The 115343-nt window shown below is 73.1% G+C and carries 86 protein-coding genes and 1 tRNA gene (2 of these 87 only partly in view); 30 read left to right on the top strand and 57 right to left on the bottom strand.

Going from position 1 to position 115343, the window contains the following annotated elements; all coding sequences use genetic code 11:
- Positions 1–4159 carry the 3' portion of a WD40 domain-containing protein gene (locus HDA43_RS03770; RefSeq protein WP_179818317.1) on the top strand. 1601 nt of this gene lie to the left of the window's left edge, so only the last 4159 of its 5760 coding nucleotides appear in the window; its start codon lies off the left edge, out of view; the stop codon is at positions 4157–4159.
- A gap of 162 nt (positions 4160–4321) precedes the next feature.
- On the opposite strand, the gene coaE is transcribed toward HDA43_RS03770, so the two are convergent.
- From coaE to polA, 5 genes are all read right to left on the bottom strand, one after another.
- Positions 4322–4921, bottom strand: a complete 600-nt coding sequence (gene coaE, locus HDA43_RS03775; protein WP_179818318.1) for a dephospho-CoA kinase — start codon at positions 4919–4921, stop codon at positions 4322–4324.
- A 90-nt stretch (positions 4922–5011) separates the two neighbouring features.
- Entirely contained in the window at positions 5012–5518 is a 507-nt protein-coding gene (locus HDA43_RS03780; RefSeq protein ID WP_312872965.1) for a GNAT family N-acetyltransferase, read from the bottom strand.
- Positions 5519–5631: 113 nt separating this feature from the next.
- Positions 5632–7119: a 30S ribosomal protein S1 gene (rpsA, locus tag HDA43_RS03785; protein ID WP_179818319.1), complete on the bottom strand. Its 1488-nt coding sequence runs from the start codon at positions 7117–7119 to the stop codon at positions 5632–5634.
- A 250-nt stretch (positions 7120–7369) separates the two neighbouring features.
- The gene (locus HDA43_RS03790) at positions 7370–8506 is read right to left on the bottom strand and encodes a polysaccharide deacetylase family protein (RefSeq protein ID WP_312872966.1); all 1137 of its coding nucleotides are present in this window, start codon (positions 8504–8506) and stop codon (positions 7370–7372) included.
- An 86-nt stretch (positions 8507–8592) separates the two neighbouring features.
- Complete coding sequence (polA, locus tag HDA43_RS03795; RefSeq protein WP_179818320.1) at positions 8593–11310, bottom strand: DNA polymerase I; 2718 nt, start codon at positions 11308–11310, stop codon at positions 8593–8595.
- 68 nt (positions 11311–11378) lie between these two features.
- Between polA and HDA43_RS03800 the strand changes: the two genes are divergently transcribed.
- On the top strand, positions 11379–11801 hold the full coding sequence (locus HDA43_RS03800) for a PaaI family thioesterase (protein WP_179822732.1): 423 nt from the start codon (positions 11379–11381) through the stop codon (positions 11799–11801).
- 335 nt (positions 11802–12136) lie between these two features.
- Here HDA43_RS03800 and HDA43_RS03805 read toward each other — a convergent pair whose 3' ends face one another.
- The 3 genes from HDA43_RS03805 to HDA43_RS03815 are packed head-to-tail and all read right to left on the bottom strand — an operon-like array spanning position 12137 to position 14613.
- Entirely contained in the window at positions 12137–12898 is a 762-nt protein-coding gene (locus tag HDA43_RS03805; RefSeq protein ID WP_312872968.1) for an amino acid ABC transporter ATP-binding protein, read from the bottom strand.
- Complete coding sequence (locus HDA43_RS03810) at positions 12895–13746, bottom strand: amino acid ABC transporter permease (RefSeq protein WP_179818322.1); 852 nt, start codon at positions 13744–13746, stop codon at positions 12895–12897. Before HDA43_RS03810 ends, HDA43_RS03805 begins: the two co-directional genes overlap by 4 nt.
- A gap of 3 nt (positions 13747–13749) precedes the next feature.
- Positions 13750–14613 (bottom strand): transporter substrate-binding domain-containing protein, encoded by an 864-nt coding sequence (locus HDA43_RS03815; protein ID WP_312872970.1) that lies wholly within the window; start codon positions 14611–14613, stop codon positions 13750–13752.
- A gap of 411 nt (positions 14614–15024) precedes the next feature.
- Here HDA43_RS03815 and HDA43_RS03820 point away from each other — a divergent pair, with 411 nt between their 5' ends.
- The gene (locus HDA43_RS03820; RefSeq protein ID WP_179818323.1) at positions 15025–15582 is read left to right on the top strand and encodes a DUF4352 domain-containing protein; all 558 of its coding nucleotides are present in this window, start codon (positions 15025–15027) and stop codon (positions 15580–15582) included.
- Positions 15583–15637: 55 nt separating this feature from the next.
- Here the strand turns inward: HDA43_RS03820 and HDA43_RS03825 are convergent, their stop codons facing one another.
- The 6 genes from HDA43_RS03825 to HDA43_RS03850 form a co-directional block, all read right to left on the bottom strand.
- Positions 15638–16423 (bottom strand): ABC transporter ATP-binding protein, encoded by a 786-nt coding sequence (locus HDA43_RS03825; RefSeq protein ID WP_246423901.1) that lies wholly within the window; start codon positions 16421–16423, stop codon positions 15638–15640.
- Positions 16413–17237, bottom strand: a complete 825-nt coding sequence (locus HDA43_RS03830; RefSeq protein ID WP_312872973.1) for an ABC transporter ATP-binding protein — start codon at positions 17235–17237, stop codon at positions 16413–16415. The genes HDA43_RS03825 and HDA43_RS03830 overlap by 11 nt, the downstream gene beginning before the upstream one ends.
- The gene (locus tag HDA43_RS03835; protein WP_179818324.1) at positions 17234–18382 is read right to left on the bottom strand and encodes a branched-chain amino acid ABC transporter permease; all 1149 of its coding nucleotides are present in this window, start codon (positions 18380–18382) and stop codon (positions 17234–17236) included. Before HDA43_RS03835 ends, HDA43_RS03830 begins: the two co-directional genes overlap by 4 nt.
- A complete protein-coding gene (locus HDA43_RS03840) occupies positions 18379–19347 on the bottom strand; it encodes a branched-chain amino acid ABC transporter permease (protein ID WP_179818325.1) in 969 nt (322 codons plus the stop codon). The genes HDA43_RS03835 and HDA43_RS03840 overlap by 4 nt, the downstream gene beginning before the upstream one ends.
- 161 nt (positions 19348–19508) lie before the next feature.
- Positions 19509–20708, bottom strand: a complete 1200-nt coding sequence (locus HDA43_RS03845) for a branched-chain amino acid ABC transporter substrate-binding protein (RefSeq protein ID WP_179818326.1) — start codon at positions 20706–20708, stop codon at positions 19509–19511.
- A gap of 502 nt (positions 20709–21210) precedes the next feature.
- Complete coding sequence (locus HDA43_RS03850; RefSeq protein WP_179822738.1) at positions 21211–21822, bottom strand: ANTAR domain-containing response regulator; 612 nt, start codon at positions 21820–21822, stop codon at positions 21211–21213.
- Positions 21823–21950: 128 nt separating this feature from the next.
- On the opposite strand from HDA43_RS03850, the gene HDA43_RS03855 reads away from it, so the two are divergent.
- The 9 genes from HDA43_RS03855 to HDA43_RS03895 all read left to right on the top strand — a co-directional run bounded on the left by HDA43_RS03855 (position 21951) and on the right by HDA43_RS03895 (position 50843).
- Positions 21951–22024: transfer RNA gene (locus tag HDA43_RS03855), tRNA-Leu, on the top strand.
- Positions 22025–22087: 63 nt separating this feature from the next.
- A complete protein-coding gene (locus tag HDA43_RS03860) occupies positions 22088–22858 on the top strand; it encodes a helix-turn-helix domain-containing protein (RefSeq protein ID WP_179818327.1) in 771 nt (256 codons plus the stop codon).
- Between the two features lie 595 nt (positions 22859–23453).
- Positions 23454–29054: a non-ribosomal peptide synthetase gene (locus tag HDA43_RS03865; RefSeq protein ID WP_179818328.1), complete on the top strand. Its 5601-nt coding sequence runs from the start codon at positions 23454–23456 to the stop codon at positions 29052–29054.
- Positions 29055–29280: 226 nt separating this feature from the next.
- Complete coding sequence (locus HDA43_RS03870; protein WP_179818329.1) at positions 29281–34899, top strand: type I polyketide synthase; 5619 nt, start codon at positions 29281–29283, stop codon at positions 34897–34899.
- Positions 34896–35210 carry an MbtH family protein gene (locus HDA43_RS36830; protein ID WP_446697289.1) on the top strand — a complete coding sequence of 105 codons (315 nt, stop codon included), beginning with the start codon at positions 34896–34898 and terminating at the stop codon, positions 35208–35210. Before HDA43_RS03870 ends, HDA43_RS36830 begins: the two co-directional genes overlap by 4 nt.
- Positions 35207–38506 carry a non-ribosomal peptide synthetase gene (locus HDA43_RS03880; RefSeq protein ID WP_179818330.1) on the top strand — a complete coding sequence of 1100 codons (3300 nt, stop codon included), beginning with the start codon at positions 35207–35209 and terminating at the stop codon, positions 38504–38506. The genes HDA43_RS36830 and HDA43_RS03880 overlap by 4 nt, the downstream gene beginning before the upstream one ends.
- Positions 38499–45389, top strand: a complete 6891-nt coding sequence (locus tag HDA43_RS03885) for a non-ribosomal peptide synthetase (RefSeq protein ID WP_179818331.1) — start codon at positions 38499–38501, stop codon at positions 45387–45389. Before HDA43_RS03880 ends, HDA43_RS03885 begins: the two co-directional genes overlap by 8 nt.
- On the top strand, positions 45386–49486 hold the full coding sequence (locus HDA43_RS03890; protein WP_179818332.1) for an AMP-binding protein: 4101 nt from the start codon (positions 45386–45388) through the stop codon (positions 49484–49486). The genes HDA43_RS03885 and HDA43_RS03890 overlap by 4 nt, the downstream gene beginning before the upstream one ends.
- Positions 49467–50843 carry an MFS transporter gene (locus HDA43_RS03895; RefSeq protein ID WP_179818333.1) on the top strand — a complete coding sequence of 459 codons (1377 nt, stop codon included), beginning with the start codon at positions 49467–49469 and terminating at the stop codon, positions 50841–50843. The genes HDA43_RS03890 and HDA43_RS03895 overlap by 20 nt, the downstream gene beginning before the upstream one ends.
- A gap of 173 nt (positions 50844–51016) precedes the next feature.
- Here the strand turns inward: HDA43_RS03895 and HDA43_RS03900 are convergent, their stop codons facing one another.
- A complete protein-coding gene (locus HDA43_RS03900) occupies positions 51017–51517 on the bottom strand; it encodes a MarR family winged helix-turn-helix transcriptional regulator (RefSeq protein ID WP_179818334.1) in 501 nt (166 codons plus the stop codon).
- 65 nt (positions 51518–51582) lie between these two features.
- On the opposite strand from HDA43_RS03900, the gene HDA43_RS03905 reads away from it, so the two are divergent.
- Entirely contained in the window at positions 51583–51972 is a 390-nt protein-coding gene (locus HDA43_RS03905) for a nuclear transport factor 2 family protein (RefSeq protein ID WP_179818335.1), read from the top strand.
- A 50-nt stretch (positions 51973–52022) separates the two neighbouring features.
- The gene (locus tag HDA43_RS03910) at positions 52023–52568 is read left to right on the top strand and encodes a cupin domain-containing protein (protein WP_246423903.1); all 546 of its coding nucleotides are present in this window, start codon (positions 52023–52025) and stop codon (positions 52566–52568) included.
- Between the two features lie 190 nt (positions 52569–52758).
- Here the strand turns inward: HDA43_RS03910 and HDA43_RS03915 are convergent, their stop codons facing one another.
- A complete protein-coding gene (locus tag HDA43_RS03915) occupies positions 52759–53337 on the bottom strand; it encodes a TetR family transcriptional regulator (RefSeq protein ID WP_312872975.1) in 579 nt (192 codons plus the stop codon).
- A gap of 96 nt (positions 53338–53433) precedes the next feature.
- Here HDA43_RS03915 and HDA43_RS03920 point away from each other — a divergent pair, with 96 nt between their 5' ends.
- Complete coding sequence (locus HDA43_RS03920; RefSeq protein ID WP_179818337.1) at positions 53434–54396, top strand: VOC family protein; 963 nt, start codon at positions 53434–53436, stop codon at positions 54394–54396.
- A gap of 20 nt (positions 54397–54416) precedes the next feature.
- Here HDA43_RS03920 and HDA43_RS03925 read toward each other — a convergent pair whose 3' ends face one another.
- The gene (locus HDA43_RS03925; RefSeq protein ID WP_179818338.1) at positions 54417–55337 is read right to left on the bottom strand and encodes a LysR family transcriptional regulator; all 921 of its coding nucleotides are present in this window, start codon (positions 55335–55337) and stop codon (positions 54417–54419) included.
- Between the two features lie 77 nt (positions 55338–55414).
- Between HDA43_RS03925 and HDA43_RS03930 the strand changes: the two genes are divergently transcribed.
- The gene (locus tag HDA43_RS03930; protein WP_179818339.1) at positions 55415–56107 is read left to right on the top strand and encodes an aspartate/glutamate racemase family protein; all 693 of its coding nucleotides are present in this window, start codon (positions 55415–55417) and stop codon (positions 56105–56107) included.
- Between the two features lie 157 nt (positions 56108–56264).
- Here the strand turns inward: HDA43_RS03930 and map are convergent, their stop codons facing one another.
- A complete protein-coding gene (gene map / locus HDA43_RS03935) occupies positions 56265–57041 on the bottom strand; it encodes a type I methionyl aminopeptidase (protein ID WP_179818340.1) in 777 nt (258 codons plus the stop codon).
- 66 nt (positions 57042–57107) lie between these two features.
- Here map and HDA43_RS03940 point away from each other — a divergent pair, with 66 nt between their 5' ends.
- Positions 57108–57410, top strand: a complete 303-nt coding sequence (locus tag HDA43_RS03940) for a helix-turn-helix domain-containing protein (RefSeq protein WP_179818341.1) — start codon at positions 57108–57110, stop codon at positions 57408–57410.
- 140 nt (positions 57411–57550) lie between these two features.
- On the opposite strand, the gene HDA43_RS03945 is transcribed toward HDA43_RS03940, so the two are convergent.
- The 7 genes from HDA43_RS03945 to HDA43_RS03975 all read right to left on the bottom strand — a co-directional run bounded on the left by HDA43_RS03945 (position 57551) and on the right by HDA43_RS03975 (position 68834).
- Positions 57551–58588, bottom strand: a complete 1038-nt coding sequence (locus tag HDA43_RS03945; RefSeq protein ID WP_179818342.1) for an LLM class F420-dependent oxidoreductase — start codon at positions 58586–58588, stop codon at positions 57551–57553.
- Positions 58567–59454 (bottom strand): thioesterase II family protein, encoded by an 888-nt coding sequence (locus tag HDA43_RS03950; protein WP_179818343.1) that lies wholly within the window; start codon positions 59452–59454, stop codon positions 58567–58569. The genes HDA43_RS03945 and HDA43_RS03950 overlap by 22 nt, the downstream gene beginning before the upstream one ends.
- A complete protein-coding gene (locus HDA43_RS03955) occupies positions 59451–63995 on the bottom strand; it encodes a non-ribosomal peptide synthetase (protein ID WP_179818344.1) in 4545 nt (1514 codons plus the stop codon). Before HDA43_RS03955 ends, HDA43_RS03950 begins: the two co-directional genes overlap by 4 nt.
- Positions 63992–64519 carry an acyl carrier protein gene (locus tag HDA43_RS03960; RefSeq protein ID WP_281395015.1) on the bottom strand — a complete coding sequence of 176 codons (528 nt, stop codon included), beginning with the start codon at positions 64517–64519 and terminating at the stop codon, positions 63992–63994. Before HDA43_RS03960 ends, HDA43_RS03955 begins: the two co-directional genes overlap by 4 nt.
- Before the next feature lie 304 nt (positions 64520–64823).
- Positions 64824–65285, bottom strand: coding sequence for a hemerythrin domain-containing protein (locus tag HDA43_RS03965; protein ID WP_179818346.1), 462 nt, complete (start codon positions 65283–65285; stop codon positions 64824–64826).
- A gap of 93 nt (positions 65286–65378) precedes the next feature.
- Positions 65379–66809, bottom strand: a complete 1431-nt coding sequence (gene pyk, locus HDA43_RS03970; RefSeq protein WP_179818347.1) for a pyruvate kinase — start codon at positions 66807–66809, stop codon at positions 65379–65381.
- Between the two features lie 231 nt (positions 66810–67040).
- On the bottom strand, positions 67041–68834 hold the full coding sequence (locus tag HDA43_RS03975; protein WP_179818348.1) for a S8 family peptidase: 1794 nt from the start codon (positions 68832–68834) through the stop codon (positions 67041–67043).
- Between the two features lie 184 nt (positions 68835–69018).
- Between HDA43_RS03975 and HDA43_RS03980 the strand changes: the two genes are divergently transcribed.
- A complete protein-coding gene (locus HDA43_RS03980) occupies positions 69019–69666 on the top strand; it encodes an O-methyltransferase (RefSeq protein ID WP_179818349.1) in 648 nt (215 codons plus the stop codon).
- A gap of 240 nt (positions 69667–69906) precedes the next feature.
- Here the strand turns inward: HDA43_RS03980 and HDA43_RS03985 are convergent, their stop codons facing one another.
- Positions 69907–71385, bottom strand: a complete 1479-nt coding sequence (locus HDA43_RS03985) for a glutamate synthase subunit beta (protein WP_179818350.1) — start codon at positions 71383–71385, stop codon at positions 69907–69909.
- 15 nt (positions 71386–71400) lie between these two features.
- The gene (gene gltB / locus HDA43_RS03990; RefSeq protein WP_179818351.1) at positions 71401–75906 is read right to left on the bottom strand and encodes a glutamate synthase large subunit; all 4506 of its coding nucleotides are present in this window, start codon (positions 75904–75906) and stop codon (positions 71401–71403) included.
- 267 nt (positions 75907–76173) lie between these two features.
- Here gltB and HDA43_RS03995 point away from each other — a divergent pair, with 267 nt between their 5' ends.
- The gene (locus HDA43_RS03995; RefSeq protein ID WP_179818352.1) at positions 76174–77781 is read left to right on the top strand and encodes a bis-aminopropyl spermidine synthase family protein; all 1608 of its coding nucleotides are present in this window, start codon (positions 76174–76176) and stop codon (positions 77779–77781) included.
- On the opposite strand, the gene HDA43_RS04000 is transcribed toward HDA43_RS03995, so the two are convergent.
- The 16 genes from HDA43_RS04000 to HDA43_RS04075 form a co-directional block, all read right to left on the bottom strand.
- The gene (locus HDA43_RS04000) at positions 77747–78379 is read right to left on the bottom strand and encodes a hypothetical protein (RefSeq protein WP_179818353.1); all 633 of its coding nucleotides are present in this window, start codon (positions 78377–78379) and stop codon (positions 77747–77749) included. The genes HDA43_RS03995 and HDA43_RS04000 overlap by 35 nt on opposite strands.
- Positions 78380–78592: 213 nt before the next feature.
- Positions 78593–79750 (bottom strand): hypothetical protein, encoded by a 1158-nt coding sequence (locus tag HDA43_RS04005; RefSeq protein WP_179818354.1) that lies wholly within the window; start codon positions 79748–79750, stop codon positions 78593–78595.
- On the bottom strand, positions 79747–80463 hold the full coding sequence (locus HDA43_RS04010) for a VIT1/CCC1 transporter family protein (protein WP_179818355.1): 717 nt from the start codon (positions 80461–80463) through the stop codon (positions 79747–79749). Before HDA43_RS04010 ends, HDA43_RS04005 begins: the two co-directional genes overlap by 4 nt.
- On the bottom strand, positions 80460–81587 hold the full coding sequence (gene lgt, locus HDA43_RS04015; protein ID WP_179818356.1) for a prolipoprotein diacylglyceryl transferase: 1128 nt from the start codon (positions 81585–81587) through the stop codon (positions 80460–80462). The genes HDA43_RS04010 and lgt overlap by 4 nt, the downstream gene beginning before the upstream one ends.
- 26 nt (positions 81588–81613) lie before the next feature.
- Positions 81614–82378 carry a DsbA family protein gene (locus HDA43_RS04020; protein WP_179818357.1) on the bottom strand — a complete coding sequence of 255 codons (765 nt, stop codon included), beginning with the start codon at positions 82376–82378 and terminating at the stop codon, positions 81614–81616.
- The gene (locus HDA43_RS04025) at positions 82378–82953 is read right to left on the bottom strand and encodes a MauE/DoxX family redox-associated membrane protein (protein WP_281395016.1); all 576 of its coding nucleotides are present in this window, start codon (positions 82951–82953) and stop codon (positions 82378–82380) included. Before HDA43_RS04025 ends, HDA43_RS04020 begins: the two co-directional genes overlap by 1 nt.
- 462 nt (positions 82954–83415) lie before the next feature.
- Positions 83416–84213 (bottom strand): tryptophan synthase subunit alpha, encoded by a 798-nt coding sequence (gene trpA, locus HDA43_RS04030; protein WP_179818359.1) that lies wholly within the window; start codon positions 84211–84213, stop codon positions 83416–83418.
- Between the two features lie 71 nt (positions 84214–84284).
- On the bottom strand, positions 84285–85475 hold the full coding sequence (gene trpB, locus HDA43_RS04035) for a tryptophan synthase subunit beta (RefSeq protein ID WP_312873378.1): 1191 nt from the start codon (positions 85473–85475) through the stop codon (positions 84285–84287).
- 51 nt (positions 85476–85526) lie between these two features.
- A complete protein-coding gene (trpC, locus tag HDA43_RS04040) occupies positions 85527–86336 on the bottom strand; it encodes an indole-3-glycerol phosphate synthase TrpC (RefSeq protein ID WP_179818360.1) in 810 nt (269 codons plus the stop codon).
- 167 nt (positions 86337–86503) lie between these two features.
- Positions 86504–86935: a DUF2752 domain-containing protein gene (locus tag HDA43_RS04045; RefSeq protein ID WP_179822747.1), complete on the bottom strand. Its 432-nt coding sequence runs from the start codon at positions 86933–86935 to the stop codon at positions 86504–86506.
- A gap of 125 nt (positions 86936–87060) precedes the next feature.
- On the bottom strand, positions 87061–87510 hold the full coding sequence (locus HDA43_RS04050; RefSeq protein ID WP_179818361.1) for a DUF4190 domain-containing protein: 450 nt from the start codon (positions 87508–87510) through the stop codon (positions 87061–87063).
- Between the two features lie 122 nt (positions 87511–87632).
- Positions 87633–88265: a Trp biosynthesis-associated membrane protein gene (locus tag HDA43_RS04055; RefSeq protein WP_179818362.1), complete on the bottom strand. Its 633-nt coding sequence runs from the start codon at positions 88263–88265 to the stop codon at positions 87633–87635.
- Positions 88262–88609, bottom strand: coding sequence for a phosphoribosyl-AMP cyclohydrolase (gene hisI, locus HDA43_RS04060; RefSeq protein WP_179818363.1), 348 nt, complete (start codon positions 88607–88609; stop codon positions 88262–88264). Before hisI ends, HDA43_RS04055 begins: the two co-directional genes overlap by 4 nt.
- Before the next feature lie 133 nt (positions 88610–88742).
- Complete coding sequence (gene ppk2 / locus HDA43_RS04065) at positions 88743–89699, bottom strand: polyphosphate kinase 2 (RefSeq protein WP_179818364.1); 957 nt, start codon at positions 89697–89699, stop codon at positions 88743–88745.
- Between the two features lie 148 nt (positions 89700–89847).
- A complete protein-coding gene (locus tag HDA43_RS04070) occupies positions 89848–91620 on the bottom strand; it encodes an ABC transporter ATP-binding protein (protein WP_179818365.1) in 1773 nt (590 codons plus the stop codon).
- Complete coding sequence (locus tag HDA43_RS04075) at positions 91617–93458, bottom strand: ABC transporter ATP-binding protein (protein WP_179822750.1); 1842 nt, start codon at positions 93456–93458, stop codon at positions 91617–91619. Before HDA43_RS04075 ends, HDA43_RS04070 begins: the two co-directional genes overlap by 4 nt.
- 181 nt (positions 93459–93639) lie before the next feature.
- Here HDA43_RS04075 and HDA43_RS04080 point away from each other — a divergent pair, with 181 nt between their 5' ends.
- Positions 93640–94293, top strand: coding sequence for a TIGR03085 family metal-binding protein (locus tag HDA43_RS04080; protein ID WP_179818366.1), 654 nt, complete (start codon positions 93640–93642; stop codon positions 94291–94293).
- 77 nt (positions 94294–94370) lie between these two features.
- On the opposite strand, the gene HDA43_RS04085 is transcribed toward HDA43_RS04080, so the two are convergent.
- Entirely contained in the window at positions 94371–95075 is a 705-nt protein-coding gene (locus HDA43_RS04085; protein WP_218911590.1) for a MerR family transcriptional regulator, read from the bottom strand.
- A gap of 87 nt (positions 95076–95162) precedes the next feature.
- On the opposite strand from HDA43_RS04085, the gene HDA43_RS04090 reads away from it, so the two are divergent.
- From HDA43_RS04090 to HDA43_RS04105, 4 genes are all read left to right on the top strand, one after another.
- On the top strand, positions 95163–96104 hold the full coding sequence (locus tag HDA43_RS04090; protein WP_312872977.1) for a hypothetical protein: 942 nt from the start codon (positions 95163–95165) through the stop codon (positions 96102–96104).
- Positions 96101–96595: an ABA4-like family protein gene (locus tag HDA43_RS04095; protein WP_179818368.1), complete on the top strand. Its 495-nt coding sequence runs from the start codon at positions 96101–96103 to the stop codon at positions 96593–96595. The genes HDA43_RS04090 and HDA43_RS04095 overlap by 4 nt, the downstream gene beginning before the upstream one ends.
- Before the next feature lie 94 nt (positions 96596–96689).
- Entirely contained in the window at positions 96690–96851 is a 162-nt protein-coding gene (locus tag HDA43_RS04100) for a hypothetical protein (RefSeq protein ID WP_179818369.1), read from the top strand.
- Positions 96852–97119: 268 nt separating this feature from the next.
- The gene (locus HDA43_RS04105) at positions 97120–98514 is read left to right on the top strand and encodes a glutamine synthetase family protein (RefSeq protein ID WP_179818370.1); all 1395 of its coding nucleotides are present in this window, start codon (positions 97120–97122) and stop codon (positions 98512–98514) included.
- 253 nt (positions 98515–98767) lie between these two features.
- Here HDA43_RS04105 and HDA43_RS04110 read toward each other — a convergent pair whose 3' ends face one another.
- Positions 98768–99247: a hypothetical protein gene (locus tag HDA43_RS04110; RefSeq protein WP_179818371.1), complete on the bottom strand. Its 480-nt coding sequence runs from the start codon at positions 99245–99247 to the stop codon at positions 98768–98770.
- Between the two features lie 105 nt (positions 99248–99352).
- On the opposite strand from HDA43_RS04110, the gene HDA43_RS04115 reads away from it, so the two are divergent.
- Positions 99353–99784, top strand: a complete 432-nt coding sequence (locus HDA43_RS04115; protein ID WP_179818372.1) for a DUF732 domain-containing protein — start codon at positions 99353–99355, stop codon at positions 99782–99784.
- 177 nt (positions 99785–99961) lie between these two features.
- Here HDA43_RS04115 and hisF read toward each other — a convergent pair whose 3' ends face one another.
- The 9 genes from hisF to hisD form a co-directional block, all read right to left on the bottom strand.
- Entirely contained in the window at positions 99962–100732 is a 771-nt protein-coding gene (gene hisF / locus HDA43_RS04120) for an imidazole glycerol phosphate synthase subunit HisF (RefSeq protein WP_179818373.1), read from the bottom strand.
- A 1-nt stretch (position 100733) separates the two neighbouring features.
- Positions 100734–101186 carry a RidA family protein gene (locus tag HDA43_RS04125; RefSeq protein ID WP_179818374.1) on the bottom strand — a complete coding sequence of 151 codons (453 nt, stop codon included), beginning with the start codon at positions 101184–101186 and terminating at the stop codon, positions 100734–100736.
- Positions 101187–101188: 2 nt separating this feature from the next.
- Positions 101189–101911 (bottom strand): bifunctional 1-(5-phosphoribosyl)-5-((5-phosphoribosylamino)methylideneamino)imidazole-4-carboxamide isomerase/phosphoribosylanthranilate isomerase PriA, encoded by a 723-nt coding sequence (gene priA / locus HDA43_RS04130; RefSeq protein WP_179818375.1) that lies wholly within the window; start codon positions 101909–101911, stop codon positions 101189–101191.
- A gap of 4 nt (positions 101912–101915) precedes the next feature.
- Complete coding sequence (locus HDA43_RS04135) at positions 101916–102257, bottom strand: hypothetical protein (protein WP_179818376.1); 342 nt, start codon at positions 102255–102257, stop codon at positions 101916–101918.
- A 197-nt stretch (positions 102258–102454) separates the two neighbouring features.
- A complete protein-coding gene (gene hisH / locus HDA43_RS04140) occupies positions 102455–103090 on the bottom strand; it encodes an imidazole glycerol phosphate synthase subunit HisH (RefSeq protein WP_312872979.1) in 636 nt (211 codons plus the stop codon).
- Entirely contained in the window at positions 103084–103239 is a 156-nt protein-coding gene (locus HDA43_RS04145) for a CG2302 family histidine operon protein (RefSeq protein ID WP_179817687.1), read from the bottom strand. The genes hisH and HDA43_RS04145 overlap by 7 nt, the downstream gene beginning before the upstream one ends.
- Positions 103240–103273: 34 nt before the next feature.
- Complete coding sequence (gene hisB, locus HDA43_RS04150; RefSeq protein WP_179818378.1) at positions 103274–103891, bottom strand: imidazoleglycerol-phosphate dehydratase HisB; 618 nt, start codon at positions 103889–103891, stop codon at positions 103274–103276.
- The gene (locus HDA43_RS04155; RefSeq protein WP_179818379.1) at positions 103888–104958 is read right to left on the bottom strand and encodes a histidinol-phosphate transaminase; all 1071 of its coding nucleotides are present in this window, start codon (positions 104956–104958) and stop codon (positions 103888–103890) included. The genes hisB and HDA43_RS04155 overlap by 4 nt, the downstream gene beginning before the upstream one ends.
- The gene (gene hisD, locus HDA43_RS04160) at positions 104955–106262 is read right to left on the bottom strand and encodes a histidinol dehydrogenase (protein WP_179818380.1); all 1308 of its coding nucleotides are present in this window, start codon (positions 106260–106262) and stop codon (positions 104955–104957) included. The genes HDA43_RS04155 and hisD overlap by 4 nt, the downstream gene beginning before the upstream one ends.
- 99 nt (positions 106263–106361) lie before the next feature.
- Here hisD and ybaK point away from each other — a divergent pair, with 99 nt between their 5' ends.
- A complete protein-coding gene (gene ybaK / locus HDA43_RS04165; RefSeq protein WP_179818381.1) occupies positions 106362–106862 on the top strand; it encodes a Cys-tRNA(Pro) deacylase in 501 nt (166 codons plus the stop codon).
- Between the two features lie 132 nt (positions 106863–106994).
- Complete coding sequence (locus tag HDA43_RS04170; protein ID WP_179818382.1) at positions 106995–108389, top strand: amidase; 1395 nt, start codon at positions 106995–106997, stop codon at positions 108387–108389.
- 7 nt (positions 108390–108396) lie between these two features.
- On the opposite strand, the gene HDA43_RS04175 is transcribed toward HDA43_RS04170, so the two are convergent.
- Positions 108397–108939: a hypothetical protein gene (locus HDA43_RS04175; protein WP_312872982.1), complete on the bottom strand. Its 543-nt coding sequence runs from the start codon at positions 108937–108939 to the stop codon at positions 108397–108399.
- A 107-nt stretch (positions 108940–109046) separates the two neighbouring features.
- Here HDA43_RS04175 and murA point away from each other — a divergent pair, with 107 nt between their 5' ends.
- Complete coding sequence (gene murA / locus HDA43_RS04180; protein ID WP_179818384.1) at positions 109047–110363, top strand: UDP-N-acetylglucosamine 1-carboxyvinyltransferase; 1317 nt, start codon at positions 109047–109049, stop codon at positions 110361–110363.
- A 13-nt stretch (positions 110364–110376) separates the two neighbouring features.
- On the opposite strand, the gene HDA43_RS04185 is transcribed toward murA, so the two are convergent.
- Entirely contained in the window at positions 110377–111609 is a 1233-nt protein-coding gene (locus HDA43_RS04185) for an RNA-guided endonuclease InsQ/TnpB family protein (protein ID WP_179818385.1), read from the bottom strand.
- A gap of 54 nt (positions 111610–111663) precedes the next feature.
- Here HDA43_RS04185 and tnpA point away from each other — a divergent pair, with 54 nt between their 5' ends.
- Both tnpA and HDA43_RS04195 read left to right on the top strand, forming a co-directional pair.
- Positions 111664–112080 carry an IS200/IS605 family transposase gene (tnpA, locus tag HDA43_RS04190; protein ID WP_179818386.1) on the top strand — a complete coding sequence of 139 codons (417 nt, stop codon included), beginning with the start codon at positions 111664–111666 and terminating at the stop codon, positions 112078–112080.
- 168 nt (positions 112081–112248) lie between these two features.
- Positions 112249–114543 (top strand): transglycosylase domain-containing protein, encoded by a 2295-nt coding sequence (locus tag HDA43_RS04195; RefSeq protein WP_312872983.1) that lies wholly within the window; start codon positions 112249–112251, stop codon positions 114541–114543.
- A 55-nt stretch (positions 114544–114598) separates the two neighbouring features.
- Here HDA43_RS04195 and HDA43_RS04200 read toward each other — a convergent pair whose 3' ends face one another.
- Positions 114599–115343: the 3' portion of a hypothetical protein gene (locus HDA43_RS04200; protein ID WP_179818387.1), read on the bottom strand. The gene runs 77 nt beyond the window's last position; the window shows 745 of its 822 coding nt (coding positions 78–822); the start codon falls outside the window, past its right edge; its stop codon occupies positions 114599–114601.

Below are 115343 nucleotides of genomic sequence, written 5' to 3' on the forward strand. Positions count from 1 at the left end.
GGCGCCGTCCCCGTCGATGCTGCTGCTCGACCGGATCGCCGAGGTGTGCGAGGCCCGGCACGACCGGGTCAAGATCAGGAAGATTCCCGGCGAGGTTCCGCAGCTGCTGGTCACCTACCCCGAGGACGGCTTCGTCCGGCAGCTGCGGATCGGCGCGCACGCCGGGGAGCCGACCCGGCGCGAGGTGGAGGCGTTCGCCGGCCAGGTGCACGCCTCCGGGATGGAGCACGGCGCCGAGCTGGTCTACCAGGGGCCGCCGCCGTCGCCGGCGCTGCGCGAGGAGACGGCCCGGCGGGGGCTGCGGCTGCGCAGCTTCACCGAGTTCCAGGGGCTGATGGACCTGACGGGATACGTCGCCGACCAGACGGCGCGGCTGCGCGCCGACCGGCGCTACCCGCCGGAGCTGTACGTGCCGCAGCGGTTCCGGGAGCTGGACCGCCCCGGCGGGCAGGTCCGGGAGGGCCTGACCGACGAGCTGATGCGGCTGCTGGCCGCCGACCACGGCCGGTTCCTGCTGCTGCTGGGCGACTTCGGGCACGGCAAGACCTTCGCGCTGCGCGAGCTGGCCCGGCGGATCCCGGTGGAGCTGCCGCACCTGGTGCCGATCCTGATCGAGCTGCGCTCCCTGGACAAGGCGCACTCGGTGGACGGGCTGGTCGCCGCGCACCTGGCCGGGCACGGCGAGGACGTCATCGACCTGAAGGCGTTCCACTACATGCTCCGCCAGGGCCGCGTGGTGCTGCTGTTCGACGGGTTCGACGAGCTGGTCACCCGGGTGACCTACGACCGCGCCGCCGACCACCTCGACACGCTGCTGCAGGCGGCCGAGGACAAGGCGAAGATCGTCGTGGCCGGCCGTACCCAGCATTTCAAGTCCAGCGCGCAGGTGCTGACCAAGCTCGGCGAGAGGGTGGGGCTGCTGCCGCAGCGGCGGCTGCTGAGCATCGAGGACTTCACCCGGCCGCAGATCCGCTCCTACCTCGTCAACCGCTACGGCGGCGACGAGGACGCGGCGGGCGACCGGTTCTCGCTGATGAGCGACATCGGGGACCTGCTGGGCCTGGCGAGCAACCCGCGGATGCTCGGCTTCATCGCCGACCTCGACGGGCAACGCCTGGCCACCGTCGCCCGGGCCCGGCACACCATCAGCGCGGCGCTGCTGTACGAGGAGATCATCGGCTCCTGGCTCACCTTCGAGGAGCATCGGGTACACGGCGTGCCGGGCGCGACCACCGGGCTGCGCGCCCGGCAGCTGCGCGAGGCGGTGACGGCGCTGGCGCTGCGGCTGTGGGAGAGCGGCGAGGCGTACCTGCGGCCCGCCGAGCTGGCCGAGGCCGCCGAGACGCTGACCGGCCTGGCCGACGGGCAGCTGACCGGCGGGCAGACCGCGCACGCGGTCGGGACGGGCAGCCTGCTGGTCCGCACCGAGGAGGGCCTGTTCGGGTTCATCCACTCCTCCGTCGTGGAGTGGCTGGTCGCCCGGCACGTCGCCGCGACGTTCCCCGCCCCGGCGGCGCTCGCCCGCAGGCCGCTGTCGCAGCTGACGGTGGAGTTCCTGTGCGACCTGGCCGACGTGCGCGCCTGCCGGTCCTGGGCGGCCGGGGTGCTGGCCGACCCGGACGCCGGCGACGTCTCCCGGGCCAACGCCGTCAGGATCACCACCAGGCTGCGCACGCCCGCGATGACCGACCTGCGGGGCGCCGTGCTGCGCGGCGAGGACCTGTCCGAGCGTGACCTGCGGGAGGTCGACCTCACCGGCGCCGACCTGACCGACGCCGTCCTCGCCGGGACCGACCTGTCGCGCGCCGTGCTGCGCGGCGCGCGGCTGACCGGGGCCCTGCTGGACGAGGCCAGGCTCACCGGCGCCGACCTGCGCGGCGCCGACCTGACCCGGGCCCGGCTGGCCAGGGCGGACCTGCGGGACGCGGCGCTGGCGGGCAGCCGCTGGCAGCGGGCCGCGCTGATCGACGTCACCGGTACGGTGACCGGCGTCCCGGAGCTGCGCGGCGCCGCGATCGCGCCGGGCCACCCGGTGGAGACCGAACTCGCCCCGGCGGCGATCGGCGTGCCGTACGGTTACCACTTTCAAAGCGGCAGGCTGCCCGAGCCCGTCGCCTACAGCCCCGACGGCGAGACCGTGGCGATCGGCGGCGACGACGGCGGGGTGCTGCTGTGCGACAGCTCCACGGGCCTGCCGATCAGGAACCTGCGCGGCCACCGCGGGCGGGTCTACGCCGTCACCTTCGACGACTCGGGCGACCTGCTGGCCACCGGGGCGAGCGACGGCACGGTCCGGCTGTGGGACCCGGTCACCGCGCAGGCGTCCCACGTGCTCACCGGGCACCGCGACGGGGTGTGGCCGGTGCTGTTCGGCCCCGGCGGCCGGCTGGTGGCGGCCGGCGGCGCCGACGGCGTGGTGCGGCTCTGGGACACCGCCACCGGCCTGCCGTACCGGGAGCTGGCCGGGCACCGGGCGCCGATCTACACCGCGGCGTTCGACGCGGGCGGCGGCACGCTCGTCACCGGCGACGCCGGCGGGACGATCCGGATGTGGGACGTGCGGTCCGGCGCGCTCGTCCGGACCCTGACCGGCCACCGCGGCCGGGTCTATCGCCTCGCCTACGACCCCGGCGGCACGCTCCTGGCGGCCGGGGGCCGCGAGGGCGCGGTGCGGATCTGGGACCCCCGCGACGGGCGGGTCCTGCACGAGCTGACCGGGCACGCCGGCCGCGTCTACGCGCTGGCCTTCACCCCGTCCGGGCGGCTGCTGGCGACCGGCGACACCGAGGGCGAGATCCGGCTGTGGGACCCGGTCACCGGCGCCTCGCGGGGCGTGCGCGCCGGCCATCGCGCGGCGGTCTACCAGGTCGCGTTCAGCCCCGACTCAGCGCTGCTGGCCAGCGCCGACTCCGACGGCGCGGTCCACCTGCGCGACGTCTCCGACGACCGGGGCCGGGTGGAGCTGACCGGGCACCGCGGCTCGGTCTGGCCGTTCGCCTTCCGGCCCGACGGCGGCCAGCTCGCCACCGTCAGCAACGACGGCACGGCCCGGCTGTGGGACCCGGTCACCGGGCAGTGCCGGCACGTGCTGCGCGGCCACGGGCGGAAGATCACCTCGGTGCGGTTCAGCGGCGACGGCAGCATGCTGGCGACCAGCGGCAACGACGGGGTCGTGCGGATCTGGGAGCCGCGCACCGGCCGCCGCCTGCGGGAGCTCACCGGGCAGGCCGACCGGCTCATCTCCGCCGACTTCAGCCCGGCCGGGCCCACGCTCGCCACCGCCAGCAACGACGGCGGGGTGCACTTCTGGAACGCCGCCACCGGCGACTACGAGCGGGAGCTGGACGTCGAGACCGACCACGTGTGGGCGGAGGCGTTCAGCCCCGCCGGGGACCACATCGCCACCGCCAACGACGACGACAGCGTCTGCGTCTGGTACCGGCCGAGCGGCCGGCGGGTCGTCAGGCTCGCCGACCACCACGGCCGGGTCCGCTCCATCGCGTTCAGCCCGGACGGCGAGCGCCTGGCGACCGGCTGCGACGACCGGCTGGTGCGGATCTGGGAGATCGGGAGCGGCGAGTGCGTCGCCGTCCTGGAGGGGCACACCGACCGGGTGTACGCGGTGACCTTCAGTCCGGACGGCCGCGAGCTGCTCAGCGCCGGCAACGACGGCCAGGCCCTGGTGTGGGACCTGCGGCGGGAACGCCCGGAGCTCCGGCGCGCCCTCACCCGTGGCTCCGGGCGGCTGTGGGCCGCCGCCTGCAGCCCGGACGGCTCACTGCTGGCCACCGGCGGCGACGACCTGTCGGTGCGGCTCTGGGACGCCCGCACCGGCCGGCACCTGCACTCCCTCACCGGGCACACCCGGCGGATCTGGTCGCTGGCCTTCGCCCCCGGCGGGGACCTGCTGGCCAGCGCGGGCGACGACGGCGTGGTGATCCTGTGGGATCTGCGCCCCGGTACGGCTCCCGCCCGGCGGGTCTCGCTCCTGGGACTGGCCGAGGGGTGGGCGGCCATCGCGCCGGACGGGCGGTACAAGCTGGTGGGCGACGTGGCGGGCCAGTTCTGGTACGCCGTGGGGACCCGCCGGTTCGAGCCGGGGGAACTGGACGCCTACCTGCCGGTGGCCGGCCGGATCCCGCTGGACGCCGAGTTCTGACGTCCGGCCCCGGGCCGCGCGGGCCTCCCGCGGTGGGAGGGCCTCTCGCGGTGGGAGGGCCTCTCACGGTGGGAGGGCCTCTCACGGTGGGGCGGGCGCCAGAGCGGTCCGGCGGACGGGCTCCGGGCGACGCGGGGGGCTCAGGTGCGGGCGCGGACGGGCTCAGGTGCGGGCGCGGGTGGTCAGCTCGGCCCAGACCTCCTCGGCGCGGGCCGTCAGCTCCTCCAGCGATCCCTCGTTCGGCACGACGATGTCGGCGACCTTGAGCCGGTCCTCACGGCTCGCCTGGGCGGCGATCCGGGCCTCGGCGTCCTGCCGGGCCATGCCGCGCAGCTCCACCAGCCGGGCGATCCGGACGTCGTCGGCGGCGTCCACCACCACGACCACGTCGTACATGGGGGCGAGACCGTTCTCGGCGAGCAGCGGGACGTCGTAGACCACGATCGCGTCCGCGTCCGCCCGGTCCTGCAGCTCGGCGACGCGCGCGCCGACCAGCGGGTGCACGATGCCGTTGAGGACGGCGAGTTTCTCGGGGTCGGAGAAGACGATCGAGCCGAGCTTCGGCCGGTCGAGCGTGCCGTCGGCACGGAGGATCCCGGCGCCGAACGCCTCGATGACCCGGGCCAGCCCCTCGGTGCCGGGTTCGACCACCTCGCGGGCGATCCGGTCGGCGTCGATCACCACGGCCCCCAGGGAGGCCAGCCGCCGCGACACCTCGCTCTTGCCGGACCCGATTCCGCCGGTAAGTCCCACCTTCAGCATGACGGGCAGCATAACGCGGCGGGCGGCGGGAGCGGACTCGGCCGGGCTGCCTCCGCGTGCGCCGACCCCGGCGGACGGGTCCCGGGCGGGTCAGGGTTCGCGGCGCAGGTGGACCAGCGTGAGATGGTCGCTCATCCGCTCCCGGCGGGTCTCGCGGTAGCCGTGACGCCGGTACAGCCTGAGGTTGCTCTCCGACAGGTGACCGGTGAACAGGTCGAACGCCCGCGCGGAGGCGGCCTCGGCGTGGAGGGCGGCCAGCAGCGCCCCGCCGACGCCGCGGCCCTGGGCGTCGGGTGCGACCACGAGGCGGCCGACCAGGCAGGTGGTGCCGGACATCCTCCCGCGGACCGCGCCGACGATCCGTTCCCCCTGGCGGGCGACGAGGACGACGCCGGTCTCGACGGCCGCGCGGACCTGCTCGGCCGACTCCACCAGCGGCGGGATGAACGGATCCCCGTAGAGCTGGGCCTCGCTGACGTAGGCGGCCCGCTGCACGGTCAGGATCTCTCCGGCGTCCCCGGGTCCGGCCCGTTCGATCATGGTCACGGCCGCCACCCTACGGCACCGCCGTACCGTACGGCGGGGGCGGGTCTTCACGGTCCGGGCGCGGTTCCGCGGCCGGAGGCGGCCGGAACGTGAAAAAGGACCCCGCCGAAGCGGGGTCCTTCCTCACATCACTCGCTCAGGGCCTGCGCCCGGCGGGACCGGTGTCAGCTCTGGCCGCCGGCGAGCTTCTCGCGCAGAGCGGCGAGAGCCTCGTCGGAGGCGAGGGCGCCGGCCGCCGGAGCGGAGGAACCGCCGCCGCTCGAACCGGCCGACTGGGTCTCACCGGTGTAGGACGTCGGAGCCGCCTCGGCCTCGGCGTCGGCCTTGCGGGCCTCCTCGATCTGGCGCTTGTGGGCCTCGAAGCGGTTCTGGGCCTCGGCGTACTGCCGCTCCCACTCCTCGCGCTGCTTGTCGAAGCCCTCGAGCCACTCGCCGGTCTCGGAGTCGAAGCCCTCGGGGTAGATGTAGTTGCCCTGGTCGTCGTAGGTCGCCGCCATGCCGTACAGCGTGGGGTCGAACTCGACGTCGGCGCCCATCGCGGACTCGTTCGCCTGCTTGAGCGACAGCGAGATCCGGCGACGGTCGAGGTCGATGTCGATGATCTTGACGAAGATCTCCTCGCCGACCGTGACGACCTGCTCGGGGATCTCGACGTGACGCTCGGCCAGCTCGGAGATGTGGACGAGGCCCTCGATGCCCTCCTCGACCCGGACGAACGCACCGAACGGCACCAGCTTGGTGACCCGGCCGGGCACGACCTGGCCGATCTGGTGGGTACGGGCGAACTGCTGCCAGGGGTCCTCCTGCGTCGCCTTGAGCGACAGGGAGACCCGCTCGCGCTCCATGTCGACGTCGAGAACCTCGACGGTGACCTCCTGGCCGACCTCGACGACCTCGGACGGGTGGTCGATGTGCTTCCAGGACAGCTCCGAGACGTGCACCAGACCGTCGACGCCGCCGAGGTCGACGAACGCGCCGAAGTTGACGATCGAGGAGACGACGCCCTTGCGGACCTGACCCTTCTGCAGGGTGTTGAGGAACGTCTGGCGAACCTCGGACTGGGTCTGCTCCAGCCAGGCGCGGCGGGACAGGACCACGTTGTTGCGGTTCTTGTCGAGCTCGATGATCTTCGCCTCGAGCTCGCGGCCGACATACGGCTGCAGGTCGCGGACCCGGCGCATCTCGACCAGGGACGCCGGCAGGAAGCCACGGAGGCCGATGTCGAGGATGAGACCACCCTTGACGACCTCGATGACGGTGCCGGTGACGATGCCGTCCTCGTCCTTGATCTTCTCGATCGTGCCCCAGGCCCGCTCGTACTGAGCGCGCTTCTTGGACAGGATCAGACGGCCTTCCTTGTCCTCCTTCTGGAGGACGAGCGCCTCGACGTGCTCGCCAACCTCGACGACATCCGCCGGATCGACATCGTGCTTGATCGAGAGCTCACGCGAGGGGATGACACCCTCGGTCTTGTAGCCGATGTCGAGCAAAACTTCGTCTCGATCGACCTTGACGACGGTGCCCTCGACGATGTCGCCGTCGTTGAAGTACTTGATGGTCAGGTCGATCGCTGCGAGGAACTCTTCCTCGGACCCGATGTCGTTGACCGCTACCTGCGGGGTGCTCGAGGTGGCCTCAGTGCTGCTCGTCATGTGTGGAAGTGCTCCGAACGCGGACAGATGTCGATGTGGCGAACACGCAGCAGGCCTCTTACCGATCAGCCGGAGAATCCGGAGGATTACGCCGACTTGATCGAGCGCGAGCCCACTCGGTCCGAGACACGCACGAGCCCACAGCGCAGCGATCAGCATATGAGACCAGACGAGCCTGGTCAATCCGGGGGCACGACACGCCGGGGGTCCGGACCGGAAATCAGCTGATCCGGACCGTGATCGGGGTCGCTCAGTAGACGATCACCCGTCCCCTGTTCCGGGAGCTGATCTTACCGCGAAGTCCTTTGGGAACGGAGATGTGGGCCGGATCACCGTCGGCGGTGTAGCGCCGGTCGGGGTGGTCGCGCAGCCACTCCAGCCAGTACTGCGAGCACCATCGACGACATTCGCCTTTTTTACCGTTGCTTTGGATCCGCTGGATGGCCCGCCAGTCGTATCCCTTGGTGAACGGCGACTCCGACGGCTGCGCCCCGGCCAGGAAGACGCCCTTGAACCGGTAGGTGACGCCGTCCCACTTGCCGGCCTGCACGATGGACCTCTTGCGCGGCATCGCGCCGTAGGGCAGGGCCAGCGTCTCCGACGGCCCGACTCCGAGCCGGCCGAGCAGCCGCTCGGTCCGCGCGAGCTGCTCGGCGACCTTCTTCTTCGGCATGGCGGGGAGGTAGGGGTGACGCCAGGTGTGGTTGGCGACCTCGAACCCGTGGGAGGCCAGCCAGTCCACCGCGCGCTTCTGGTCCTTCTCCGCGCGCAGCCCGAACGGCTCGCGGTTGACCCAGAAGGTCGCCACCGGGCGGAAGCCCGGGTACCTCCTGGCGACGTCGTAGATGACCCCGACGGCGGTGTCCTTGACCGGCGCGCCGGAGTCGTCCAGCGCGAAGTGGCTGGAGTGGCCGTCGTCGAAGGTCAGCACGACCGGGTGCTTGCCGGCCGGGATGTCCATCCGGCCGGTGACGAACTCGCGCGCGGTGACCGGCACGTAGTCGTCCTCGGCGAGCCTCTCCAGCTCCTTGCGCAGCTGGGCGGGCGTGCGGTCGATGGAGGCGGCGCGCTTGGCGACGATCCGGTGGTACATCAGCACCGGGACCATTCCGGCCTCGTTGGCCCCGACCTGCCGGGCGAACTCCGGGGTGGCCGGGACGGGCGGCGGCAGCTCGACCGACGGCAGGGCGGGGTCCGCGGACTCCGCGGAGCCCGGAGACCCCGAGGGGTCCGGCGCGGCGGACGGCGAATCCGTCGCCCGCCCCCTCGTCCAGTCGGCCACCGGCGTGGTCGCCGGGGGCAGCACCAGGAGCGCCACCACCGCGACGGCCACCACCAGCACGTTCACCAGCATGATGACCTGTGCGAACGGCGTCAGACTCCGCACGAAACCCCCGTGACGTCGAAGATGTCGGCTCGATGACCCACCCTAGAGCAGATCCGGGCGGGCCGGACGATCCCGACCGCCGGGGCTCAGTGACCGGCGTCCTCCCAGGTGCGCCCGACGCCCACGGAGACCTCCAGCGGGACCCGCAGGGAGTAGGCGGCGTTCATCCGGCCGACGACCAGGTCACGCAGCGTGTCGAGCTCTCCGGGCGCCACCTCGAACACGAGCTCGTCGTGGACCTGGAGCAGCATCCGCGACCGCAGACCGGCATCCTTGACCGCGCGGTGGACGCCCAGCATGGCGACCTTGATGATGTCGGCCGCCGACCCCTGGATCGGGGCGTTGAGCGCCATCCGCTCGGCCATCTCGCGGCGCTGGCGGTTGTCGCTGTTGAGGTCGGGGAGGTAGCGGCGGCGGCCCAGGATGGTCTCGGTGTAGCCGTCCTGCCGGGCCTGCGCGACGATCGCGTTGAGGAAGTCGCGGACGCCGCCGAACTCCTCGAAGTACTCCTCCTTCAGGCCCCTGGCCTCGGCCACCGGGATGTTCAGCTGCGCCGACAGCCCGTAGTCGGACAGGCCGTAGGCCAGGCCGTAGTTCATCGCCTTGATCTTGGCGCGCATCTCCCCGGTGACCTCGCCGGGGGCGATGTCGAACACCCGCGCGGCGGTGGCCTTGTGGAAGTCGTGACCCGACTCGAAGGCCGCGATCAGCGACTCGTCGCCGGACAGGTGCGCCATGATCCGCAGCTCGATCTGGCTGTAGTCGGCCGTCAGCAGCGTCTCGTAGCCGGAGCCGACCACGAAGCCCTGCCGGATCCGGCGGCCCTCCACGGTGCGGATCGGGATGTTCTGCAGGTTGGGCTTCTCGGAGCTGAGCCGCCCGGTGGCCGCGACGATCTGGTTGAAGGTGGTGTGGATCCGCCCGTCGTCGGCGACCTCCTTGATCAGGCCCTCGACGGTGACCTTGAGCTTGGCCTGATCACGGTGACGGAGCATGATCGTCGGCAGCTCGTGGTCGGTCTGGGTGGCCAGCCAGGCCAGCGCGTCGGCGTCGGTGGTGTAGCCCGTCTTGGTCTTCTTGGTCTTGGGCAGCCCGAGCCTGACGAACAGGATCTCCTGCAGCTGCTTGGGCGAGCCGAGGTTGAACTGCTCGCCGACGCAGGCGTGCGCCGCCTCCACGGCCTGCTTGACCGCGGCGCCGAACTCGGCCTCCAGCCGGCCGAGGTGGTCGCCGTCGGCGGCGATCCCGGCCCGCTCCATCTCGGCCAGCACGCCCACCAGCGGCAGCTCCACGTCGCGCAGCAGGCCGGCGCCGCCGCGCGTCTCCAGGAACGCCTCCAGCGCGTCGGCCAGCTCGGCCACGGCCAGCGCCCGCAGGCCCAGGTCGCGGGCGGCCTCCTCCTCAAGGTCGTCGAACAGGCTCGCCTGGCCGCCGTCGTCGGCCTGGCCGCGCAGCTCCCGCTGGAGGTAGGAGCGCGCCAGGTCCTCCAGCGGGAAGGCGCGCTGCCCCGGCATGGCGAGGTAGGCGGCCAGCGCCGTGTCGCACGTCAGGCCGCGCAGCTCCATCCCCTGGGACCACAGCGCCAGCATGGGGCCCTTGGCGTCGTGGACGGCCTTGGCCGCCGACTCGTCGGCCAGCCACGCCCGCAGCGCCGCCTCGTCGGATTCGGTGAGCGCCACGGGGTCGACGAAGGCCGCCCGGCCCGGCGCGCCGTCGCCCGGCACGGCGATCGCGATGCCGTCCAGACGGCCGGCGCCCTTGGCGTAGGAGCCGGTGAAGGCCAGGCCCGCGCGGTGGCCCGGGCCGGTGGGCAGCGCCGCGAGCCAGGCGGCGACCTCGTCGGGGCCGAGCCGCACGACGTCGACCTCGAACGCCTCGCCGTCCTCGCCCGTGGCCTCGGCCGCGCCGAGCGTCTTGAACAGCCGGTCGCGGATCTCGCCGCGGAACTCCAGCGTGTCGAGGATCTTGTCGATCTCCCCGCGGTCCCACCGGCCGATCGTCAGCGCCGTGACGTCCTGCTCCAGCGGCGCGTCGCGCAGCAGGTGGGTGAGGCGGCGGTTGAGCAGCACCTGGTCGAGGTGGGCCCGCAGCTTGTCGCCGACCTTGCCGGTGACCTCGTCGACCCGGTTCACCAGCTCCTCCAGCGAGCCGAACTCGCGGATCCACTTGGCGGCGGTCTTCTCCCCCACGCCCGGGATGTTGGGGAGGTTGTCGCTGCTGTCGCCGCGGATCGCGGCGAAGTCGGGGTACTGCACCGGGGTGAGGCCGTACTTCTCCTCGACGGCCTCGGGCGTGAACCTCGTCATGTTGCTGATCCCCACCCGGGTCATCAGCACCGTGATCCGGTCGTCGACGAGCTGCAGCGCGTCGCGGTCGCCGGTGACGACCAGCACGTTCATCCCCTGGTCGGCGGCGCGGGTGGCGAGCGTGGCGATCAGGTCGTCGGCCTCGTACCCCGGCAGCGACATGTGCGGGACGTGCAGCGCGTCGAGCATCTCGTGGATGAGGCTCATCTGGCTGCGGAAGCTGTCGGGGCTCGCGCTGCGGTTGGCCTTGTAGGGGGTGTACTCCTCGTGCCGGAACGTCGGCTCCGACCGGTCGAAGCAGACCGCCACGTGCGTGGGCTGCTCGTCGCGGAGCACGTTGACCAGCATCGACGTGAAACCGTAGACCGCGTTGGTCGTCTGCCCGGTCGTCGTGGAGAAGTTCTCCTCCGGCAGGGCGTAGAACGCCCGGTAGGCCAGGGAGTGACCGTCCAGCAGCAGCAGACACGGACGAGAGGGGGTCGCTTCGTTCTTCGGCACACCAAAAGCCTAGTCTCCTGGTGCGACAGAAAACCTGGGTCGGTACGACAGGAGGCATCCCCTTGACCATGACGGACCCCGACGAGGTCGCCCGCCGGCTGTGGGAGCGGCTCGGCGCCTCCCAGGCCGACACCCTGATCGGCCGGATGGGCATCGAGATCGTCGAGGCCGGCCCGGACCGGGTGGTCGGCCGGATGCCGGTCAAGGGCAACGTCCAGCCGTACGGCCTGCTGCACGGCGGCGCCTCCTGCGTGCTGGCCGAGACCCTCGGCTCGGCCGGGGCGGCGCTGTTCGCCGGGCCCGGCCGGATCGCGGTGGGCGTCGAGATCAACGCCTCCCACCACCGCTCGGCCACCTCCGGCCACGTCACCGGCGTCGCCACCCGGATCCACGGCGGCCGCACGCTCGCCACCTACGACATCCGGATCACCGACGAGCAGGACCGCCTGGTGTGCACCTCGCGCCTGACCTGCGTGCTGCGCGACCGCTGACCCCGTACGGCCCCGCGCCGTCCGCGCCTCCGGCGGTCCTCCCGGGCCACGCGGGGCCGGCGGGCCGGCGGGCCTCCAGGCGCGTGCCCGCTCCGCGCGGGACCGCCGATCCTTTACGTTGCGAGGCCGGATCCGGGCCGTACATCTTTGCACTATCGGCACATGGGTCGCTACGGTGGGTGACAGCGGTGCCCGCGGGGAGGCCGAGTAGAAAACGCGCAGGGTCGGGGAAGCTCTGCACGGCGCCAAAGGCCTCCCCCGGGCCCCGGGAACGGCCTCGCGGCCCCGCACCGGGGTGCGGGGCCGCGAGGGCCGTGCCGGACGTGCGGGACGCCTCAGACGTCGGTGTGGGTCGGGTCCAGCACCCGGCGCAGGAACGCCTTGGTGCGCTCCTGCTGCGGGTCGCCGATCACCTGGGCGGCCGGGCCGTCCTCGACGATCACGCCGCCGTCCATGAAGACCACCCGGTCGGCTACGTCGCGGGCGAACGCCATCTCGTGGGTGACCACGAGCATCGTCATCCCCTCCTCGGCCAGCTTGCGCATGACCGCCAGCACGTCGCCGACCAGCTCGGGGTCCAGCGCCGAGGTGGGCTCGTCGAAGAGCATCAGCGCCGGGTTCATGGCCAGCGCCCGGGCGATGGCCACCCGCTGCTGCTGGCCGCCGGACAGCTGCGCCGGGTAGGCGTCGCACTTCTCGGCGATGCCCACCTTCTCCAGGTTCTCCCGGGCGACCCGGTCGGCCTCGGCCTTCCCGCGCTTCAGCACCCGCCGCTGGGCGATCATCACGTTCTCCAGCACCGTCATGTGCGGGAACAGGTTGAACTGCTGGAAGACCATGCCGACCCGGCGGCGGGCCGCGTCGAGGTCGACGTCGGGGTCGGTCAGCTCGATGCCCTCCAGGACCACCCGGCCGGAGGTGGGCTGCTCCAGGAGGTTCACGCACCGCAGCAGCGTCGACTTGCCCGACCCCGAGGGGCCGATGACGCAGACGACCTGGCCGGGCTCGACGGAGAAGTCGATGCCCTTGAGGACCTCCAGCTCGCCGAACGACTTGTGCAGGTCGCGGATCTCGACCGCGTGCTCCACCCCGCTCACCGTCCCTTCGCCTGACGACGTTCCAGCCGGGAGGCGAGGTAGCCCAGCGGGATGGTGACCAGGAGATACGTGATGCCGACCACCAGGATGGGGGTGGCGTTGGCGTAGGTGGAGGCCATGTCGTTGCCGAACTTCGTCAGCTCGACGTACTCGCCGGACACGCCGAGGAACAGCACCAGCGAGGAGTCCTTGAGCAGCGCCACGAACTGGTTGGTCGTCGGCGGGATCACGATCCGCACCGCCTGCGGGATGACGATGCTGACCATGGCCCTGGCGTGCGACATGCCCAGCGAGCGGGCCGCCTCCATCTGCCCCTTGGGTACGGCCTGCAGGCCCGCGCGGAGCGTCTCGGCCATGTAGGCCGCGCCGACGACCGTCAGGCCCAGGATGCCCTGGCCGTAGGTGCCGCCCGGAACCTCGAAGCCCGGCAGCGCCAGCGGCAGGAACAGGATGAGCAGGAAGATCAGCAGCGCGGGCAGCCCGCGGAAGATCTCGATGTAGGCGACGGCGATCCACCGGTAGGGGCGCACCGACGACATCCGCATCAGGGCGAACACCAGGCCCAGCAGGAAGGCGAAGACGAAGCCGCCCACCGAGTAGATGATCGTGTTCTTCAGCGCGACCGTGAACAGGTCCGGGAACATCTCCCCGGCGACCTCGCCCTTGGCGAAGTTCTGGCCGAGCGGGCCCCACTCGACGCGCAGCGCGAGGAAGACCACCAGGGCCGCCAGCACGACGTACTGGACGGCCCGGCTGATCCGTTGCTTCTTGCGGGGGCTGAGGCCCGCCCGGCCGGAGGGGGTTCCGGCCGGACGGGACGGCTCAGCCGCCTTGAGATGGTCGGTCATGGATCAGCCGAGCTCTCCGGGCTTCTTGCCGAACCACTTCATGAAGATCTCGTCGTAGGTGCCGTCCGACTTGGCGGCGGCGATCGACTCGTTGATGGTCTTCAGCAGGACGGGGTCGGCGTTCTTCTTCAGGCCGATGCCGTACTGCTCACCGGTGTCGAGGCTGGCGACCATCTCGAACTTGTCGGCGATCTCCGGCTTCTTCAGCCAGGTCAGCACGACCGGCAGGTCCTGGACGATCACGTCGACCTGGCCCGACTGCAGGCCCAGCAGCTCCTTGGGCGAGTCGGCGAACTCCTTGGGGTTGAGGCCCTGCTTCTTGACGTAGTCGAGGCCCGTGGTGGAGGCCTGCGCGCCGAGCCGCAGGTTCTTGCTCTTGACGTCGTCGAGGGAGGCGGCGCCGCTGCCCTTCTTCGCCAGCAGCGCCTGGGTGGCGTCGAAGTAGGGGTCGGAGAAGTCGATGTTGGCCTTGCGCTCCGGCGTGATCGTCATGCCGGCCGCGGCCGCGTCGCACTTGCCGGTCGCCATCGCCGCGCCGCTCTTGATGACGGCGAAGTCGATGTCCACGATCTCCTGCGTCAGGCCGAGCTTCTTGGCCGCCAGGTCCATGATGTCGACGTCGAAGCCGACGGTCTTGTCGCCCTGCTTGAACTGGAAGGGCTCATAGGGGAGGTTGGTGCAGACGGTCAGCTTGCCGGGGTTGACCACCTTGACGCCGCCCGCGGCGGACGCGTTCGACGAGGCGCTCCCGCTCGAAGCGGTGGTGTCGCCACCGTCACCGCCACAGGCCGACAGGCCGAGCGCGCCGGCGACGACCATGGCGCCCACCGCCAGCGTCCGACGGCGGAGAACAGAACTCAGGCCCACAACGGCCTCCTTACGGATCGGTGTCGCATCCGGAAACAGATACCTCAGTGCTGGGAATGCTTTCCCAGCCGCATGGCCATGCAGATCACCGATACGACACAATTCGGACAACAGTCACGTTCGAAGCCGCCCGGTCGCCGCCTGTTCCGGCATCGATCCCGGCGCCTCCTTCATCCGACGGCCAACGCCCGGTTTCGCGCCGGCCTATAAGAACGGCGGCCGGTCAGGCCGCGTCCCAGAACAATGTAAACGAACTATATTCGCACTTCAGAGCGGTGTGTCCCCGTTCACACGCTCCCCGCCGGGCGCCCCGGGCCACGGAAGCCCGCCGGGACCGGCCGCCCCGACGCGGTTCACGTGCCCGCGCCGGACTCATTGATCTCCGCGACCGCCTCGGTTACGTTGCCCGGTGTGCGCAACCCCCCTACCGCGTTCGCCGGTGCCGCGCTGACCGTGCTCCTGCTCTCCGCCTGCTCGGCGGCGGACCCACCGGCCCCCGCGGCGACCGCCTCCCCCGCGCCCGCCTACGACCTGCCGACCCGCCACGTACGGCCCGGCGAACGGGCCGTGCACGCCGCCCCGGTCACCGACGGCGACACCCGCTTCCAGGTCATCGGCCTGCAGACCGGCCTCGACGGCTTCGTCGGCAGCCACGGCGAGTGGCAGGCCAAGGGCCAGTACGTGGTCGTGCGGATCGTCGCCGAGAACCCCGGCCGCACCAACTCCCGGTTCGACGCCAAACGCCAGCGGCTCCTCACCGCCGACGGCACCGCCCACGCCATCAACGCCTTCGCCCAGGCCATCAAGCGCCAGCCCGACACCCTGCCCCTCGGCGCCGAGGTCAGGATCGAGATGGACCTGTGGTTCGACATCCCCAAGGACGCCCGGGTCACCGGCATCCGCCTGTTCGGCGACCCGCCGCTCGGCGTCGGCGGCACCACCAAGGGCGCCGAGGTGCCGCTCCGCTGACCCCCGGGGACTCCGGGGGTCAGCGGGGCGGCGGAGGGCGGAGAGCCGCGGGACGTCACGCCTCCGGCGCGCCGCTCCGCTCCTCGGGCACGGCCCGCTCCTGGGACACGGCCGGCTCCTCCGGCGCGTCGTGCCCCAGGCCGCCGCCGAGATAGGCGGCCTGCACGTCCGGGTCGTTCAGCAGGTCGGCTGCGGGCGCGCTCTTGACCACCTTCCCGGTCTCCAGCACGTACGCCCGGTGCGCCAGCTTCAGCGCCTGCTGGGCGTTCTGCTCCACCAGCAGCACCGTGGTGCCCCGGCGGTTGATCTCCTCGATGATGGAGAAGATCTGCTGCACCATCAGCGGCGCCAGACCCATCGACGGCTCGTCCAGCAGCAGCACCTTCGGCTTGGCCATCAGCGCGCGGCCGATCGCGAGCATCTGCTGCTCACCGCCGGACATCGTGCCGGCCGCCTGGTTGCGGCGCTCGGCCAGCCGCGGGAACAGCTCGTACGCCTCCGCCAGCTCGGCGGAGAAGCTGCCCGAGCGGGTGTAGGCGCCCATCAGCAGGTTGTCGTGCACCGTCATGCCGGGGAAGACGCCACGGCCCTCGGGGGCCTGCCCCAGGCCCGCCACGACCCGCTTGTGGCCCGGCATCCTGGAGATGTCCTTGCCGTCGAAGACGATGCTGCCCGACGTCAGGCCCCGCAGGCCCGAGATCGTCTTCAGGGTCGTGGTCTTGCCCGCCCCGTTCGCCCCGATGAGCGTGACGATCTCACCCTCGTTCACCTCGACCGAGATGCCCTTGAGGGCCTCGATCTTGCCGTAGTGGACGTGGATGTCCTTGACCTCAAGAAGCATCTGCGGGAGCCCCCAAATACGCCTCGACGACCCGGGGGTCGTTCCGCACCTCATCCGGCAGCCCGTCGGCGATCTTCTGGCCGAAGTCCAGCACCGCGATGCGGTCGCTGATGCCCATGATGAGGCTCATGTCGTGCTCGATGATCAGAATCGTCCGGCCGGCGTCCCGGATGTCCCGGATCAGCTGCTGCAGCGCCACCTTCTCCGCCGGGTTCATGCCCGCGGCCGGCTCGTCCAGCAGCAGCAGCTTCGGGTCCGTCGCCAGCGCGCGGGCGATCTCCAGCCGCCGCTGGTCACCGTAGGGCAGGTTCTTGGCGTAGTCGTGCGCCCGATGGGAGACCCCGACGAAGTCGAGCAGCTCCATCGCCAGCGCCCGGCCCTCCCGCTCGGCCTGCCGGTGCCAGGGCAGGCCCAGCGCCACGCTGACCATGCCCGCGCGGTGGTGGACGTCGGAGCCCACCATCACGTTCTCCAGCGCCGTCATGTTGTGGAACAGGCGGATGTTCTGGAACGTCCGGGCGACACCGCGCTTCGTGATCTTGAAGCGCTTGAGACCGCTGATCCTCTCGCCCCCGAACAACACCTGACCCTCCGTGGGCCGGTACACCCCGGTCACCACGTTGAAGACCGTCGTCTTGCCCGCGCCGTTCGGACCGATCAGGGCGAAGATCTCCCCCTCACCGATCGTCAGGCCCACGTCCTTCAGCGCCGTGACACCGCCGAACCGCATCGTCAGCCCCTGCAGCTCCAGCAGCGCGCGACGGCCCTCCCGGCCCGCCTCCGCGTTCGCCCCCGTGCTCACCTCGGTGCTCACCTGGAGGCCACCTCCTCACCGTGCGACTCCGGCCCGGGCACCTCGGCACCGAGCGTCCCCATCCCGCCGGAGCCCTCCTTGAACTCCGCCTTGCGCTGCCGCGACGGCAACAGCCCCTCCGGACGGAAGATCATCAGCGCCACGAGCACCGCACCGAAGATCAGCATGCGGTAGTCCTTCAGCTCCCGGAAACGCTCAGGCAGCCACGCCACCACGAACGCCCCCAGCATGACGCCCGGCAGATTGCCCGAACCGCCCATGACCACGGCCGCCAGGATCGTCGCCGACAGCAGGAACTGGAAGTCGTTCGGATTCAGCGACACCGACTTCGCCGCCCACAGCACACCCATCGCGCCACCGATCGACGCGCCGATCGCGAACGCCAGCATCTTGAACCGGAACGTCGGCACGCCCATCACCTCGGCCGCGTCCTCGTCCTCACGGATCGCCGCCCACGCACGCCCGACCCGGCTCTTCTCCCACCGCTTCACCAGAATGATCACGATGACCGCCAGCGCCACCAGCAGGTAGTAGTACGGCCTCGGGTCCAGCACGCCGTACTTGAAGATCTTGACGCCGAACAGCTCGAAGTCATCACTCAGGTTCGGCGGGTGCGGAATGCCGCTGATGCCCGTCGGACCGCCGATCGAGTCGGTGTTACGGGCCGTGATCCGGATGATCTCACCGAAGCCCAGCGTGACGATCGCCAGATAGTCACCGCGCAGCCGCAGCGTCGGGGCGCCCAGCGTGATGCCCGACAGGGCGCAGATCCCGATGCCCACCACCAGGATCACCCAGAAGTCCCAGCCCATCTTGGTGCCCAGCAACGCCATCGCGTAGCCGCCCACCGCGTAGAACGCGACGAAACCCAGGTCGAGCAGACCCGCCTGGCCCACCACCACGTTCAGGCCGATCGCCAGCACCACGTACGTGCCGATCGGGAAGAACAGGATCGTCGCCCAGTCGGTGTCGGGCGACATGAAACTGCCGATGCTCTCCGACGGCAGCAGCAGCGCAAAGACGATCAGCAGCAGATAGACGATCCACCGCTGCCAGCCCGGCGCCCGCAGCCACCGGTCGTGCACGACGTCACCGAAGTGACCCAACTGATGGCGGAAACCCGCCGAGGAAGTCTTCTTGTTCATGCGCGCGCCTGCTGGAGTGATTCACCGAGGATTCCGGTGGGACGGAACATCAGGACCAGGATCAGGATCGTGAAGGAGATCACGTGCTTCCAGTCGGAACCGACGAGGATCGCACCGTAGTTCTCCACCAGACCCAGCACGATCCCGCCGACCAGCGCACCACGCAGGTTGCCGATACCGCCCAGCACCGCCGCGGTGAACGCCTTGATACCGAAGAGGAACCCGATGTAGTAGTTCGTGTTCTCGTACGAGATCAGGTACAGCGCGCCGGCCACACCGGCCATCGCGCCGCCGATGAGGAACGTCATCCGGACGATGTTGTTGATGTCCACCCCCATCAGGGTGGCCGCCTCCGGATTCTGCGCGGTCGCACGGATACCACGGCCGATCTTCGTCCGGTTCACCAGAGCGTCCAGCGCGATCATCATGCCGATCGCCGCGATGATCACCACCACCTGGTCCACCCGCACCGGATGACCCGCGATCGAGAAAAGCTCCGACCGCTCCATCAACCGGGGCAGACCCATCTGGATACGGCCCCGCTCCGGACGGTCGAACACCCCCGGAATCACCACCAGGGCGAACAGCTCCTGAAGGAAGATCGAGGCGCCGATCGCCGAGATGAGAGCCGCCAGCCGCGACGCGCCACGCTTGCGCAGCGGCTTGTAGGCCACCTGCTCCAGCGCGATCGCCGTACCCGCCGACGCCAGCATGCCCGCCACGATCATCGCCAGGATCACACCCACCAGCGCGATGCCGGTGAGCGTCGAGTCGATGCCCAACGTGAACGGGACGAACATCGCGCCGAACGTACCGATCATGAACACTTCGGAATGCGCGAAATTGATCAACCGCAGCACGCCGTACACCATCGTGTAGCCGAGCGCGATCAGAGCGTAAATGGAACCGAAGGCCAGGCCGTCGATCGACGCCGGCCAGAATTGATTGATGAAGTCACTGAACACTTGGGGGATACCACTTCCAGCGGGGGTCGCCTGCACTGCCGGTAGCCCACGTCACCGGCACGGGCCTCGTGAACCCGACCGGACGCACAAGGGGAGCGGGACCGCACTTCGGCGCTCCCGCTCCCCGCGCGTCGACTACCTACTCTTCTCGTCAGCCGGCGCTAGCCCAGCTTCGCCTCGGACGCCTTGCCCAGCAGCGTGATCGCGCCGTTCTTGACCTGGTACATGTAGATGTCCTTGGCCTCGACCTCACCGTTGGCCCCGAACTTCACCTGCTTGGAGACACCCGCCAGATCAACGGTCTTGATGAACTCGTTGATCTTCTCCGGGGTGGTGTTGCCCGCCTTCACCGCCTCCACGAGGACCGTCGCGGCGTCGTAACCCTCCGCCGCGTAGATCGCCGGGTCGGCGCTGTAGGCCGCCTTGTAGGCATCCGCGAACTTCTTCACCTTCTCGTCGGTCACGTCCGCCGTGGCGATGTAGCAGGGGCAGCCCACCAGCGCGCCCTCGGCGTTCGGCGCACCGGCGCCGTCGATCAGGCCCTTGTCCAGCGAACCGTCGGCCGAGAAGAACTTCGCGTCCTTCACGCCCTTGTCACGCAGCTGCTTCAGCAGGTTGCCCGCCGCCGCGTAGTAACCACCGAAGAAGATCGAGTCCGGCTTGGTCGCCGCGACCTTGTTCACCACCGAGGAGAAGTCGCTCTCCTGCGGGTCCAGCGAGTCGGTGGTGACCTTCACACCCTTGGTCTCCAGCTGCCCCTTGACCGCGTCGGCCAGCGGCTTGCCGTAGTCCGACTTGTCGTCGATCACGAACGCGTTCTTCGACGCCGCGGCGCCCGCGATGAAGTCCGCGATACCGGGACCCTGCACGCTGTCGTTCGGAAGGATGCGGTGCCAGTACTTCCAGCCGTTCTGAGCCAGCTTCGTGTTCGTCGCCGACGCCGTGATGCTGGGCAGCTGTGCCTCTTCCAGCACCGGCCCCACCTGCGCCGACTCACCCGAGAAGGCCGGGCCGATCATAGCCGCGACCTTGTCGTTCTTGATCGCCTGCTGGGCCAGACCGACGGCCTTGGAACCGTCACCCTGGCTGTCGTACTCGACCAGCTCGATCTTCACGGACGGGTTCGTCTTGTTGTACTCGTCGAACACGAGCTTCGCGCCGTTCTTCGGCGGAATGACGATGCCGGAGTTCGGGCCGGTCAGGTCTCCCATGAAACCGATCTTGACCGTGCCGGAGGCCGCACCGGAGCCGCCCTCCGAAGGCTCCGCGCTCGAGCCACCGTCACCACAGGCGGCGAGACCGAGAGAGAGCGCCAGACCGGCAGCGAGCAACCCACCGAGGCGAGCAGTCCTAGGCCGCAAAGTTGCCTTCCTTTCGCCCGGACCCCCGAGTCGGGACCGGGTTCACAGATGCCCTCCCTGACGGAGTGGCCAGGGGGTTGTTGACGGTTAGTACAACCAGCCCATGTCACGGGTCGATACAGGAAGCGCCCCCGTAACCGTTTCGTTATTACACCGATTCTTTACGGCTACCCAGGCAAAAGCCATGGTCATCCATGACCCCGCACCGCATCGGAAGGTCACTCCAAGTACGCGAAAGACCCGCGCACCCCCTCGAACCCGAAGAGCACGCGGGCCCCGAAACCCACGAAACACCAAGACACCCCGGCACCCGCCACAACGGGCGCACCACCCACCCCGAACCGGTCCCCGAACCGACCCCCGACCCCGTCACCCGACCCAGGACCACCGGTCCCCACACCGGCCGCCCACCCCGAACCGGCCACCCCACAGTCCGCACGGTCCGCCCCCGAGCGGACCATCCAGGAACAGGCCGACTACGAACAAACCACCCGCAGACGGATCAACCCTCCGACGGCCCCTGGCCCTCCGGCGGCCCCTGGTCCTCCCCCGGCCCCTCCGGCACACCGTCGACCACGATCTGCGCCACCTGACGCATGCTCAACCGCCGATCCATCGACGCCTTCTGAATCCACCGGAACGCCTGCGGCTCGGACCAACCATGCTGCGCCATCAGCAGCCCCTTCGCCCGCTCCACCAACTTCCGCGTCTCCAGCCGATCCGACAGCGTCCCGACCTCACGCTCCAGCGCCGCGATCTCCTCATGCCGGCTCACCGCCATCTCGATCGCCGGCACCAGATCCGACTTCGTGAACGGCTTCACCAGATACGCCATCGCCCCGGCGTCCCGCGCCCGCTCCACCAGATCACGCTGCGAGAACGCCGTCAGAATCAGACACGGCGCGATCCGCCGCGCCACGATCTGCTCCGCCGCCGAGATACCGTCCAACACCGGCATCTTCACATCCAGGATCACCAGATCCGGCCGGTGCTCGGCCGCCAGCTGCACCGCGGCCTCACCGTCCGCCGCCTCGGCGACGACGGCGTAACCGTCCTCTTCCAGCATCTCCTTGAGATCGAGGCGGATCAGGGCCTCGTCTTCCGCGATCACCACTCGCCGCTGCGTACTCACGAGCAAGAGGGTACCGACGTCCGCTAGATTGGGACCACGCCGGTGTCCGAGTCCGATCCAGTTCTGGGTAAGCTCTAGCCGACGACAAAACCGGACAAGTCCGGATTTATGCCCCGATAGACCAATTGGCAGAGTCGATGGCCTCAAAATCCATTAAGTGTGGGTTCGAGTCCCACTCGGGGCACTGAAAACCGCTCGCCTTTCGAGGCGAGCGGTTTTTTTCGTACCTCCCTGAGAAACTCTGCGCATGCACACCGACACCGTCCGTGAAAGGGTGCGTCGGCTTCTGGCGACCGGTGAGACCATCAGCGCGGTCAGCCGTCTGACGGGAGTTCCCCACTCCACGATCAGGGGCCGGCGGGACTCCCAATGGCGCCCCTCTGCGAAAACGACTCTCCGCCCCCGGTGCGAGACCGTTCCGAGACCCCCTGAACCGCAGAGCGCATACGCCTATCTCCTCGGCCTCCATCTTGGGGACGGCTGTATCAGCGTCATCGGTGATCCGGCGAAACAGGTCTGGTCATTACGCATCATGTGCGCGGATTCCTGGCCAGGTCTCCAAGACGAGTGCGCCGAAGCGCTTCTCGCCATCAGGCCCGACAACAAGGTGCGCAGACTCCCCCGACAGGGCTGCACGGAGATCAACTCCTTCTCCAAGCACTGGCCCCACCTGTTCCCGCAGCACGGTCCGGGGAAGAGGCAGGATCGCCCGATCAGGCTGGAAGAATGGCGGCAGCAGATCGTCGACGCGAATCCCGGCAACCTCGTCCGAGGTCTCATGCATTCCGATGGATGCCGTCCGGTCAACCGGGTGAAGGGAAAATCGGCCGACGAGACGTGTTTCTACGAATACCCTCGCCATCTGTTCGTCAACGAATCCCGCGACATCCTGGAGCCGTGCGGGAAGGCGCTCGACCTTCTCGATGTGAAGTGGCGCCATTCGAAGCCCAACACCATCTCCATCGCCAGACGGGAGGCCGCCGCGCGACTGGACGAGTTCGTGGGGCCGAAGTACTGAGGCGATGTCCGGGCGCCCGACGCTCTGGCGGCCTGAAGCACCGGAGCGCCGGAACCCTGTAGCGCACACGGCCGGTTCCGCGCCTCCGAACCCCGTCCCCGGCATTGGACGCTCCGCTCTTCACGCCCGGCCGGGCGGCCGGTCCCGGTTCGATCAAGCCGAGGCCACCCTTCCGGCGCGAGGTTCGGCCGGGGATGGGGACCGGCCAGAGGCACGGGGTTCGGCGGGTGTGAGGGCCCGGAGGGGCTTCGGGGGCATAAGACCGAAATATGGCGAAATATGTCTGTGTCCGAAATACCGTTTTCGGTCACTTGCTCTTCGTAGCCCACTACTGCGCTGGGTGTCCGGCAGATGAGACGCGAGACCACGCCGCGGGGCCGACCGGCCCGGCTCTCCACGTTATCCCGCTGTGACATGCGGTTATGTCAAGCCGCTCCCAGGCTTCCCGGCCTTCGTTCAGACCCGAAACCGGCATTCGAACATGCTTGAAGATTCATCTCTTGACGCGGATTACCCTGGAAACGTAGGAATAACGTGCCTTACCGCTATTAATACTTTACGGGGCAAAACCCCTGTTTAGGACTATGGGGGGTGGATGCTCGAAGCGATGCGGGAGGACCCCTCGTCCGCCTCGTTGCCAGGTACGCGACACGTCTCATCTCCGGCGGAGACGCCTGCGGAAGCACCCGCGGGAACACCGCCGGCGACCCCGGTTCCCGTCGAATGGACGTCGGGACCGTCCCATGTCTCCCCCCGGACCACGCTGTGCGACCTCATCGCCGCGCAGGCGGCCCGCTCCCCCGGTGCCCCGGCCGTCCGCCAGTGGGACGCCCTTCTCACCTACCGTGACCTGCTTTCCTCGGCCACCGCGCTGGCGGCTCGGCTGCGTGCCCTCGGGGTCGGCCCCGAGGTCCGGGTGGGGTTGTGCCTGCGGCGCACCCCGCTCATGCCGGTGGCGGCGCTCGGCGTGATGCTGGCGGGCGGCGCCTACGTCCCGCTGGACCCGGGGCATCCCCGTCGCCGGCTCCAGGAGGTGATCGAGGACGCGGCGATCGGCGTGGTCGTGGCCGACGAGGACGGCCGTGGCCTGCTGCGGGAGTGCGGATGCACGCTGGTCGTCCCGGAGATCGTGTCGTCCCCGGCCGAACCGTCCCCCGCCGGGCTTTCTCCCACCGGGCCGCTCCCCTCCGAGCCGTCCCCCTCCGAGCCGATCCTCACCGGCCGACCTCCCGCCGATCCGTCCTCCGGAGTCCCCGGCTCCGGGGTTTCGGTCTCCGGCGAGGTTCCGGTCTCCGGGGACGCCCGTCCCGGCAACGCCGCGTACGTGCTGTACACGTCGGGTTCGACGGGCCGTCCCAAGGGCGTGGTGGTGGACCACGCCTCGGCGGTGGCGTTCGTGACGGCGGCGGTGGCGCGTTTCGGGCTGGACGCCTCGTGCCGGTCGATCGCGTTCTCGGCGCTGGGGTTCGACGTGTCGGTGCTCGACATGTTCGCGCCGCTGGCGGCGGGCGGGTGCGTGCGGCTCGTGCCGGACGAGGACAGGGTGGATCCGGGCCGGTTGCAGCGGTTCCTGGAGGCGCACGAGGTCACGTGGGGGTTCGTGCCGCCCGCCCTGCTTCCGCTGGTGGATCCGGCGCGGCTGCCGCGTCTGCGGGATCTGGTGACGGCCGGGGAGCCTCCGGGGCCGGAGCAGGTGGCCCGGTGGTCGGCGTACGCGCGGTTCCACAACTGGTACGGGCCGACGGAGACGACGGTGTGCGTGGTGGGGGCGGAGCTGTCGGGGGTGTGGGACCGGCCGCTGCCGATCGGCCGCCCGCTGGCCGGCTGCCGGGCGCACGTGCTGGACGATCGGATGCGGGAGTGCCCGGTGGGGGTGCCGGGTGAGCTGCACATCGGCGGTCCGCAGGTGAGCCGGGGGTATTTGGGTCGTCCGGGGCTGACGGCCGAGCGGTTCGTGCCCGATCCGTTCTCGGCTGAGCCCGGCGCGCGGCTGTACCGGACGGGTGACCGGGTGGCCTGGCAGGAGGACGGCCGGATCGCGTTCATGGGGCGGCTGGACCGGCAGGTGAAGGTCCAGGGGCAGCGGGTGGAGATCGGCGAGGTCGAGTCGGTGGTGCGGGCTCACCCGGGGGTGCTGCAGGCGGTGGTGGACGTGCCCGGGGAGCTGGTGGCGTACGTGGCGCCGCTGGACGCGCCCGACCTGGCCGCGTTGCGGGAGCACTGCGCGTTGCGGCTGCCGCCGTACATGGTGCCGACGAGGGTGGTGCGGGTGGCGGCGTTGCCGCTGAACGCGTCGGGGAAGGTGGATCTGGGCGCGCTGCGGACCGCGCACGGCCCGGTGGCCGCCGGGTCCGGAACGGACGGCGGGCTGGCGGCGATCTGGTCGCGGGTGCTGCAGGCTCCGCCGCCGGAGGCGGACGACGACTTCTTCGCCGTCGGCGGGCACTCGCTGCGTGCGATGCGGCTGGTGGCGGCGGTCCGGGCGGAGCTGGGGCGGGAGATCTCGGTCGAGGACGTCCATTCGGCCCGGGTGTACGGCGCGCTGGCGGCGAGGGTGGCGGGCGCGCCGCGTGTCGGCGGGTCCGGCCGGGGCGGGGGTCACGCGGAGGACGGGGCTCCTCCGGAGAACGAGGATGTCCGGGACGGCGTCCCCGGCGCTTCCGGTGCCGCCGCGAGGCCGGTGCCGTCGGCCGGTGTCGCCGGTTCCGCCGTGGGGCCGGCGCTGTCGGCGGCGCAGCGGCGCATGTGGTTCGTGGAGCGACTGGCGCCGGACACCCCCGCGCACAACATCGCGATGGCGGAGCGGGTGCGGGGCCCGTTGGACGCGGGTGCCCTGGAGCGGGCGCTGGGGGCGGTGGTGGCCCGGCACGAGGCGTTGCGGTGGCGGGTTCCGGCGGAGGACGGTGTGCCGCGGGTGTCGGTGGCCCCGGCGGGGCCGGTGCCGTTGCCCGTGGAGGATCTGTCCGGTCTCGCGGCGGACGCGCGGGAGGCGGCGCTGGCGCGGGTGCTGGACCGCGAGGCCCGGGAGCGGTTCGACCTGGCGGCGGGGCCGCTGCTGCGGGCCAGGCTGGTGCGGCTGGCGGCGGACGAGCACGTGGTGGCGGTGACGGTGCACCACATCGTGTTCGACGGCTGGTCGCAGGATGTGTTCTTCCGGGATCTGGGCGTGGCCTACCGGGGTGGGGCGCTGGAGCCGGTGGGGGTCTCGTTCGGCGACTACGTGCGGTGGGCGCGGGAGCGGGACGGCGGAGCCTCCGGGGCGGGGCTTCCCGCGGACGGGGCCTCCGGGGCTGAGGCCACCGGTGACGGGGCCTCTGGCAGCGGATTCTCCGGGGGCGGGGTCTCCGCGGGTGGAGCCTCCGGGGAGGCACTGGAGTGGTGGTGTGCCCATCTGGAGGGCGCGCCGACGGTGGTGGACCTGCCGAGGGACGCGCCGCGTCCGCCGGTGCAGACGTTCCGCGGTGCCGTACGGCGGGCGGGGCTGGACGGTGAGCTGGGCGGGCGGGTCAGGCGGCTGGCGGCGGAGCTTGGGGTGACGCCGTACCCGGTGCTGCTGGCGGCGTTCGGTGAGCTGGTGGCCCGGTTGACCGGTGAGCGGGACCTGCTGGTCGGCACGCCGTACGCCGATCGGGGGCGCGCGGCGTTCGCGGAACTGGTGGGGATGTGCGTGCGGATGCTGCCGCTGCGGTTGCGCCAGGACGGCGACGCGTCCTTCGCCGAGTCCGTTTTGCGGTGCCGGGATGAGCTGGCGGAGGTGGTGGCGCGGGGGGACGTGCCGCTGGAGCGGGTGGTGGAGGCGTTGCGGGTGCCCCGGGATCTGGGGCGGAACCCGGTGACGCAGGTGTTGTTCAACATGTACGACTTCGCCGGGGCGAAGCTGGACCTGCCGGGATGTACGGCGGAGCCGCTGGCGGCGGGCCTGCCGGGTTCGCTGTTCGACCTGACGCTGTACGTCGCGGCGGAGCCGGGGCCCGAACCGGGACCGGGACCGGAGGCGGGATCGGGTGCTGAGCCGGGGCCCGGGTCCGCGGGGGGTTACGCCCTGCAGCTGGTGTACAACCCGGATCTGTTCTCCGCGGCGCGGATGGAGGCCCTGCTGACGGGTTACGCGTGCCTGCTGGAGGATCTGCTGGCGCGTCCGGACGAGCCGGTACGGCTGGCGCGGACTGCGAAGGACCCGGCTGACGGAGAACCGGCGGGGTCCGGGTCGCCACCCGTGTGGGACGGTCCCGGGCTGCCGGAGTCCCTGCGGGCCGGCGCGGTGGCGGAGGGTTCGGGGCGGGTGCTGGACGGCGCGGCGCTGGCGTCGTTGCGGGACCGGGTGGCCGGTGCGGTGCGCGGGGCGGGGGTGGAGCCGGGGCAGGCGGTGGCGGTGCTGGCGTCGCGGGTTCCGGAGTTGCCGGGCGTGCTGCTGGGCGTGCTGGTGAGCGGGGCGAGGTGGGTGGTCCTCGATCCGGCGTATCCGGTGGCGGTGCTGGCGCGTCAGGCGGAGGCCGCGGGGGCGGTGGCGGTGCTGCGCTGCCCGGGGGCACCGGGCGGCGCGGACCTGCCGATGCCCGCGGGTCTGCGGGAGATCGTGCCGTCCGACGGGTGGGAGGTCGCACCGGCTGACGCGGATGCGCCGGGGGCGGGGCCGTGTCCGGCGCGGGGGTATCTGTCGCTGACGTCGGGCACGACGGGTGAGCCCAAGCCGGTGGTGACGGGTGAGGGTCCGCTGGCGCACTTCGCGCACTGGTACGTGGAGACGTTCGGGGTGTCGCCGGCCGACCGTTTCGCGTTGCTGTCGGGGCTCGCGCACGATCCGGCGCTGCGGGACCTGTTCGTGCCGCTGGTGGCGGGTGCGCGGCTGTGCGTCCCCGAGGCGGCGACGGTGCGTGATCCGCTGCGGCTGGCGGGGTGGCTGCGTGAGCACCGCGTGACCGTGCTGCATCTGACGCCGCAGCTGGCGCGGATGCTGTGCGGGACGGGCGGGGTGCTGCCGGATGTGCGGCTGGTCGCGACGGGGGGTGACCGTCTCACCTTCGCCGACGCCGGGCGGTTGCGTCGCCTGGCGCCCGCGGCGCGTGTGGTGGCGTTCTACGGCACGACGGAGACGCCGCAGGCGCACGCGTGGTACGAGGTTCCGCCCGGCGCGGCGGAGAGCGCGGAGCCGGTGCCGGCCGGGCGGGGAGTCGAGGGCAGCGAGCTGCTGGTGCTGGCCGGGCACGGTGGCCGGGCGGGGGTGGGTGAGCTGGGCGAGGTGGTGGTGCGCAGCGCCAACCTCGCGGACGGTTACCTCGACGCCGAGCTGACCCGGGCGCGGTTCACCGCGGAGGGTTTCCGGACCGGTGACCTGGGGCGGTTGAACCCGGACGGGACGGTGACGCTCGCCGGGCGGCGGGACGACCAGGTGAAGGTGCGGGGCTTCCGGGTGGAGCCGGGCGGGGTGGAGGCGGCGCTGGCGGCTCATCCGGCGGTGCGGTCGGCGGCGGTCGTGGCGGTGGGCGGCGGCGCCGGCGGTGCCGGTGGCGGGCGTGAGGCTGTGCTGTACGGCTACGCCGTCCCGGTCAGGCCGGGGGTGTCGTCCGCGCGGCTGCTGGAGCATCTGCGGGGGGTGCTGCCGGAGTACGCGGTGCCCGCCGGGGTGGAGGTGGTGGCGGCGTTGCCGTTGACGCCGAACGGCAAGGTGGATCGTGCCGCGTTGCGTCTGCGGGCGCCCGGTCCGGCGGCGATGTCCGCCGGGCGGGGCCACGCCCTGGACGGCGGTCCCGGCGGTGGTCCGGCCGGTGTTCCGGGACTCGATCCGGCGGCGATGTCCGCGGGGCGGGGCCACGGCCCGGCCGGTGGTCCCGGAGGCGGTCCGGCGAAGGTGCCGGGGCGCGGTGCGGGTGGTGGTCCGGGTGGGGAGCCCTCGGGGCCGACGGAGCGGGCGGTGGCCGAGGTGTGGCGGGCCGTGCTCGGTGTGCCCCGGGTGCGGGCGACGGACAACTTCTTCGAGATCGGCGGTCATTCGCTGGCGATCGCCGCGGTGCAGGCGCGGCTGGCGGGGGTCCTCGGCCGGGAGGTTCCGGTCGTGGACCTGTTCCGGCATCCGACCGTGCGGGCCCTGGCGGCGCATCTGGACGGCGGGGGTGACAGCCCGGGTCTGGACCGGGCCGCGCGGCGGCTCGCCGTACGGCGGGACCGGATGAGGGGGCGGGCCCGCAGACCTGACTGAGCCGGGCGGTCCCGCCGTACGGCGGGGCCGCGCCGCGTGCGGTGCCCGCGCCCGGCCGCGGGTGCCGGAGAGGAAAGCCGCAAAGGAAAGCCGGAGAACCACAGAAAGCCGGAGAAAGCGCCCCCGAAGAGGCCCCAAGAGGGACCGCCGCGCCGGCGGGCCACGGAACCGCGAGGCCCGCCGGGCCGCAGGAGAGCTCGTGAGTGAGAGGGAAGGGACCCAACGCATGGCCGAGGAACCCACGGTGGAGCCGATCGCGATCATCGGTCTTTCGTGCCGGGTGCCGGGAGCCGGGGACGCCGGGCAGTTCTGGCGCAACCTCGCCGACGGGGTGGAGTCGCTGACGCGGTTCACCCTGGAGGAGCAGCGGGCGCTGGGCGTCTCGGAGCGGGTGCTGGAGGATCCGAACTTCGTCCCGGCCGCGATGATGCTGGACGACCACCAGGATTTCGACGCCGCGTTCTTCGGCATGTCGATCCGGGAGGCGGAGATCCGGGATCCGCAGCACCGGCTCTTCCTGGAGCTGGCGCACACGGCGCTGGAGGACGCCGGTTACGACCCGTTCCGGTATCCGGGTGAGATCGGTGTCTACGCCGGGTCGGGTTCGGACTTCTACCAGTGGATCAACATCCGCAGCAACGCCCAGGCGCACGCGAACGCGGGCTGGCTGGCCGTGATGGTGGGCAACCATGTCGACTACTGCGCCACGCTGGCGTCGTACAAGCTGGACCTGCGGGGTCCGAGTTACACGCTGCACACGGCGTGTTCGACGTCGCTGGTGGCGGTGCACGTGGCGGCGGAGGCGCTGCGCAACGGCGAGTGCGACATGGCGCTGGCGGGCAGCGCGATGCTGGACCTGCCGCAGGGGCAGGGGTACGTCTACGACGAGGACGGCATCGTCTCCCCCGACGGTCACTGCCGGGCCTTCGACGCGAAGGCGGCGGGCACGATCTGGGGCAGCGGCGGCGGGGTGGTGGTGCTGAAGCGGCTGTCCGAGGCGCTGGCCGACGGTGACAACGTCCGGGCCGTCGTCCTGGGCAACGCGATCAACAACGACGGCGCGGGCAAGGTCGGGTTCTCGGCGCCCAGCATGGACGGCCAGGCGGCCGTGGTCGCGCAGGCGCTGGGGGTGGGCGGGGTGGACCCGCGGACGGTGACCTACGTGGAGGCGCACGGCACGGGCACCGCGCTGGGCGACCCGATCGAGGTGGCGGCGCTGAGCAGCGTGTTCCAGCAGGACACGGCCGACACGCAGTGGTGCGGCATCGGCTCGGTGAAGAGCAACATCGGGCACCTGGGCCAGTCGGCGGGCATCGCGAGCCTGATCAAGGCGGTGCTGGCGCTGGAGAACGGGCTGATCCCGCCGACGCTGCACTACCGGAGCCCGAACCCGAAGATCGATTTCGCGTCGAGCCCGTTCTACGTGGCGGCGGCGCCGACGAAGTGGGAGCGCGACGGTTTCCCGCGGCGGGCGGGGGTCAGCTCGTTCGGGATCGGCGGCACGAACGCGCACATCGTGCTGGAGGAGGCCCCGGCCGTCGAGCGCGAGGACGTGAACGGCACGGACGGCACAGACGGCCTGGGGGGTTCGGGGGCGCGGGCGGCGCATCTGCTGCGCCTGTCGGCGCGGACCGACACGGCGCTGGCGGCGGCGGCCGAGCGGCTGGCCGGGCATCTGGCGGAGCGTCCGGACCTGCGGCTGGGCGACGTGGCCCACACGTTGCGGGTGGGACGCAGGGAGCTGCCGCGCAGGCTGGCGGTGGTGGCGTCCGACGTGGCCGACGCGGTGGCGGCGCTGGCCGATCCGCGGCGGGTGATCTCCGGTACGGCGTCGCGGCGCACCCCGGGGGTGGCGTTCCTGTTCTCCGGGCAGGGCTCGCAGTACGCGGGGATGGGCGCGGAGCTGTACCGCACGGAGCGGGTGTTCGCCGAGGCGGTCGACGAGTGCGCGGAGATCCTGCTGCCGGTGCTGGGCGAGGACCTGCGGGAGCTGATCTTCGACGGGGGCGAGGAGGCCGGGGAGCGGCTGCGGCGGACCGAGCTGACCCAGCCGGCGCTGTTCACCGTGGAGTACGCGCTGGCGGTGCTGTGGCGGTCGCTGGGCGTCGAGCCGGCGGCCATGATCGGTCACAGCGTCGGGGAGTACGTCGCGGCGACGGTGGCGGGGGTGTTCAGCCTGCCGGACGCGTTGCGGCTGGTGGCGGCCAGGGGGCGGCTGGTGCAGGGGCTGCCGGGCGGGTCGATGCTGGCGGTGCGGCTGATGCCGGAGGAGGTCGGCCCGCTGCTGCCGGACGACGTGTCGGTCGCGGGGGTCAACGGGCCGGGGACATGCGTGGTCGCGGGGCCGTCGGCGTCGATCGAGGAGCTGGCGGCCCAGCTGGAGGAGGAGGGGGTGGGCGGGGTGGTGCTGCGCACCTCCCACGCCTTCCACTCGGCGATGATGGAGCCGGTTCTGGGAGAGTTCCGGGAGCTGGTGGCCTCGGTGGAGCGGTCGGCGCCGGGCCTGCCGTTCCTGTCGAACGTGACCGGCACCTGGATCACGGCGGAGGAGGCGACCGACCCGTCCTACTGGGCGCGGCACCTGCGTGAGCCGGTGCGGTTCGGCGACTGCGTGGCGAACCTGCTCGCCGACGGCGAGTGGATCATGATCGAGTGCGGTCCGGGCGGGCAGCTCGCCGGGCTGGCGGGGGCGCAGGTTCCGGCGGGCGGGGTGGCGCCGCTGGCGTCGCTGCCCGGCCCGAAGGACGTGGGCGACGACGTGCGGGTGCTGTCGGCCGCCGTCGGGACGCTGTGGGTGAACGGCCTGGAGCCGGGCGAGTTCGGGGATCCGGGCCGCCGGGTGTCGCTGCCGGGTTACCCGTGGGAGCGGCGCAGGGCGTGGATCGACCCGGATCCGCAGGGGGCGTTCGTCGGCGGGGTGGCCAACCACGCGGCGCCGGCCGGTGGGGAGCTGCCGCCGTCGGAGTGGTTCAGCGTGCCGGTGTGGCGGCAGGCGGCTCCGGCGCCGGTGCCGTCCGTGCCGGTGGGCCGCGCGCTGGTGTTCGCCGACGAGGGTTCGGCGGCGCTGGTGGCGGCGCTGCGCGCGGCCGGGGCCGAGGTGACCGAGGTGCGGCCGGGTGCGGCGTTCTCGGCGTCGGAGGCGGGTTTCACCGTACGGCCGGCGGAGCGGGCCGACTACGACGCGTTGCTGGCGGAGCTGGGTTCGGCGCCGGGCAGGGTGGTGCACGCCTGGACGGCCGGCGGCGACCCGGCGGACGGGGCCGGTGAGGTGTGGCGGGCGCAGGACCGGGGTTTCTTCAGCGTGCTGGCGCTGGTGCAGGCGCTGACGGCGGCGCAGCCCGCCGGTGAGGTCGAGCTGGACCTGGTGACCTCGGGGACCGAGGACGTCGTCGGCGGTGACCTGCTCCGGCCGGAGCACGCGACGCTGGCCGGTTTCCCCCGGGTGGTGCCGCTGGAGACGCCGTGGCTGCGGGTGCGGCACGTGGACGTGGACGCCGGCGGGCGGGGCGACTGGGCGCGGCACGCCGCGGCGGAGCTGGGCAGGCGGCCGGAGCCGGACGAGGCGGGGCTGCTGCCGTCGGTGGCGCTGCGGGGCGGGCGGCGCTGGCTGCGGCACTACGAGCCGGTCGAGGTGCCCGCCGTGCCGGACGCCGCCGGGGAGCCGGGCGCCGCGGGGCCGGGTGCCGGGGCGGGGCCGCGGGACGGGCAGGTCTACCTGGTCACCGGCGGCCTGGGGGGCATCGGGATCTCGCTGGCCGCCGACCTGGCGTCCCGGGCGCGGGTGCGGCTGGTGCTGCTGTCGCGGTCCGGGCTGCCGGACCGGTCGGAGTGGGATGCGCACGTGACGGGCCGGACGGGCCGGGCGATCGCGGCGATCCGCCGGATGGAGGCCGCCGGGGCGGAGGTGGCGGTGCTCGCGGCCGACGTGACCCGCGCGGACGACATGCGGCGCGTCAGGGACGAGGTGCTCGCCAGGTTCGGCCGGGTGGACGTGGTGGTGCACGCGGCGGGGCTGCCCGGCGGCGGCATGGCCGAGGTCAAGGAGCGGACGGCGGCCGAGGAGGTGCTGGCGCCCAAGGTGGCGGGCACGCTCGCGCTGCGTGACGCCTTCGGCGACCTCGACCTGGAGGCCGTCGTGCTGTGCTCGTCGATCACCGCGGTGGCGGGCGGGTTCGGGCAGGTCGACTACTGCGCGGCCAACAACTTCCTGGACGCGCACGCCAGGGGCGAGCACGGCTGGCGGGCGGCGGCGGTCGTGTCGGTCAACTGGGGCAGGTGGCTGGAGGTCGGCATGGCGGCCGAGGTCGCCGCTCCGGCCGGGTTCGCGGCGTTGCGGCGCGGCGACCGGATCCGGGCGGTGGACCATCCGATCCTGACGGCGCGGCACGAGCCGGACGGTGACGGCCTGGGCTGGGTCGGCGGGCACGTCGCCCCCGAGACGCACTGGGTGCTGGACGAGCACCGCATCTCCGGCGTGCCGGTGCTGCCGGGCACGGGGCACGTGGAGATGGCCCGGTGCGCGAGCGACGCGGTGCTGCCGCCGTCCGGCGGGGTGGTGGAGCTGCGTGACGTGGTGTTCGTCGAGCCGCTGTCGGTGGCCGACGGCGCGTCGGCGGAGATCCGGGTGGTGTTCGCGCCGGAGGCCGAGGGCGCGGAGTTCCAGGTGCGCAGCGTCATCGGCGGCCGGGAGCGGGTCCACGCGCGGGGCACGGCGGCCCGGGTCGATCCGGGGCCGGCGCCGTACGTGGACGTGGCGGCGATCGCGGCGCGGTGCGCTCCGGCGGGGGCGGACCAGGGCGGGGTGCCGCTGTCGGGGCTGCTGGAGCTCGGCCCGCACTGGGGGCGCAACATGCGGGGCTGCCACATCGGGCGGAACGAGGCGCTGGGGTTGTTCGAGGCCGACGACCTGGTGGCGCTGGACCTGGACCGGTGGGGGCTGCACCCGGCGCTGATGGACAGCGCGACGTCCTTCACCTGGGTGGACATCCAGGGGCACTACCTGCCGCTCGGCTACGGGCGGATCACGGTCCGGGACCGGCTGCCGAGGTCGTTCTGGAGCCACATGCGGTTCCGGGACAGCGACACCGACGAGGTGCTCGCGGTGGACGTGACGTTCATCGGGATGGACGGCACGGTCCTGGCGGAGATGTCCGACTACGTGCTGCGGCGGATCGACACCGACGCCGTGGTGGCCGGGGTGACGGCCCACGCGGGCGCGCAGCGCGCGGCGGCGGACGGGAGCGTCCCGGACGAGCCGTCCGCGCCGGAGGGGTCCGCCGGGCGAGACGGGCGGGCCGCGGCGGCGGGCGGGGCGGACACGGCGAGCGAGGTGGGCATCCGCCCGGCCGACGGAGCCGACGCGTTCCGCCGCCTGCTGGCCGTCCCGCTGGGACCGCAGGTGGTGGTCGCGGCGACGCCGCTGGCCGGCTACCTGGCGAACGTCGGCTCGGTCACCCAGGAGACGGTCGAGACGGAGCTGGACCCGGCGGCGGTGGCGGAGCGGCCCGCCCGGCCGGCGGACGAGGGCTACGTCGCGCCGCGCGGTGAGGTCGAGGCCGCCGTCGCCAGGCTGTGGGGCGAGGTGCTCGGCGGTGAACGCATCGGCGTCGACGACGACTTCTTCGAACTCGGCGGCAACTCGCTGATCGCGGTGCAGCTCATCGCGCTGATCCGCAAGGAGCTCGGCGTGCGGCTGCCGATGCGCAGCCTGTTCGAGGAGCCCACGGTCGCGGGGGTCACCGCGCTGATCGAACAGACCCGCGCCGCCACGGCGGCGGACGCCCCGTCCGCGCCCACCGGTCAAACCGTCATCCCCCGGCTTCCCCGCAGGAGCGAGCAGCAGTGAGCGAGTCAGTCATGGACACGAAGGTCGCCGACACGAAGGTCGTCGTCAACGACGAGGAGCAGTACTCGGTCTGGCCGGTCGGCCGGAGCAACCCCGACGGCTGGCACGACGAGGGTTTCGCCGGGTCCAGGGAGGAGTGCCTGGCCCACATCGAACGGGTGTGGACCGACATGCGGCCGCGGAGCCTGCGCGAGGCCATGGCCGCCGGCGCGGGAGCGGATACGGACGCGGGCACTGGCACGGACGTGAGCGCGGACACGGGCACGAACGTGGGCACGGGCACGGACGTGGGCGCGGAGGCCGGGAGGTGAGCGGGCAGGCGGTGGACGTCTTCCCGTCGTCCTCCGGCCAGGAGCGGATGTGGTTCCTCGCCCGCTTCGAGCCCGACCTGGCCGTCTACAACATCGGCATGCTCATCCCGATGAGCGCCCGCCAGCCGGTCGACCCGCGCCGGCTGGAGAGGGCCATCGCCCGGGTGGTGCGCCGCCACGAGGTGCTGCGCACGGTCTTCGAGTTCCGCGACGGCCAGGTGGTGCAGGTCGTCACGGGCGAGTCCCCCGAGGTGCGGCTGACCGAGACCGACCTGACCTCCCTGCCGGCCGCGGAGCGGGAGGCGGAGCTGGCGAGGCTCGCCAAAGCCGACGCGGCCGAGCCGTTCACGCTGGACCGGGCGCCGCTGTGGCGGATGCGGCAGGTGCGGATGGCCGACGACGACCTGCGGCTGGTCTGCGTGTTCGACCACACGGTCTTCGACGGGGTGTCGAGCCTGATCTTCGTCAACGAGATGGAGGAGTGCTACGACGCGCTGGGTGAGGGCCGGGAGCCGAGGCTTCCCGAGCTGCCCATCCAGTTCGCCGACTTCGCGGCGTGGCAGCGCGGCCGGCTGACCGGGGAGTTCGTCGAGGGCGAGCTGGCCCACTGGCGGGAGCGGCTCGCCGGGATACCGGCCGACCTGGCGCTGCCCGCGGACCGGCCGCGCCCGCGCCGCCGTACCTACCACGGGGAGATGCGGCTCGGCGTGTTCTCCGCGGAGCTGTCGGAAGGTGTGGAGCGGCTGGCCAAGGAGCTGAACGCCACGTTGTTCGTGGTGCTGCTCGCCGCGTTCGCCACCGTGCTGTCGCGGTGGTCCGGGCAGCGGGACATCGTGGTGGGCACGCCCGTGGCGGGGCGGGTGCTGCCGGAGACCGAGCCGGTCATCGGGATGTTCGTCAACGCCGTGGCGCTCCGTACCGACCTGGGCGGCGACCCGACGTTCGCCGAGGCGGTGTCGAGGGTGCGCGACACGGTTGCCGACGCCCTGGACCACCAGGAGCTGCCGTTCGAGCGGCTGGTCGAGGCGTTGCAGCCGACGCGTGACCTGAGCGTGCCGCCGATCTACCAGGTGATGTTCAACCTGGCGGTGGACACCAACGAGGGCCAGATCGCCAACGGCACCGCCAAGGTGGACCTGCAGCTCGACCTGAACATGCGCGGGGGGCGGCTGCACTCCCGGCTGGAGTACAGCACGGACCTGTTCGACCGGGCGACGATGGACCGGTTCGCGGCGAACCTGGAGACCCTGCTGGCGGGGGCCGTCGCCGACCCGCGCGCGCCGATCTCCCGGCTGCCGCTGCTCACCCCGGCGGAACGGGAGCGGATCCTGGCGCTCGGCACCGGGACGGACGCCGGCTCCCCGGACCACGCCGCCGACGGCGCGGACGCGACGCGCGCCGGAAGTACGGCGGGCGCCGGAAGTACGGCGGGCCCGGACGGGAGCCTCGCGGAGGCGGACCACGCCGCCGACGGCGCGACGCTGGGCGCGCTCGTCGAGGCCCAGGTGGCCAGGACGCCCGGCGCCCCGGCCGTGGTGGCGGGCGGCGTCACGCTGACCTACGCCGAGCTGGACGAACGCGCCAACCGGCTGGCCCACTGGCTGCGCCGGATCGGCGTGGGCCCCGCCGCCCCGGTGGCGGTCTGCGCCGAGCGGTCGGCGGACCTGGTCGTCGCCCTGCTGGCCGTGGTGAAGGCGGGCGGGGCCTACGTCCCGCTGGACCCGGAGTACCCGCGGGCGCGGCTGGCGTTCATGCTGGCCGACAGCGGCGCCCGGGTGCTGCTGACCCAGCGGCACCTGCGTGACCTGCTTCCCCAGGGAGCGGTCAAGCCGGTGCTGCTGGACGAGCCCGGCGCCTGGGAGGACCGGCCGCCGCACGCCCCCGCCCCGGTCGCCGGACCCGATCACCCCGCCTACGTGATCTACACCTCGGGGTCGACGGGCCGCCCCAAGGGGGTGGTCAACACCCACCGGGGGGTGGTCAACCGGCTCGGCTGGATGCAGCGCAGGTTCGGCCTCGCCCCCGGCGAGGCGGTCATGCAGAAGACCCCGGCGAGCTTCGACGTGTCGGTCTGGGAGTTCTTCTGGCCCCTGGTCACCGGAGGTCTGCTGGTGGCGGCCCGGCCCGGCGGGCACCGCGACCCGGGCCACCAGCGTGACCTCGTCAAGGAGCACGCGGTGACGACGATGCACTTCGTGCCGTCGATGCTGGCGCTGTTCCTGGAGGAGACCGGCATCGAGTCGTGCCGGTCGCTGCGGCGGGTGATCTGCAGCGGTGAGGAGCTGACGCCGCACCTGGCGGACAGGTTCGCCGAGCGGCTGCCCGGCGTGGAGCTGCACAACCTCTACGGGCCGACGGAGGCCGCGGTGGACGTGTCGGCCTGGCGGGTGGAGCCGGGCCGGTCCCGGCACACGCTGCCGATCGGCCGGCCCATGCCCGGCAACCGGCTGTACGTCCTGGACGACCACCTCCAGCCGGTCCCGGCCGGCGTGCCGGGGCACCTGCACATCGGCGGGGTACAGGTCGCGCCGGGCTACGCGGGCCGGCCCGGCCTGACGGCCGACCGGTTCGTGCCCGACCCGTACGGCCCGCCCGGGTCGCGGATGTACGCCACCGGCGACGCTGCCAGGTGGAACGGCGAGGGCGACCTGGAGTTCCTGGGACGCCTGGACGACCAGGTGAAGGTGCACGGCTGGCGGGTCGAGCCGGGCGAGATCGAGGCATTGCTCGCCGAGCACCCGAAGGTACGGCGGGCGGTGGTGGCGTTGCGCGACGACGCCCCGGGCGGGCGGGGCCTGGTCGCCTACGTCGGCTGGGACGGCGACCCCGCCGCGCTCACCGCCGAGCTGCGCAGGCACCTGGCCGGACGGCTGCCCGCCGCGCTCGTCCCGCAGGCGTTCGTGGGGATCGACGACGTCCCGCTGACCCCCGGCGGCAAGCTCGACCGTGACGCGCTGCCGTCGCCGGGCGGTTCGGGCCGGGCCGACCTCGGTACGCCGTACGTGGCGGCGCGCACCCCGCTGGAGGAGGAGTTGTGCGCGCTCTGGGGTGAGCTGCTGGGCCGTGACCGGATCGGCGTCGAGGACGACTTCTTCCAGCTCGGCGGGCACTCGCTGCTGGCGGTGCTGCTGGTCACCCGCTACCGGGAGGACCACGGCGTGGAGATGCCACTGCGGCGCTGCTTCGAGGTCACCACGGTGGCCGGGCACGCGCTGGCCCTGCTGGAGCTGCGGATGAGCGGAGACGACGAGCTGGAGGAACTGCTGGCCGCGTTGGAGGACCCGGCGGATGGGTGACCTGAGGGCGAGGCTGGCGCGGCTGAGTCCCGAGCAGCGGGCGGCGCTGGAGGAGAAGCTGCGGCGGAAGGCGGCGCCGCGGCGGGAGGAGATCCCGCCGCGGCCGGAGCCCGGCGGCCCGGCGCCGCTGTCCTTCGGGCAGGAGCGGCTGTGGTTCCTGCAGCGGCTCGACCCGGCGGACGCCTCCTACAACATGTTCATGGTGCAGCGGCTGCGCGGGCCGGTCTCGGTGGACGCGCTGCGCCACGCCTTCGGCCGCCTGGTGGAGCGGCACGAGACGCTGCGCACCCGCTTCACCGTCCTTGAGGGGCGGCCGGTGCAGGAGGCCGTTTCGCCGGAGCCGGTCGAGCCGGAGGTCTTCGATCTCGGCGGAGCTCCGGCGGCCGAGCGGGAGGGCCTCGCGACCAGGCTGGTCGCCGACCTCACCAACCGGCCGTTCGACCTCGCGGCCGGGCCGCTGCTGCGGGTCCACCTGATCACGATGTCGCCGGCCGACCATGTGCTGTGCGTGGTGCTGCACCACATCGTGGCCGACGGCTGGTCGCTGAAGATCCTGCTGCGCGAGTTCGCCGCCTGCTACGCCGCCCGTCTGGAGGGGCGTGAGGCCGGGCTGCCGCCCGTCGCGCTGCGCTACTCCGACTACGCGGCCTGGCAGCGGGCGCGGCTGGACGAGACCGCCGTGCGGAAGCAGCTGGACTACTGGAGCGGACGACTCGCCGGGGTGCCGGTCCTCGACGTCCCCACCGACCGGCCCCGGCCCGCGGTGCGGTCGTCGAACGGCGACTACGAGGTGCGGCGGCTCGGCCGCGAGCTGACCGCCCGGCTGGAACGGCTGGCCGCCGAGGAGCGGTGCACGCCGTTCATGGTGCTGCTGGCGGCGTTCCAGGCCCTGCTCGGGGCGCACTCCGGGCAGGACGACGTGTGCGTGGGCTCGGTGATCGCCGGGCGGGACCGTCCGGAGCTGGAGCAGGTCGTCGGGTTCTTCCCGAACACGCTCGCGCTGCGCGGCGACCTGTCCGGCGACCCCGGCTTCCGCGAGCTGCTCGGCCGCGTCCGGACGATCGTGCTGGAGGCGTTCGCCCACCAGGACATCCCGTTCGAGCGGCTGCTGAACGAGCTGCGGGTCGAGCGTGACCTGAGCACCACGCCGCTGTTCCAGGCCATGTTCGTGATGCAGGACCGGGAGGCGTCGGAGCTGGCGATCGCCGGGGTCGAGACCGACGTGTTCGACCCGGGGGCGCGTCAGGCGAAGTTCGACCTGATGCTGGACGTGACGCCGCGCTCCGGCTCGCTGTACGCGATGCTGTCCTACAACGCCGACCTGTTCGAGACCGGCACGGTGTCCAGGATGCTGCGCAGGTACGAGCGGATGCTGGAGGCCGTGGTCGACGACCGCGACATCCCGCTGTCGCGGCTGCGCGCCGCGATGCTGCTGCCCGAGGACCGCGTCCCGGCGGCCACCGCGTCCCTGCCGTCCTCCCGGCGGACCGGCACGGACACCACGGCGGGCGCGGCGGGTATGGACGACGCGCCCGGCGGGCCCGGCACGGACCGCTCCGGGGACGCGGAGCGCACGGGCGGCACGGCGACGGTGCTCGCCCTGTTCGACGGGCGGGCGCGGCTGGCCCCGGACGCGGTCGCGGTCAGCCACGGCGACCGGCGTCTCGGCTACGGCGAGCTGCGTGACCGCGCGGAGCGGCTGGCCGCGCGGCTGGTCGCCGCCGGTGTGACGGCCGAGACGGTGGTCGGGGTGTGCGCCCGGCGGAGTCCCGAGCTGGTCGTCGCCCTGCTGGCCGTACAGAAGGCGGGCGGCGCCTACCTCCCCCTGGACCCGGCCCATCCCGCCGGGCGGCTGCGCTGGATGCTGCGCGACGCGCGGGCGTCGCTGCTGCTCGCCCAGGACGGCCTGCTGGAGTGCGACGACCTGCCGGTGATCCCCCTGAACGACGTCGCGGACGTTCTCCAGGCGGTCACCCTGAACGGCGTCGCGGACGGCTCCCCGGCGGTCACCCCGGACGGCCTGCCGTCCGCGGTCCCCTCCCCCGTCCCGGCATCCGCGGTCGCCTCCCCCGCCCCGCGGGCGGGTGATCCGGCGACCCTGGCGTATGTGATCTACACCTCCGGGTCGACCGGCCGGCCCAAGGGTGTGGAGGTCGAGCGGCGCGCGCTGGACGCGCGTGTCGCGTGGATGCGCCGCGAGTACGGCATCCGGCCCGGTGACCGGGTGCTGCAGTTCGCCTCCGCCGGGTTCGACACGCACGCCGAGGAGATCTACCCCGCGCTCACGTCGGGGGCCGAGCTGGTGCTGGCCCCCGACGAGCCGCTGCCCGACTTCCTGCGGACCCCTCAGGGGCGGTCGCTGACCGTCATCGACCTGCCCACCTCCTACTGGCAGGAGCTGACCGCCGCCCGCGTCGCGTGGCCCGAGACGCTGCGCCTGCTCATCCTGGGCGCCGACCCGCTGCCCGCCCCGGCGCTCGCCGCCTGGTACGCCGCGCACGGCGAGCGGATCACCCTGGTCAACAGCTACGGCCCCACCGAGACGACGATCATCGCCACCGCCGCCGAACTGGACCCCTCCGAGGCGTCCCGGCGGCCCACCGTGGGCCACGCGCTCACCGGCGGCCGCGTCCACGTGCTGGACGAGCACGGCTCGCCGGTCCCCGTCGGGGTGGCCGGTGAGCTGTGCGTCGGCGGGGCCGGGGTGGCGCGCGGCTACCGGGGGGCGCCCGCCCTGACCGCCGCCCGATTCGTCCCCGACCCGTACGGCCCGGCGGGGTCGCGCCTCTACCGCACCGGCGACCGGGCGCGGCTGCGTCCGGACGGGCGGGTGGAGATCCTCGGCCGCGTCGACCGGCAGGTCAAGATCCGTGGTTACCGGATCGAACCCGGTGAGATCGAGGACCGCCTCCTGTCCCTCCCCGGGGTGGCGCGGGCGGTGGTGACGGTCCGGGAGGACACCCCCGGCGACCGCCGCCTGGTCGCCTACGTCGTGCCCCGGGAGGAGTCCGTCCTCCGGGAGGAGTCCATCCTCCAGGAGGAGTCCGTTCCCCGGGAGGAGTCCCCGGACGGGAACGGCCCGGTGAGCGACGGCCCCCTCGGGCACCCGGCGGGCGACGAGCCACCCGGGCGTCCGGCGGGCGACGACCCGCCCGGGTGCCTGGCGGGCAGCGGGCCGACCGTGCCCCTCGCGGGCCGCGGGTCGGCCGGACACCTCGCGGAAGACGAGCCGCCCGGACACCTCGCGGAAGACGAGCTGCTCGCGCGTCTGGCGGCGGAGCTGCCGCCGTACATGGTGCCCGGCGCCGTCGTGGTCGTGGACCGCATCCCGCTGACCCCCTCGGGCAAGGTCGACCAGGCGGCGCTGCCCGTTCCCGGGCCGCGCGCGGGGCATGCCCATCTGCCCCCGGCCACCGCCACCGAGGAGCTGGTGTGCTCGGTGTGGGCCGAGGTGCTCGGGGCCGAGAGGGTCGGCGCGCTCGACGACTTCTTCCGGCTCGGCGGCCATTCGCTGCTGGCCACCCGGGCGGTCGCCCGGCTCTCGGCCGCGACGGGCCTGGACGTGCCGCTCAAGCTCGTCTTCACCCACCCGTCGGCCCGGCGGCTCGCCCGCGAGCTGGACCTGCTCGCCGGGGACGGCCAGGCGGGTCCCGCCCTGTCCCGGCGGCCGGAGGGCACGGCGCCGCCGCTGTCGTTCGCGCAGGAACGCATCTGGTTCATGGAGGAGCTCACCCCTGGCACCTCGACGTACGTGCTTCCCGCCGCGGTACGTCTGCGTGAGCCGGTGGACGCCGCGGCCCTGCAGGACCGGCTGGACGACGCCGTGGCCCGGCACGAGAGCCTGCGCATGCGCTTCCCCGCCGCCCCGGACGGGCGTCCGGAGGTCCGTGTCGTCCCCGCCGGGCACCCCGACGCGCGGGTCCCGCTGCGCGTCGCCGAGGCCGCCTCCGTCGAGGAGGCGCGCGGGATCGCCGGCGCCGACGCGGAGCGTCCCTTCGACCTGGCCGCCGGTCCGCCGCTGCGGGTGACGCTCGTGCGGCTCGGGCCCGCCGACCACGTCCTGGTGGTCGCCGTGCACCACATCGTCGCCGACGGCTGGTCGGCCGAGATCCTGCTCGGCGAGCTGCTCGGCGGGACGCGGCGGCCGCGTGCGCCGCGTGCCGGGTACGGCGACTACGCGCTCCGGCAGCGTGAGCGGCTGGCCGGGCCGTACCTGGAGCGGCACCTGGACTTCTGGCGGGAGGAGCTGGCCGGGCTGCCCGCGCTGGACCTGCCCGCGGACGCGCCCAGGGCCGTACGGCCGGCGCACCGGGGGGCGTGGCATGACCTGCGGTTGGACGCCGGCCTCGTCGCCGGACTGACGGAGCTGGCCCGCGCCCGCGGCGCGACCCTCTACATGGCGCTGCTGGCGGCGTTCCAGGCGACGCTCGCCCGATGGTCCGGGCAGCGCGACTTCGCGGTGGGCTCCCCGCTGTCCGGGCGGGACCTGGCCGAGCTGGAGGACATGGTCGGGTTGTTCGTCAACCTGCTGCCGATGCGGGCCCGCCTGTCCGGCGACCCGGGCTTCGGGGAGCTGCTCGACCGCACCCGGGACGCCGTACTGGAGGTCTACGCCCACCAGGAGCTGCCGTTCGAGAAGCTCGTCGCCGAGCTGGACGTGGCCAGGGACACGAGCCGCCCGCCGCTGGCGCAGGTGCTGTTCGCCCTGCAGAGCTACCTGGACACGATGCCCCGGACGGACTCGACGGACCCGGCGGGCTCCCCCGGGTCGGCGGGGTCTGCGGAGACCGCGGGGACACGTGGCGGGCGGCGGGCGGAGCCGTTCGCGCTGCGCACCACCACGGCCCGGTTCGACCTGGAGCTGTACGCCGCGGAGACCGGTGACGGCGTGGCGGCCAGATTCGTCTACGACCGCGACCTGTTCCGGCCGGACACCGTCGAGCGCCTCGCCGGCGGTTTCCTTTCGCTGCTCCGCGCCGTCGTCGCCGCCCCGGGCACCCCGCTGTCGGAGCTGGAGGTGCTCCCGGCGGAGGAGCGGGACCTGGTGCTGAACCGGTGGAACGCCACCGGCCGCGACCATCCGGGCGGCACGCTGCACGGCCTGTTCGAGGAGCAGGCGGCGCGCACCCCCGACGCCACGGCGGTGGTGTCCGAGGAAGGGACGCTGACCTACGCCGAGTTGGACGCGCGGGCGGCCCTGCTGGCCGCCGGCCTGGTGGGCGGCGGGACGGGGCCGGACTCCGTGGTCGCCGTGCGCGCCGAACGCTCGCTCGACCTGCCCGTGCGCCTGCTCGCCGTACTCAAGGCGGGCGGGGCCTACCTGCCCCTGGACCCCGGCCTGCCGGAGCGGCGCGTCCGGCTCATGCTGGACGAGGCCGGCGCGAGGGAGCTCACCGCGGTCCTGGAGCGCACCCCCGGGCCGGGGCCGTCGGCCGCGAAGACCCCCTTGGGGGACGTCCCGGAGGACTCCCTCGCATACGTGATCTTCACCTCCGGGTCGACCGGACGCCCCAAGGGCGTCGGCGTCTCCCACCGCGCCATCGTCAACCGGCTGCGCTGGATGCAGGAGACCTATCACCTCACCCCCGCCGACCGGGTCCTCCACAAGACCCCGGCCGGATTCGACGTGTCGGTGTGGGAACTGTTCTGGCCGCTGATCACCGGCGCGGCGCTGGTGGTCGCCCGGCCCGACGGCCATCGCGACCCGGCCTACCTGCGCGACCTCGTGCGGAGCCGGGGCGTCACCACGGCGCACTTCGTTCCGTCCATGCTGGCCGCCTTCACCGCCGAGGAGGGGATCGAGGACTGCCGGTCGCTGCGCCGGGTGATCTGCAGCGGCGAGGAGCTGACGGCCGCCGCCGCGCGGCGGCTGACCGACCGGCTGCCCGGGGTGGAGCTGCACAACCTGTACGGTCCCACCGAGGCCGCGGTGGACGTCTCCTGGCACCGCTACGCGCCGGGTGAGGAGACCGTGCCGATCGGCCGCCCGGTGGACAACACCCGGCTGTACGTGCTGGACGACACGCTGCGGCCGGTGCCGGTGGGCACGCCGGGGCAGCTGTTCATCGGCGGCGTCCAACTCGCCCGCGGCTACCTCGGCAGACCCGCCCTCACCGCCGAACGCTTCCTGCCCGACCCCTACGGACCCCCCGGCTCCCGCCTCTACGCCACCGGAGACCGCGCCCGCTGGCGCCCCGACGGAGAACTCGACTACCTCGGCCGCCTCGACGACCAACTCAAGATCCGCGGCATGCGCGTCGAACCCGGCGAGATCGAGGCCGTACTCGCCCGGCATCCCGGCCTGGAGGCGTCCGCGGTCGGCGTGTGGCGTGACGCCGCCGGGGCGCGCCTGGTCGGCTACGCCGTCTGGCGTGACGGTGACGGTGACGGGGACGGGGGTTCCGGTGCGGAGCGTCCCGACCTCCGCGAGTGGCTCCGCCGGGAGCTGCCCGAGCACATGGTCCCGTCGGCGTGGGTGACGCTGGACGCCCTGCCGCTCACCGCCAACGGCAAACTCGACCGGGCCGCGCTGCCCGTACCGGACGGCCGCGGCGGCCTTCCCCCGGAGCCGCCCCGCACCGACGCGGAACGCGACGTGGCCGAGGTGTGGCGGGAGGTGCTGGGCGTGGACGGCATCGGCCGCGACGACGGCTTCTTCGCCGTGGGCGGCGACTCCATCCGCAGCCTGTCGGTGGTGGCCGGGCTGCGGCGCAGGGGCTACCGGCTCGACCTGCAGCGGCTGTTCACCCACCAGACCGTCGCGGAGCTGGCCGCCGCACTCACCCGCGGCGACGGACCGGGGCCGGCCGACGCGCCGGCGACGGAGGCGTTCGGCCTGCTCGGTCCGGAGGACCTGGCCAAACTCACGGGAGGCGACCGATGATCGAGGACGCGTATCCGCTGGCCGCGCTGCAGGCCGGCATGCTGTACCACAGCGAGCTCGACACCGGCGGCTCCACCTACCACGACCTGATGACGATCACCGTGCGCGGCGGTCTCGACGCCGCCGCGCTGGAGCGGGCGCTGGCCGAGGCCGCCGCCCGGCACCCGGTGCTGCGCACCTCCTTCGACCTGACCGGGTTCAGCGAGCCGCTGCAGCTCGTCCACGACGCGGCCGTCATCCCGCTGGAGGTCACCGACCTGCGCGGCGACGGAGCGCGGGAGCGGCTGGCCGAGTGGCGGGAGGCGGAGAAGCGCACCGGGTTCGACTGGACGTCTCCCCCGCTGATGCGTGCCCACGCCCACGTGCTGGGCGACGGCGAGTTCGCGTTCAGCCTCAGCTTCCACCACGCGATCCTCGACGGCTGGAGCGTCGCCGCCCTGGTCACCGAGATCCTGCGCCGCTACACCGCCGGCCCGGAGGAGCGGGCCGGCGGCCTCGCCCCGCCGCGGGCGGCGTTCCGGGACCTGGTGGCGGCCGAGCGGGCCGCCGTGGCCTCGGAGCGGGCGCGGGAGTTCTGGCGGGAACGGGTGGCGGACGCCCCGGACTGCCGCCTGCCGCGGCTGCCCGGGTTCCCCTCGGGCGGACCGCGCGCCGCCGAGGTGCTGGCCGTACCGGTGCCCGCGCCCGCGGTGGCCGCGCTGGAACGCGACGCCCGCGAGCTGCGGGTCCCGCCGCGCACGATCCTGCTGACGGCCTGCCTGCTGGCTCTGGGCCTGGTGACCGGTGAGCGCGAGGTGATGACCGGCGTGCTGGGGCACGGCAGGCCGGAGAGCGAGGGCGGCGGCGAGGTGCTCGGCCTGTTCCTCAACACGCTGCCGCTGCGGGTACGGCTGGACGCCGCCGACCGGGCCGAGCTGGTGCGGCGGGTGTTCGACGCCGAGGTGGCGGCCGTGCCGTACCGGCACTATCCGCTGTTCGAGATCCAGCGGCTCGCCGGCCGCTCCCCCCTGCTGGACACGCTGTTCGACTTCAGGGACTTCCACGTGTACGGCGGGCTGCCGGAGGACGGCCCGGCCGTCACCGGGCAGGAGTTCTTCGAGCAGACCGACGTGCCGTGCACGGTGGCCTTCGTCCGGGTCCCGGGCGGCGGGTTGACGCTCACCGTCTCCTACGACGGCGCCCAGTTCCCGCGCGGGCAGATGGAGGCCCTGGCCGCTCACGTGCTGGAGGCGGTCACCGGTACGCCGCAGGTCGGCGAGGCCGACGTCGCGGCGATCACCCGCTGGAACGCCACCGGCCGCGACCACGCCGGGGGAACCCTGCACGGCCTGGTGCTCGCCCGCGCGGCCGCGGCCCCGGACGCCCCGGCGGTGGGCTTCGCGGGCGAGTGGATCACCTACCGCGAGCTGGCGCGGCGGGCGGCGCGGGTGGCGGCGGCGCTGCGCGGGGCCGGGGCGCGGGCCGGCGAGCCGGTCGGCGTCCACCTGGAGCGGAGCCTGGACCTGCCCGCCGCCCTGCTGGGCGTGCTGGCGGCCGGCGGCGCGTATCTGCCGATGGAGCCGGGGCATCCGGCCGGGCGGCTGCGGGACATGCTGGCCGACGCCGGCGCCTCGGTGGTGCTCACCTCCGCCGCCCTCGCCGGGCAGGCCCCGCCGGCCGCCCGCACGGTGACGCTGCCGGACGGCTGGGACGGTGAACCGCTCCCGGCGGACGCCGCGACGCCCGCCGCGGACGGGCCCGGGAACGCCACCGGCTCCGGACCCTCCACCGCGAAGAACGCCACCGGCCCCGGAGCGCCCACCGTGAGGGACGCCTCCGGCTCCGGACCGTCCACCGGGAAGAACGCCACCGGCCCGGGGTCGTCCACCACGAAGGAGGCCGCCGGCTCCGAGCCGTTCACCGGGGAGGACGTCCCGGAGGACTCCCTCGCATACGTGATCTTCACCTCCGGGTCGACCGGACGCCCCAAGGGCGTCGGCGTCTCCCACCGCGCCATCGTCAACCGGCTGCGCTGGATGCAGGAGACCTACCGCCTCACCCCCGCCGACCGGGTCCTCCACAAGACGCCGACATCGTTCGACGTGTCGGTGTGGGAACTGTTCTGGCCGCTGATCACCGGCGCGGGACTGGTGGTCGCCGAGCCGGGCGGTCACTACGACCCCGGCCTCATCGCCGAACTGATCGCCGGTGAAGGGATCACCACGGCGCATTTCGTGCCGTCGATGCTGGAGGCGTTCCTCGACCTGCCGGAGGACCTGCTGAGAGACCTTCCGGAGGACCGTGGGCCATCGGAGGACCGTGACCCGCCGGAGGACCTGTCGAGAGACCTGCCGGGGCGGGCCGCGGGCGGGCTGCGCAGGGTGGTGTGCTCGGGCGAGGCGCTCCCGGCCGACCTGGTGCGCCGTTTCGCCGACCGGCTGCCCGGGGTGGAGCTGCACAACCTGTACGGTCCCACCGAGGCCGCGGTAGACGTCTCCTGGCACCGGTGCGACCCGGCCGAGCCGGTGGTCCCGATCGGCCGCCCGGTGGACAACACCCGTCTTGAGGTGCTCGACGAGCGGATGGCGCGGGTGCCGGTGGGCACGCCGGGGCAGCTGTTCATCGGCGGCGTCCAACTCGCCCGCGGCTACCTCGGCAGACCCGCCCTCACCGCCGAACGCTTCCTGCCCGACCCCTACGGGCCCCCCGGCTCCCGCCTCTACGCCACCGGAGACCGCGCCCGCTGGCGCCCCGACGGAGAACTCGACTACCTCGGCCGCCTCGACGACCAACTCAAGATCCGCGGCATGCGCGTCGAACCCGGCGAGATCGAGGCCGTACTGCTCGACCAGCCCGAGGTGCGCGCCGCGGCGGTCGTCGCGGACGGCGACCGCCTGGTCGGCTACGTCGTGACCGGCGGCGCTCCGGTGGAGTGGCGGTCACGGTTGCGGAACCGGCTGCCCGAGCACATGATCCCGTCGGCGTGGGTGACGCTGGACGCCCTGCCGCTCACCGCCAACGGCAAACTCGACCGGGCCGCGCTGCCCGCGCCGGAACGGCCGGAGCCGGACCGGCACCGGGTGCCGCCCAGGGATCCGGTGGAGGGCCGGCTGGCCGCCGTCTGGGAGGACGTGCTCGGCGTCACCGCGGTCGGCGTGTTCGACGACTTCTTCGACCTGGGCGGGCACTCGCTGCTGGCGCTGCGGCTGGCCACGCGGATCCGGCGGGAGTTCGGCAGGGAGCTGCCGGTGGCCGCCGTGCTGGCCTCACCGACCGTCGCGGGCCTGGCCGAGGTGCTGCGCGGCCCGGAGGACCTGGCGGCCGGGCAGCGGATCGTCACACTCAACGCCGGCGGCGACCGGCCGCCGATCTTCCTGGTGCACGCGCTCGGCGGACAGGTCTTCCGGTACCTGCCGCTGGCCCGCAGGCTCGGCCCCGACCAGCCGGTGTACGCGATCGCCGCCAGCGGCCTGGCCTCCGGCGAGGACCCCCACCCGACCATGGCCGAGATGGTCGACGACTACGTGGCGCGGCTGCGCGAGTTGCGGCCGGCCGGGCCGTACGTGCTGGGGGGCTTCTGCATCGGCGGCAACATCGCGCTGGAGACGGCCAGGCGGCTGCGCGCCCTCGGCGAGGAGGTGCCGCTGGTGGTGCTGTTCTACTCGGACGCCGACGAGCCGGTGATCACAAGCTCGCTGGAGGACGATGCCTCGCTCATGACGCACGCGCTGGCCGGCGGGCCGCTGGAGACGGATGCGGCCGAGTTCGCGGGCCTCGGCCCGGAGGAGATGCTGCTGGCGGTCATCGAGGCCGCCGGCCGGGAGCGGCGGCTGGCCCCGGACACCGCCGACGTCGAGCAGGCGCGGCGCTACCTGCGGGTGTTCCGGGCCAACGCGCACGCCGTCGGCCGCTACCGCCACGACCCCTACGACGGGGACGTGGCGCTGTTCGCGCCCGTCGGCGACCGGCCCGACCTGGGCTGGAGGTCCGTGGTCAAGGGGACGCTCGCGATCGAGCCCATCCCCGGCGAGCGCGTGGTCGTCCTTTTCGAACCCCTGGTCGCCGAGGCGGCCGCCAAAGTGAGGAGCTGGATCGACGATGGTGTCACCGGAGGCTGAGCGCACACGGGAGGCCGGGGACGGTCCCGGGACGGCCGGGGACGGGCACGGCGAAGACGGGCGGGCCGGGGACGGGCGTCCCGCCCCCGGATCCGGGGGCGGAGGCGGGGACACGCTCTGGCGCAACCACGACTTCCTGCGGCTCTGGGCCGGGCAGGCCCTGTCCCAGGCCGGTTCGCAGATCTCCTACGTGGCGATCCCGCTGGTCGCCGTCGTCACCCTGGGTGCGAGCGCGACCGAGATGGGGGTGCTCGGCGCGCTGGTCCGGCTGCCGATGCTGGGGTTCCTGCTGTTCGGCGTCTACGTCGACCGGATGCGCAAGCGCCCGGTGCTGATCTGGACCGACCTCGGCCGGGCCGTGGTGCTGGCGCTGGTGCCGCTGCTGTACGTGATGGACTCCCTGACGCTGGGCGCGCTGTACGCGGTGGTGTTCGCGCTCAGCCTGCTGTCGGTGCTCTTCCAGGTCGCCTACCGCTCCTACTTCCCCTCCCTGGTGCCGCTGTCGCACCTGGCGGAGGGCAACGGCAAACTGCAGCTCAGCGAGTCGCTGGCGCAGACCGCCGGTCCGGGCGCCGCATCGGCGCTGCTGAAGGTCATGGCCACGCCGATGCTGATCCTGATCGACGTGTTCTCCTACCTGTTCTCCGCGGCGGCGGTGCTGCTGATCCGCCGCCCCGAGGCCCGGCCCGAGCCGGACGACGAGACGGCCGGCAGCGTGCACCGGGCCATCTGGGCCGGCTTCCGCTGGGTGATGACGCAGCCGATGATCCGCCCGCTGGCGATCGCCAGCGGCCTGTACTCGTTCTTCGTCATGGGCGCGATGCAGTCGATCTACATCCTGTTCCTGCTCAGGGGCGGCCCCGACCTGCCGCCGGAGTGGGTGGGCGCCGTCATGGCGACCGGCGGGGTGGGCGCGATCCTCGGCGCGACGCTGTCGGTGCGGACGATGCGCCGCCTGGGCCTCGGCCCGACCCTGCTGTGGAGCACGGTGATCGGCAACTGTTCGCTGCTGCTGGTGCCGTTCGCCTCCGGCTCCGTCTGGACGGCCGCGGTGATGCTCGGCGCGTCCCAGTTCGTCGTCTGGGCCTGCAACCAGGTCTTCTTCGTCAGCAACATGACGCTGGTGCAGTCGATCACCCCGCCGCGCCTGCAGGCCAGGGTGATCGGCACGATCTACTCCCTCGGCCTGATCCCCGCGCCGCTCGGGGCGCTGGGCGCCGGCCTGCTCGGTGACGCCGTCGGCCTGCGCTTCGCCATCCTCGTCGCGGTGGTCGCCGGTGCCATCCTGCCGATCCTGCTGCTGGTCTTCTCCCCCATCCCGGGGACGAAGGAGTTCCCCGCCGGGCCCCGGGAATAGGTTCTGGAGCGTACGACGCCTTGATCCGCCGGACAGAACCCGGCCGAGCACCCGGCCCTCCGCAGCAGTGGCGATCTCCGGTCGGCTGACCGCCGCTCCCGCCTCCGGCCCGAGCGCAGGACCTGACGGACTGCCCGACTCCTGCGTCCGGCCTCGTCGCCGGCCTGTTCGTCTCAGGTGAGGGAGGTGTCGCCGAGCGACTGCAACAGGGTGCGCAGCGCGTCGGCCAGCCCGTCCGCCCGGTCGCGGTCGAGGGCCTGGAGCAGGCGTGTCTCGTTGGCGATGTGCAGGGCGAACAGGTCGTCAATGGTCTGGCGGCCGTGGGCGGTGAGCCGGATCCGCACCGTGCGGCGGTCGACGGCGTCCGGGACCCGTTCGACGAGGTTCTTGGTCACCATGCGGTCGATGCGCTTGGTGATGGCGCCCGAGGTGACCATTGACGCCTTGACGAGCTGGCCCGGGGTCAGCTCGTAGGGCTCGCCCGAACGCCGGAGCGTGGTCAGAACGTCGGCCTCGCTGTTGTCCAGGCCGTACCGGCGGAAGAAGTCCTGGATCTCCGTCTCCAGCAGCCGGGCGAGCCGTTGGATTCGGCCCACCACCCCGACCGGCCAGATGTCCACGTCGGGACGCTCCCGGCGCCAAGCGTCCATCACCGCGTCTACGGCGTCGCCCATCCCACACCTCTCTTGCTAGTCTCTTATCGATATCTTACCAGTAAGAGACATGAGGGAAGGTGTCCATGTCCCGCAATATGGAGGCGGTTCGAGCCGCCTACCAGGCGTTCACCGACGGCGATCTCGACCGGTTCATCGAGTCGCTCGCCCCCGACTTCGTCTCCCGGCAGTCGATCGCGGTCCCGTGGCACGGCACCTACCGGGGACACGAGGGCGTACGGAAGATGTTCGGCAAGGTCGCCGAATGCGCCGATGCCGTCTACGAACCGTCCCGGTTCATCGAAGGCGACGAGCACATCGTCGTGGTCGGCGATGCCCGCACCGTCCCCCGGAGCACCGGCGCGGCGGCCACCGTCCGGGAACTGCACGTCTGGCAGATCAGGGACGGCCGGCTGCTCGGCCTGGAGGTCTTCCTCAACGCCCCCGCACCGCTCCTGACCGCACTCGGGGCCTGAGCAGGTCCTTGAACACCCGCACGATCGACCCCCGACACAGGGAGATGACATTGTCCTGGCTGGACAGCGACTACCCACCGCCTCGCTATCACGGAGACCGCGGAGAGATCAGCGCACGTCTCCGCTCCGCCGACACACCGGCAGACCTCGTCACACCGTCCGGCGGACGGACCGACTATCTCGCCACCAAGGCATCGACCGGCGGGGAGTTCGGCCTCTACCGGGTCCGCATGAGCCCCGAAGCCGCGGGCACGAGCACCCACTTCCACAAGACGATGACCGAATCGTTCTACGTCGTGGCCGGGACTCTGCGGGTCTACGACGGCCGGCGATGGTTCGACGCATCGGCGGGAGACTTCTTCCACGTGCCGCCGGGCGGCCTGCACTCCTTCGGGAACGAGTCCGGTGAGCCGGTCGACTTCCTGATGCTGTTCACCCCCGGCGCGGCCCGGGAGGGCTACTTCGAAGGGGTCGGTCACCTCGCCGGCATGAGCGACGAGGAACGGCTCGCCTTCTTCGTCCACCACGACAGCTATTTCACCGACATGGCCAAGGGTCCGGCGGCGCAGTCATGGCAGGCCCGCGGCGCGCGGTGACGCGAACCCGGCCCTGGGACGAAGCCGGGGCCGCCACGCCGGGAAACCGGATCCGGCGCTCGGAGCGCAATCGCTCCGTAGCGCCGGATCCGGTCCCCCACCGCGCCTTCCGCCGGCGGCGTTGCGCACCGCAGGAGGCCGTGCTCGTGGCCGATGATGAGAGCCAGGCGGCCGGCCCCGGGCGTCCGGTTCACAGACTCAGGCCCGACTCCAGGTGGGCCAGCGCCTTGTCGATCTCGGCCGGACCGTCCAGGCCGGAGTTCCGTGCCCACTGCGCCCAGACCATGGCCACCACACCGAAGGCGGCGCCGACCGCGTTCCGGATCCGCGGGTCGTCCTCGGCGCATCCCGCCCTGTCCGCCACGATGGCGCGGACCTCGCCGATCAGGTCCGGGCTTCTCCGCAGGTTGGCCACCAGCAGCTCGGGCACGGTGGCCGCGAACACTTCCCGTGCGTGCCCTGCGGCGATCTCCTCGGCGGACAGGGCGGCGAACGCCGTGTGGAACGCGCCGCGCAGCACGGTGACCGGGGGGCCCGGCGGCTGGGAGGCCAGCGCCTCGATGAGAGGCGGGAAGCGGTCGAGCGTGACCAGGTCTTCCTTCGTCGGGAAGTAGCGGAAGAAGGTGGCCGGGGAGATCTCGGCCGCTTCGGCTATCTGCTCGACGGTGGTGACGTTGTAGCCGCGCTCACGGAAGAGCCTGAACGCCTCACGCAGGATCGTCTCCCTGGTCCTGGCCTTCTTGCGTTCGCGCAGTCCGATCTCAGTCACGCAGAAGATTGTACTGCGCACACAAACAAGTGTTCTCTATCAATTGATAGTAGACTCTCACAATTATCAGATCAGGGAGATCCGGAGGTGCCCGTCATGGGCCATGACGTCAACGGCCTGCACCACGTCGGCCACATCGTGCGGGACATGGACCAGGCGATGGAGCTTTACCGGAAGCTCGGCTTCACCGTGGCCGCCCCCGCCTGTCCCGTCATGCCGGCCGCACCGGGAGGCCCCGCGGAGCCGTTCGGAGCGGCCAACGCCCACGTGTACTTCCCGTGCGGTTTCGTCGAACTGGTGGCCGTCATCGGTGACACCGGCCGCATGCCCGGCAACGCGCGCCCGATCCCGTTGCGGGTATCCGACGACAAAGTGCCGGGGCTGAGGGCCGCCATCCGCGCCACCGCGGCCGACATCGCGTCCTTCCTGCGGCGCTTCCAGGGCGTGCACATCATGATCGCCGACACGCCCGACATCGATCGCGTGGCCGCGCGGCTGACGGCCGACGACGTCGGCCACGGTGGCGTCCATGACATCCAGCGGCCCGTCGAGACCGCCACGGGGACCAGAATGGAGCCTGCTCGCTACCTGGAGATCACCCGCCTCCATCCGTCACCGGGACGCGTACCGGAGGGCAGGATCGGGTTCGCCGAGAACGCACCGGTCAAGGCGCCCCGGGATCGGCGGCGCACCGACCATCCCAACGGCGCGACCGGGCTGGTCGAATGCGTGCTGTGCGTGGCCGACACGGCGTTGCCCGAGTTGGCGCGCCGCTACGAAAGCTACTTCGGCCGGGCACGACACGGTCGGGTGACGCGTTTCGACCGGGCGAACGTCACCGTCGTGGCCGCATCGGCGCTCGCCGGCCTGCTACCCGGTGAGCGTCCGGCGGCCCTGCCCGCGTTCGTCGCCTACGCGGTGGCCGTACGCGACCTTTCCGCCACCGAAGAACTCCTGCGCGACAACGACGTCCCGGTCATCCGAACCGGCCCCGAGAAGATGTTCGTGCCCGCCGGCGCCGCACTGGGCGTCGCGATCGTCTTCCGCCAGGACGGCTGAGGCCGCCCGGAAGCCGTGGCTCACGACGAGCCTGGTGGCGGGGGAGAGACGGTGTCGTGGAGGGCGCGTACGGCGCTGCGGACCGCGGGGATGTGATCCGCCTCGCGATGATGGATCAGGTGCACGGTCCGGGGACGAAGCTGCGCGGCCACGCGAACGGTGACGCCGGGATTCCGGAAGGCGTCGAGGGCGAGCTGCGGGAGCAGCCCGATCCCCAGGCCGCGGGCGATCAGTGCCTGGGTGACCACGTAGTCGTCGGTGCTGTGGCGGATGTCCGGGACGAAGCCCGCGTCCTGACAGGTCTGAAGCAGGTTCGCGGTGCACCGTTCGCACCCCCCGACCCACCTCTCCTCCGACAGCAGCCGCAGGTTCACCGGCCGGTCGGGCGGTGCGGCGTGCGCGTGGGGGTGGGAGCGCGGCAGAACCAGCCGGACCGGGTCCTCCCCCAGCACGACCCGCACCAACCCGGGGTGGTCGGCCGGGTGTTCTCCCGCGTGGGTGAACGTCAGAGCCAGATCCACCTCACCGGTGGCGAGGAGGTCCAGCGCTTCGGGGGGCTCCGCCTCGCGGAGCCGTACGTCCATGCCGGGATGGCGCTGGGCCAGCAGGCTCATGGCGGCGGGAACGAGCGCGGCGCTGGCCGAGGGGAACGCGGCGAGCCGGACGGTGCCCTCCCGCAGCTGGGCCAGCGCGTCGAGGTCGTCATCGGCGGCGTGCAGCCGTGTGGCGATGGCGTCGGCGTGGCGCAGCAGGACCGTGCCCGCTTCGGTGAGCTGGATCCCGCGCGGGCGGCGCAGCACGAGCGCCAACCCGACCTGGCGCTCCAGATGGCGCAGATGCTGGCTGACCGCCGGCTGCGTCCACCCGAGAGAGCGGGCCGCCCCCGCGATCGAACCGGAATGCGCGATCTGCCGGAAGATGAGCAGGCGGTGGGCATCCATGCCATAAGTATTGCTTGGGGGTCGTCCAAGAAACGCAGGTCTACCTATGAGCCTCACCCGTGGGTCACCATGGGCCCATGACACGGACCATCGGCCTGATCGGCGGCATGAGCTGGGAATCCTCCGCCGAGTACTACCGGCTGCTCAATGAGGAGACCCGCAGGCGACTGGGCGGCCATCACTGCGCCCGGAGCCTGCTGCTGACCCTGGACTTCGCCGAGATCGAGGCCATGCAGCGCGCGGGAGACTGGGAGGCCGCCGGGCGGCGGCTCGCCCAGGCGGCCAAGACCCTCGAGCAGGCCGGGGCGGAGATGGTCCTGCTGTGCACCAACACCATGCACCGGGTCGCCGAGGCCGTCGAGGCGGCGATCGGTGTTCCCTTCGTCCACATCGTCGACGCGACGGCGGAACGGATCACCCGGGCCGGCCTCACGACCGTGGGGCTGCTGGGCACCCGCTTCACCATGGAAATGGACTTCTACCGATCCCGGATGCTCAGGCACGGGCTGGAGATCCTGGTGCCCGACGAGCCCGGCCGCACGCTCGTGCACGACGTCATCTACCGGGAGCTCACCCAGGGCCGCGTCGAGGACTCCTCCCGTGAGGCCTACCGGCGGATCATCGCCGATCTGGCCGAGCGCGGCGCCCAGGGGGTCATCCTGGGCTGTACCGAGATCACCCTTCTCATCGGCCCCCAGGACAGCGCCGTTCCCGTGTTCGACTCCACCCGCATCCACGTCGAACACGCCGCCGACCTGGCGTCGCGGTGAACGGCGCGGCCCGCGCCGGGGCCCGCTGATCGATGGTCGTTCAGCCGGCCGTCACCGTACTTCCGGCCGATGATCAACCCGTGACCGGCGGAGACCATGGGTCTCCACAAGCGGTGGTCGTGATGCCGCGGCCGGGCCTGTGGCGTCGGCCTCACGGTCACGCCTGCTTCGGCAGGGTGAGAATCTCGGCTCCGTCGTCGGTGATGGCGATGGTGTGCTCGCTGTGGGCCGTCCGACAGCCTGTCGCGCTTCGGAGCGTCCACCCGTCGGCGTCGGTGACGAGCCTGGCGGTGTCCGCCATGACCCACGGTTCCAGGGCGAGCAGCAGCCCGGGGCGCAGCTTGTACCCGCGGCCGGGCCGCCCGGTGTTCGAGACGTGCGGGTCCTGGTGCATCGTCGATCCGATGCCATGACCTCCGAACTCGGTGTTGATCGGGTACCCCGCCTCGCTGAGGACCGTGCCGATGGCGTGGGAGATGTCGCCGACGCGGGCCCCGGGCCCGGCGGCGGCGATCCCCGCGGCCAGCGCGCGTTCGGTCGCACTGATCATCGCGACGCTCTCCGGGGGCTTCGTGTCGCCCACGATGAAGCTGATGGCGGCGTCCGCGGCGACTCCGCCCTTGGAGACGGCGAGGTCGAGGGTCAGCAGATCGCCGTCGGCGAGCGTGTAGTCGTACGGCCGTCCGTGGAGTACGGCGTCGTTGACGGCCGTGCAGATGTAGTGGCCGAACGGGCCGCGTCCGAAGGACGGCTCGTAGTCGACGTAACAGGACAGCGCCCCCGCCTCGGCGATCATTGTCTTGGTCCACCGGTCGATGTCCAGAAGGCTCGTGCCGACCGTGCTGCGGCTCTTCAGCGTCTGCAGGATGTCGGCGACCAGGGCGCCCGTGTCCCTTGCCCGGGCCAGGAGGGTGGGGTTCAGGATCTCGATCATGGGGTGTCCTTCTCATGCAACCAATAACTATACCGGCCATACTATACCGGTACTAGAATCGGAGTCATGGTCAGACTGCCGCTCACTCCCGCAGAGGTCGAACGCGGACGGCGCCTCGGCGCCCTCCTACGCCGGGCCAGGGGAGAGCGCTCGATGCTCGGGACCGCGCTCGACGCACGTGTCTCACCGGAGACCCTCCGGAAGATCGAGTCGGGCCGCGTGGCCACCCCCGCCTTCCCGACCATCGCGGCGATCGCCGAGGTCCTCGGCCTCTCCCTCGACGAGGTGTGGGCCGAGATCAGCCGGCCCGAACGCGATGCCGAACCGACCGGCCCCGGTCACGGCACCCGTGAGCGGATCGCCTCCTGAGCCTCGGTTCCGCGACCGCGCCGGCGGCGTCGGCCGGAGAGGAGCGCAGGCACGGCTTCCGGCCGACGCCCCCGGTCGGCGCGCCTCAGGGCCCGTTCCGCGGACCGCCCCGCCCGCCGGGAGGATCCGCGGAACGGGGCTCAGGCCACCAGGCCCGCGACGAGTTCCAGCTGCTCCAGGCGCAGCCGCAGGGTGGGGGTGACCAGGCCGACGACCAGGCCGGTCGCCCCCGCCTCGCGGTAGGCGGCCACCCGCTCGCGCAGCTTGCCCGGCGGACCGCACATCGTCATCGCGTCGACCAGCGCGTCGGGCAGCAGGGACATCGCCTCGCCCTGCCGCCCGGCCAGGAACGCCTCCTGCACCGCCTCGGCCTCCTTGCCGAACCCCAGGGTATGGGCCAGGCGGTTGTAGAAGTTGGTCCGGCGCGAGCCCATGCCCCCCAGGTAGAGGGCGAGCATGGGACGCATCATGTCGTAGGCCAGCTCCTCGTCCTCGTCCACCATGGTCAGGACCATCGGGACCACGTCGAAGCCGTCCAGGCTCCGGCCCGCCCGTTCGGCGCCCCGGCGCAGCTCGGCCGTGCGCTCGGCGAGGTGGCCGGGCGGGAAGTGGATGGCCAGCCAGCCGTCGGCCAGCTCACCGGCGAGGGCCGTCGTCCTGGGCCCCATGGCGGCCAGGTAGACGGGCAGCCGCTCCTGCACCGGGGACACCGCGAGCGAGAGCTCCTTGCCCTGGCCGCCGGGCAGCGGCAGCGTCATGGTCGGCCCGGAATGGCTCACCGGCCGTCCGGCCAGGGCGAGCCGCAGCACCGACAGGTAGTCGCGTGCCCGCTCCACCGGCCGGTCGAAGGGCTCGCCGTGCCAGCCCTCCACGACCTGGGGTCCGGAGACGCCCACGCCCAGCCGGGCCCGGCCGCCGGAGACCTGGTCGATCGTGGCGGCCGTCATCGCCGCGACCACCGGCTTGCGTCCCGACATCTGCAGCACGCCGGTGCCCAGGCCGATCCGCTCGGTACGGCCCGCGATCCAGGCCATGAGGCTCGCCGGGTCCGTGCCGTAGGTCTCGGCGGCCCACACCGAGTCGTACCCCAGCCGCTCGGCCTCGCGGACGAGGGCGAGGTGGTCGGCGGGGCCGAGCCCGGCCCCGCCCCAGTAGCTCATGCTGTAGCCCAGACGCATCCGATCTCCTCGGTGATGGCGGCGGCCAGCCGGTCGGGAGCCTCCTCGGCCAGCCAGTGGGAGGCGTCGAGCTCGCGCAGCGACGGCCGGTGGACGCTCTGCCTGCGCCAGCCGAGCAGCCCGCCCCGGGAGACCGAGCGGTCGCGCCCGCCGTACAGGACGGTGATGGGGACGGGCAGCGGCGGGGCGGGGACGTGCCGGTAGCCGGCGAGCATGCCGAAGTCGGCGCGGAGCGCGGGTTCGAGGATGGGCCTGAGCGCCTCGCGTTCGGCGACCTCGGCCGGGACCCCGCCGAGCTCGATCAGTTGCTCCCAGAACAGCCACGACGGCAGGGACGGCAACCTGCGCAGCAGGAGCGCGACGTCCGGCGCGGCGAAGGAGCCCACCAGCAGCCGCTCGGGCAGGATCGGGCGCTCCGCGGCCGGCCCCGGGGCGGACCCCGCCCGCGAGCCGGCGTCCGGCGACGGCCCGGAGGCAGGCCGCCCGATGCCCGGCGACGGCCCGGAGGCCGGCCGCCCGGGGGCCGGTGGCGGTCCGCCGGGTGCGGACAGCTCGGTCAGGCGGCGGCAGACCAGGTACGCCAGCAGCGCGCCGCTACAGTAGCCGAACAGCGCGTACGGCGGGCGCGCGGTCGTCAGCAGGTCGCGGGCCAGGTCCTCGACGAGCCCGTCGAGGTCGTCGCGGGGCGGCTCGGCCAGCCTGGCCTGCCTGCCCGGCAGGTTCACCGACCACACCTCGACCTCGGGTGGGAAGGCGGCGGCCGGCCCGGTGAGTGACGCCGGGCCTCCCCCGGCGTTGGGGAAGGCGTACAGCCGGACGCGGCCCTCGGGCCGCCCCCCGACCGGCACGAACCACGGTGCGGTCAACGGCCCGCTCCTTCCTCGGTCTCCCCGGCGGACGTCCCGGCCCGCCCGGTGAATGCCCCGGTCCGCCCGGCGAATGTTCCGGCGAACGCGGCCAGCCCGGCCGGGGTGGGGTGGTCGAAGATCGCGCGCACCCCGATCGGGTGCCCCACGAGCTCCTCCAGCGGGGCGATCAGCCGTACGGCGAGCACCGAGTGCCCCCCGCTGAGGAAGAAGTTGTCGTGCTCGCCGAGCCCGGGGCGACCGAGCGCCTCCCGCCAGAGCCGCAGGACCCCGTCCACCAGCCGTGAGCCCGTCGCGGCGGGCTCCGCCACCGGGTGCTCCTCCTCGGGCACGGTGAGACTCCGGTAGTCGATCTTTCCGTTGCCGGTCTCCGGGAAGCGGTCGACGAGCACGAACCCCGAGGGGACCGCGTAGTCGGGCAGGCGGGTCCGGGCGTGGCGCCACAGCTCCTCGCGCCAGGCCGCCGGGTCGGACGGCTCCCGCGCGGGCCGCACGAACGCCGTCATCGTGTCGCCGCGGACGACCACGGCGGCGGCCCCGACCGTCCCGTGGTCGTGCAGGACCGCCTCGACCTCGCCCAGCTCGATCCGGTGCCCGCGCAGCTTGACCTGCCGGTCGTCACGGCCGAGCAGTTCGAGGGTTCCGTCGTGCCGGAGCCTGGCCAGGTCGCCGGTGCGGTAGAAACGGCCGTGGCGGGGGTGCGCGCCGAATCGCTCGGCGGTCAGCTCGGGCCGGTTGACGTATCCCGCGGCGACCCCGTCGCCCGCCACGCACAGCTCCCCGGGGACCCCCGGCGGGGCCTCGCGCCCGTCGGCGTCCCGGACGAAGACCCGGGTGTTGGCGAGCGGCGCGCCGATCGGCACCGGATCGCGCGGGGCCTCCGCGATCTCGGCCGCGGTGGACCAGATGGTCGTCTCGGTGGGCCCGTAGACGTTGAACAGGCGGCAGCCCAGCGCCAGCAGGTCCCTGGCGAGCGCCGCCGGCAGGGGCTCCCCGCCGCACAGCACTGTCCGCCCGGCCAGCTCGCCGCCCGCCTCCGGTACGGCGAGCCGCCACGCCGTCGGCGTGGCCTGCACGACGCGCACGTCCCGCGCCACGACGAGGTCCAGGAGCCCGCGCGGCCGGAGCCGGTCGGCGTCGGAGGCGATGACCAGGGTGCCGCCGCCGGCCAGCGGCAGCAGCAGTTCCAGGGCCGAGATGTCGAAGGAGGGGGTGGTGGACCACAGCACCCGGGCCGCGGCGTCCGGCCCCAGCCGCTCGGCGAAGTCCAGGACGAGGTTGGCCAGGTTGCCGTGGGTCACGGCCACGCCCTTGGGCCGCCCGGTGGACCCCGAGGTGTAGATCACGTACGCGAGCGCGTCCCCGGCGGCCGGGGCTGAGACGGGCGCGGAGCCGGCGCCGGGTGGGGCGGAGCCGTACGGAACCGTCAGGACGGGTACCTCCCCCGCCCACGGGACCCCGGCGGGAGCGATCACCAGGCGGGCCCCGGCGTCCCGGACCTGGTAGGCCAGGCGCAACTCCGGGTGGCCCGGGTCCAGGGGCAGGTAGGCGGCTCCGGCCGCCCACACGCCGAGCACGGCCGCCACCAGCTCCACCGAGCGTCCGAGGCCGAGCGCCACGATGTCACCGGGCCCGACCCCGCGCGAGAGGAGCGCGTCCCTGACGCCCGCGGCGGCGTCCAGCAACTCCCCGTAGCGGACCTCCCGATCGCCGTCGACGACGGCGACGGCGTCCCCCCGATGGGCGGCGATCCGCTCCGGCAGCGCGGGCGGGCCGCTCCGGCGGCGGCCGGTGTCGTTCAGGCGGTCCAGCAGCGCCCGGTCCCCGGAGGAGAACGCCTCCAGGGCGCGCTGCGGCCGTTCGGGGTCCTCGGCCGCCTGCCGCAGCAGCGAGGCCATCCGTGCGACGAAAGCGGTGATCTCGGTCTCGTCGTGGACCTCCGTGCTGTGCCACACCCGGACGGTGAGCCGGTCCGGCTCGTGTACGGCGATGCACTGCAGGTCCAGGCGGCTGCGGTCGAAGAGGTCCTCGACGTATTCGGGCACGGAGCCCTGGATGCTCACCCGCTCGTCGGTCCACGGCCGGTAGTTGAACATGTGCCGGAAGAGCGGCACCCGCCAGTCGCCGGTACCGTGCCCGCGTTCTACGAGGACGGCCTCGACGGAGGCGTCGGCGTGCTCCACCCCTTCGAAGAAGGCGTCCTCCACCCTCCTGACCAGGGCCGCGAACCCCTCCCGCGGATCGGTCCGCACCCGCAGGGGCATCGTGCTGACGCCGTAGCCGACGTGGTCGCGTGTCGCGGCGGTCCTGGTGCTGACCGGCACGCCGACCACCATGTCGGGGCCGGCCCCGTGGCAGCGCAGGGCGAGCAGGAAGGCGCTGGTCAGCACCATGTTGTCGGTGGTGCGCAGCCGGGTCCGCAGGGTGTCCAGCGCCCGCCGGGTCGCCGCGTCCACCTCCCAGGAGCAGGTGTGCCCGGCGAACGTGGGCCGCACCGGAGAGGGCCGGCTGCCGGGCAGCAGCATGGCGGCCGGGTCGGCGCCCTCCAGCCGGTCGAGCCAGTAGCCGATCGACTCCCGCGACGCCCGGCCCGGCTCCAGCATCGGGGCGGGGCCCGCGAGCCCGGCGGGCAGCGGCGCCTGGCCCGTCTGGGCGTCGTAGAAGGCGCCCAGTTCCTCGACGAGGAACTGCATCGATGTCGCGTCGACCACGATGTGGTGGGCGACCAGGCAGACCACGCTTCCGCCGTCGTCCGGCAACGTGAAGTGGCCCGCCCGGAACAGCAGGTCCCCGGCGAGGTCGAAGGGCTCGTCCAGGAACGCCTGCAGGTCGGCGACCATCGTCTCCTCCGTGGTGGCCGCGCTCACCAGCGTGATCCGCGCGTCCTGCGGCGCGGTGAGGTGCCGGACCGGGGCTCCGTCCACCTCGGGGAACCGCAGGCGCAGGGCCGGGTGCCGCCGGAGGAGACGGTTGACGGCGTTCTGCAGGGGGAAGCGGCGCAGCGGCTCGCGGGTCCGGAACGCCACCGCCAGGTTGGAGACGCCGCTCCCGCCCGCCAGCTGCTCCAGCACCCAGAACGAGTACGGCACGGCCCCCGGCGGGCGCGGGGGCTCGACCGACTCCGGCAGCCCTTCGAGCCCGCCCGCCTTCCTCGCGGATCCTTCGGGCCCGCCTGTCTGCTCCGCCGGTCCTTCGACCCCACCGGCCCGCTCCGCCGGTCCTTCGAGACCACCGGTCCGCTTCGCAGGCCCTTCGAGGCCGCCCGCCTGTCCCGCCGGTCCTTCGGAGACCGTCTCCTCCGGGACGGGGTCGGAACCGCTGGGGACGGACAGCCGCTGAAAGGGGTGATCGGGGTCGAGCGCCTCCCAGTCGACCCGGCAGCCGAGCGTCCACAGCCGCGCGAGCGCCGTCACCAGGCCGTGCCGGTCGTCTCCGCAGTCGATCGCCGTCCCGCCCGGAGAGGACGCGGCCGGGCCGAGGACCAGGGTGGGTTCCCCGTCCGTCTCCGGCGTACCAGGGACGGGTGTCCTGCCGCCGGCCACCTCGCCGAACCCCGGCACCCCGTCCGTCCCCGCCGGGCCGGGGGCCGCGGCCCCGCCGCCGGCCACCCGGGCGACCGCCTCACCGATCTCCAGTCTCCCGGCGACGACGGCGGCCGCGATCTCCCCCGCGCCCTCCCCCGAGCCGGCTTCCGAGCAGGCGGCGGGCGTGACGCCCCAGCCGGTCAGGGTGGCCGCCAGCGAGCAGGTCACCGCGAAGGTGACCGGGGCGTCGTCCCGCTTCCCGGCGAGCCACTCGTCGTGGAGGTCGATCCCGTGCCGTTCGAACTCCTCCAGGCAGACGTCCATGGACTCGGTGAACAGCCGCTCCACCCCGTACAGGGCGGCGCCCAGCCGCCCGGTTCCGCCCGGCGGGAAGACGAAGCGCACCCCGGCGCCGTCCCGGACGGGTTCGGGGGCCGTGGCGGCGATGGTGAGGGCGCGCGCGGCCTCGGCCGCGGTCGAGCAGACGACCGCTCCCCGGAACGGATACGGCGTGCGGCCCCGCTGGAGCGTGGCGACGGCGTCGGCGAACCGTTCCTGGGGAAGCGACGCGAAGAAGCCGGCCAGGCTTCGCCGCACGGCGTCGGCCTCCTCCGCGGTGCGCCCGGACCAGACGACCACGCGGGGCCCGGCGGCGGACGACAGGAGGACCGGCGGAAGGCCCTCCCCCGCCACCGGGTGACCGGACGCGGAGTCCGTGTCGAGTACGGCGCGCACGGGATCGCCGTCGAGAAGCGCCTCCCCCAGCCTCCGCAGCGCGACCGCGCGGTCCGCCGGTCCCAGCCCGGCCAGGACGGCGCCCGCCCTGGTGACCGCCACGTCGCACCCGCCGGACAGCAGGGCCCGGCACGCGGCCTCCACGCTCTCGTGCAGGGCGAGGACGCCGGGGGGCCGCGCCGGGTCGTGCCCGGCGTCGCCCAGCGCGGCCTCGGCGGACGCCGTGGAGAGCGGTCCGCGCGGCCCCGTGCCGATCACCGCGATCGACCGGCGTCCCGTCACCGGGACGCTCCCGGCCCCCGGCGGATGCGGGCCCGGACGTCCCTTCGGCCGCCGCCGGACGGGCGGGGCCGCGAGGAGTCGTCTCCGGCCTGCTCCGAAGCTCCGCCCGCCGGGAAGCCGCCCGCCGGGGAGCCGGGTGCCGGGGCGCCGCGGAGATCCGGGGAGCCGGGCGTCGGGGAGCCGGCGGCCGGGCCTCCCGGCGCCGGGGCGTCGGCGCGGGTGCTTTCGACGAGGCGGCCGAGGGCCCGCGCGTTGGGACGGGTGAACATCGCGGTGACCGGAATGTCGATCTCGAATGTGCCGGTGATGTCCGCGTGCAGCTCGACCAGGGCCATCGAGTTGAGCCCGGCCTCGAAGAAGTTCTCGTCGGGGTCGACCGGCCGGCCGAGCCGGCTTTCGATCATCCCGGTGACCCGGTCGGCGATCGGAACGGGCCGTCCCGGGCGTCCCCGGACGTCCGCGGCACCTCTCGCGCCGCCGCCATGCTGTTCTCCCGGGTCCACCGGCCGACTGCCCTGGATCATCCGCAACCCTTCGCTCGGCGTCGGGCGCACCGCCGCGCGGGCGCCCTGTGCCGATCCTCTTGAAGGATTCAGGACACGACAAGACCGTATTTTTCGGCCTTTGTCATCCGGGACGCGACCGGGGCACCGGACCGCCGTCGTCCGGAGCCACGGCCAGGTTCCCGGGCCAACGTCATCCGGGGCGCGACCGGGTCACGGATCAACCTCGTTCGGGGCCATGGCCAGGTTCCCGGATCGACGTCGTCCGGGGACACGGCCGGGTTCCGGGATCAGTGTCGTCCGAGGATGCGGCCGGGTTCCCCGATCAGCGGTTCCCCGCGGAGAGGCCGATGCGGATCTCCTCGGCGGTGAGCCGGGCGAAGGCGTGGCCGAGTTCCTCCAGGCGGTGCCGGGGAAGCGCCGCGGCGAGGGCGGGGAGGATCCCCTCCTCCTCGGCGGCGAAGTGGCGGGTGATCATGTCGGCGAGGTCGTCCAGCTGCGGCTCGAAATCCGCGGCGGCGGGGGCGATGTCCAGCAGGTGGAGGAGCCTCTGCTCGGCGCGCTGGTGCTCGTCGACGGAGTGGCGGGCGTGTTCGGCCTCCCGCGGGTCCACCCTGGTGATCTCGGGGTAGACGATCTCCTCCTCGCCCCGGTCGTGGGCGACGAGCTTGGCGGCGAGTTCGACGAGCAGGGCGGGGCGGGCCGCCGGCTCCCGGCGAAGCCGGCCGAAGATCGCTCTGATGTCGCGATGATCCGCGATGATCATGCTGATGACGTCCCGTGCCATGATCCCCTCCTTCGTCCGGGGCCGACTACCCGGGAGGAGGGGGCCTACACCCGCCGCGCGGAGAATTCTCCGCGCGGCGGGCGCCGGGCCTGGTCAGGAGAGGTGCGAGACCGCGGCTCCGATGGTGTGGACGCGCAGGGCGTTGGTCGAGCCGGGCGAGCCGGGAGGCGATCCGGCGACGATGACGACCTTGTCGCCCTTCTCCAGGCGGGCGTGGGCCAGCAGGGCGGCCTCGACCTGGCGGACCATGTCGTCGGTGTGGTGGACGAACGGCACCTCGAACGTCTCGACGCCCCAGCTCAGCGCGAGCTGGCTGCGGACGTGCGGGGAGGAGGTGAAGGCCAGCAGCGGGATCGGCGAGCGGTAGCGGGCCAGGCGGCGGGCGGTCTCACCGGACATGGTGAAGGCGACCAGGGCCTTGGCGCCGACGATGGCGCCGACCTCGGCGGCGGCGCGGGCGATGGCGCCGCCGGTGGTCTCGGGCAGGCGGTCGAGGCTGTGGGTGGCCTTGAGGGCTCGCTTCTCGGCCGCGCTGGCGATGCGGCTCATGGTCTCGACGGCCTGGACCGGATACTGGCCGACCGAGGTCTCGCCGGAGAGCATGACCGCGTCGGTGCCGTCCATCACGGCGTAGGCGACGTCGGACGCCTCGGCACGGGTGGGCCGCGGAGAGCTGATCATGGAGTCGAGCATCTGGGTGGCGACGATGACCGGGCGGGCCTTCTCACGGCAGAGCTCGATGGCGCGCTGCTGGACGATCGGCACCTCTTCGAGGGGCAGCTCGACGCCGAGGTCGCCGCGGGCGACCATGATGCCGTCGAACGCCTCGACGATCTCGGGGAGCCGCTGGACGGCCTGCGGCTTCTCGATCTTGGCGAGCAGCGGGAGGCGGACGGCCTCCTGCTCCATGATGTTGCGCACCACGTCGGCGTCGGAGGGACGGCGGACGAAGGACAGCGCGATCATGTCGAAGCCGGTGCGCAGCGCCCAGCGCAGGTCGGTCTCGTCCTTGTCGGTGAGCGCGGGGGCGCTGACGTTGACGCCGGGGAGGTTGAGGCCCTTGTTGTCGGAGATCATGCCGCCGGTGACCACACGGGTGGTGACGCGGGGGCCGTCGATGCGGGTGACCTCGAGGTGGACCCGGCCGTCGTCGACGAGGATGCTGTCGCCCGGGCGGACGTCCTTGGGCAGGCCGAGGTAGGTGGTGGAGACCTGGTCCCGGTCGCCGGGGACCTCTTCGGTGGTGATGGTGAAGACGTCACCGAAGCCGAGGCGGATCGGCCCCTCCTCGAACTTGCCGACCCGGATCTTGGGGCCCTGGAGGTCGGCCAGCACGCCCACGCCGCGGCCGAGCTCGGCCGCGGCCTCCCGAACCCTGTCGTAGACCTCCTTGTGCAGCTCGTGGCTGCCGTGGCTGAGGTTGAAACGGGCCACGTCCATGCCGGCGGCGATGAGCTCACGCAGGCGTTCGGGTGAGGATGTGGCAGGGCCGAGGGTGCAGACGATTTTCGCGCGACGAGTCACGGTTCCCAGCCTAATTGGTACAGACCACCTGGTCGTTACATTGCCCGGAGCAGGCATGAAAAACTCGGTGGCCTCAACGCTACCGGCCGGGGGCGGGTATGGCGAACCGGCCTCCCCTCCCCCGCAGGTCACCCGCGGTCACCGCCGCGGGTCCCCGCGCGGCGGCCGTACGGCGTGCGCGACCGGCCGGGCACGCCGTACGGCCCGGGGCGCGAGCCGTACGGCCGGGGGTCAGGGCCGGACGGTGGCGGCCCTGGCGGCGTCGACGATGCCCCTGCCGTAGAAGCCGTTGCGGTCCCTGGTCCCCTCGCACGTCTGGGCGTCGCCGGCGCCCCCGGTGTGGTAGACGAAGCGGCGCGGCGAGGGGCAGGACCGCTTGGAGGCGGTGGCGTACAGCAGGCGCTGGACGTCGGCGGGCGGCATGGTGAGACCACCCTTCCCCGGTTTGCCGAAGCGGCTGATCAGGATGGCGGCGACGCCGGTGGCGTGCGGGGCGGCCATGGAGGTGCCGGCGAGGTACTGGTAATAGGCGCAGGTGCCGCCGTGGCAGTCGCGGATGACGGAGGGGGAGGTGGGCCGGCCGTCACGGGAGATCAGGCCCTGGGCGCGGAGGGCGTGCTCGGGGGCGGCGGCCAGGATGGTCCTGGTCTCGTCGATGCCGCGGCCGTCGAGTTCGTCGCCGCCGGGCGCGGCGAGGTCGGTCTGCTCGACGCCGTAGTCGGAGTAGTAGGCCTTGCGCTTGCTGGGGCCGAGGGCCGCGACGGAGATGACGCCCTTCGACTCGGCCGGGACGTTCAGGCAGGAGTTGTCGATCCGGCGGGTGCGCTGCGCATCGGCGGGGTAGTCGGGGCTCTCGGTGTCGGTCCGGGGCCTGCCGAGGTCGGTGGACTCGTTGCCGAGGGCGCTGATGAGGGTGACGCCGCGCTTGCGGGCGTAGTCGAGGGCGCGCTGCATGCCGGTGATGACGCCGCGCTGTTCGAGCTGCTCGGCCTTGGAGTCGGCGGGGTTGGCGCGGCAGTTGAACAGCCAGGGGTCGATGTAGTAGCTCATGTTGACCACGTCGATCCCGGCGTCGGCGGCGTAGGTGAGGGCGTCGAGGCTGGGCTTGAGGAAGAACAGCCCGGAGTCCTGACCGGCGCGCAGGTTGACGAGGGTGACGCCGGGGGCGACGCCGGCGACGCCGAGCCCGTTGACGGGCGAGGCGATCGTGCTGGCCACGTGGGTGCCGTGGCCGTCGTCGTCCCAGTCGACGGGGTCCTTGCAGCCGGTGAACTCGCAGGGGCCGTCGAGGGTCGCGCCGGTGGAGTCCTTGGGCCGGTCGGTGACGAAGTTGCGGCTGAGGGCGCGGTCGAAGTTGGGGGCGATGTCGGGGTGCTTGCCGTCGATGCCGGTGTCGATGACGCCGACGAGCACCTTCCTGCTGCCCGGTGCGGTGGCGTGGGAGCCGGTGGCGGTGGCGCCGATCATCTTCATGTCCCACTGGCGGGAGGCCAGCGGCTCGGCGGCGGGCGCGGCCCGGCCGGTGCGCGAGGCGGGCTGCGTGATCAGGCCGATGCGCGAGGCGGACCGCGCGGCCCGGCCGGCGTGACCGGTGCGGGAGGCGGCACCGGCGGTGTGGCCCGCGCCGCCGGTCCGGGAGTCGCGGGGAGCGCGGGGGCCGGTGGCCGCGAAGGCGGAGGCGGAGGCGCCGGCCGGGAGGGCCGGGGCGGACGCCGCGAAGCCGATGGCGCGGTCGGAGGAGACGCCCGCGACGGCGCCGCTGGCGGCCAGGCGTTCGACGAAGCGGTCGCCGGGGCCCCGGGCGGCGACGTAGCCGAGCCTGGGCTCGGTGGCCGTCGCGGTGCCGCCGGCCGCGCCGATCGCGGCGACCGCCCGGTCGTGCCCGCCGCCGGGGTAGAAGACGAGGTAGTCGCGGAGCCGTCCGGTCTCGGCCGACGAGGCGCCGGGTGGTCCGCCCACCGCGAGAGTGCTCGCCAGGGCGACCACCGCCGTCACGCCCGACAGGTTCCTGCTCCAGCGACTCATCCGATCCCCTCCACGGCTGTCCGGACCAAGGGGCCATCCTTCCCGGTATTCGACCACTCAGGCAACGCGGGCGTCGTTCCCACGGGTCTTTTCGATATGGCGGGGAGGCTCCGGAGGCCCAGGCCGGGCCGGGTTCCGGGAGGGGCGGGGTAGGGTCCCGGAAGAAAATGATCCAGGAGGCGACATGGACATCGTGAACCCCGCCGTCAACGACTACGTGCTGGCCCACTCCACCCCGGCCGACGACGTGCTGCGGGATCTGGCGGCCGAGACGCGGAAGGCGTTCTCCGACTTCACGAGCATGCAGATCACGCAGGACGAGGGCGCGTTCCTGACCATGCTGGTCCGGCTGGTGGGGGCGCGGCGGGCCGTCGAGGTGGGGGTGTTCACCGGATACTCGTCGATCTGCATCGCCCGCGGACTGCCCGCGGACGGGCGGCTGCTGGCCTGCGACGTCAGCGAGGAGTGGACCTCGGTGGCCCGGCGCTACTGGGAGCGGGCGGGCGTGGCGGACCGGATCGACCTGCGGATCGCCCCGGCGCTGGAGACGCTCCGGGCGCTGCCGGCGGACCCGGTGATCGACTTCGCGTTCATCGACGCCGACAAGGTGAGCTACCCCTCGTACTACGAGGAGCTGGTCACCCGGCTGCGGCCGGGCGGCCTGATCGTGCTGGACAACGTGCTGCGTTCGGGCCGGGTGCTGGACGAGTCCTTCCAGGAGGAGCCGGACGTCGTGATGCGCCGGATGAACGACATCGTGGTGGCCGACGACCGCGTCGAGTCGGTGATGCTGCCGATGCGCGACGGCGTGACGCTCGCCCGGCGGCGCTGAGCGCGGCCCCGCGCGGCAAGGGCGGGCAAGGACTCCGAATCGAGCCCCGACCCCGATGACGGCGCGGCCCCGCGCGGGAAGGGCGGGCACACGCGGGAGGGGCGGGCACACGCGGGAAGGGCGGGCACGGTCCGCTCCCGGCGCGGTCTCCCGGACGCGGCGGAGGCCACGCGCCCCGGTGCGGGACGCGCGGCCTCCGCGGCGCCGTGTGGCCCGCGCCGGAGGTTCCCGGCGCGGACGTCAGACCAGCGGGCGGGCGGTCGGCGGGATCGCCCTGGGCAGGGCCGTGTCGCCGGTGAGGTAGCGGTCGACGGCCGAGGCGGCCGAGCGGCCCTCGGCGATCGCCCACACGATCAGCGACTGGCCGCGGCCCATGTCGCCGGCGACGAACACGCCGTCCACCTTGGACATGTAGGAGGTGTCGCGGGCGACGTTGCCGCGGGCGTCGAAGAAGCCCTCGCCGCCGTCCTCGGCCAGGTCGGACAGCAGGGACCCCTTCTCCGGGCCGAGGAAGCCCATGGCCAGCGTGACGAGCTGGGCCGGGATCTCCCGCTCGGTGCCGGGGATCGGCGCGAAGCCGCTCGCCGGGCCCTCGACGTCGACCAGGCGCAGCGCCCTGATGTTCCCGTCGCCGTCGCCGACGAACTCGGTGGTGGAGGCGGCGTAGACGCGGGTGCCGCCGCCCTCGGTGAGCTCCTCGTGGGCGCTCTCCATCTTGAACAGGATGGGGTAGGTGGGCCACGGCTGGCTGCCGGGGCGCTCCGCCGGGGGCCTGGGCATGATCTCCAGCTGGGTGACCGATGCGGCGCCCTGGCGGATCGCGGTGCCGATGCAGTCGGCGCCGGTGTCACCGCCGCCGATCACGACGACGTGCTTGCCCGCGGCGTCGATCGCCGGGGCCCGCAGGTCGCCCTCCTGGACCCGGTTGGCCTCGGGGAGGTACTCCATCGCCTGGTGGACGCCGCCCAGGTCGCGGCCGGCGACCGGCAGGTCTCGCCACAGGGTGGCGCCGCCGGCCAGGACGACGGCGTCGAACTCCTCGCGCAGCTGCGCCGCGGTGACGTCGACGCCGACGTCGACGCCGGTGCGGAACTCGGTCCCCTCGGCCCGCATCTGCTCCAGGCGGCGTTCGATGTGGCGCTTCTCCATCTTGAACTCGGGGATGCCGTAGCGCAGCAGGCCGCCGATCCGGTCGGCGCGCTCGAAGACCACGACGTCGTGCCCGGCCCGGGTGAGCTGCTGGGCGGCGGCCAGTCCGGCGGGGCCGGAGCCGACGACCGCGACACGCCTGCCGGTGCGGGCGGCCGGAGGCGCGGGGGCGACCCAGCCCTCGGCGAAGGCGCGGTCGATGATCTCGACCTCGACCCGCTTGATGGTGACGGGGTCCGAGTTGATGCCGAGCACGCACGCCGACTCGCACGGGGCGGGGCACAGGCGGCCGGTGAACTCGGGGAAGTTGTTGGTCGCGTGCAGCCGTTCGGCGGCCTCCCGCCAGTCGTCGCGGTAGACCAGGTCGTTCCACTCGGGAACGAGGTTGCCCAGAGGGCAGCCGTTGTGGCAGAACGGGATGCCGCAGTCCATGCAGCGTGAGGCCTGCCTGGTCAGCGCGGGCCGCGGGAAGTCCTGGTAGACCTCCTTCCAGTCGCGGATGCGCACGTCCACCGGGCGGCGGGCCGGCAGCTCGCGCCCGTGCGTGAGGAAACCCTTCGGGTCGGCCATCGGTTACGCCCCCTTCTATCCCTGTACGGCGGCCGCCATGACGGCCTCGTCGATGTCTCGTCCTTCGAGCCGGGCGGCCTCGGCGGCCGTCAGGACCCGCTTGTAGTCGGTCGGCATGATCTTGCTGAACCGGCCGGGGTCCCAGTCGGCGAGCAGGGCCCTGGCGACCGTGGAGCCGGTCTCGGCCAGGTGCCGCTCCAGGAGCCCGCGCAGCTCATCGGCGTCGTCGTCGCCGAGCGCCTCGATCTCCACCATCTCCCGGTTGACGCGGGCGGCGTCGAGGTCGAGCAGGTAGGCGACGCCGCCGGACATGCCGGCCGCGAAGTTGCGGCCGGTGGGCCCGAGGACGACGACCCGGCCGCCGGTCATGTACTCGCAGCCGTGGTCGCCGACGCCCTCGACGACCGCGGTGGCGCCGGAGTTGCGGACGCAGAACCGTTCGCCGGCCACGCCGCGGACGAACATCTCGCCGGAGGTCGCGCCGTACAGGGCGACGTTGCCGGCGATGATGTGGCCCTCCAGCGGGGCCTCCTCGTGCGGCCGCAGCGTGACGCGGCCGCCGGACAGGCCCTTGCCGGCGTAGTCGTTGGTGTCGCCGGTGAGGCGCAGCGTGACGCCGCGGGGCAGGAAGGCCCCGAAGGAGTTGCCGGCCGAGCCGGTGAAGCGGATGTCGACGGTGTCGTCGGGCAGGCCGGCGCCGCCGTACCGCCTGGTCACCTCGTGGCCGAGCATGGTGCCGACCGTACGGTTGACGTTGCGGATGGGCAGTTCCAGCGTGACGGGGCGGCCGTCGTTCAGCGCGCCCTCGGCGAGCTGGATCAGGGTGTTGTCCAGGGCGGCGGCGAGCCCGTGGTCCTGCTCGCGGACGCGGCGCAGCGCGGCTCCGCCGGGCAGTTCCGGGCGGTGCAGGATCGGCGACAGGTCCAGGCCCGCGGCCTTCCAGTGGTCCTCCGCCGAGGCGGTGTCCAGCAGCTCGGCGTGGCCGACGGCCTCCTCCAGGCTGCGGAACCCCAGGGCGGCGAGGTACTCGCGGATCTCCTCGGCGATGAACTCGAAGAAGTTGACCACGAACTCGGGCCGGCCGGAGAAGCGCTTGCGCAGCTCGGGGTTCTGGGTGGCGACGCCGACCGGGCAGGTGTCGAGATGGCAGACGCGCATCATCACGCAGCCGGAGACGACCAGCGGGGCGGTGGCGAAGCCGTACTCCTCGGCGCCGAGCAGCGCGGCGATGACCACGTCGCGGCCGGTCTTGAGCTGGCCGTCGACCTGGACGACGATGCGGTCGCGCAGGCCGTTGAGCAGCAGCGTCTGCTGGGTCTCGGCCAGGCCGAGCTCCCAGGGGGCGCCGGCGTGCTTGAGCGAGGTCAGCGGGGAGGCGCCGGTGCCGCCGTCGTGGCCGGAGATCAGCACGACGTCGGCGTGGGCCTTGGACACGCCCGCCGCGACCGTGCCGACGCCGACCTCGGCGACGAGCTTGACGTGCACGCGCGCCGCGGGGTTGGCGTTCTTCAGGTCGTGGATGAGCTGGGCGAGGTCCTCGATGGAGTAGATGTCGTGGTGCGGCGGCGGCGAGATGAGGCCGACGCCGGGGGTGGAGTGCCGGGTCTTGGCGATCCACGGGTAGACCTTGTGGCCCGGGAGCTGGCCGCCCTCGCCGGGCTTGGCGCCCTGGGCCATCTTGATCTGGATGTCGTCGGCGTTGACGAGGTACTCGGAGGTCACGCCGAACCGGCCGGAGGCGACCTGCTTGATGGCCGAGCGGCGCTCGGGGTCGCGCAGCCGCTCGGGGTCCTCGCCGCCCTCGCCGGTGTTGGACTTGCCGCCCAGGCGGTTCATCGCGATGGCGAGGGTCTCGTGGGCCTCCATCGAGATGGAGCCGTAGGACATGGCGCCGGTGGAGAACCGCTTGACGATCTCGGAGACCGGCTCGACCTCCTCGATCGGGACCGGCTCGCGGATGCCCTCGCGGAGCCGGAACAGGCCGCGCAGCGTCATGAGCCTCTCGGCCTGGGAGTCCACCATGGAGGTGTACTCCTTGAAGATCTCGTAGCGGCGCGAGCGGGTGGCGTGCTGCAGCTTGAAGACGGTCTCGGGGTTGAACAGGTGCGGCTCGCCCTCGCGGCGCCACTGGTACTCCCCGCCGACCTCCAGGCGGCGGTGGGCGTTGTCCACGCGCGGGTGGGCGCGGCGGTGGCGCCGCGCGACCTCCTCGGCGAGGACGTCGAAGCCGACGCCGCCCAGGCGGGAGGTGGTCCCGGCGAAGCAGGTGTCGATGACCTCGGCGCCGAGGCCGAGGGCCTCGAAGATCTGCGCGCCGGTGTAGGAGGCGACGGTGGACACCCCCATCTTGGACATGACCTTCAGGACGCCCTTGCCGTACGCCTTGATGAGGTTGCGCACGGCCTTGGCGGGGTCGCCGGCGAGCGCGCCGGTGGCGACCATGTCCTCGACGGTCTCGATGGCGAGGTAGGGGTTGACCGCGCCGGCGCCGTAGCCGATGAGCAGCGCCATGTGGTGGGCCTCGCGGGCCTCGCCGGTCTCGATGACCAGGCCGACCCGGGTGCGGGTCTTCTCGGCGATGAGGTGGTGGTGGACCGCGCCGGTGAGCAGCAGCGACGGGATCGGCGCGAGGGTCTCCGTGGAGCCGCGGTCGGACAGCACGATGACGCGGGCGCCGCCCTCGATCGCGGCGGAGACCTCGGCGCGGATCTCGTCCAGGCGGCGCAGCAGCGCCTCTCCCCCGCCGGCGACCTCGTACAGGCCGGAGACGACGTGCGGGTGGAAGCCGGGCAGCGCGCCCTCGTCGTTGATGTGGATGATCTTCGCGAGCTCGTCGTTGTCGATCACCGGGTACGGCAGGACGAGCTGGCGGCAGGAGGCCGGTCCGGGCTCCAGCAGGTTGCCCTCGGGGCCGAGGGTGCTGGACAGGGAGGTGACGAGCTCCTCGCGGATGGCGTCCAGCGGCGGGTTGGTGACCTGCGCGAACAGCTGGCTGAAGTAGTCGAACAGCAGCCGGGGCTTCTCGCTCAGCACCGCGACCGGGGTGTCGGTGCCCATCGAGCCGATCGGCTCGGCGCCGGCCCTGGCCATCGGGGCCAGGATGATCCGCAGCTCCTCCTCGGTGTAGCCGAAGGTCTGCTGGCGCCTGACCAGCGCGCCGTGGCTGGGGATCTCGCGGGAGCGGGCGGGCAGTTCCTCGAAGCGGACCAGCCCGGCGTGCAGCCACTCGGCGTAGGGCAGCTCGGCGGCCAGCTCCGCCTTGATCTCGTCGTCCTCGATGATCTTGCCGCGGGCGGTGTCGACGAGGAACATCCGGCCGGGCTGCAGGCGGCCCTTGCGGACCACGTCCTGCGGCGGGATGTCGAGCACGCCGGCCTCGGAGGCGAGCACGACGAGGCCGTCGGCGGTGACCCAGAACCGGCCGGGACGCAGGCCGTTGCGGTCGAGGACCGCGCCGACCAGGGTGCCGTCGGAGAAGGTGATCGAGGCGGGGCCGTCCCACGCCTCCATGAGGGTGGAGTGGAACTCGTAGAAGGCCCGCCGCGCGGGGTCCATCTCGGTGTGGTTCTCCCACGCCTCGGGGATCATCATCAGCACCGCGTGCGGCAGCGAGCGCCCGGTGAGGTGGAGCAGCTCCAGCGTCTCGTCGAAGGAGGCGGTGTCGGAGCCGTCGGGGTCGCAGATCGGGAAGAGCCGCGACAGGTCGCCCGGGATCGCGGCGGTCTCCAGCATGGCCTCGCGGGCCCGCATCCAGTTGCGGTTGCCCCGGACCGTGTTGATCTCGCCGTTGTGGGCGACGTAGCGGTAGGGGTGGGCCAGCGGCCACGACGGGAAGGTGTTGGTCGAGAAGCGCGAGTGGACCAGCGAGATCGCGGTCTCGTAGCGCTCGTCGGTCAGGTCGGGGAAGAACCGCTCGACCTGGCCGGGGGTGAGCATGCCCTTGTAGACGATCGTCCGGGAGCTCAGCGAGGGGAAGTAGACGTCCGCCTCGTGCTCGGCCCGCTTGCGCAGGCAGAAGGCGAGCCGGTCCAGCTCCAGGCCGCGCCGACCTTCGGCGGAGGCGACGAAGAGCTGCCGGAAGGACGGCATCACCGCGCGGGCGCTGGGCCCGGGCAGCGACGGGTCGGTCGGCACGTCGCGCCAGCCGAGGACGGTCAGCCCCTCCTCCGCGGCGATCTCCTCGATCAGCCGCACGGCGGTGTCGCGGGCCTCGGGAGCGGCGGGCAGGAAGGCGGTGCCGGCGGCGTAGGAGCCCGCCTCGGGGAGCGGGAAACCGGTCACGGCGCGCAGGAACGCGTCGGGGATCTGGGTGAGGATCCCGGCTCCGTCGCCGGTGTCCGGCTCACTCCCCTGGGCCCCGCGGTGGTCGAGGTTGCACAGGGCGGTCAGGGCCTTGACGACGATGTCGTGGCTGCGGCGCCCGGCCACGTCGGCGACCATGGCGACCCCGCAGGCGTCGTGCTCGTGCTCGGGGTGGTACAGGCCCTGGGGCTCGGGGAAGCCGAAGTGGGCAGCAGGCATTGAATCCCTCCCGTCGTCTCACTGCTCTGGATCAAGCAAGGGACGACGTTGGCCCTGCTGCGTAGTGTTTCGACATTACAGTACCCCGTCCAAAACACGGCCATCCTGTCCACATAGTGACCATTTGACAGATGTTTTACGGTTTTCCGCCCTTTATGGTGGCTCTCCGCTCCCGCGGGCGGTGACGGGCGGATGGCGCGCGGATTACGGTCCCGTGCCGCGTACGGCGGCGCGGGACGCCCCGCCGTACGCCTCTAGGGTTGAGCCATGGAAGGGATCGAAGACCTCATCGCACGGGCCGGCGTGGACGGCAGGCGGCCGCGGGCGGTGCTCGCGGCGCTGGCCGGGGGCCGCTGGTGGACGCTGGCCGACCTGGTCCGTGAGACGGCGACGTCCCGGCGGACCGTCGAGGCGCTGCTGCGCGAGGTCGAACTGGAGCGCTCCGGCGACCGGTTCCGGCTGACGCGCCCGCCGTCCGGGATCGCCGGGATCGCCGGCGTCACCAGGGAGGCCGCGCCGGCCGACCCGGTGGCCCACCTGCTGCCCGGCCACGCCGACCTGGTCGCGACGATGGAGGAGCTGATCGCCCGGGCGCCGCGCGGCCGCCAGGCGCTCGACCACGTCGCCGCGACCGCCGACACCGTGGTCCGGCGGGCGCTGCTGATGAACGCCAGGTTCTGGCTGGACGGCGCGCGGCTGCTGTGCGTGGGCGACCACGACCTGACCTCGCTGGCGACCGCGCTGCTGCACCCGGGCGTCGAGATCACCGTCGTGGACATCGACGAGCGCATCCTGGACCACATCTCCGGCCACGCCGAACGGCTCGGCCTGTCCGTCCGGACCCGCTGGGCCGACCTGCGCCTGGGCCTGCCCGCCTCGGCGCACGCCTGGGCCGACCTGGCGATCACCGACCCGCCCTACACCCCTGAGGGGATCGGCCTGTTCACCGCGCGCGCCGTGCAGGGACTGCGCGACCGCGAGCAGGGCCGCGTCCTGCTGGCGTACGGCGCGAGCGAGCGCACCCCAGCCCTGGCTTGGAAGGTCCAGCACGCCCTGTCCCAGCTCAACCTCGTCAGCGAAGCGATCTACCCGGACTTCAACCGCTACTTCGGCGCCGAGGCCATCGGCTCGGCCGCCGACCTGTACGTCCTGCGGCCCACCACCAAGACCTGGCCCGCCGTGGCGGCCCGCGTCGACGGTCTCAGCGCCGCGATCTACACCCACGGTCCCCAGTCGGTCGAGTCGGCGAAACCGGCCGGTCCGGCCGCGCGGACCGCCGCGCCGGACCCCGGGGAGGCGCCCGAGGTGCTGGTCGGCGAGTGGCCCAAGGACGTCCTCCCCCGGGTGCAGCGCACGCGGCTGGCCACCTGGCTGGCCAAGCCGCACGCCGGCGACCCGCGCCGCGTGGCGATCGCCGTACCCGCCGGGATGGAGGCGGCGCTCCCCCGGCTGCTGCTGGCCACCCGCGCCCGCGAGGTGCGGGTCACGCTCGCCGAGCCGCCCGGCGGCCTGCCCGGCGCGCCGCTGACGTCCCTGTACGAACTGTCCGCCGAGGGCCCCGTCGTGCGCGCCGTACGGCTGGCGGCCCCGGAGACGGACGAGGGGCGCGTCCTGCGGCACATCCTGGACAACGCCCACGGCAAGCTCGCCAACACCTGGCGCGAGGGCCTCATCCGGATCCGGGACGGCCTGACCAAGAGGCAGGCCAGGGCCCTGGTGGAGGCCGCCGCGCCGTGGGCGGGCGAGGTGACCGTCCTTGAGCTGCCCGCCGGCCGCCTCGCCGAACTGCCGGCCGCGGTGCGGGCGTCGGTGCGGGCGGCGGAGGAGGCCGGCGCGGGCGTCAGCGTGTCAGGCGACGCTGGACGGCCAGGCTGAGGCTGTCGAGCGCCACCTGCGGGTAGGTCAGGTCCACCCGGCCCCCGCCGCCCACCGGGCCGACCCAGCTCACGGTGACGTAGTGCCCCAGGGCCCGCACCTGCGCCCAGCTCCGCGCGGCGCCGAAGCCGGCCGGGGCTCCGGGAGCGAGGCGCACGAAACCGCCGCCGTCCCGGGGACCGGAGAACGCCCGCACCAGCCGGTCGGCGGCGGCCGCGTCGGCCAGGTTGAAGATGACGAACTGCCCGAAGACCCGGCCGTCGGCGGTGGCGTAGCGGGCGCGCAGCGCCTGGCCGCACCCGGCGACCGCCTCCTCGGCGTCCCCCCACACCGCCGCGGCGCAGTCGGTGAGCGTCTCGGTGCCCTGGCGGGCGAGGGTGGCCCCGCCCGCGGCCACCGACCCGGTGGGGAAGACCTCGCCGACGGTCAGCGGGGCGGGGTCGGCGGCGCGGGTGGCGATCGGCGCGTAGATGGCGCTGGTCGTCTCGCTGCGCAGGGTCGCCGGCCGAGGGAGGTCTCCGCCTCGCAGCCACAGGAAGGCCGCCGCCCCCGCGGCGACGACCGGAACGGCGACGGCCGCGGCGATCCACTTGCGCATGACGCACCAGCCTACTGGGACGCGGGGGACGCCCGGGGCCGGAGCGCCGATCCGGGCCGCCGGGACGTGCGCGGACGCGCCCCGGCCGGGGCCGCCGGACCGGGGACGTCCCGCCCGGAACGTCTCGGGCGGAGACGTCCCGGGCGGGGTGTCCCGGACCGGGGATGTCCCGGGCGGGGGCGTCGGGCCGTACGGAGATGGGGGCCCGGGAGGTCAGGAGGCCGGGTCGGCCGCGACAACGCGGCGGAACACGGCCTTCTCCGCGCCGCGGACCGCCAGGGTCAGCGTGACGAAGTCGTCCCTGGGGCCGGGCTCGGCGCCGTCGGCGCGGCCGACCCAGGCCAGGCCGGCGTAGTGGCCCATGGCGTAGCCGCTGCCCTCGGTGTATCCCCCGGACGGGAAGACCGCCTTGCCCGACTGCGGCGCCTTGACCCAACCGCCCCGGTACGCCGTGGTCATCCCCTGGACGAGCCCGTCGGCGGAGGCGGCGTCGCGGAGGTTGAACAGGGCGTACATCGCGACGTAGCGGCCGTCGGCACTGGTGTAGAGACCCCGGGCGACCTGCGTGCACCCGCTCTGGGCGAGCCGGTCGGCGAGCTGCCCCCAGGCCGCCCCCGAGCAGCCGGCGCCCAGGTCGGTGGCGGCCAGCCGCAGGGTGACCTTACCCTCCTTGACGGTCCTGGCCGCGAAGACGTCCTTGACCGTCAGCGGCTTGGGGTCGGCCTTGCTCTGCGCGATCGGCGTGAACAGCTTCGGTGACGCCCAGCCCTTGTAGACGTCGGGCCTGGGCCGGGTGACCAGCGCGGCGGTGGTGGCCCGCTCGGGAACGACGTCCTGGCCCAGCGAGCCGACGACGAGGACCACGGCGACGATGGTGCCCACCACCCCGGCCAGCACCGCGGCCGCGACGACGGCCCGCCGCTGGAACGGGGTCAGGCCCCACTCCTCCAGCCGGGAGCCGCTGTCGAAGCGGTTCTCGGGCCGGGATCTCTCGGAGCGGGGCTTCTCCGGGCGGGGCTTCTCGGAACGGGACCTCTCCGGGCGGGACCTGCCGCGGGCCCTGGACCCCCGGCCGGCCGTAGACCCCGCGCTCCTCGCGGTCTCCTCCGCGAACTCCGCGGCCCCCCTCGGGTCCGCCGCGGGCGGGACGGCGGAGGCGTCCCGGGCGGGCGTGCCCGGGAAGGCGGGGGCGCCCCCGGCGTACGCCTCCCGGAAGAAGGGGTCGTCCGCGGCGGGGCCGGGCGGGAAGGGACCGTCCAGGAAGGGGGTGTCCGGGGCGGCGGAGCCGGGCGGGAAGGGGACGCCCGGAGCCTCGGGGGCGGCCGGTCTGGAGGCGCCGCGACGGCGCTTGCGCCCGGGGGGAGTCGTCACAGGCCGGCTCCTCCCAGGAGGCTGCCCAGGCCGAACGTCAGCGCCGCGGCGACCGCGCCGACCAGGAGCTGACGCAGGCCGCTGTACCACCAGCTGCGCGCGGTGACCCGGGAGACCAGGGCGCCCGCGCCGAACAGGGACAGGCAGGACAGCACCGCCGGCCAGACCAGGCTGGTGACGCCCAGCAGGTACGGAAGGAGCGGCAGCAGCGCGCCCAGGCTGAAGGACAGGAAGGAGGAGATCGCTGCGATCTTCGGCGAGGGGAGGTCGTCGGGGGTGACTCCCAGCTCGGCGCTGGCGTGCACCTCCAGCGCCTTCTCCGGATTGAGGGAGATCTGCCGGGCCACCTCGGCGGCCAGCGCGGGTTCGACGCCGCGCGACTCGTAGAGCCTGGCCAGCTCGTCCTGCTCGGCCTGCGGGTTGCGCTCCAGCTCGCGCCGCTCGATGTCGATCTCGGCGATGGCGAGCTCGCGCTGGCTGGCCACCGAGACGTACTCGCCGCCGGCCATCGAGAACGCGCCCGCCGCCAGCCCGGCCACCCCGGCCAGCACGACGACCTTGGTGCTGGAGGTGCCGCCGGCCACGCCGGCGATCAGGGCGAAATTGGAGACGAGACCGTCCATCGCGCCGAACACCGAGGGCCGCAGCCAGCCGCCGTTGACGTCACGGTGCTCGTGATGGATCTCGGCACGCGTGCCGGACCCTCCGCTCATCGTTTCTCTTTCCGACCGTCGGACGCAGCCTCCGCGACCCCCTTCCGGGAGTCGGCGGGCTCTTCCGGCCCGTCGGCCTGGTCCGCCGGGTGCGCCGGATCGGCGCCCCCTCCGGTGTCCAAGGCTAGCCCGGCCGACGCTATGCCCGGTTCGCCGGTCTTACCCGGTTCGTCTGCCTGATCGGTCCCGTTCGCCGTACCGGTCTCGCCTTCCGCGCCCGGCTCGTCCGCCGCGGCGGTCTCGTGCCCGTCGGCCTGGCCGGTCGGGTGGGCGGGGTCGGCGGGCGGCTCGCCGCCGGGACCGGCGGCGAGGATCCGCTCCTCGCCGGTCCTGCCGCGGGCGTACCAGAAGTAGGCCAGCGCCGCGAGGAACAGCACGACCGAGGTCCACTGGTTGAGCCGCAGGCCCAGGATGTGGTGGGCCTCGTCGATGCGCATGCCCTCGATCCAGAACCGGCCCGCGGTGTAGCCCGCGACGTACAGGGCGAACACCCTGGCGTGGCGCAGCGCGAACCTGCGGCCCGCCCAGACCAGGAGGAGGGCCAGCGCCAGGTCCCACAGCGACTCGTACAGGAACGTGGGGTGGTAGGTGGAGACCCCGGGGATCGTGCCCGGCCGGTCGGGGTCGATCTCCAGCCCCCACGGCAGATCGGTCGGCCCGCCGAACAGCTCCTGGTTGAAGTAGTTGCCCCAGCGGCCGATGCCCTGGGCCACCGCGATGCCGGGGGCGACGGTGTCGGCCACCGCGGACAGGGAGATGCCCCGCCTGCGGCAGCCGAACCACACGCCGAGCGCGCCGAGCGCGATGGCGCCCCAGATGCCCAGCCCGCCGTTCCAGATGAACAGCGCGTCGATGGGCCTGTTGGGGGCGTCCGGCCCGAAGTAGAGCTGCCAGTCGGTGATGACGTGGTAGAGACGTCCGCCCACCAGGCCGAACGGCACGGCCCAGACGGCGAGGTCGACGATCGTGCCCGGGGCCCCGCCGCGGGCCCGCCAGCGGCGTTCGCCGATGATGACGGCGACGATGACACCGAGCACGATGCACAGCGCGTAGGCCCTGACGGGGACGACGCCGAAGAGATGCCAGACCCCTTGGGAAGGGCTGGGAATCGAGGCGAGGGGCATGTCAGGTGACGTTACCGTGTCGCGGGCTACTTGGCCGCATCAACGACCTCCTGACGCAGTTCCGCCGGGCGGAACGCCACCTCGTTGTCGACCTCCTTACCGTCGAGCTTGAGCGTCGGGGTTCCCTTCAGCTTCGCCTGGTCGAGGATCCTGGCGCTGGCGGCGAGGTGGGCCTGCGCCTTCTCCTGGCCGGTCACGCACCGCTCGAAGCCGGGGTCGGTGACGCCGGCGTCCCTGCCCCAGGCGACCAGGTCCTCCAGCGAGAAGCCCGGGGTGTTCTCGGCCGGCTGCTTCCTGAACAGCTGGTCGTGGAACCTGGACCACGGGGCGCCGCCGGGGATGCAGCGCGCGGCGGCGCCGGCGCGCAGCGAGTTGCCCCGGGTGACGCCCTTGTTCATGTCCTCGGGGAAGATCGTGATCGGGTGGTAGACCACCTTCGCCTTGCCCTCGGCCGCGAGGTTCTTGATCGTGGAGCCGCTGGTCTCCTCCAGGGCCCTGCAGGCCGGGCACTGGAAGTCCTCGTAGACCTCGAGCACCGGCTTGTTCACGCCCGGCTTGGCCATCACCACCGAGCCGTCGGCGGCGACGCTGATCGGGGCGAGCGCCCCGCTGGACTCCTCGGGCTTGCTGCCCTGGGCGGCGAACCACCAGCCGGCGCCGATGGCGCCGAAGGTGACGACGGCGGCGGCGGCGATGGTCACGATGCGGCGGAGCCGCTCCCTGCGCCTCTCCTCCTCGCGCTGCGCCTTGATCCGGTCGCGGACCGACTGGTCACGCGCGGCCTTGCCCATCAGCGGTTCTCCTTCACGTGGGGCTCCTCCTCGTCGCCCTCGGCGTCGTACACCTCCCGCCCGGGGGTCAGTCCCAGCGCGGAGTCGAGCGCGAGCCGGCCCGGCGGGAACCAGGCGACGACCACGCCGAGCGCGAAGAGACCGGTGTCGCGCAGGATCGTGAGGAGGTAGTCGGGCTCGGCCCCGGCCTTGAGCTGACCGCCGCCGCCGAAGCAGCCGCAGTCGATGCGCAGCCCGCGCGCCCACGCCGAGGCGATGCCGATGACGAACGCGAGCATCAGCAGCATGGAGATCATGCCCGCGACGCGCGTGAGCAGCCCGACGACCAGCAACACCCCTACGACGATCTCCAGGATGGGAAGGCCGTAGCCGACCACCTTGGCCAACGATTCAGGAAGCAGTTCGTATGCCTCGACCGCCTGGACGGAGAGCACGGGAGTGCCGATCTTCTGCCAACCTGCGGCGATCAGCACACCCGCGAGCACCAACCGCGAAACGGTCGTCACCCAGGGTAGCGCCGAAATCGCGCGCCGTGTTCCCACGCTGGTGGGCTTCTCGGAAGTCACGAGCATCATCGTCTCCTATTCCAGGCCCCCGCCTGCGCTCGTCGCGGAAACCCCCGCCATCTCGCGGAGATCTCATCACGGGCCCGGTAAGCGTCGGATAAGCCTGCGGCGGACGGCCGCGGGCCACCCGGCTCCGGACGCGGCCGAACGGGGCGACCTGGGAATTTTATCCGAGATAGGGCTCTGAGCTGCGGATATGCCGATCGGAGACGATTCTTTGCGGCTCTGGACGCCGGCCCGCGCATCGGGGCGGCCCCCGCCCACTCGGGGTCCGCCGGGGCCCGGCGTGTCACCGCCGCGGACCGCGGGCCATGACGGCGCGCGGCCGACGCGCGGCCGGTGTGCGGGGTGTCGCGCGGCCGACGCCGTACGGCCGGCGGCGCACGGCGGGCGGCTCATGAAACGTCACGCGGCCGGCACCGTACGCCCGCGGGTGTACGGTGCCGGCCGCGTGTGGCCGGCGGTGCGCCGTCAGCGGCGGCGGACGCCCTCGGCCAGTTCGGCGGCGAGCTCGCGGACCGACGCCAGGCCGGCGGCCTCGTCGGAGGCGTCCAGCAGGCGGCGGATGAAGGCCGAGCCGACGATGACGCCGTCGGCGTACCCGGCCACCTCGGCGGCCTGGTCGCCGGTGCCGACGCCCAGGCCGACGCAGACCGGCAGGCCGGTGTGCGGGCGGGTCCGCTCGACCAGGCCGCGGGCGGCGGAGCCGACCTGGTCGCGGGCACCGGTGACACCCATCAGGGAGGCGGCGTAGACGAAGCCGGTGCAGCAGTCGACGACGGCCTTGATGCGCTCCTCGGTGGAGCTGGGCGCGACGAGGAAGACCGTGTCGATCCCGGCGGCGGCGCTGGCCTCGCGCCAGACGCCGGACTCCTCGGGCGTCAGGTCGGGCGTGATGGTGCCCGTCCCCCCGGCGCTCGCCAGGTCACGGGCGAACCGCTCGGCGCCGTAGCGGTCGATCGGGTTCCAGTACGTCATGACCAGGGTGGCGGCGCCCGTCGCGGCGACGCCCTCGACGGTGCGCATCACGTCGGCGATACGGGTGCCGTTGGTCAGCGCCCGGTGGACGGCCGCCTGGATCGTCGGGCCGTCCATGAGCGGGTCGGAGTACGGCAGGCCGATCTCGATCACGTCGCAGCCGGCCTCCACCATGGCGGAGGCGGCCGCGACGGCGCCCTCCACGGTCGGGAAGCCGGCCGGGAGGTATCCGATCAGGGCCGCGCGGTCGTCCGCCTTCGCCTTGGCGAACACCGTCTGAAGAGTCGTCATCGCTGGTTCCAGTCGCGCGGTTCGGGCCCGTTCCTCCCCCGCCCCGTGCCGGGGCGGGGGCGGGCCGGTCGTCAGAGGTTGAAGTACTTCATGGCGGTGCCCATGTCCTTGTCACCGCGGCCGGAGAGGTTGACCAGGATGATCGCCTCGGGGCCCAGCTCGCGGCCGAGCTTGAGGGCCCCGGCCAGGGCGTGGGAGGACTCGATCGCCGGGATGATTCCCTCGGTGCGGGCGAGCAGCGCGAACGCCTCCATCGCCTCGGCGTCGGTGACGCCGTGGTAGGTGGCGCGGCCGGTGTCCTTGAGCCAGGCGTGCTCGGGGCCGACGCCGGGGTAGTCGAGGCCGGCGGAGATCGAGTGGGACTCGATCGTCTGGCCCTCGTCGTCCTGCAGCACGTAGGTGCGCGCGCCGTGCAGGACGCCGACGGAGCCCTGGGTGAGGGTGAGGGCGTGCTCGCCGCTCCCGGCGCCCCGGCCGCCGGCCTCGTAGCCGTGCAGCTGGACGTTCTGGTCGCCGATGAAGGCGTGGAAGATGCCGATCGCGTTGGATCCGCCGCCGACCGCGGCGGCCACGGCGTCCGGCAGGCGGCCGGTGAGCTCCAGCATCTGGCGGCGGGCCTCGACGCCGATGACACGGGCGAAGTCGCGGACGATCTCCGGGAACGGGTGGGGGCCGGCGATGGTGCCGAACAGGTAGTGGGTGTGGTCGACGTTGGCCACCCAGTCGCGGAACGCCTCGTTGATGGCGTCCTTGAGGGTCTGGCTGCCGTTGGCGACCGGCACGACGGTGGCGCCGAGCAGCTTCATGCGGGCGACGTTGAGCGCCTGGCGCTCGCAGTCGACGGCCCCCATGTAGATCACGCACTCCAGGCCGAGCAGGGCGGCGGCGGTCGCGGTGGCGACGCCGTGCTGGCCCGCGCCGGTCTCGGCGATCACCCGGGTCTTGCCGAGGCGCCTGGTGAGCAGGGCCTGGCCGAGCACGTTGTTGATCTTGTGTGCGCCGGTGTGGGTCAGGTCCTCGCGCTTGAGGATGATGCGGGCCCCGCCGGCCTGCTCGGCGAACCGCGGCACCTCGGTGAGCGTGGTCGGCCGCCCGGCGTAGGTGCGCAGCAGGTGGTCGAACTCGCGGATGAAGGCGAGGTCGTTCTTGGCCTTCTCGTACTCGGCGGCGACCTCGTCGAGTGCCGGGATCAGGGCCTCCGGCACGTAGCGTCCGCCGAAGACTCCGAACTTGCCCCGGACGTCGGGGTCGTCGCCGTACACGCCGTTACCGGCGAGGTCGGCGGGGGTCAGGATGGTTCCCTCTGTCACTGCTCACTGCCCCTCGGGTCGGGATGCGGGGTGGGCTCCGGCGGTGACGAGGTCGACCACCGCGGCCCGCGGGTCCTTGCCGGTGACCAGGCTCTCGCCCACCAGGACGGCGTCGGCGCCGGCCCGGGCGTAGGCGAGCAGGTCGTGGGGGCCGCGCACCCCCGACTCGGCGACCTTGATGACGCCCTCGGGGATCTTGGCGGCCAGCTTGGCGAAGACGTCGCGGTCCACTTCGAGGGTCTTGAGGTTGCGCGCGTTGACGCCGATGATCTTCGCCCCGGCCTCGACCGCCCGGTCGAGCTCCTCCTCGGTGTGCACCTCGACCAGCGGGGCCAGCCCGATCGACTCGGCCCGCTCGATGAGGGAGACCAGCGCGTTCTGCTCCAGGGCGGCCACGATCAGCAGCGCCAGGTCGGCGCCGTAGGCCCGGGCCTCCCACAGCTGGTAGGAGGTGACGACGAAGTCCTTGCGCAGCACCGGGATGTCGACGACGGCGCGGACGGCCGCCAGGTCGTCGAGGCTGCCGCCGAACCGGCGCCGCTCGGTCAGGACACTGATCACGTGGGCGCCGCCCGCCTCGTAGTCCCCGGCGAGCGCGGCGGGGTCGGCGATCGCGGCCAGCGCGCCCTTGGACGGGCTCGACCGCTTGACCTCGGCGATGACGGCCACCTGGTCCCCGCCGAGCGCCGCGTAGGCGTCACGGGGCGGGGCGGCCCGACGGGCGCGCTCCTTGAGCTCCTCCAGCGACACCGATCGCTGCCGCTCGGCGAGGTCGGCGCGCACCCCGTCGAGGATTTCGTCCAGCACGCTCACCTGACCTCCTCGCGAAACTCGGAGGTCAGGTCAGCGAACCCTGCCGTGACCGCGGTCCGCTCGCTCCACTCGCTCACGAGTAAGGCCCCTCCCGAATCGATTGCCCTTGTCCAGCCGATGGTATCGGGCTTGCCGGGTCCACCTGCCACGGGGGACACCGTAGCCGACTATGGGGCTAGGAATTCCCCAAAAGGTACATTCCGCAATATCCAAAAAAGGATCATTAAAGCTAGAAATGACCATACATAGTTAGCTTGTACGGATTTCATGGTGAACGGCCGGCCCCGCCAGGAAAGCAGGACCCACCGGCCCCACACCAGCGCCGCCACCGGGACCAGCGCCACGACGAGCGGGTTGAACCCCAGCGCCGCGGCCGGGTCGCCGTGGACGAGCGCGTGCACCGCCCGCAGCCCCCCGCAGCCCGGGCAGTACAGGCCGGTGAGGGCCAGGAACGGGCACGGCGGGTAGTGACCGGGCTCACCGGGGTCGACGGCCCCGACGTAGGCGGCCGCCAGGGCCACCGCCGCGGCGGCGGCCAGCGGGACCGCCAGGGACCTCGCCCGCGGCCTCCGCGGGACCACGCCCCCGTCCGTCGCCATCGCCTCGCCCGCACCTCCGCCCTGCCCGCGCGTCCTCACCACCGGGACGACCTTCACCGGCCACGATACTCAACCCCCGGACGGCGCCCCTCCGCCGACCCGGCGGCGGGGCGGGCGCGCGCCGGTCAGAGCCCCGTGTAGACCGCGCCCGCGAAGAGCCCGAAGGCGGCGAACCACATCAGCAGCAGGACCACCCAGGAGGCGATGCCGAAGTAGGACAGGACCAGCCCGGCGATCGCCATGCCCCGCCCCTCCTCGCCGCTGCGCTTGATCTGGCTCAGCGAGACGTGGCCGAGCACCACGCCCACGATCGAGGTGGTCCCGCACAGGAACAGACCCGAGATGCCCAGGATCAGCGCGGCGATGGCCATGCCGTTGTTGCCGCGGGGCGGCGGCGGGCCGTACCCGTAGGGGTCGTAGCCGCCGGACGGCCCGTACCCGCCCGGCGCGCCGTATCCGTTCCCCGAGCCGTACCCGCCCCCTCCGCCGTAACCGTCCGCCGGGCCGTAACCGCCGGAGGAGCCGTAACCGCCGGATGGAGGTCCATAACCGCCGGACTGGTTCCCGTAATTCATGAAATACCCCCTTTGTCGACACCGCGGGGCGAAATCCTAGTGAAGAAAGGGCGGTCCCATCGGTCCACGCCCTTTTCCGTGCACAGGTCGTGACCTCGCGGCGAGCCCGGGATGCGCGGTGTTCAGGACGGACGCGGCGTACCCGGGCCGTCCGGCCTGCCCGGCGCCTCGGGGTCGTCCGGCGTCTCGGGGTCGACCGTCGGGTCGGCGCCCCGGTCGATCGCGTCCCACAGCGCCCGCTCGCCGGTGCCCCGGGCGGCGGCGCGGCCCGCCCCGCCGGAGCGTTCGTAGCGGTCGGACATGCCGGGCCAGGCGCCTCCCTTGACGGCGGCCACCACTCCCCCGGCCAGCAGGACCAGGCCCCCCACGCCGGCCACCACCGGCCAGGCCGGGACCGCGGCGACCAGCCCGCCGGTCTGGCCGGCCGCTCCGGTGGCCTGCTCGGCGGCGACCGCGACCGCCGCGGCCGGGCGGGAGCCGGCCCAGGCCGCCGCCACCGCCCCGGCCCCGCACACCGCCATCACGCCGCCGACGATCCTGCGCCACACCCCCCTGGTCGCGAGCACCGCGACGACCGCGGCGAGCGACGCCCAGGCCGCCGGTCCCAGCGCGGGGGCCACGCCCGCCGCGGCGACCGGCACCGCGCGGGCGCCGTACGTCACGGTGAACCAGTCGCGACCGGAGGCGAGCAGCACCAGCCCGGCCCCCGCCGCGCACACCGCCACCCAGGTCCACAACGCCCGCGCGGCCGTCACCCGGACGTCACCTCGAGCCGGTCGGCGTCGAAGCAGGTGCGGTCGCCGGTGTGGCAGGCCGCGCCCACCTGGTCGACCTTGAGCAGGATGGTGTCGCCGTCGCAGTCGAGGGCGGCGGACCTGACGTGCTGGACGTGGCCGGAGGTCTCGCCCTTCACCCAGTAGGCGCCGCGGCTGCGCGACCAGTAGGTGGCGCGACCCGTGGTGAGGGTGCGGTGCAGCGCCTCGTCGTCCATCCAGGCGAGCATCAGCACCTCGCCGGTGTCGTACTGCTGGACGACGGCAGGCACCAGCCCGTCGCCGGTGCGCTTCAGCCGGGCCGCGATGGCGGGGTCAAGGGACATGCCGCAATTCTGCCGCAGCCGGGGGCCGGGCCGCCGCCCGGTCCCCGCACCGGCCGCCCGGTTCCCACACCGGGCGGCCCGCCACGAGAGATCCCGCCGTACGGTCACCGCGCGCGGGACACCCCGCCGTACCTCAGCGGGCGCGGTCGTCGTCGAGCAGGTCGGCAGCCTGGACGACGATCCTGGGGTCGGGCACGCCCACGACCTCCCCGTCCTTGTCCGTGTAGTCGAACAGGTTGAGCACGTGGCGCATCGCCTCGATGCGGGCGCGCTTCTTGTCGTTGCTCTTGATCACCGTCCACGGCGCCGCCTCCGTGTCGGTGTGCAGGAACATGTCCTCCTTGGCCTGGGTGTACTCCTCCCACTTGTCGAGGGAGGCCAGGTCCATGGGCGACAGCTTCCACTGCCGGACCGGGTCCACCTGGCGGATCACGAAGCGGGTGCGCTGCTCGGAGCGGGACACCGAGAACCAGAACTTCACCAGGTGGATGCCGTCGCGGACGAGCATGCGCTCGAACTCGGGGGTCTGCTCCAGGAACTCCAGGTAGTCGTCGGGCGAGACGAAGCCCATCACCCGTTCCACCCCGGCGCGGTTGTACCAGGAACGGTCGAAGAAGACCATCTCGCCGGCGGCCGGCAGGTGGGAGATGTAGCGCTGGAAGTACCACTGGGTGCTCTCGCGCTCGTTGGGCTTCTCCAGGGCGACGACGGTGGCGCCGCGCGGGTTGAGGTGCTCCATGAACCGCTTGATGGTGCCGCCCTTGCCGGCCGCGTCGCGCCCCTCGAAAAGGATCACCAGCCGCCCGCCGGTGTCCTTGATCCAGTACTGCAGCTTCAGCAGTTCGATCTGGAGGAGCCGCTTGAGCCGGTCGTACTCCGCCCGGCCCATCCGCTCGCCGTAGGGGTACTTCTCCCGCCAGGTGTCGACCGGGCTGCCGTCCTCCCTGACCAGCACGGGGTCGTCGTCATCGTCGTCCAGGACCCTCAGGTCGGACATCTCGTCGAGCAGCTCGCTGCGGGCCGCCGCGGAGCGCACGTCGAGCACCGGTGGCCGCTGCCCCTGCGCGTCCTCGTCGGTCAGGTCCGTCATCGGTGTTCTCCCCGTGGCGCGGATGTCGGGTTCACACCACAGGCACTACCTCACCGCTCGCACGCTAATCCTCGGTGCCACCACCTGGACGGCGGCACCGCGGGACGCCGCCGGGGGCCGCGGCCCCCGGCGGCCCCCGGAACGGTCCTCAGGAGCGGGCCGCCGCGACCCAGGAGGCGTACAGGTCGGCGTAGACGCCGCCCTGGCGGACCAGCTCGGCGTGCGGGCCGCGCTGCACGATCCGGCCCCGGTCGAAGACCAGCACCTCGTCGGCCGCCTCCGCGGTGGACAGCCGGTGGGCGATGGAGACGGCCGTACGGCCCCGCGTGACGCCCTCCAGCGCGCGGGCCAGCCGTACCTCCGTGGCGGGGTCCACCGCGGAGGTGGCCTCGTCGAGCAGGAGCAGGTCGGGGTCGGCGAGGTAGGCGCGGGCGAGGGCGACGAGCTGCCGCTCGCCCGACGACAGCGACTCGCCCCGCTGGCCGACGGGGGTGGACAGCCCGGCGGGCAGCCCCTCCAGCCAGTCGGCGAGTCCCAGCTCGGTCAGGGCCAGCGTGATCTCCTCGTCGGTCGCCGACGGACGGCCGAAGCGGACGTTGTCGGCGAGGGTGCCGTCGAACAGGAAGCCGTCCTGCGGCACCATGACGATCCGCTCGCGCAGCGAGGCGAAGCGGATCCGGCGCAGGTCCTCGCCGTCCACGGTGACCCGGCCGGAGACCGGGTCCATCAGGCGGGTCAGCAGCTTGGCGAAGGTGGTCTTGCCCGAGCCGGTCTCCCCCACCACCGCGATCCGCGAGCGCGGCGGGATCTCGACGGACACGTCGCTCAGCACCGGGGGGCCGCCGGGGTAGGCGAAGGAGACGTCCTCGAAGGCGACGGAGATGGGGCCGCGCGGCAGCTCGACCCCGTCCGGGCCCGGGTCGGCCACGTCGGGCGGGGTGTCCAGCACGCCCAGGACCCGCCGCCAGCCGGCCACGGCGTTCTGGGCGTCGCTGAGCACCTCGGTGGCGGTCTGCAGGGGAGAGACGAACAGGGTGATCAGGAACAGGAAGGCGACCAGGCTGCCGGCGGTCATCTCGCCGGAGACGCCCAGCCGCACCCCGAGCAGCACCACGCCGGCGACCGTCGCCGCCGCGACGATCTCCGTCACCGGGAACACCGTGGCGACGATCCGCTGCGCGCGGGTCTGCGCGGCCCTGCTGGCGTCGATCGCGGCGTCCAGCCGCTCGGCGGTACGGGCCTCGGAGGCGTGGGCGCGGATCACCGCGGCGCCCACGACCGACTCGCTGACCGCGGCCAGCATGTCGCCGGCCCGCTCGCGGACCAGCGTGTAGGCGGTCGACAGCCATCGCTGGAAGCGCGGCAGCACGATCATCAGGGGCAGGAAGCAGGCCCACACCAGCAGGGTGAGCTGCCAGGAGTAGACCGCCATCAGGACGGTCGCGACCAGGAGCTGCCCCATCGAGATGATGATCATCAGGCCGCCCCACTGCATGAACGTGCTGATCTGGTCCACGTCGCCGGTGACGCGGGAGACCAGGGCGCCGCGGCGCTCGGTGTTCTGGGTGAGCACCGACAGGTCGTGCACGTGGCGGAAGCCGCGCACCCGCAGCGTGGCCAGGGACGCCTCGGTGGCCCGGTAGAGGCGGACGTTCATCAGGTACGCGCACAGCGCGGTGAGCACCACGGCCGCCGCGCACAGCAGCACGGCGGAGCGGATGTAGGGCACGTCCGGGACCGATCCCTTGAGCCCCCGGTCGATGGTCTGCTGGACGGCGATCGGCACGATCACCTTGCCGACCGTCGCGACCACGGCCAGGGCGAGCGTCCCGGCCAGGCCCTTGCGGAACTCGGGCGTGAGCGACAGCCCGTGGCGTACGGTGGCCAGCGCCGAGCGCTCGGTCCCCTGAAGCGAACTCACGCTCTGACCTCTTCTTCTTCCGTGTCCTCCGTGACGGTCCCGGTCGCGGCCCCGGTGAGCCCGGCCCCGGTCCCCGTCCCCGCCTCGTCCAGCGCCTCGCGCTCGGCCTCCTCGCGCTCGTAGGCGGTGACGAGGTTCCGGTAGCCCTCGCAGCGGCCGATCAGCTCCTCGTGCGGGCCCCGGTCGACGACGCGGCCGTGTTCCAGGTAGACCACCTCGTCCGCCAGGGCGATGGTGGCCATCCGGTAGGCGACGACGACCACGGTCGAGGCGCGGGCCGCGTCGCGCAGGCCGTACAGGATCTTGGCCTCCACCTGCGGGTCGACGCTGGAGGTGGCGTCGTCCAGGACGAGCAGCCGGGGATGGCGGACCAGCGCGCGGGCCAGGGCCAGGCGCTGGCGCTGGCCGCCGGACAGGGACGCGCCGCGCTCACCGAGCCTGGTGTCGAGCCCGTCGGACAGCGCGCCGACGAAGCCGTCGGCCTGGGCCAGGCGCAGCGCCTCCCGGACCTCCTCGTCGGTGACCGGCAGGCCGAGGGTGACGTTGCCGCGCACGGTGTCGTCGAACAGGAACGTCTGCTGCGGCACCAGCGCGACCGCGGCGCTGACCTCGCCGCGGGCGGCCTCGCGCAGGTCCGTCCCGTCGATCAGGACGGCGCCCTCCGCCGGGTCCACCAGGCGGACGAAGGTCTGCGCGAGCGTGGACTTGCCCGAGCCGGTGGGCCCGACCAGCGCCACGGTACGGCCGGGCTCGACGGTGAGGTCCACCCCGTGCAGCACCTCGGCGTCGCCGTAGGAGTAGCGGAGGCCGCGGATCTCCAGCCTGGCCGGCGCCTCGCCGCGCAGCTCGGCATGGCCGTGGGCCATGGAGCCCGTCGCGGACAGCACGGCCTGGACCCGCTCGTAGCCGACGACCGCGCGGGGCAGCTCGGCCAGCACCCAGCCCAGCGCCCGGATCGGCCAGGACAGCAGGGTGAACAGGTAGGCCACCTCGACGAGGGTCCCCGGGGTGACCGCGCCGCTCTCCAGGCGCATCGAGCCGATCAGCAGCACGGCGAGCACGCCGAGGGTGGGCAGCGCCTCCAGCAGCGGGTCGAACAGGCCGCGGACCCGGCCGACGGCGACGTTGGCGTCGCGCAGCTCCCCGGCGCGGGCGCGGAACCGCGCGGTCTCCTCGTCCTCGCGGCCGAGGGTCTTGACGACCAGGGCGCCGTCGAAGCTCTCGTGCGCGATCTCGCTGACCTCGGCGCGGAGCTGCTGGGCTCGGGTGGCCAGGGGGCTGAGGCGGCGCTGGTAGACCAGGTTCAGCACGGCGATCGCGGGGAAGATCAGGAAGCCGACGAGCGCGAGGACCGGGTCGGTGAGGACCATCGAGACGGCCGCGGTGATCAGCATGACGACCACGCCGACCGCCATCGGCAGCGGCGCCAGCGGCGCCCAGGCTGCCTCGGCGTCGGAGCTCGCGTTGGACAGCAGCTGCCCGGTGGGGTGGCGGTGGTGCCACGACAGGGGCAGCCTCAGGTACTGGCGGGTGACGCCGCGCCGGGAGGCGGCCTGCATCCGGTACTGCATGACGCCGGCGAAGTAGCGCCGCCCGGCCACGCCGAACGCCTTGAGCACCGACACGCCGACGATCAGGGTGGCGCCGAGGGCGAGCGCGCCGCCGCCGACCCCTCCCTGCCGGAACGAGGCGAGCACCACGTGCTCGGTCGCCCAGCCCAGCGCCCACGCCGACGCGACCGTCATCACGCCGTACAGGGCGCTGGCCAGAACGGCGGCCGTGAAGACCGCCTTCTCGGCCCGGATGGCCACCCCGAGGACGCGGAGCCCTTTACGCATGACCGCCGAGGTCACCTTGCTCGCCACTCGGGAGGTGTCCTTTCAGAGAGAAGAAGCGGGGGGTACGTTTCCACGTAAGTCACTATCACGTCAGATCATGTCCTTATTCCCTCCCGGGTCTCCTCGGGAGCGCCCGTCACCGGCGAAATCGTCCGGGCCCGGGGGTTGTTAGGATCGCCGAATGACCCACGCCCGCGCCGAACGCGCCGCGCTGAGCGACCTGTTCCTCCAGGTCGGCCCGGACGCCCCCACCCTGTGCGAGGGGTGGACGGCCTTCGACCTGGCGGCCCACCTCGTGCTGCGCGAGCGCCGCCTGGACGCCGCGGGCGGCATCGCGATCCGGCGGCTGGCCGGCCGCACCGCCGCGGTGCAGGAGTCCCTCAAGGCCCGGCACGGCTACGCCGGCCTGGTGGAGCTGGTCCGCTCCGGCCCGGCGGGCCTGTACGGCCTCGTCCCCGGCCTGGACCGCGCGGTCAACACCGTGGAGCTGTTCGTCCACCACGAGGACGTACGGCGGGCGCAGCCGGGCTGGGAGCCGCGGGAGCTGTCCCCGGGCTTCGAGGAACTGCTGTGGAGTCGGCTGCGCGGCCTCGGCCGCCTGCTGCTGCGCAGGTCGCCGGTGGGCGTGGTGCTGCGCCGCACCGGCGGCCCGGCCGGCGGGGGCTCCCGCGACGTGCTGCTCGGCGGGCCCCGGGGCGGCGCGCGGGTGGAGGTGTCGGGCCGGCCCGGCGAGCTGGTGATGTTCTGCTTCGGCCGCCAGCCGTACGCCAGGGTCGAGCCGGCCGGGTCCCCGGAGGCGGTGGCGCGCCTGCGGGACGCCTCCCTGGGGCTCTGAGCCGGCCGGACCGTCTGGATCGGCTGGTCCGCTCAGCCGTCCCCGCCTCCGGAGCCGTCTCAGCCCCGCGAACCGTCTCAGCCCCGCGAACCGTCCCGGGGCCCTGAGGCGTCACCGCCCTGGGGGCCGTCCCCGCTCTTCGGGCAGCGGGGCCCCTCAGAGTCGTCGCCGAACAGGCGGGCCGAGACCTCGGCCTGGGCGATCCGCCGCAGCGCGGCGACCAGCGCGTCGCCGAGGGAGGTCCCGACCACGACCAGCTCGACCATGCCCTCCAGGTCCGTCCGCTCGGCCACGGCCGCGACGTCGGCCCGCGCGATCAGCTCCGCCGCCCGGGCGTACTCGTCGAGACGGTCCAGCATGCCGTCGTAGCCCAGCCCCGCCGCGGTGAGCAGCACGCCGGTGACCGCCTGCATCGCGGGGCTGTCGGGCTCCTCCTCCCAGCCGTGGCGCTCGATCAGCTCCCTGGCCCGGCGCTCGGCCCTGTCCCACTCCTCGCCCTCGCCGGGCTCCCTGCGGGGGGTGACCGCCTTCTGCGCGACGCCGAGCTGGTCGTGCAGGCTGCGGCCGGGCTCGCCGAGATGGGCGAGCAGCTCGCGGATGTCGGCGATGGACAGCCCGGCGTAGTCGGCCAGGGCCCGCACCAGCATGATGCGGCGCACGTGCCGCTGATCGTATCTGGCCTGGTTTGGACTGGTCCGCTCCCCGCTGGGGAGCAGCCCCTCCCGCAGGTAGAACTTGATCATCGGCACGGAGACGCCCGTCGTCCGACTCAGCTCCGCCATCCGCACAGCGTCCTCCTCTTGTGGTTCCCTCCGAGTTTAGCTATAGATAGTGGATATATCCGTTATCCGTTTGGAAGGACGCCCCCCGTGCCGCGCCCGCACCGCCCCCTGCTGTTCATGTCCGCCGTCATGGCCGCCCTCGCGGTCGTCGCGACCGGTGGCCTCCTCCTCGACGACCGCACCCTGGACGGCACGCCCGTCTGGGCCAAGCCGCTGAAGTTCGCCCTCTCACTCGGGATCTACGGGGTCACCTGGTCATGGCTGATCTCCCTCGTCCCCCCGGCGGCGCGGACCGCCCGCTGGAGCCGGTGGCTGGGCACCGTCCTGGCCGCCGCCGCGCTGGCCGAGATGGCGGTCATCGTCATCCAGGCGGCCCGGGGGCGGCGCAGCCACTTCAACGTCTCCACCCCGCTGGACTCCGCCCTGTACTCCGCCATGGGCACCACCATCATCGTGCTGATGGTCGCCAACGTCCTGGCGGCGGTCCTGGTGGCGCGCGAACGGCGGGCGGAGCCGGCGGACGCCTGGGCGGTCCGCATCGGGCTGGCCGTCTCCGCCGCGGGCATGGCCCTGGGCTACCTGATGGTCCGGCCCAGCGCCGCCCAGCTCGCCGCCCCCGTGGTCACCGCCGTCGGCGCGCACGGCGTCGGCGTCGCCGACGGCGGGCCGGGCCTGCCCCTCCTGGGATGGAGCACCATCGGCGGCGACCTGCGCGTCCCGCACTTCGTCGGCATGCACGCCCTGCAGGCCCTGCCGCTGCTCGCCCTCGCCGTCCGCCGCGTCGCCGACCGGACGGCCCGGCTGCGCCTGGTCGCCGCCGGCGGCCTCGGCTACGCCGGGCTGACCGCCCTGGTGACCTGGCAGGCGCTGCGCGGTCAGCCGCTGCTGCGGCCCGACGGCCCGACCCTGACCGCCGCCGGGCTGCTCCTGGCCGTCACCGCGGCCGTCGCCCTCTCCGCCCTGCCGTCCCTGTCCGCGCCCGCCGCCCGGCGGGCCGCTGCCGCGATCCCCGCCGAGGTGAAGCCGTGACCGAGACCCTCTTCCAGCTCAGCTTCCTGGCCGCCGCTCCCTTCTGGGCCCTGATGATCGTCGCGCCGGCGTGGTCGCGCACCCGGCGGATCATCGGCTCGCCGCTGATCGTGCTGCCCTCGCTCGCGGTGTGCCTGACGCTGCTCGTCCCCCTGCTGGCGGACTTCTGGCCCGTGGTGACCCGCCCCACCCTGTCCGGCCTCGTCGCGCTGACCCGCGACCCGCAGGCGCTGGCCGCCCTGTGGGCGCAGATCATCTCGTGGGACCTGCTCGTGGGCCGGTGGATCTATCTCGACAGCCGGGAGAGGGGGATCCATCCGCTGGTGACGGCGCCGGTCCTGATCTCCGCGATCCTGCTGTCCCCCCTATCCCTACCGGTATATCTGACCCTGAGGGGTTGGACATCGCGGCGTCCCGACCGCACGATAGCGAAGGCGCGTCATGCCGATACCGCGAAACCGCAATGGCCGGTCGAAGCGGGACAGGTATGATGATCAAAATCCGGGAGCCACTCGGGCCGAAGATGCCAAAGATCATTAAAATTTGGGTATATACGGCTGGGACGGGAACTGCAGGAGGCCCCCAATGCAGGTCAAGAAGATCCTCACCTATGTGGCGATAGCCTTCGTGGCCTTTTATCTCTTCACCAAACCGGCCCAGGCGGCCGAAGCGGTGAACGGCGTCTTCGACGGGATCATCAGGGGGGCCGACCAACTAGCCGTGTTCTTCACACGTGTGCTGACCTGACCCGGCGGGTCCGCACCGACGTTTCCCCTGGCGCTCCCGCCGACCCCGCGGGAGCGCACGGCATCCCGGCACCGCGTCCACCGTGACGCCATCGTGACGCCTCCGGCGTCCCCTCAAGGCCCCCGGGATCACCGGGACGACGCGGAGACGCCGCCGGAGACCCCGGTGAGTCCCGGTGAGTCCCGGTGAGTCCACGACGGCCCCATGGCGTCACCGGCACCGCCCCGATGTGCTTCCGCCGCACCACCGGACGTGTTACGCACGAGACATGGCAGATCGTCACAGCGTGACCGGAGCCCACCCGCTCGACCCGGACGAGCGGCGCGTCCTCGAACGCGCCGAGACCGAGGGCATCGAACTGGTCCGCTTCCTGTACGCCGACCACGGAGGCGTCATCCGCGGCAAGGCCGCCTCCCGCTCCCGGCTCGCCGAGCGGCTCGGCTCGGGCATCGGCCACACCGTGGCGATGATGGCGATGAACATGCTCGACCAGCTCCAGAAGGTCGAGCGCCTCGGCCCGGTCGGCGAGGTGCGCATCGTCCCCGACCCGGCCACCTTCGTCGCCCTCCCCTACGCCCCCGGCGCCGCCGCCATGGTGTCGGACCTGCGCCGCCCCGACGGCTCCCCCTGGGAGGTCTGCCCGCGCACCTTCCTGCGAGAGGCGATCGACGCCCTGGCCGCCGAGGGCCACGCCCTGGTCGCCGCCTACGAGCCGGAGTTCACCCTCGGCCGCCGCGTGCCGCACCCCTCCGGCGGCCTCGACCGGCTGGTCCCCGCCGACGACAGCCTGTGCTACGCCACCCCCGGCTTCAACCAGGCCCACGACTACACGATGCGGCTGGTGCGCGCCCTGCAGGGCCAGGGGCTGCACGTCGAGCACTACCACCCCGAGCTGGGCCACGGCCAGCAGGAGCTGTCGATCCGCCACGCCCCCGCGCTGCGCGCCGCCGACAACCACGTGATCTACCGCGAGACCGTCCGCGGCGTGGCCTCCGCCATGGGACTGTGGGCCTCCCTGGCCCCCAAGCCGCTGGCCGACCAGGCCGGCAACGGCGCCCACCTGCACCTTTCCCTGTGGGACCGGGACCTGCGGGTCAACGCCTTCGGTGACGTCGGCGACCGCTACGGCCTGTCGCCCCTCGCCTACCGCTTCATCGGCGGCCTCCTCGCCCACCTGCCCGCCCTGACCGCGCTGACCTGCGGCTCGGTCAACGGCTTCCGGCGGCTGACGCCCGGGATGTGGTCGAGCGCCCACGTCTGCTACGGCATGGACAACCGGGAGGCCGCGGTGCGGATCTGCTCCCCCGTGGGCGGCGACGCCGAGGCGGCGGCCAACCTGGAGTTCAAACCCTCCGACTCCTCTGCCAACCCCTACCTGTCGCTGGGCGCCGTCATCCACGCCGGCCTGGACGGCATCCGCCGCGACCTCGACCCCGGCGACCCGGTCGACGTCGACCCCGCCACCCTCCCCGAGGGGAGCGTGCCCCGGCTGCCCACGACGCTCGCGGAGGCCCTGGACGCGCTGGAGGCCGACGAGCTCCTCATGAACGCCCTCGGCCCGCTGCGCGCCACGGCCTACCTGGCCGTCAAACGCTCCGAGGCCCGCGCCTTCGCCCTCCAGGACGCCGACTACGAACTCTTCCACCACTTCCGCGTCTTCTGACCCGCCGGCCCCCTCTCCACGACGCACCGGCGGTGACCGCGGCCAGCCCTCCCCCGCCCGTCCCCGTAGTGGCCGCCCCGCTTCCGTTCGCCCGTTCCCGTGGCCGCCCCGTCCCCGCTCGCGGCGCGGCGGACGGCACCGTCCCGGTGGTTCGGGGCGGCGCTTTTCCGGGGTTTCGCGCCGTAATTCGCAGCGGATTGTCAGAAGGGGGGCGTATGGTGCGCGAATGCACTCTCCGCAGTACCCCGGCCAGTCACCGCAGCCCGACCGGCCCGCACAGCCCGGTCAGTGGCCCGGACAGCAGCCGCAGCAGCCCGGACAGCAGCCCGGGCAGTGGACCAACGGACCCGGCGGGCCGGGTGGACCAGACGGACCGCAGCCGCACCGGCAGCCCGGCCAGTGGCCCGGCGCTCCCGGCCAGCCCGGACAGCCTGGACAGCTTGGGCCCGCGCAGCAGCCCGGCGGCCAATGGCCGGGACACGCCGATGGCCGGCCCGATGGTCAGTGGCCGGGACAGGGCGGCGGACAGGCCGGTGGACAACCCGGCGGGCAGTGGCCGGGACAGGGTGGCGGGCAGCCCGGCGGTCAGTGGCCTGGGCAGCAGCACCCGCAGCAGCCGTACGGCTCGCCGGCTCCGCCGTACGGCCCGCAGGGGCGGCACCCGTACCCGTCCCAGTCCCAGCAGCCGCAGATCCACCCGCCCCGGCAGGACGGCCCGCAGGGCTGGCAGCACCCGCAGCCGAACCCGGCGGCGTGGGCGCCGCCGAGCTGGCAGCCCGGAGCGCAGCCTCCCAGGAAGGGCGGCGGCCGCAAGGTCGCGCTGCTCGCGGCCGGCGGCGTGCTGGTCCTGGCGGCCGCGATCGGCGGCGTGGTGGTCTTCACCGGCGACGACGACCCCGTGGCGGCCCGACCGGCGGTGACCACCGTGCCGCGGGAGGAGCCGACGGGGCGGCCGCGGGCGACCGAGGAGCCTGAGCCCGACCCGAAGCCGACCTCGGAGCCGGAGTCCAGCTCGGGCGGCGGGCAGCAGGCGGAGAACGAGGAGATCTTCCTGACGACCGTGCGGCAGCGGCCCGCGCTGAAGCAGACCGACTCGGCCACGCTCCTGCGGCTCGGCCGGTCGATGTGCAAGGCCCTCGACGACGGCAGGAGCCTCACCGACGTCGCGACCGGCAACTCCGACCGCTATGGGCTGGAGACCTCGGCGTTCGTGACAGGCGCGGCCATCGTGGCGCTGTGCCCCCGCCACCGCAACCTGGTCCCGGGCTGAGCCCCCGCCCTCCTGCCGGCCCCCGGACCGGACGGGCGGGACCCGCTGGAAAGCGGGAACGTGCGCCGATACCTCCGTGCGCCACGAATACCGATATGCCGGACACCGCGAAAACGGTCCCGCGCTTCCGGCGTGAGAAGCGATCCGGGGCCGCCCCTCGGGGCGGCCCCGGCGGCCTCAGCGGACGGGGTGGCCCGCCGCGCGCAGGGTGTCCTTCACCTCGCCGATCTTGAGCTGGCCGAAGTGGAACACCGACGCCGCCAGGACCGCGTCGGCCCCGGCCTCCACCGCCGGCGGGAAGTCCGCCAGCTTCCCCGCGCCGCCGCTGGCGATCACCGGGACCGACACGACCGCCCGCACCGCCCGGATCATCTCCAGGTCGTAGCCGTCGCGGGTGCCGTCGCCGTCCATGGAGTTGAGCAGGATCTCCCCCGCCCCCAGCTCCTCACCGCGCCGGGCCCACTCCACCGCGTCGATGCCCGTGCCGCGACGGCCGCCGTGCGTGGTCACCTCGAACCCGGACGGCGTCGGCGGCCCGTCCACCACCCGGCGGGCGTCCACCGACAGCACCACGCACTGCGCGCCGTACCGCCGCGACGCCTCCGTCAGCAGCTCCGGCCGGGCGATGGCGGCGGTGTTCAGGCCCACCTTGTCCGCGCCGGCCCGCAGCAGCCGGTCGACGTCCTCCACCGAGCGCACCCCGCCGCCGACCGTCAGCGGGATGAACACCTGCTCGGCCGTACGGCGCACCACGTCGTACATCGTCGAGCGGTCGGAGCTGGAGGCCGTGATGTCGAGGAACGTCAGCTCGTCGGCCCCCTCGGCGTCGTAGCGGCGGGCCAGCTCGACCGGGTCCCCGGCGTCGCGCAGGTTCTCGAAGTTGACGCCCTTGACCACCCGCCCGGCGTCCACGTCCAGGCAGGGGATCACTCGCACCGCGACGGTCATCTCAATCTCCTTGTATCACGCGGGCGCTCGTCACGGGCGCCTCGCGGTAGGCGTCGACCTCCACCTCGACCAGCATGCGCGGGTCGATCAGACCCGCCACCCGCACCCCGGTGCAGGCGGGCCGCACGCCGCCGAACAGCTCGGCGTGCGCCCGGCCGACCTCGTCGTAGTGGTCGTCGTCGACCACGAAGTAGCGGACCCGCACCACGTCGCGGTGCGACAGGCCCGCCTGCTCGATCGCGTCGAGCGCGACGCCGAAGGCGGTCAGCGACTGCCGGTAGGCGTCGCCGACGTGCCGCACCTCGCCCTCGACGGCGGCCGTGCAGCCCGAGACGATCACCCACGGCCCGGCCACCACCGCGCGGGCGTAGCCGTACCGTTCCTCCCAGACGCCGCCGCTGAACACCCGCGTGCCCGAGCGGCGGCTCGTCGTGTGCCCCCCGATGTGCCGCATCGTCAGGATCTCACCGCCGCCAGCGCGTCCTCCAGGGTGAACGCCTGCGCGTACAGGGCCTTGCCCACGATCGCGCCCTCGACGCCGATCGGCGTCAGCGCGGCCAGGGCCCGCAGGTCGTCCAGCGACGACACGCCGCCGCTGGCCACCACCGGCCTGTCGGTGCGGGCGCAGATCTCCCGCAGCAGGTCGAGGTTGGGGCCGCGCAGCGTGCCGTCCTTGGTCACGTCGGTCACCACGTAGCGGGGGCAGCCGTCGGCCTCCAGGCGCTCCAGCACCTCCCACAGGTCGCCGCCCTCCTTGGTCCAGCCCCGGCCGGCCAGGGTGGTGCCCCGGACGTCGAGGCCGACCGCGATCCGCTCGCCGTAGCGGGCGATGGCCTTGGCGCACCAGGTGGGGTTCTCCAGGGCGGCGGTGCCGATGTTCACCCGGCGGCAGCCGGTGGCCAGCGCGGCCTCCAGGGAGGCGTCGTCGCGGATGCCGCCGGACAGCTCGACCTTGACGTCGAGCGCGCCCACGACGGTGGCGACCAGCTCACGGTTGGAGCCCCGGCCGAAAGCGGCGTCCAGATCGACCAGATGGACCCACTCCGCGCCGGCCTCCTGCCAGGCGAGCGCCGCCGAGAGGGGGTCGCCATAGGAGGTCTCGGTGCCCGCCTCCCCCTGGACCAGGCGGACCGCCTGCCCGTCTGCGACGTCCACGGCGGGCAGCAACTCTAGCGACATCTGATCAGGACCTCCGGTCGAAGACAAGGATGACGAAAAGCGGCGCGAACAGCGCCGAGAGCACCAGCACGCCCAGCCGCGCGGCCCACGAGGACCACAGCAGCCAGGCGATCACCTGCACGACGAGGAACAGGACCGCGACCACGCCGTTCTGCGCCCGGCGACGGCGGGCCCGGATGCCGCCCTGCGCGGCGATCCGGACGGGCCTGCGGCGCAGCGGGGCGGTGACCCTGCCGATCCGCCGGCGCCGCCGGGCCAGCCGGGCCTCCCGCTCCGCGCGGAGCGTCGCCTGGCGGGCCTGCTCGGCCTCCCGCTCGGCCCTGCGCCGGGCGCGTTCCCTGCTCACCGCGGCCCGCCCCGGTCCACCGGCCCCGCAGCGGGGCCCGGGGACCACGCGGAAGACCGCGAGGACCGCACGGGAGGCCGCGGGAGCCGTACGGAACCGGGAGTGATCGGCCGCGACTCACCGTGACCGACCCTACCCGCGGCCACCGGCCGCCCACAGCGGTTCGCGGCGGACACCCGCCTCGCCTGCCCGGCCGCTCACCCGAGGCCGCCGAGCCAGTTGGCCAGCAGCTGGGCGCCGGCGTCGCCGGACTTCTCCGGGTGGAACTGGGTCGCCGACAGCGGGCCGTTCTCCACCGCCGCGACGAACGGCGTGCCGTGCTCGGCCCAGGTGACCAGGGGCGGGGTGAAGCCGTCGCCCACCGGCATGTCCCAGGACCGCACGCCGTAGGAGTGGACGAAGTAGAACCGGGTGCCGGGGTCCATCCCGGCGAACAGCACGCTGCCCTCCGGCACCGCGACCGTGTTCCACCCCATGTGCGGCAGGACCGGCGCCTCAAGGCGCTCGACCGTGCCCGGCCACTCGCCGCAGCCCTCGGTGACCACCCCGTGCTCGACGCCCGTGCCGAACAGGATCTGCATGCCGACGCAGATGCCCAGCACCGGCCGGCCCGCGGCCAGCCGCCGGTCGATGATCTGGTCGCCCCGCACCCCGCGCAGCCCCGCCATGCAGGCGGCGAACGCGCCGACGCCCGGGACGACGAGGCCGTCGGCCTCCATCGCCGCGGTGTAGTCGGACGTCACCGTCACCTCGGCGCCGACGCGGGCCAGCGCCCGCTCGGCCGAACGCAGGTTGCCCGATCCGTAGTCCAGGACCGTTACCTTCTTCACCACCACAGCACCGCCGCCGTCGTCGCCATCGCCGCCAGGACGGCCAGCAGCAGCGCGCCCTTCTTCAGCCCCTGCTTGTAGAACGAGACGATCCCGCCGACCAGGAACAGCGCCACGAAGGCCATGGCGACGGCCGTCCAGTTGTCGCTCACGAGCCCTCCCCCGCGCCCGCGGGGCCCGCGAGGGTCACAGGACACCCTTGGTGCTCGGCACCCCGCTGGCGCGCGGGTCGAACTCCGACGCCTCGCGCAGCGCCCGGGCCAGCGCCTTGAACTGCGCCTCCACGATGTGGTGGGCGTTGCGGCCGTAGGGGACGTGGACGTGCAGGCAGATCGCGGCCTGCGCGACGAACGACTCCAGGATGTGCCGGGTCATCGTCGTGTCGTAGTCGGGGCCGATCATCGGGGCCATGCCCGCGGGCTCGGTGTGCACGAGGTACGGGCGCCCCGACAGGTCGACCGTGACCTGCGCCAGCGCCTCGTCCAGCGGGCACGACGCGCTGCCGAACCGCCGGATGCCCGACTTGTCGCCCAGGGCCTCGCGGAACGCCACGCCCAGCGCGATCGAGGTGTCCTCGATCGTGTGATGGGAGTCGATGTGCAGGTCGCCCTCGGTCTTCACGATCAGGTCGAACAGGCCGTGCTTGCCGAGCTGGTTCAGCATGTGGTCGTAGAACCCCACGCCCGTGGACACCTCGACCTGCCCGGTGCCGTCCAGGTTGACCTCCACCAGCACCGAGGTCTCCTTGGTGCCGCGCTCCACCCGGCCGCGGCGCTCCGGGACGTCTCCGGCGGGACTGCTCACAGGATCTCCTCCAGGGCGGCGCGGAACGCCGCCATCTCCTCGCTCGTACCGATCGAAACCCGCAGCCACCCGGGCGGGCCCACCTCCCGGATCAGCACCCCCCGGTCCAGGAGGGCCTGCCAGACCGCGTGACGGTCGTCGAACCCGCCGAACAACACGAAGTTGGCGTCCGAGTCGGCGACCGCGAGACCCCTGCCGCGCAGCCACGTCACCGTGGCGTCGCGCTCGGCCCGCAGCGCGTCGACCGTGCCGAGCAGCTCGCGGCCGTGGGACAGCGCCACCCGCGCCGCCGTCTGGGTGAGCGTCGACAGGTGGTACGGCAGGCGCACCAGCAGCAGCGCCTCGATCACCGCCGGGTCGGCCGCGAGGTAACCCAGCCGGGTCCCCGCCATCGCGAACGCCTTCGACATCGTCCGCGTGACGATGAGCCTGGGGTGGTCCGGCAGCAGGGTCAGCGCCGACGGGGTGCCGGTCCGGGCGAACTCGAAGTACGCCTCGTCCACCACCACCATGCCCGGCGCCGCCCGCACGATCCGCGCGACCACCTCCGGGTCCAGCGCGGTGCCGGTCGGGTTGTTCGGCGAGGTCAGGAACACGATGGCGGGCCGGTGCTCCTCGATCGCCGCCACGGCCTTGTCCGGGTCGATCCCGAAGTCGTCCTCGCGCGCCGCCGGGACCCACTCGGTCGAGGCGCCCAGGGACAGGAGCCGGTGCATCGAGTAGGAGGGCTCGAAGCCCATCGCGGTACGGCCCGGCCCGCCGAAGGCCAGCAGGATCTGCTGGATCACCTCGTTGGAGCCGTTGGCCGCCCACACCCGCTCACCGGTCAGGCCGTGCCCGAGATAGGCGGCCAGGTCCGCGCGCAGCGCCGTCGCGTCGCGGTCGGGGTAGCGGTTGAGCTCACCCGCGCCGCGCCGTACCGCCTCGGCCAGGTCGGCGACCAGCGCCTCCGACGGGCCGTAGGGGTTCTCGTTGGTGTTGAGCCGGACCGGGACGTCGATCTGCGGGGCGCCGTACGGCGACATCCCCCGCAGGTCGTCGCGGATCGGCAGGTCTTCGAGCCTCATGAGGGGATCTCCCAGTCGAACCGGGCACGGACCGCCGCGCCGTGCGCGGGGAGGTCCTCGGCGTCGGCCAGCACGCACACGTGCGCGGCGGACTCGGCGAGGGCCTCGCGGCTGTAGTCCACGACGTGGATGCCGCGCAGGAAGGTCTGCACCGACAGGCCCGACGAGTGGCAGGCGCAGCCGCCGGTGGGCAGCACGTGGTTGGACCCGGCGAGGTAGTCGCCGAGCGAGACCGGGGCGTAGGGGCCGATGAAGATCGCACCGGCGTTGCGGACCCGCGCGGCCAGCGCCGCGGCGTCGGCGGTCTGGATCTCCAGGTGCTCGGCGGCGTAGGCGTCCACCACCCGCAGGCCCGCCTCCATGTCGTCCACCAGGAGGATCCCCGACTGCCGGCCCGCCAGCGCCTCGGTGATCCGCTCGGAGTGCTTGGTCGCGGCGACCTGCCGGGGCAGCTCGCGCTCCACCGCGTCGGCCAGCTCCGCCGAGTCGGTGACCAGCACCGCCGCGGCGATCGTGTCGTGCTCGGCCTGGCTGATCAGGTCGGCCGCGACGTGCACCGGGTCGGCCGTGCGGTCGGCCAGGATCGCGATCTCGGTGGGCCCGGCCTCGGAGTCGATGCCGATGCGGCCCTTGAGCAGCCGCTTGGCCGCCGCCACCCAGATGTTGCCCGGACCGGTGACCATGGTGGCCGGCCGGCACTCCTCGGTGCCGTAGGCGAACATCGCCACCGCCTGCGCGCCGCCCACGGCGTACACCTCGTCCACCCCGAGCAGCGCGCACGCGGCCAGGATCGTGGGGTGCGGCAGCCCGCCGAACTCCCGCTGCGCGGGCGAGGTGACCGCCAGCGAGGCCACCCCGGCCTCCTGCGCGGGCACCACGTTCATCACCACGCTGGAGGGGTACACCGCCCGGCCGCCCGGTACGTAGAGGCCCACGCGGTCGACCGGCACCCAGCGCTCGGTCACCGTGCCGCCGGGCACCACCCGCGTGGTGACGTCGGAGCGCCGCTGGTCGCGGTGGACCAGCCGGGCGCGGCGGATCGACTCCTCCAGCGCCTGGCGGACCCGCGGGTCCAGCGACTCCAGCGCGGCGGCGATCGCCTCTGCCGGGACACGGGTGGACGTGAGCTCGACGCCGTCGAACCTCGCGGTCAGCTCCCGCACCGCCTCGGCCCCGCGATGATGCACGTCCTCGCAGATCGGCCGCACCTTCTCCAGGGCGGCTTCGACGTCGAGCTCGGCACGGGGCAGCACGTCTCGCAGGTCCTCCGGGAGGACTCCGCGCAGGTCGGTACGGGAAATCACCCGTCCAGTCTACGGATGCCCGCCACCGGCCGGGGTTCCGTCCGGCATCCGGACATCGCCTTTACGATGTAGATTTCTAGCAGACACTAGACTCCGCCCGTGAGCAAGAGCAGGAGCAAGGGCGGCCAGGGCACCCCGGCGACGATCACGCTGGCCAAGGCGGGGATCGGCTTCACCCTCCACCCCTACGATCACGACGCGAACGCCCAGGCCTACGGCGAGGAGGCGGCCGACGCGCTCGGCGTGCCGTACGAGCGGATCTTCAAGACGCTCGTGGCCGAGGTCGAGGGCGGCCTGGCGGTCGCGGTGGTGCCGGTGGCGGGCAAACTCGACCTCAAGGCGTTCGCCGCGGCGCTGGGGAGCAAGCGGGCCGCGATGGCCGACGCCGCCAAGGTCGAGCGCGTCACCGGCTACGTCGTGGGCGGGATCAGCCCGCTGGGCCAGCGCAGGCCGCTGCCGACGGTGGTCGACGACTCGGCCCTGGGCTTCGAGACGATCTACTTCTCGGCCGGGCGGCGCGGGCTGCAGATCGAGACGGCCCCCGCGGAGCTGGTCCGCCTGACCAAGGCGGTCACCGCGCCCATCGGCAAGACGGGCTGACCCGGACGGCCGCCGCGCCCACCGGCGAGACGGGCTGACGCCCGGTCCCGCGCGTTGTCGAGGGTTGCCGGTGCCCTCGGCGGTCCCCCCGGGCCAGACTCCGGGCGGGACCGCACACGATCGGGGGAGACAATGATCTACCTGACCGCCGTCGAGATGGCCCGGCTGCTGCGCGCCCGCGAGATCAGCGCGGTGGAGCTGCTGGAGGCCCACCTGCGCCGGATCGAGGAGGTCGGCCCGCGCGTCAACGCGATCGTCACGCTGGTGGCCGAACGCGCCCTGCGGGAGGCCGGGGAGGCCGACCGCGACCTGGCGCGCGGCCACTGGCGCGGGCCGCTGCACGGCCTGCCCGTCGCGCACAAGGACCTCGCCGACACCGCCGGGATCCGCACCACGTACGGCTCGCCGCTGTTCGCCGGCCACGTCCCCGCCGCCGACGCGCCCATCGTGCGCCGGATGCGCGCGGCCGGGGCGATCACGGTCGGCAAGACCAACACGCCGGAGTTCGGCACCGGCTCGCACACCGTGAACGCGCTGTTCGGCGCCACCCGCAACCCGTACGACCTGTCGAGGTCGGCGGGCGGCAGCAGCGGCGGCGCGGCGGCGGCCCTGGCGAGCGGGATGGTCGCCCTGGCCGACGGCTCCGACATGGGCGGCTCGCTGCGCAACCCGGCCTCGTTCTGCAACGTGGTGGGGCTGCGGCCCACGCCGGGGCGGGTGCCGTCCACCTCGGACGCCGCGGCGTGGTTCACCCTCGGCGTGCCCGGACCGATGGCCCGCACCGTGGACGACCTCGCGCTGATGATGAGCGCGGTGGCCGGGTTCGACCCCGCCTCCCCGCTGTCGATCGCCGAGAGCGGCGCGGTCTTCGCGGGCCCCTGGGGCGAGGAGGACCTGTCCGGCGTGCGGATCGCCTGGAGCCCCGACCTGGGCGGTCTGCCGGTGGACCCGGAGATCGCGAAGGTCACCGCGGAGGCGCCGCGGGTGCTGGAGGGCCTGGGCGCCCGGGTGGAGCAGGTGGACCTGGACCTCTCCGACGCGGAGGACGCCTTCCGGATCTACCGGGCCTGGTACTACGCGCTGTCCTACGGCGACCTGCCGCCCGGCGGCCTCGGGGAGAACGTCCGCTGGAACGTCGAGCGGGGCCGCGAGGTGACCGGCGCCGACCTGGCCAGGGCCGAGCGGCTGCGCAGCGGCCTGTACCGGCGGATGAACGACTTCTTCGAGACCTACGACCTCCTGGTCGCGCCGGTCAGCCAGGTGCCGCCGTTCCCGGTGGAGCAGCCGTACGTCTCGGAGGTCGCCGGGCAGGTGATGCCCGACTACCTGGCGTGGATGCGCTCGGCCTACTGGATCAGCGTGCTGCACGCCCCGGCCGCGTCGGTGCCGTGCGGCTTCACCTCCGGCGGGCTGCCGGTGGGCGTGCAGTTCGTCGGACGGCCCTTCGCCGACCTGCGGGTGCTGCGGCTGGCCCGCGCCTTCGAACAGGCCACCGGCCACGGCCTGCGCCGCCCGCCCTGCCGCTGACGCGGGGTCAGCGGTCCAGCGGGCCGTAGCCGGGTAGCGGGCCGTACGGTTCCTCGCCGCCGAAGGGGCGGCGCAGCGGCGAGTCGCGGTAGCCGGCGACGGCCTCCAGCGCGAAGAACAGGCCGGCGGCGAGCGTCGGCCAGATGTAGAGCACGCCGTGGGCGGTGAGGTTCAGCGGCCCCGGCACCAGCTGCACCCCCGCCGGCCCGGAGCCGGCGACGTCCGCCGCGCCGAGGTTCAGCGCCCGGCCGGCCGCCAGCGCCAGGTGGGAGCCGAGCAGGCCGCCCGCGGCCAGGCCGAGCACCACCGCGACCGGGCGGCGCCGGCGCGACAGCGCGTATCCGGCGACGCCGCAGGCCAGGCCCAGGACGCCGGTGACGACGGCGAACCAGCCGTCGGCCGCGATGAGGGCCTGGGTGGTCGGGTCGGCCAGGACCCTGCCCTGTCCGGTCACCGCGTACGGCGGGCGGGGGGCCAGCAGCGACCACACCGCACCGGCCGCCGCGCCCAGCGCCGCAAGCGCCAGCACGGTGACGGCGAAGTCACGCACGTGTCGCAATGTGGTTCCCCTCACCCTCTGTACTGATGCGCCCGATGTTACCCATGACCCGCCCGGTGCTCCCGGTGAGCGGGGGCGAATCCCGTTACGCTGTCCGGGTGAGCGAAGAGGTATGGCTGATCGAACCCTCCGGACCGCTACGGGGCGACGTCGAGGTCCGCGGGTCGAAGAACGGCGTGTCCAAGCACATGGTCGCCGCGATGCTCGGCATCGGGGAGAGCACGATCCACAACGCCCCCGAGGTGGGCGAGGTGGAGATCACCGCGAGGATGCTGCGGGCGCTGGGCATCGACGTGGAGATCACCTCCCGGGCGATCACCATCGCCCAGGGGGAGCAGATCAACCCGCACGTCCCGGCGGCGTTCACCGGTCTGAACCGGATCCCCATCCTGATGCTGGGCCCCCTGCTGCACCTGGCGGGTGAGGCGTTCGTGCCGCTGGTCGGCGGCGACCCGATCGGGCGGCGGCCCGTCGACTACCACGTCGAGGCGCTGCGCGCGATGGGCGCCGAGGTGGAGGTGAGCGACACCGGGGTCTACGCCAAGGCCAAGCGGCTGCGCGGCACCCGGCTGGAGCTCCCGTACCCGAGCGTGGGCGCGACGGAGACGATCCTGATGTCAGCGGTGCTGGCCGAGGGCAAGACCGTCCTCAAGGGCGCGGCCATGGAGCCCGAGGTCGTCGAGCTCGCCCTGTTCCTGCAGCGCATGGGCGCGCGCATCGAGCTCAGCCCGGACCGGCGCATCGTGATCGAGGGCGTGGAGCGGCTGCGCGGCGCGTCCACCTGGCTGAACGGCGACCGGATCGAGGCGTTCTCCTACCTCGCGGCCGGGCTCATCACCGGCGGCGAGGTGCGGGTGCACGGCTGCCCCCAGGACCGCCTGGTCACCGCGATCACCACCCTGGCGCGGATGGGCGCCGAGCTGGACATCACCGACGACTACGTGTCGGCCTCGGCCCCGGACGGCCTGCGGGCGGCGGCGGTGCAGACCGACACCCACCCGGGGTTCATGACCGACTGGCAGACGCCGCTGATGGTGCTGTTCACCCAGGCCCAGGGCATGTCCGTGCTGCACGAGACGGTGTTCGAGAACCGCCTGGTCTACGTGCCGGCGCTGCAGAAGATGGGCTGCGAGATCGAGGTCTTCGACGTGTGCCTGGGCGGTCCCGCGTGCCGCTACCACGACACCAACGCCAAGCACTCGGCGGTCGTGCGCGGCGTGTCGAAGCTGCGCGGCGCCGACGTGACGCTGCCCGACATCCGGGCGGGCTTCTCGGCGGTGCTGGCGGGCGCGGCGGCGGAGGGCACCTCCACGCTGCGCGGGGTGCACCACATCGAGCGGGGATACCACCGCCCGTTCGAGCAGTTCGCCTCCCTCGGGCTGAAGATCAGCAGGGAGAACGCCCCCGAACGTTGACTTCCTCCCGGCCCTAAAGGACCGGGATTCCCCGTGCCGCCGGCGCGGCATGCTGCCGCGCTCGTGGCCGAGGTGGTTGACGCTTCACAGACCGGGTAGCCCCGAGGTCTCCACGCCCTGACACGGCATGCCCTGCCGCCTTGATGTTCTTGGCCGCGTTCACATCGGCGTGCTCGCGATGGCCGCAGGAGGTGCAGGCGAACCGCGCTTGGCTCTCGCGCGATGCCGCATCCACCGCCTTGCACGCTGAGCACGTCTGGGACGTGTACGCCGCCGGGACCTTGATTATCTTCGTGCCCGTGTAGCGGGAGGCCGAGGTGACGGCGAGTTCGAGCCCGTACCAGCCCTTATCCAAGATCGCCCGATTGAGGCCAGACTTTTGGGCGCCCCCCGATGCGGGCTGCTCGACGGTGCCCTTCGCGGACATCGTCATGTTCCGCGTCCGCAGGTCTTCCAGCACGACCGTGCCGTACCGGCTGGTGAGCGTCGCGGCGAGCTGTGCGTTGAAGTCCGCGCGGCGGGATCGGACCCGCCGCATGACCGTGCCGATCTTCGCGACCACCGTCCCACGCCGGTTGGAGCCCTTGCGCGTGCGGGCGAGTTGCTGCTGCAAGCGGCGATACCGCTGCGCTTCACCGGAGGTGATGAACGGCCGGTCGTGGAAGTCGCCGTCGCTCGTGGTGGCGGCGACCACAACTCCCCGGTCGACACCCACCGCCGGGCCAGGGTGCGCCTCGGGGGTGGCCTGCCCGTCTTCGACGAGGAAGGAGACGAACCAGTGGCGGCCGTCACGGGAGACCGTGGCTGAGCGCAGAGTGCCGCCGAGCGGGCGTGACCAGCGCAACCGCACCCATCCGAACTTCGGTAGCTTCACCCGGCCCCAGCGGCGGCTGATCCGTTCCATGACGATCTGCTTGGCGTCGGGGAACCGGAACGACGGCTTCCACCGCCGCACCGAGCGCCAGCGGACCTTCCACGTCCCGTGGGCCTTCACGGCTTGCTCCAGGTCCTTGAGCGTCTGCTGGAGCACTTGCGAGGGGGCATCAGCGAGCCAGGGGAAATCCCGTTTGGCCTCTGCCAGTTGCGCGCACTGGGTGGCGTGGCCGATGAACGCCCCGCGTCGCCGATACTCCCGGCGTTGCTCCAGGGCGGTGTTCCACACCGACCGGCAGATCCCGCCGACCTGCTCAGCGAAAGCGGCCTGGACAGGGGTCAGGTCCAGGCGGTAGCGACGACCGGTCAGCACGTGCCGCCCCCTTCCTGATCAACCCCCTGAATCGAACACATTATCGTATGGTCTATGACCAACGCAGCCGAATACCGTCGCGGGCGACACGTTGTTTCCGCACTCCACGCCCATCTGGCCTTTGTCACCAAATACCGGCGGAACGTGTTCGACGACGCGATGCTCCGCCGCTGCGAAGACATCATGGTCGAGGCGTGCCACAGCTTCGCAGCCGAACTGCGCGAGTTCAACGGCGAAGACGACCATGTGCACCTCCTCGTGCACTACCCGCCCAAGGTCTCCATCAGCAAACTGGTCAACTCCCTCAAAGGCGCCTCCTCGCACTACCTGCGAAAAGAGTTCACTGGGCGGGTCAACCGGGCCATCATGCACGGCCACTTCTGGTCGCCGTCCTACCTCGCCGCGTCCTGCGGCGGCGCACCATTGACCATCATCAAGGCCTACATCGAACAGCAGCGCCGACCGGCCTGAGGTCACCAATCCGCGCTTCGCGCTCCGCTCTGTCCCGGCTCCGCCGGGCCATCCCCTGCCGGGGGCCGGATTCATCCCCGGCCTGAAGGTCGAGACTTTCTCCGGATTCCCGGTAAATTCTTCCGGCCGGACGTTTGGCTTTGATCAACCGGACGCACGTTACTATGCGTGACATCGCCACCACCGGAGGTGAGACGAAGCCTCATCGCCTGCCTGCGGGGCCTGCTCATCTGCGGTGTGCTCGGCGGGCTGCTGTCCGCCGTCGCGGTGCTGCCGCTGGCGGGCGGCGCCGGTCTGGCCAGCAACGAGGTGGCCGCCACGCTGCTCGACCTGCCGCCCAGCCCGCACGAGGAGCCGCTCCCCCAGCGGACGGTCCTGCTGGACCGCAACGGCCGCAAGTTCGCGCAGTTCTACACGGAGAACCGCACGATCGTGCCGCTGGAGCGGGTCGCGCCGGTCATGCGGCAGGCGATCGTGGCGATCGAGGACTCGCGCTTCTACGAGCACGCGGGCCTGGACGTCAAGGGGACGCTGCGGGCGCTGATCGCCAACACCCAGGCCGGCGGGGTACGGCAGGGCGGCTCCTCGCTCACCCAGCAGCTCGTCAAGAACATCCTGGTGGAGAACGCCGAGACCGACGCCGAGCGCGACCAGGCCAGGGCGCCGAACCTCAAACGGAAGATCATCGAGCTGCGGTACGCGCTGGCGATGGAGAAGAAGTACAGCAAGGCCGAGATCCTGGAGCGCTACCTCAACATCGCCTACTTCGGCGCGGGGGCGTTCGGGGTGGAGGCGGCGGCCCAGCGGTTCTTCTCCATCCCGGCCTCGAAGCTGAACCTGCGGCAGGCCGCGACGCTGGCCGGGGCGGTGCGCACGCCGTACGCCACCGACCCGTCGCTGGGCAGGCAGCGGCGGACGCGGCTGCGTGAGCGCCGGAACATCGTGCTGGACCGGATGGCCCAGCTCGGCATGGTCCCCTGGGCGCAGGCCGAGGAGGCCAAGCGGTCCCCGCTGCGGATCCGGCTGAAGTCCGAGCCCGGCGGGTGCGCGGGCAGCGACTACCCGTACTTCTGCCTGTACGTGCACCGGGAGCTGCTGAACAACCCCGTCTTCGGCGCCGGCCGCGCCGAGCGGGAACGCCGCCTGGCCAGGGGCGGCATCGTGCTGCGCACCACGCTGGACCCGGTCGCCCAGCGGGCCGCGCAGCGGGCGATCTCCGCGCGGGTCGGGACCAGGGACACCGAGGTCGCGGCCGAGGCCATGGTGGAGCCGGGGACGGGGCGGATCCGGGCGATGGCGGCCAGCAAGAAGTACGGCCGCAACTCCGGCAACGCAAACGACGGGCCCCGCACCACCTACAACCTGCCGGCCGACGTGGCGCACGGCGGCGGCATGGGCTTCCAGGCCGGGTCGACCTTCAAGGCGTTCACCCTGGCCACCGCGCTGAAGCAGGGCTGGCGGTTCGACGACGGCTTCGACACCCCGGGGAGCTTCACCCCCGACCACGGTTTCGTCGACTGCCGGGGCCGCAAGGTCAACGACCCCGGCGCCGAGATCCTCAACGCCAGCGGGGAGGGGACCGGCGGGCCGTACAGCATCTCCACCGGCACGTGGAAGTCGGTGAACATCTTCTACATGATGCTGGAGCAGCGGGTCGGGCTGTGCAACGTGGTCACGACGGCCAAGTCGCTCGGCGTCGCCCGCGCGGACGGCAAACCCCTGCGCGAGGTGCCGACCTTCACCCTCGGGGTGAACGAGATGGACCCGGTGACGGTCGCGGCGGCGTTCGCCGCGTTCGCCGCCCGGGGCCGGTACTGCCATCCGATGGCGATCACCGAGATCGCCGAGCAGGGGGGCCGGCGCATCGAGGTGCCGCCGAGCTGCGGCCGGGCCATCGAGCCCTACCTGGCCGACGCGGTCAACCACGTGCTGTCGGGGGTGTTCACCAAGGGCACCATGACGGGGCAGGGCATCGGCCGGGACGCGGCGGGCAAGACCGGCACCAACAACGGCTACACCTCGGCGTGGTTCGCCGGCTACACCCCCGACCTGGCCGCGGCGGTCAGTCTGGGCGACATCCGCGGCTCCTACCGCTACCCGCTGCGCGACGTGACGATCGGCGGCGAGTACTACGGCCAGGTCCAGGGCGCCTCCCTGCCGGGCCCCATCTGGGTGGCCTCCATGGAGGCCGCGCTGCGCGGCGTCCCCGAGCGGCACTTCCACGCCCCCGACATGCGGCGCTTCGGCGGCGGGCACACCCCGGGCCTGGAGAAGGCCGAGGAGGCCGAGAAGAAGCGGCGGGAGGAGGCCGGCCGGGACGGCGGGCGGCGCGACGGCGGGCGGGAGCCCATCGGCCGCCGGGAGGGCCGGTGGTGGCGCGGCCACCGGGACCCGTTCTCGGCCGAGCGCGCCTACCGGGTCTGGCGGGAGGAGTGGCGCCGCTGGCGGCGCGACCACGGCTGACCCGCCACGCGCCCGCCCCCGCCGGTCCCCCTCCCCGCCCGGGGTCCGGGCGGGCTCACCCGGCGGGGGAAGGCGGGGCGGAACCGTCCGGGGAGTCGTCCGGTGTCACGGGCCCGGCCGACGGAGCCGGCTCCGCGGACGCGACGGTCCCGTCCGGTGGGGCGGGCTGGTCCATGGACGTGAGCCCCTCGCCGATCCTCCGCAGCTCGCGCTCGACCGCCTCCGGGCCGCCGAGGTCCTCGGCGTAGGACGGGCTGAACATCACCTCGGCCCGCCGCGTGCCTCCCATGTCGAGGAGGAGGGACGGGGTGCTCGGCCCCTCGTCCCCGCCGACCCACTGCGTCACCAGGTACGCGGTACGGTCGCCGATGGTCACCTCCTCGCCCGTGCTCCGGTCGCGGTAGTCCCGCAGGCGCTCATCGAACTCCCCGGCCGCCCTCCCCTCGCGGATGAGGATCTGGACGCAGTAGGCGCCGTTCTCGTCGCCGTCGTAGTTCCAGGTGGTGGTGTACTCCTCCGCCCGGTCCTCCCACCAGTGGGTCCAGTGCAGCCGCGGGGACAGGTAGACGACCTTGACGTGGCCGAGGACCCGTTCGTTGAAGACGCGGGAGCCGCCGGCCTGACCGGTGGCGACGGTGGAGAGCTCACCGGCCACCGGCGCCGGCGCGGGGCCCCGGGTGAGGAACAGCTGGACCGGGACCACCGCCGCGACCACGGCCACCGCGGCGGCCAGCGCGCCGCGCCCGGCCCGTCCGGCCCGTCCGGCGTTCCCGCCGCGGCCGGAACGCATGACGCGCCGG

The organism is Streptosporangium sandarakinum, assembly GCF_013409935.1.
GTDB classification, from domain to species: Bacteria; Actinomycetota; Actinomycetes; order Streptosporangiales; family Streptosporangiaceae; genus Streptosporangium; species Streptosporangium nondiastaticum.

Coding starts and splice junctions, on each gene's coding strand:
- coaE (WP_179818318.1), bottom strand. CDS start 4,921: ATGCTGAAGGTGGGACTTACCGGCGGAATCGGGTCCGGCAAGAGCGAG.
- rpsA (WP_179818319.1), bottom strand. CDS start 7,119: ATGACGAGCAGCACTGAGGCCACCTCGAGCACCCCGCAGGTAGCGGTC.
- HDA43_RS03800 (WP_179822732.1), top strand. CDS start 11,379: ATGACGGACCCCGACGAGGTCGCCCGCCGGCTGTGGGAGCGGCTCGGC.
- HDA43_RS03810 (WP_179818322.1), bottom strand. CDS start 13,746: ATGACCGACCATCTCAAGGCGGCTGAGCCGTCCCGTCCGGCCGGAACC.
- HDA43_RS03825 (WP_246423901.1), bottom strand. CDS start 16,423: ATGCTTCTTGAGGTCAAGGACATCCACGTCCACTACGGCAAGATCGAG.
- HDA43_RS03835 (WP_179818324.1), bottom strand. CDS start 18,382: ATGAACAAGAAGACTTCCTCGGCGGGTTTCCGCCATCAGTTGGGTCAC.
- HDA43_RS03860 (WP_179818327.1), top strand. CDS start 22,088: ATGCACACCGACACCGTCCGTGAAAGGGTGCGTCGGCTTCTGGCGACC.
- HDA43_RS03865 (WP_179818328.1), top strand. CDS start 23,454: ATGCTCGAAGCGATGCGGGAGGACCCCTCGTCCGCCTCGTTGCCAGGT.
- HDA43_RS03870 (WP_179818329.1), top strand. CDS start 29,281: ATGGCCGAGGAACCCACGGTGGAGCCGATCGCGATCATCGGTCTTTCG.
- HDA43_RS03885 (WP_179818331.1), top strand. CDS start 38,499: ATGGGTGACCTGAGGGCGAGGCTGGCGCGGCTGAGTCCCGAGCAGCGG.
- HDA43_RS03890 (WP_179818332.1), top strand. CDS start 45,386: ATGATCGAGGACGCGTATCCGCTGGCCGCGCTGCAGGCCGGCATGCTG.
- HDA43_RS03895 (WP_179818333.1), top strand. CDS start 49,467: ATGGTGTCACCGGAGGCTGAGCGCACACGGGAGGCCGGGGACGGTCCC.
- HDA43_RS03900 (WP_179818334.1), bottom strand. CDS start 51,517: ATGGGCGACGCCGTAGACGCGGTGATGGACGCTTGGCGCCGGGAGCGT.
- HDA43_RS03905 (WP_179818335.1), top strand. CDS start 51,583: ATGTCCCGCAATATGGAGGCGGTTCGAGCCGCCTACCAGGCGTTCACC.
- HDA43_RS03920 (WP_179818337.1), top strand. CDS start 53,434: ATGGGCCATGACGTCAACGGCCTGCACCACGTCGGCCACATCGTGCGG.
- HDA43_RS03925 (WP_179818338.1), bottom strand. CDS start 55,337: ATGGATGCCCACCGCCTGCTCATCTTCCGGCAGATCGCGCATTCCGGT.
- HDA43_RS03930 (WP_179818339.1), top strand. CDS start 55,415: ATGACACGGACCATCGGCCTGATCGGCGGCATGAGCTGGGAATCCTCC.
- map (WP_179818340.1), bottom strand. CDS start 57,041: ATGATCGAGATCCTGAACCCCACCCTCCTGGCCCGGGCAAGGGACACG.
- HDA43_RS03940 (WP_179818341.1), top strand. CDS start 57,108: ATGGTCAGACTGCCGCTCACTCCCGCAGAGGTCGAACGCGGACGGCGC.
- HDA43_RS03945 (WP_179818342.1), bottom strand. CDS start 58,588: ATGCGTCTGGGCTACAGCATGAGCTACTGGGGCGGGGCCGGGCTCGGC.
- HDA43_RS03960 (WP_281395015.1), bottom strand. CDS start 64,519: ATGATCCAGGGCAGTCGGCCGGTGGACCCGGGAGAACAGCATGGCGGC.
- HDA43_RS03965 (WP_179818346.1), bottom strand. CDS start 65,285: ATGGCACGGGACGTCATCAGCATGATCATCGCGGATCATCGCGACATC.
- HDA43_RS03975 (WP_179818348.1), bottom strand. CDS start 68,834: ATGAGTCGCTGGAGCAGGAACCTGTCGGGCGTGACGGCGGTGGTCGCC.
- HDA43_RS03980 (WP_179818349.1), top strand. CDS start 69,019: ATGGACATCGTGAACCCCGCCGTCAACGACTACGTGCTGGCCCACTCC.
- HDA43_RS03985 (WP_179818350.1), bottom strand. CDS start 71,385: ATGGCCGACCCGAAGGGTTTCCTCACGCACGGGCGCGAGCTGCCGGCC.
- gltB (WP_179818351.1), bottom strand. CDS start 75,906: ATGCCTGCTGCCCACTTCGGCTTCCCCGAGCCCCAGGGCCTGTACCAC.
- HDA43_RS03995 (WP_179818352.1), top strand. CDS start 76,174: ATGGAAGGGATCGAAGACCTCATCGCACGGGCCGGCGTGGACGGCAGG.
- HDA43_RS04000 (WP_179818353.1), bottom strand. CDS start 78,379: ATGCGCAAGTGGATCGCCGCGGCCGTCGCCGTTCCGGTCGTCGCCGCG.
- HDA43_RS04010 (WP_179818355.1), bottom strand. CDS start 80,463: ATGAGCGGAGGGTCCGGCACGCGTGCCGAGATCCATCACGAGCACCGT.
- lgt (WP_179818356.1), bottom strand. CDS start 81,587: ATGCCCCTCGCCTCGATTCCCAGCCCTTCCCAAGGGGTCTGGCATCTC.
- HDA43_RS04020 (WP_179818357.1), bottom strand. CDS start 82,378: ATGGGCAAGGCCGCGCGTGACCAGTCGGTCCGCGACCGGATCAAGGCG.
- HDA43_RS04025 (WP_281395016.1), bottom strand. CDS start 82,953: ATGATGCTCGTGACTTCCGAGAAGCCCACCAGCGTGGGAACACGGCGC.
- trpA (WP_179818359.1), bottom strand. CDS start 84,213: ATGACGACTCTTCAGACGGTGTTCGCCAAGGCGAAGGCGGACGACCGC.
- HDA43_RS04045 (WP_179822747.1), bottom strand. CDS start 86,935: ATGGCGACGGACGGGGGCGTGGTCCCGCGGAGGCCGCGGGCGAGGTCC.
- HDA43_RS04050 (WP_179818361.1), bottom strand. CDS start 87,510: ATGAATTACGGGAACCAGTCCGGCGGTTATGGACCTCCATCCGGCGGT.
- hisI (WP_179818363.1), bottom strand. CDS start 88,609: ATGTCCCTTGACCCCGCCATCGCGGCCCGGCTGAAGCGCACCGGCGAC.
- ppk2 (WP_179818364.1), bottom strand. CDS start 89,699: ATGACGGACCTGACCGACGAGGACGCGCAGGGGCAGCGGCCACCGGTG.
- HDA43_RS04075 (WP_179822750.1), bottom strand. CDS start 93,458: ATGCGTAAAGGGCTCCGCGTCCTCGGGGTGGCCATCCGGGCCGAGAAG.
- HDA43_RS04080 (WP_179818366.1), top strand. CDS start 93,640: ATGACCCACGCCCGCGCCGAACGCGCCGCGCTGAGCGACCTGTTCCTC.
- HDA43_RS04085 (WP_218911590.1), bottom strand. CDS start 95,075: ATGGCGGAGCTGAGTCGGACGACGGGCGTCTCCGTGCCGATGATCAAG.
- HDA43_RS04100 (WP_179818369.1), top strand. CDS start 96,690: ATGCAGGTCAAGAAGATCCTCACCTATGTGGCGATAGCCTTCGTGGCC.
- HDA43_RS04105 (WP_179818370.1), top strand. CDS start 97,120: ATGGCAGATCGTCACAGCGTGACCGGAGCCCACCCGCTCGACCCGGAC.
- hisF (WP_179818373.1), bottom strand. CDS start 100,732: ATGACCGTCGCGGTGCGAGTGATCCCCTGCCTGGACGTGGACGCCGGG.
- HDA43_RS04125 (WP_179818374.1), bottom strand. CDS start 101,186: ATGCGGCACATCGGGGGGCACACGACGAGCCGCCGCTCGGGCACGCGG.
- priA (WP_179818375.1), bottom strand. CDS start 101,911: ATGTCGCTAGAGTTGCTGCCCGCCGTGGACGTCGCAGACGGGCAGGCG.
- HDA43_RS04155 (WP_179818379.1), bottom strand. CDS start 104,958: ATGAGGCTCGAAGACCTGCCGATCCGCGACGACCTGCGGGGGATGTCG.
- HDA43_RS04170 (WP_179818382.1), top strand. CDS start 106,995: ATGATCTACCTGACCGCCGTCGAGATGGCCCGGCTGCTGCGCGCCCGC.
- tnpA (WP_179818386.1), top strand. CDS start 111,664: ATGACCAACGCAGCCGAATACCGTCGCGGGCGACACGTTGTTTCCGCA.